Here is a 103,873-nt window from a genome sequence, read left to right as displayed (position 1 = left end):
CAACAAACTACCTAAAATAGACAGAAAGCGATGGCCGCCACGCCAGTGGCAGCCATCGTTTAACACCAGTCACCTAGATCGGGAAGCGGCCCTGACGCCACTGCCAGTGCCGGCCGGCCGAGAGGTGGTCGACGATCGCGCGTTGCAGAGCGGTACGGCGCGGTAGCTCGTCGAGCGGCGTGCTCAGGGTGCGGAACACGAACCGCAGCACCTCGACGTCCGCGTCCAGCCCTTCCGGCTCCTCGTAGGGCTCCAGCTCGAACCGTCGCTGGAACCGGATGATGTTCGAGTCCTCGGGCAGGTATTCCCGCAACTGGGGATCGAGCAGCCAGGAGCCGCAGGAGAACGCCGCGTAGCTCTCGTCGGAGAAGTGACGCGGGAAGAAGGCGCGACCCTCGTCGAGCGACGCCGAGACCGCCTCCGGCGTCAGCGGCCCCGCGTCGGGGATGTGCAGGCCGATCGCGCCGTCGCCGCGGTGGTGCTGCAACCGGCCCAACTCGTAGACGGCGCCGCGGACGTGCAGCGTCAACCAGCTCTGCATGACCGGCCAGCCCTCGCCGCGCATCCGCCGGTCGATGGCGAGGTTACGGCCCAGGTCGGCGAGCGTCGCCCAGGAGACGGCGTCGGGAACGCCATGGTCGCGGTGGTAGCCCCGGACGACCTCGACCAGCGCGAGGTACGCGTACACGTAGAGATGCCGCCAGGCCGGACCACGGTCGCGCGGCAGCTCCGGGCCGGGCGGCAGCCAGAGGTACCCGCCGAGATCCGCGCGGACCAGCGCGATCGAACGGTCGAGCAGCCAGCGCAGCTCCGGTGTCCACAGTGGTGCGGAGTCGTCCGGCCAGCCGGCCATGATCTCGGTGGCGTCATCGGACGGCACCGCGAGCCGGTCGAGGATCGCCGGCGCGTCGGCCTTGGCGGGCAGGGGGGCCGAGGGCCGGTCGCCGGCCAACCGGTGCACCCGCTCGACGGCCTCGACGGGCACCCCGAGCAGAGCTGCGGTCTCCTCCAGATCCACGCCGACGACCCTACCGCCGGTCGGCGTTCCCCTGCGCCCCGCTCCGGTCAGACGACGTGGCGCAGATAGCCGGCGATCGCCGCGTCCAGCACCTGCGCGCCCGGCCGCGCCCAGACCTCGGCGGAGAAGACCTCCACCTCGATCGGGCCGCGGTAGCCAGCCGCGTCCACCGCCTCGCGCAGCCGCCGCAGCTCGATGCACCCGTCGCCGGGCAGCGCCCGGCCGAGCAGCACCCCCTCCGGCAGCGGTGTCACCCAGTCGCAGACCTGAAACGCGGCGATCCGCGTGCCGGCCCGGGCAATCTGCGCGTAGACGGTGTCGTCCCACCACACGTGGTACGCGTCGACCACCACCCCGACCACCGCCGGATCGAACCGCTCGGCGATGTCGAGCGCCTGACCGAGGGTGGCGATCACGCAGCGGTCGGCGGCGAACATCGGATGCAGCGGTTCGATCGCCAGCCGGACGCCGGCCGCCGCCGCGTGCGGCGCCAGCTCGCCGATCGCGTCGGCGACCCGACGGCGGGCGCCGTCGACGTCACGACTGCCCGCCGGCAGTCCGCCGGAGACGAGCACCAGCTCGGATGCGCCAAGTGCGGCGGCCTCCTCGATGGCCCGCTGGTTCTCCGTACGCCAGTCTTCGGCGGTAAAGAAACCGCCCCGGCACAGCGACGTGACGGTGAGGCCCGCGTCCCGGACCAGCTTCGCCGAGTGGGCCAGACCGTACTCGGCCACCGGCTCCCGCCACAGTCCGATGCCCGGTACGTCGGACGCCACACAACCGGCGACCACCTCGGGCAGCGCCCAGCGCTGCGCGGTCGCCTGGTTGAACGAGAACCGCGCGAGACTCACTGGGCTGCTCTCCGTTCGCGACTGCGGGGCTCGCAAAACCGGCTCACTCCTCGCGCTCACTGCATCACCCCCGCGACGGTGAAGAACGCCCGGGCGCGGGCGGCGGCCAGCTCCGCGTCGGGCAGCAGCCCGGCGGCGTCGGCGAGGGTGAGCAGGGTCGCCAGGTGCGCCGGGGACCGGCCGGACTGCGCTCCGCCGACCATCGTGAAGTGGTCCTGGTGCCCGGCCAGCCACGCCAGGAACACGATGCCCGTCTTGTAGTGCCAGGTCGGCGCCGCGAACAGGTGCCGGGCCAGCGGCACGGTCGGGGCGAAGATCTCGTCGTACGACGTCAGGTCGCCCCGGTCGAGAGCATCCAGCGCGGCGGCGGCGGCCGGCGCGATGGCCGCGAACACGCCGAGCAGCGCGTCGGAGTGGCCCACCTCGTCGCCCCGGATCAGCTCCGGGTAGTGGAAGTCGTCGCCGGTGTAGAGGCGTACCCCGGCCGGTAGTCGACGCCGCAACGCCACCTCCCGGTCGGCGTCGAGCAGCGACACCTTGATGCCGTCCACCGTCGCCTGGTGGGCCTTGACCAGCTCGACCACCGTGTCGGCGGCCAGGTCCAGGTCGGCGGACCCCCAGTAGCCGGTCAGCGCCGGGTCGAACATCGGGCCCAGCCAGTGCAGCACCACCGGCTCGTCGGCGGCGGTCAGCAGCTCGTCGTACACCCGTAGGTAGTCCTCGGCGTCGCGGGCGGTGGCGGCCAGGTGCCGGCTGCACATCAGCACCGGCCGCGCGCCGGCGGCGCGGACGTCGTCGAGCTGCTGGCGGTACGCGCCGGTGACCTCGGCCAGGCTGGCCGGGCCGGCCGCGAGCTGGTCGGTGCCGACACCGGCGACGATCCGCCCGCCCACGGCACGGGCCTCGGCGGCGCTGCGCCGCACCAGCTCCCGGGTCGCCGGATAGTCCAGCCCCATCCCCCGCTGGGCGGTGTCCATCGCCTCGGCGACACCCAGCCCGTACGACCACAGGTGCCGCCGGAACGCGAGGGTGGCGTCCCAGTCCACCGTCGCCGGGGCGCCCGGTACGTTCTCCGCGCCCGGATCGGCGACCACGTGCGCGGCGGCGTACGCGATCCGGCTGGTCGCAGGTGCGGCCGGGCGGGTGAATCCGCCGGCCCCGGTGAGCCGGTGGCGCCGCCCGCCCGGCAGCGCCACGTCAACGGCATTCACGGGTGCAGCTCCGGCACCTCGACGCGGACGCCCTCGCGCGCCGCGCGGAGCCCCAGCTCGGCGAGCTGCACGCCGCGCGCCCCGGCCAGGAAGTCCCACGGGAACGGCTCGCCGGCCACGACGTGCCGCAGGAAGGCCTCCCACTGCATCTTGAAGCCGTTGTCGAACTCCTCGTTGTCGGGCACCTCGGTCCACTGGGCGCGGAAGTCCTCGGTGACCGGCAGGTCCGGGTTCCACACCGGTTTCGGGGTGACCGCCCGGTGCTGCACCCGGCAGCGCCGCAGCCCGGCGATGGCGCTGCCCTCGGTCCCGTCGACCTGGAACTCCACCAGCTCGTCGCGGTACACCCGCACACCCCACGACGAGTTGATCTGCGCGATCACACCGCCGCCGAGTTTGAAGATGGCGTACGCGGCGTCGTCGGCGGTGGCGGCGTAGGCGCGGCCGTCCTCGTCGACCCGCTCGGGCACGTGGGTGGCGGTCACGCAGGTGACCGCGGTGACCCGGCCGAACAGCTCCTGGAGCACGTAGTGCCAGTGCGGGAACATGTCGGAGGTGATGCCACCGCCGGCCTCGGCGCGGTAGTTCCACGAGGGACGCTGGGCCGGCTGCCAGTCACCCTCGAAGACCCAGTAGCCGAACTCGCCGCGCACCGAGAGGATCCGTCCGAAGAAACCGCCGTCGACGAGCCGCTTGAGTTTGCGCAGCCCGGGCAGGAACAGCTTGTCCTGTACGACGCCGGTGCGGACACCGGCCGCGTCGGCGGCGCGGGCCAGGTCGAGCGCGGCCGCGGTGTCCTCGGCGAGCGGCTTCTCCGTGTAGATGTGCTTGCCGGCCTCGATCGCCTGGCGGATCGCCTCCTCCCGCTGCTGGGTGACCAGGGCGTCGAAGTAGATCTCGACGTCGTCGCGGGCCAGCGCGGAGGTCAGGTCGGTGGTCCAGTCGGTGAGGCCGTGCCGCCCGGCGAGTTCGCGGAGCTTGGTCTCGTTGCGCCCCACCAGGACTGGTTCCGGCCAGATGGTCGTGCCGTCGGCCAACGTCACGCCGCCGGACTCGCGGATGGCCAGCAGGGACCGGACGAGGTGCTGGCGGTAGCCCATCCGGCCGGTCACGCCGTTGACGATGATGCCGATCGTCCTGCGGGTCATGGCGGTTCCCTTCGTCGTGCTGGTCGTTCAGTGGTTGGCGGCCGCGCTGCCGAGCAGTCCGCGCAGTTCGGTGGCGAGCCGGTCGAAGCGGGAATCCGACATCACCTGCGCGTAGTCGCGGTGCGCCGGCAGCTCGACGTCGAAGGCGCGGATGATCCGGCCGGGCCGGGCGCTCATCACCACGACCCGGGTGCCGAGGAAGACCGCCTCGGCGATGGAGTGGGTGACCAGCACCACCGTGGTGCCGGTCTCCCGCCAGATGCGGTGCAGCTCGGCGTTCATCTGCTCGCGGGTCAGCGCGTCCAGGGCGCCAGGCCAGGACAGTCACGCGAACCTCCTCGTGGCCCGGCGCGGCACCCGGGAGCCGGGCCGGTCGGCGGGTCAGGGCAAGCGCTTTCCTGGGAGCGTAGGCCGCCTCCAGACGGCAGGCAAGGCCTTTCCTCGATCTATTCGACGCCAGCGGGACCGCCCAGGCGACGGCGTCGCCCGTGATCAACTCGGCTTACCGCAAACCGGGCCTTCCCTGCTCCTCGGACACCGCGACTTCCCTGAACCCGGGGTGGATCATCACCCTGACGGTCCGAGCTGGACCAAGCCGGGCTCGTCGGGTCAGCCGGCAGCCGGATAGGTGTCGAGGAGGCCGCACATCCCCAACCGGCCGCGCTCGACCGGCCCGTCCACCGCGTACACGCCGGCCCCGCCCAGATGCCGCCACTCGCCCCGCTCCAGGGCGTCCAACTGGGTGCCGGTGGCGGCCGCAGCCGCGCCGTCCGGCCACCGCTGCCGCCAGGCCACCAGCAGTGGCCGGCGCAGCGCGGCCGCCGCCGCGTGGAAGGCGGCCAGCGCCGTCGGACCACCGGTCCGCAGCGCCGCAAAGCCGGCCACCGCGAGATCCCGTCGACGGTACGCGCTCCGCACGTCCGCCCCCGGCGCTCCCCCGTCCGGCAGCGCCGCGGCCTCGGCATACGCCTCGGGGTCGGCCAGCACCTCGGGCGGGAAGGTCAGGACCGCGTCGCCGGCCTCGGGCAGGCCGCTGTTCTGCATGAGCACCACGATGGACAGACCACCGGCGTTCACCAGGCGGTGCACGGTGCCCGGCCCGAACCAGACCACCGTGCCCGCCCACAACGGGCTCTCCCGGAAGCCCTCGCCGCCGAAGGTCTGCACCGCGCCCTCGCCGCCGGTCACCACGTACCCCTCGGTGCAGCACAGGTGCACGTGCGGGGTGCCGCCGACCACGCCGTCCGGCGCCGCCGTGTCGTAGACGCGCAGCCGGGACACTCCGATACCGCCGGGCAGTGCCGCGAAGCGTTCCGACATGGCCGGGCCTCCCTGCGGGAAAGGGCTTTCTCTGCGGTACGGTGACGCTAGCCGGCGCGGCGAAACGCCGTCAACAGACCGAGGGGGCGGGCCATGGCGACCCTGTCCGACGTGGCGCGGCGCGCAGGCGTCTCACCTGCCACGGCCTCGCGCGTCATCAACGGCAGCAGCAAACCGGTCACCGACGAACTGCGCGAGCGGGTGCTCGCGGCCGTCGCCGAGTTGCAGTACGTGCCGAACGCGCACGCCCAACTGCTGGCCCGCTCGCACCGCAGCGCGGTCGGCGTGATCGTGCACGACGTCTCCGACCCATACTTCGCCGAGATCACCCGCGGGCTGCAACGCGTCGCCACCGACCAGGGCCGGCTGCTGATGATCTGCAACAGCTACCGCGACCCGGACCGCGAGCTGGAGTACGTGGAGCTGCTGCGCGGCCACCAGGTGGCGGCGCTGATCCTGGCCGGGTCCGGCTACCACGACGAGGCCTTCACCCGGCAGCTCAACGAGAAGCTCGCCGCGTACGAGGCGACCGGGGGGCGGGTCGCGGTCATCGGCCGCCACGAGCACTCCGGCGACGCGGTCATGCCGGACAACCGGGCCGGCGGTCACCTCGCCGGCCGCGAACTCTGCGCGCTGGGCCACCGGGCGATCGGCGTGGTCGCCGGCCCGCGCATCCTCACCACCACCACCGACCGGCTGGCCGGGCTCCGACAGGCCCTGGCCGAGCACGGCCTCGACCTGCCCGAGCGGCGCATCCGGTACGCCGAGTTCGACCGGGACGGCGGCGCGGAGGCCACCGCCCGGCTGCTCGATTCCGATCCGGAGCTGACCGCCATCGTGGCGCTCAACGACTCGATGGCCATCGGCGCCCTGGCCACCCTGCGGGCCCGCTCACTCGCCGTACCGGGACGGATCTCCGTCGTCGGCTTTGACGACATGCCGATCGCCCGCGACGTCACACCCGCGTTGACCACGGTGCGGCTCCCCCTCGTCGACATGGGGGTCCGGGCCATGTCGCTGGTGCTCGGCGCGGCGGCGCCGGCCCCCCGGGTCGAGGTGCTGCCCGCCGAGCTGGTCCGCCGGGACACCGCCGGGCCGGCCACGTGCCACGACGACGCCCCGCGCCCGGCGCGCCGACGCCGCCTCCTGACGGGCCCGCAAAACCCGTTGTCCCCTCGAGGGCGTCCTGCGTAGCCCGCGCCCGTGTTGATCCGTACGTTCACCGACCAGGACTGGTCGCAGGTGTGGCCGATCATCGAGGACGTGATCCAGGCGCAGGAGACCTTCGCCTACGACCCGGGGATGACGGCGGAGGAGGCGTACGCCGTCTGGGTGGAGGCCCCTCCCGGGCGGACCGTCGTCGCGACCGACGGTGATCGCGTGCTGGGCAGCGCGAAGATGGGGGCCAACCGTCCCGGGCCGGGCGCGCACGTCAGCACCGCCAGCTTCCTGGTGGCCGCCGACGCCCGTGGCCGGGGCGTGGGCACCGCGCTGTGCCACGACGCTCTGACCTGGGCCCGCCTCGCGGGGTACGCCGGGATGCAGTTCAACGCCGTGGTGGAGACGAACCGGACGGCGGTCGAGCTGTACCGGCGGGAGGGCTTCGAGGTGGTCGGCACCGTGCCCGGCGCGTTCCATCACCGGACCCTCGGGCGGGTCGGGCTGCACGTCATGTACCGGGAGTTCCGACTCCCCCGCCGTGCGGTGCCTCAGCCGCCGATCGTGCCCACGGCCGGGGCCCGCCCGAGTCCCGGTGCGGTGGACGCCGGTTCGGCGCCCGCGCGCGGCGGATCGGGGTGAACACCCCGCCGACCGCGACCAGCAGGCAGCCGACGCCGGCCACGAGCGCCACCGCCGGTACGCCGTACCGGCCGGCGGCCCAGGTCAGGATGGCCGCGCCGGCCGGGCCGAGGGCGTAGTGCGTGCTCCAGAACGCCGAGGTGACCCGGCCGAGCAGGTGGTCGGGAGTGATCTCCTGGCGCAGTGACATCGAGCAGATCCCGCCGACGCTGAGACAGCACAGGTACACGGCGGTCAGGGCGGTGACCGTCGGCACGGTCGTCGCGACGCCGACGCCCGCCACCGCGAACCCGCAGAGCGTGTGCGCGCCGATCCAGGTGGCGCCGAATCCGCGTCGCCGACGCAGCGGCGCCACCAGCAGCGCCCCGGCGACCGTGCCCAGAGCCGCCAGGCCGAGGACGATGCCGACCGTCCCCTCGGTGCCGCCGAGGTCGTGTGTCACGTGGTAGATCAGCACGTCGGTGAAGCCGTAGGTCAGGAAGATGAACACCGACAGCAGGACGGTCAGCGCGCGGAGCACGGGCTGCCGCCACAGGAACCGCGCGCCGGCCAGGAACTCGACCAGCGGGCGTTCCCGGGCCATCGGCGCGGTGTCGGCGGGCTGGGCGGTGCGCAAGCGGATCAGCCGCAGGCCAACGGCCGAGAGTGCGAAGCTGGCGGCGTTGACGGCGATGGCGACCGCCGGGCCGAAACGGGCCGACACCACACCGGCGAGCAGCGGCCCGAGGACGGCGGTCGCCGCGAACGTCGCCTGGAGCCGGCCGTTGGCCTCGGTGATCCGGTCGGCGTCGACGAGGTTGCGGACGGCGGTCACCGCGGCGACCTGGAACAGCATGCCGGCCGCCGCGCAGATCGGCAGCACGACGAAGAGCAGCCAGACCTGTGGGCTGACGAGCCAGACGATCGGCACGAGACCAAAGAGGACCATCCGGACCAGGTCCGCGACGATCATCAGCCGACGCCGGTCGTACCTGTCGACCAGCACCCCGCCGAAGACACCGGCGATCACCGACGCCACGCCCGCGACGGCGGTGAGCAGACCCATCTGCGCCACCGACCCGGTCACCTCGAGGACCAGCAGCGGCACCGCCAGGTAGGCGAAAGCGTTGCCGGCCGCGGAGAGCGTCTGGGCGATCCAGTACGTGCCGAAGGCACGGTCCCGCCACAGTGGGGCCCGGCCCGCACGGGGCTCTGCGCTCATCCCGCCGAGGCTATCGTGCTCGACCCCGGCGGTGGGTACGCGCCGACGGCCGCGGGCGAGAGTCCCGCGGCCGTCTCGAGGCGTACCCGAGGAGGGTCAGCCCTGGCGCAGCGGCGCGAGCGCGGTGCTCCAGGCCACGACCTGGTCGAGGGTGGTGGTCAGCGCCGGCAGGTGCTGGTCGCCGGGCTTGAAGGTGCTGAAGTTCTCGAAGTCGGTGTAGAGCGAGAGCGCGACCTGCGCGCGCACGTCGGCCATCTGCAGCTCACCGGCGATCAGGCGCAGGTGCTCGACGGCGCGGGCGCCACCGAGGGAGCCGTAGCTGACGAACCCGACGGCCTTGTTGTTCCACTCGTTGTAGAGGAAGTCGATGGCGTTCTTCAGCGCGCCGGAGGTCGAGTGGTTGTACTCGGGCGTCACCATCACGAAGCCGTCGAACGACGCGATGGTCTCGGCCCAGCGCACCGTGTGGGGCTGGCTGTACTGGCCCATCGCCGGCGGCATCGCCTCGTCGAGGTGCGGCAGCTTGTAGTCGAGCAGGTCGATCAGCTCGAACTGCGCGTCGGTGCGCTGCTGGGCGATCTCGTGGACCCAGCGGGCGACGGCTTCGCCGTTGCGCCCCGGGCGGGTGCTTCCGAGGATGATCCCGATCCTGGTCATGGCTGCGCCTTTCAGTTGTCCGAACCTGACCGCCGGAACGCTAGCCGCTCCTTGCTTCGTCAAGCAAATGACCGTGGTATGAGCACCCTCACACCCAGGGTAAGCAATTGCTCAATCAAGCAACTATGCTGGAGAGATGGCCGATTCCCGCCCGGAGGCGCAGCGACCCCTCGATTCCGACGAGGAGGCGCTGGTCCGCGCCCTGGGCCAGGTGATGTACGTGGTGCCGCGCACGATCGACGCCGACATGGTCGGCGACCGGCAGTTGCCGTTGACCGAGTACACCGCGCTGATGAACCTCTCCGAGGCGCCCGAGCGGCGGATGCGGATGCACGAACTCGCCACGGCCTGCTATCTCTCGCTGAGCGGGATGACCCGGACGATCATCCGGCTGGAGAGCCAGGGGCTGGTCAAGCGGGAACGGTGCGAGGAGGACGCCCGGGGCTGGAACGCGGTGCTCACCGACGCCGGTTTCGCCCGGCTCGAGGAGTCCTGGCCCAGCCACCTGGCGGCCGTACGCCGGCGGTTCCTACGCCACTTCGAGGGTCTGGACCTGACCGAGCTGGCTCGCGCGTTCCGGCGCGCGGGAACGGCCAACTAGCTACTTCGACCTGAAAAATTAGATCGACGAGGTAGGGGTTGTCAGCTCGTGCGGTAGAACAGCGCCACGAGACACGACACGCCGCCCAGCAGGAGCATTCGGTCAGTCCACTGCCAGTTGGCGACTGCGCCGTCGGCGACGGCGACGAAGGCGAAGGTCAAGATGGACCAGCCGGTCGCCTGCAGGGCCACGTTGACGTCGCGGATCTGGGCGAGGAATCGCAGCGTGAGCACGTAGGCAGCCTGGCCCAGCAGGTAGACCAGCGACGTGATCACCAGTGGGCGCGGGCTGAGGCGACCGTCCAGCCAGATCCGGTCGGCCCAGACGAAGCCGCGGGCGTCGGCCCACGCGCCGGCGAGCGTCAGCAGGACAACCGCGAGATAGCTCAGCACGACAGGCTCCGTTCGGTCGTGAATGATCACCGCGAGGGGCGGCGGTTGTTCGACAGTCGGTAGAGTTGATCTCGGAGGTTGAAGCATGTCACGTACCGCACGGATCGCTGGTGCCGGCATCGCCGGGCTCGCGCTGGCCACTGCGCTGGGCAGCCGGGGCTGGAGAGTCATCGTCCACGAACGCTCCGCCGAGCTACGAGAGATCGGTGCCGGCATCACGCTCGGCCCCGATGGCATCGATGCGCTCAGTCGACTCGGGGCATTGGAAGAGACGGTAGCCGATGCGCGCGCTGTCGAGTACTGGTCGATGCACGACGAACGGGGCCGCACGGTGCAGTCGCAGCGCGTGCGGCGTCCGATGTTCTGCTGCCACCGGCGCTCGTTGCACCGGGCGCTGGTCAACTCGGCCAGGGCTGCGGGGGCAGAGATCCGCACCGGGTCCGCGGTAGTCGGGGCCACCGGCGAGGCGCTGCTGATTGATGCCGGGGGCAGCGAGGTGACGGCGGAAACAGCGGATCTGATCGTAGGCGCGGACGGTGTCGGTTCCCGCGTCCGTCGTGCGCTGGGCAACCTCGGGGTCGGCGTACAGCTAACCGATCTGAACGTCTCGGGCCTGCGATACGTCGTGGAGCGCCGAAACGACGAATGGCTGACGACGCAGCCTGAGTGGCTGCGCGACACGCGGCGGGTGGGCATTTTGCCTCTCGGCGGCTCAGACATCGCTGTGTTCCTGTCCTGCCGCCGCGATGATTCCCGGTCTCGCACGGATCCGCTGGACCACGAGTGGTGGGCGCGTACCTTCCCGGAGGTGGGTGATGTGCTGGAGCGGGCGCCACTGCAGGCTGACTGGCGCGATCTGGTCGAGGTGCACTGCGATCGGTGGAGTTTCGGTTCGACCGCGCTGGTCGGGGATGCGGGCTTCGCGATGGCGTCAAACCTGGGGCAGGGGGCGGTGTCGGCCATCAGAGCCGTCCTGGCGCTCGCCGACGATGTGGCAGAGGCGCCGGACGTGCCGCGCGCCCTGGTCGGGTGGGAACGCCGGGTTCGGCCCTACGTGGAGTACAACCAGGCGTGGTCGCGCCGGTACAGCAGAATCGCCACGCAATGGCCGCAGCCGCTGTACCCATTGCGTTCGGCGGCGTACTGGATGCTCGGCCGGTCGGCGGCGCTCAATCATCGGTTCGCCGGGGTGTGAGCGCCGCCGGCGGAGGCGCGCGGCAGCGCCCAGGAGTCCTGCGACCGCCAGCTGAGGTGTAATGCCGTCACGCCTGTCAGCTCGTCTGCCCGGCTACTGGGAAGCCGCACGGTGAGCTCTGTCCCGTCGGCGGTCGTGGCGACGACCACTGTGGAGGGCCCCTCGAATGTCACGTCGACCACGGTCGCGGGCGTGCTGATGGAACCAGCCGCCGGTGGGCCGATGGATACGTCCTCCGGTCGCAGGAGCAGGTCGACTTCGCAACCCTTGCGCAGATCCGCGCTTGCGGGTACCCGAAGGGTGCGGCGATCCGCCAGTTGTACCTCGACCCGGCCGTCGAGTGGGTCCGCCATCACCCGGGCGGGCAGGCGATTCACCTCGCCCACGAACGACGCGACGAAATGCGATGCGGGGTTCCGGTAGATCTCCCTCGGCGGACCCACCTGGGCGATGCGCCCCGCGGCCATGACCGCCACGCGGTCGGACATGGCGAACGCCTCCGTCTGATCGTGCGTGACGTGGATGAAGGTAATGCCGGTGCTCCGCTGTAGCTGTTTGAGTAGCGACTGCATCTGCCGGCGCAGTGCCAGGTCGAGGGCGCCCAGTGGCTCGTCCAACAGGAGCACCTGCGGCCGTAGGACGAGGCTGCGGGCCAGCGCTACCCGTTGCCGCTGACCGCCGCTGAGATCGCGGGGCCGGGCCTTGTCCCGCCCCGTCAGGCCAACCTGTTCGAGCGCCAAGGCCACCCGATCGAGCACCGCGCCGCCCCGTACGCCCTCTGCGCGGAGCCCGAACGCCACGTTCTCGGCGACGCTGAGATGCGGAAACAACGCGTAGTCCTGGAACACCGTGCTAACCGGGCGCTGATGTGCCGGGAGGTTGGTGACGTCGCGGCCACCCAGCAGAATCTGGCCGTCGCTCGGCGGAAGGAGACCGGCGATCATCCGCAGCAGGGTCGTCTTGCCGCAGCCGCTCGGGCCCAGGAGCGAGAAGAACTCCCCGGCCGCGACGACGAGGCGAACGTCGTCGACCACGGTGGTGGCGCCGTAACGGCGGGACAGACTCCGCAGTTGGATGGCAGTCACCGCTCACCCCCAGGCGTGCTGCGACGGCGGGCTGGTAGGGGTAGACGACCGGCGGCCAGAAGGACCATCACCGGCACAGCGGTGATTAGCAGTAGGCCAGTGCCGATGGCGTTGACCTCCGGTGACACGGTTAGGCGGATCTTGCCGAGCAACAGCACGGGGAGGGTCTCCGTTTCGGTGCCGCCGAGGAACTGCGCGATCACCACGTCGTCGAGGGAGAACGTGAACACCAGTAGGGCAGCTGCCAGGATCGCCGGCGCGAGGAGTGGCAGGGTGACTCGGCCGAACACCCGTGATGGTGACGCGCCGAGATCCGCCGCGGCGTCCTCCAGCGCCGTTCCCAGGACGGCGAGGCGGGCCTGGATGACGACGGCAGCGTAGGCGGAACAGAAGACGACCTGTCCAGCGACGATCGCGCTTGCGCCAAGTGGGAGGGCGGCCCGCTCGGCGAGCAGGAACAGGCCGACCGCGAGAACCACTTCCGGCAGCATGATCCGCGCGGAGGTCAGAACGTCCATGACCCGCCGGGCACGGGGTGACGCGTGGCGCCACCACAGGCCCGTCAGCACTGCCACCGCCACCGAGATCACGGTGGTGGACAGCCCGATGGTGAGGCTGGCCAGTAGATCGGTGCGGACACGGGCGTCGCCGAGCGCCTGCGTCCACCAGCGCAGCGTCGGTCCTCCCCAGGTCGCCAAGCGGTCGTCGGCGTTGAACGAGTTGATCGCCACCGACGCGATAGGGATGTACAGGGCGGCGAGAACCAGATGCGTGACGACCGAAGCGAGGCGGGGCCCGCGGTACGGCTTCACGTGACGTCCTCGACCCGGGCGGTGGCGCGGCGGCCCACGATCAACACGATCGACACCGCCACGATCAGCAGCATCGTCAGAGCAGAGCCCAGGGGATAGTCGCCCACCTCCTGGAACTGCCGGGCGACGATGTTGCCGTAGAGCATGACCTTGCCACCGCCCAAGATCGCCGGCACGACGTACTCCCCGATGGCCGGCACTCCGACCAGCAGACAGCCCGCCACGATGCCGGGCGCGGCCAGACGCACCTGGACGCGGAGCAGCTGCGACCATGGCCCGGCACCGAGATCGGCGGCCGCCAGCAGCAGCGTCGGTTCGATGCGCTCCAAGGCCACGAAGATGGGGAGCACCATCAGGGGTAGATAGCTGTACACCATGCCGATGACCACGGCCACTGGCGTGTAGAGCAGTTCCGGCGTGCTGTCGGGCAGACCAATTCGGTGCAGAAACCCGAACACCGGGCCGGAGTCGGACAGTACGGCCACCAAACCGTACGTCCGGACCGCGAAGCTGATCCACAGTGGCACCACGACAGCCCCGAGCAGAAGGCGCTGCCGACGCCCCTCCCACCGGCTCAGGGTCAGCGCGACCGGGAATCCGACAACCAGACAGGCGAGCGTGGCCGTTGCCGCGGTGGCGAAGGACCACAGCACTGGGCGCAGATACAGCGGGTCCAGAGCGCGCAGGTAGTTCGACGGCTGGAAGTCGAGTTGCGTCACGTACGTGGTCAGGTCGACGCGGCCGAACGACACGACCGCCAGCAGCGTCACCGGCAGCAGGAACAGGAACACGATCACTAGGCCGGAAGGTACGAGGAACAGGTGTCGCACGCGCGCCGCCCGCAAGCGCCAACCCGTCGTCCTGCCTGCATCATCACTGGCCGACGTGGGCGTGTGCAGTGCGTTTCGGCCGTTCAAGCGCCGAGAACCCGCTCGATGGCCTGTGCCCGTCGGCGGGCACCCTCTGGCCCGCGGTAGGTGGCGAACTCTACCGAGGCCACGCTCGATGGTTCGTAGCGCAGGCTTGTGTTGGTCCGGATCGACTCGTCGATGTGGGGCTCGGCGTCGGGAAGGACGTAGGCCGAGCCGGTGGTGTTGATGAAGTCGGCGTACACGCGCGGATCGAGGTGGTGGTTCATGAACGCGTACACGGTGTCCAGGTTGTCGCTGCCCTTCAGGGGTAGCCACCCGTCGAGGTACCCGGGCATGCCCTCGGTCGGGGCGACCCAGACGATGTCCTTGTTCTTCCTCTGCGCGGCGGCGATGTCGTAGTCGTAGCTGACGGCTGCCACCGCGGCGCCGGTGAGCAGATCCTTGGAGAAGTCGGTGTTCAGGAACGCCCGCAGGTTGGCCTTCAGTTCGGTCAGCGCGCCGACCGCCTGGTTGAGCGCGGCATCGTCGTCGGCGTTGGCGGAGTGTCCGGTGTGCAGCAGCCCGATCGACAGGACGTCTTCGGCGTAGCGCAGAACGGTGACCTTCCCCGGCCGGCTCGCGGCCAGGGCCCACAGGTCGGCCCAGGAACGTGGCCGCTCGGAGATGAGGTCCTGCCGATATCCGAAACCGACCTTTCCCAGGTCGATCGGCATGCCGTACGGGTAGGCTTTGCGGAAGAACTCCGGCACGGTCGAGAGTCGTGGTACCCGGGTCGGGTCGAACGGCGCGGTCAGCCCGGCCGCCTGCAACTGGCCGGCTGTGGCACCACCGGCCAGGGTGAAATCGTACGCGCCGCGGGCTTGGCGGATCTGCGTCACTGCCTGGGCGGCGCCCGAGGTCAGCCCGGAGACCTGCTTGACCTCCGTGCCCGGAAACGCCCGCTGGAAGTTGGCGACTTCGTCCTTTCCCATCCAGTCGGGGTAGTTCATCATCGTGATCGTGCCGGTCACGGGACCCGGGCTGCCGGAGCGCGCGATGTTCGGCGCCCGATCGTCACCGCAGGCGGTCAACAGGGTCGACGCGGCGACCGCTGAGGCCGCTTGCCCGCCGCGCCGCAACAAGTCGCGCCGGCTCAGGCGTACGTGTCTGTGCCAGGAAGGGCTTGCTGATGCCATGGAAATCTCCACATCATCCCCGATTAGGTGAGAAGGGCTCGTGTATGACGACACCGTATTTGACGATTCCTGGAAGGCGACCACACGATCAACTACCGTGCGCAATTCGTAACCAAAGATCAAACGGCGCCTGCGGGGCGTGGTCAGCCGCAGCAGGTCCGCGACCGCGTCCGGCCACTGCGGGGGGCACGAGTCCTCGAAGGCGGGCGGACCGCTCTGCTCCACCAGGTCGCCGCCAGGTCGAGCGTCGCCCCGTGTGCACCGTGTGCGTCAGGGCCGGTCTACCAGGAGCCGGTCCACCCGACCCCGGGCCACCGTCTGGTCGCCGTCGGAGACGCTGACCTCGAACGACAACCGGCGACCGTCGACCGTCGTCAGCAGCGCCTGCGCCCGTACCGTGCGGCCCACCACCGTCGGCGCGAGATGCTCCAGCTCGACCCGGGTGCCGACCGTCGTCGAGCCGGGCGGCATCGCCGACGCCGTGGCCGCGACGGTGGCCGCCTCCGCGAGCGCGAGCGCCCGAGGCGTGCCCAGCACCGGTACGTCCCCCGAACCGACCGCCTGGGCGGTGTCCGCGTCGGTGACGGTCAGCTCGACCTGGGCGGTCAGACCCGGCGCGAGGGCCGGCTCGGGCTGCTCCTGCATGGTCGTCATGCCCCGCTGGGCCAGGGCGAGACCTCCCCACGTGGCGGCAACGATCTAGTCGGCAGTCGGCGCGGTCTCCGCCTGCTCGACCTGCTGGATAAGTTGCTTGAGGTGGGCGATCTCGTCGCGCAGGGCGGCCTGACCCGCAGCGGTGAGAGTCACCCAGGTACGGGGGCGCTTACCCTCGTAGCCCTTCTCGATCTGGATCAGCTCGGCCTTCTCCAGGACAGTCAGGTGCTGCCCCAGGTTGCCGGCAGTCAGCTGCAGGGTGGTGCGCAGGAAGCTGAACTCGACCTGGCGGGCCTGGTGCGCGATGGCCAGGATGCCCAGTCGGACGCGCTGGTGGACCACGTCGTCCAGGCCGTTGGTGGGGTGGTCGGTCATCGCCGCGGAACCTCGGTGCGCGGCCGGAACAGGGCGAAGGCGGCACTGCCGAGCAGCAGCAGCGCCGCCGAGAGGAGCAGGTGCGGCAGGAAGAACCACCGCGAGGTCGAGTGGATGACCTGGCTGCCCTGCACCATCACGATCACCAGGTAGACGAGGCTGTACGCCAGCAGCGCCCAGTTGCGTTCGACCCACGCGAGCACCAGCAGCGCCAGTGCGATGACCGCGACGGGACTGGCCAGTCCGTTGACGAGCCACGCCGCCGGACCGACCTCGATCTCGACCGGGTCGGTGGAGAAGGGGTCGGCGGGGACGGGCAGGAGCGGGTGGAACGTCAGCCAGATCGACACGGCGGCCATCAGCACGGCCAACGCGACGCCGACGAGGACGTAGGGGCGGATCGGGGTGCCCACGCCACGGCGTCGGGACTGTCGCAGGTAGAAGCCGGCGATCGCCACGTACGCGAGCACCAGCGCGACGGTCCAGTACCCGAGCTCCGCCGGATTGGGCTGCATGCAGACCGTCTGCTGCTCGCGGGATCGGCAGGTGTTGAACAGGTCGAGGTAGGGGGCGTACCGGTAGACGGGTATCGCGGCCAGGGTGACCACCGCGAGGACCAGCAGCGCGAACCAGGTGCCGCGCTGGGCGACCTGGACCTGGCGGGTCAGGTCGCGCACGGCGGCCAACAGCTCCCGTGGGCCGTCCGCCTGCGGAGCGGATTCGTTTGTCATGAAGTTAGCTTTGCATGACAGACCTATCCGCGCAAGAGAGTTCGCGGACCGCGTCCAGACAACACCGGGGCGTGTGTCGACATCCTCGGTTCAGGATGTCGACACACGCCCCGGTCGGGCCGAGCCCGTGCGGTGGCTGCCTAGGCGTTGGCCACGAGCCGCCAGCGGTTGTCGGTGGTGCCGTTGTCCGAATCCTGCACCGCCTGTGCGCCCCTGGCGGTGGAGTTGTTCAGGATGCCGAGCAGCTTGCCGCTGTTGACGTTGCGGATCTTGTAGGTGCCGTCGCCGTTGTCGACCAGAGTCCACCGGTGGTCGGCGGTGCCGTTGTCCGACCACTGCAGGACACGGGCGTTGTCGGCGGTGGACATGTTCTCCACACCGAGGACCTTGCCGCTGTTGACGTTGCGGAACCGGACGGCGTTGCCATCGGTGATCATGACCCAGTTGTGGTCGGCGGTGCCGCTGTCGTCCCACTGCAGAGCCAGCCCACCGTCCGCGGTGGACATGTTTTGGATGCCGAGGACCATCCCGCTGGCCACGTTCACCAGCCGGTAACTGCCTCCGCCGCTGCTGGTGCTGGTGTTCCAGTAGACCGTGTAGTTGTAGCCGTGGGCGTCCTGGAACGGCGCGAGGTTGACGGTGGAGCCGTTCGCCGTGGCGGTGAACGCGAGCGAGCTGGTGCTGGTCCGCGCGATCGACGAGACCACGAGTGACGGCAGCGAGTTGAGCGTGGTGTTGCCGTAGTTGCCGCAGAGCACGCTCGGGCCGTACGTGACGGCGGCGACGCTGGGATTGTCGTTGGCCGCCCGCATGACGACCCGCATGGGCAGTCGTACGGTGATGGTGTCGCCGGCGGCCCAGGTGCGGGTGACGGTGGCGTAGCTGCCCGGCGTCGTGGTGACCGACTCGGCCACACCGTTGACGCTGATGGTCGCGCCGCTCGTCCACGCCGGGATGCGCACCCGGATGCTCCACGAGCCACTCATCGTGCCGGAGAGCGTGAGCGTGCTGGTGTCGCTCACCGGGTACGTGGTGTTCTGGGTGACCGTGATCCCCCGCTGCGACCAGTTCAGCTCGGACGGCACGAAGAGGTTCACCGTGAGCGTCGTGCCGTTGTAGAAGTAGACGGAGTCCATCAACTTCGTGTTGATCTCCAGGCCGGTGCCCTGGCAGCACCAGAACGAGTTGTAGTCGGTGCTCCAGGTGCCGCCACCCCACGCCGGGCCGACGCCCCGCCGCCCACCGGCCTTGAGCGGGGTGAAGTAGGTGATGTGGCCACGGCTGTCGGCCGGGTTCTGCGCGCCGATCAGGTGGTTGATCATCGCGCGCTCGTAGAAGTCGAAGTAGTCGGTCCGGTTCGGGTCGAGCAGCCACAGCTCGCGCGTCAGCTTGAGCATGTTGTAGGTGTTGCACTGCTCGCAGGTGTCGTTGCTCAGGTAACCGGCGATGGCGTTCGGCGCGCGGAAGTGCTCGGCCTGGCTGTTGCCGCCGATGACGTAGGAGTGCGCGCCCACGGTGATGTTCCACGCGTTGCTGGCGATGTCCCGGTAGCGGGTGGTCCCGGTGGCCTTGAACTCGCGGGCCGCGCCGATCCACTTGGGCACCTGCGTGTTGGCGTGCAGGCCGTTGAGCTGGTCCTGGTTGTTGGCCAGGGGGTTGAACACCGCGGCGTGGTCGAACCGCTGGGCCGTCGTGAGCCACCGGCTGTCACCGGTCATCTGGTAGATGTCGGTCAGCACGTCGTTCATGCCGCCGAACTCGGTGCCGAGCATCGACTGCATCTGGCTGGAGCTGAGCCGGGACGTGCGGGTGTCGACCCAGCCGGCGAGGGCCAGCAGCACCGTACGGGCCTGGGTGTTGCCGGTGTAGCGCCAGACGTCGAGCAGGCCGGCGAGCGTCTTGTGGATGCAGTAGTACGGCACGTTGCCGTTGGACAGGGTCCGCGCCTCGAGCGCGGAGAAGTCGGACTCCGGGAAGCCCGAGAGGTAGCCCGCGCCGAACCCGGCCGCGCCGTTGTTCGCCTGGCACTTGGCCATCTCGGCGACCATGTAGTTCGCCTTGTCCCGGCAGGTGGTATCGCCCAGCACCGCGTACGCGTGGGACCACGCGGTCAGGAAGTGCCCCTGCATGTGCGTACGGAACGGGAAGTTCGGCGCGTCCCACCCACCGTTGGTGGCGGCGCCGTTGGTGGACAGCCGGTGGTTGGCGCGGAAGTTGTAGAGCATCCGGTCGACGTCGACGAAGCGCAGGTAGTTCAGGGTGCGGTTCTGGTTGTCCAGCCAACGGCCGCTGGTCAGTCGCACCTGACCGGGGTCGAAGGCGTAGGCCGCGACGCCGATGTCCGCACGCGCTGGCGGGACCACCGCGGCGGCGGCGGGGCCGGCGCCCAGCGTCGCGGCGCCGGTCGCGGAGACCACGGCGGTGGCGCCGGCGGCCTGCAGAACGCGGCGTCGGCTGAGGGGCAGGGACGACATGGGACCTCCAAATGAGCGCAACCGGCGATGGGACGGCAACCGGGCGGGACGGGCTCGGCAGGATGCAGGGGTCCGAACGTTAGCGTTCACATCCGTGTTCGGCATGTTACGGCTGGACTACGCACAAATTCAAGGTTCTAACTATTACGGCTCGCTGTGCACCACACCTGAGCTGGCAGATCAGGCGTGGCTACACGGGTGCGGTAGGGGGCTTCACCTCGTGTTATCGATAACACCGGTGGATCTCTGCACGGTGCGGCCACCGTCGGCGCACATCGAAACGGGGTGCGCGCCGACCGGTGCCGCTGGTGGAATCTCGGGATGAAGCACGATCTTGTACGTCCCCCGAAGGCGCGCCCCGGCGAACGCATCGCGGTCCTGTCGCCGTCCTTCGCCGCCGCCGGCGCCTTCCCCGAGATCCACGAGCAGGCCATGCGCCGGCTCGCCGACGTGACCGGCCTCGTCCCGGTCGAGTACCCCACCACCCGCACGGTCGGCGCGAGCGCGCAGGCCCGCGCGGCGGACATCAACGCCGCCTTCGCCGATCCTCGGGTACGCGCGATCCTGGCCGTCGTCGGCGGCCACGACCAGATCACCGTCGTCCCCCACCTGGACGCCAACCTGGCCCGCGCGGACCCGAAGCCGTTCCTGGGCACCAGCGACAACACCAACCTGCACCAGTGGCTCTGGGGACTCGGCATCGCGAGCTTCTACGGCGGGTCGTCCCAGGTGCACCTCGGCCCCGGTCCCGCCGTGGACGACATCCACGCCCGCTCGCTGCGCGCCGCGCTGCTCACCGGCGAGCGGTTGGAGATCACCGACCCGGGCGAGTCCGAGGACGTCGGGGTCCCCTGGGACGATCCGCGGGCGTTGCAGTCGTTCGGGGAACGCGAGCCGACCGAGCCGTGGACCTGGCACGGGCCGCGCCGCACGGTCACCGGCCCCACCTGGGGTGGCTGCCTGGAGGTTCTCCAGTGGCTGCTCACGGCGGAGCGTTTCGGGTTCGGACCGGAGGTGCTGCGCGGCGGCGTGCTGATCATCGAGACGTCGGAGGAGCTGCTTTCCGCGCGTGAGGTCGCTCGGATCGTCCGCTCGCTGGGTGAGCGCGGCCTCCTGGCCGCCGCCGACGCGGTCCTGGTCGCCCGTCCCCCGGTCTCCGACCTGGACCGCCGGCCCGACGCGCAGGAGCGGGCGCGGCTACGCGAGCAGCAGCGCGACACTGTCGTCGACCTGGTGCGCCGCTACAACTCCGACGCGGTGGTCTGCGTCGGCGTGCCGTTCGGCCACACCAGACCACAGTGGGTTCTCCCGCACGGCGGCCCGGTAACCGTCGACGGCGTGGAACGGCGGATCTTCGCCGACTACCGGTAGACGAAGGGTCAACCGATCCGGAGACCGTCACGTACGGGTACGACGCGTGGTTGCCGTGCCCGGCGGGGAATGATCAGTTGATGCTGACCAGTTCCATGAGGGGCCGGACAACTGGTCAGCATCAAGTGATCGCGATGAAGACGGAGGGCTGCCGCCGACCCGGTGCGGGAGCGCAACGCGTCCCGGCGGGCGGCCGGGACGCGGGACGGCGTCAGGCGGCCGGGGCGTGGGCGGCCAGCGGATTCGTGAGGGTGCCGACGAACTGCAGGGCGGCCGACGGATCGGCCAGGTCGATCATCTGCTGGTTGTCGCGCAGCTGAAGACGGTTGAGGCAGGACAGCGCGAACTCGGGAGCGAACAGGTCGTAGTGGCGTACGCGCTCGGCCAGGTGCGGCACCCGCGCGAAGTAGTCGGCGGCGCAGGCCGCGACCGTGCCCCAGAAGGCGTCCTCGGTGAGCACCCCGGCCTCGACCAGCACCGCGTTGAGGTGGCGCAGGTAGCAGTCCACCACGTCGGTGAAGATGGTCAGCAGCTTGGTGTCGTCGGGCACCTCGACCCGGATGCGCTCCACCTCGGCCGGCAGCTCGACGTCGGCGCTCAACACCGCGATCTCCTCGGCGATGTCCTTGAAGATCGCCCGCTGGACGGTGTCGTGCTCGTCGAGGACCAGGATGACGTTCTCGCCGTGCGGCATGAAGGCCAGGTCGTGGGCGTAGAAACTGTGCAGCAGCGGGGTCAGGTAGGAGTCCAGGTAGCGGCGCAGCCACACCTCGGGCGCGAGGCCGGACCGGTCGATCAGCGCCGCCGCCAGCGAGCCGCCGTCGTCGTCGACGTGCAGCAGCGCGGCCATCGTGGACAGTCGCTCCCCCGGGGCCAGACCCGGCACCGGGCTCTCCCGCCAGAGGGCGGCGAGCATCTTGCGGTACGGGGAGGTCCGCTCGGTGGCCGTCTCGTACTGCCGGTGGCGGTAGCCGACCGCCGCCCGCTCCCGGATGACCGTCAGGCCCGTGCCGGCCAACACCTCGTCGTTGGCGATCAGGTCGGCCAGCCAGTCGTTGATGGCCGGCGTGGCGGCCATGTACGCGGCCGACAGCCCGCGCATGAAGCCCATGTTCAGCACCGACAGCGCCGTCTTGACGTAGTGCCGGCCCGGCTCGCTGACGTTGAAGAAGGTACGGATGGACTGCTGCGCGAGGTACGAGTCGGGGCCGGGGCCGAGGTGCACGAGCCGGCGTTCGGCCAACTCCCCCGCGAACGTCACCGCCAGCTTGTTCCACCACTGCCAGGGGTGCGCCGGGATGAGGTGGTAGTCGGCGAGGTCGAGCCCGAGGTCGGCCATCGTGGCGGCGAACCGCGCCCGGGTCGGAGCGTCCAACTCGCCGGCGATGAGCGCGTCGTAGTCGAGGTCGGCGGCGCTGCTGAACGTCGAGTGGTCCCGGTGCGCGGCGAGCCACTCCAGGCGTACCGGCGTGGCGGTTTCCGGGGCGTAGCGGTGGTACTCGTCGACGCCGAAGCCGAGGCGGCCGTTGTTGGCCACGAAGCAGGGGTGACCCTCGGTCATGGATGTCTCGATGGTCTGGAAGTCGGCCCCGGCCAGCTCGGCGGCGCTCGGCGCGGACTGGGCCAGCTTGTACGCCGTACCGGCCAGGGTGGAGGTGATCTCTTCCAGGTAGACGGGCAGCACCCGAGCGGAGAGCCCGAGAGTGCAGCGCAGCTCGACGATCAGGTCCACCGCGTCGGGTGGCAGCGACGTGCCGTCGCGGTGCCGGGTGATGCTGTCCGCGTCGATCTGCCAGTGGGCCAGCGCGAGCACCCGGGCGGCGAACCGGTAGGTGACGGATTCATCGTCGCTGCGGACCTCGTACCACTGCCGGTCGTCCGGGCCCGGCACGGGCGTCGGGGTGAGCAGCCGCTCGTGGGTGAACTCGGCGAACGCCTTGCGGACCAGCATCCGGTTGGCCCGCGCCCAGCGCTGCGGGGTGAGGTGCGCGACCGGGTCGGCCGGGCCGGCGACGGTCGGCGAGGTGGGGACGGCGGTGGTGGTCACGCCGGGGCTCCTTCTGCTGCGGTGGCGGCGGCCGGCTCGGTGGCGGCCTGGAACTGTGCGCGGGTGCAGACGCTGAGCAGCGCCTCCTTCTCCGGCTTGGTGATCGGACCGACGACCTCAAACCCGACGGCGGCGTTCAGCGCGTGCACGGCCGTGTTGCGCACGTCGGGCTCGACCACCACGCGCACGGTCGCCGGGTCGGCGAAGAGCCACGCCAGGACGGTACGGATCACCGCGCGGGTGAAGCCGTGCACCGGCGTGCCGGCGGGCGCGCACAGGAAGTGCATGCCCACGTCGCCGGGTTGGTGGTCGTAGAGGCCGACCAGCTCCACGTGGGCCGGGTCGTAGCGCTCGGCCAGGAACGCCGGACTTCCCCGCCACAGGCCGAGGTACGCGTCGTGGTGCGGGTGGGCGGCGATACGCCGGTACTCCTCGACGACCTGTGCCTCGTCGGCGTCCTGCATCAACCAGAACGCCGACTTCGGGTGGGTCACCCAGCGGTGCAGCACCCCGGCGTCGCCCTCCGGATCGAGGGCACGCAGGGCGAAGTCCCCGAGCCGGTCGTCGGCGCGGGTGAAGACGGCGCTCACGACACCACCCCGAACTCCTGGAAGGTGATGCTCTTCTCGATCGGGTAGTACTCGCGGCCGAGCAGCTCGCGGATGATCCAGGAGTTGCGGTACGCGCCCATGCCCAGGTCGGGTGAGGTGATGCTGTGCGTGTGGGTGCCCGCGTTCTGCAGGAAGATGCCCCGCCCGTCGTGGTCGATGCTGTAGTTGCGGGCCACGTCGAAGCGGCCGTGCGCGTCCCAGCGGATGCGCTCGCGCACCGGTTCGAGGAACGTCGGCACCCGGTAGTGGTAGCCGGTGGCCAGGACCAGACCCTCGGTCCGCAGGGTGAAGTCCCGCTCCTGCTCGACGTGCCGCAACCCGAGCGTGTACTCCCCGTCGTGGTGGGTGGCGTCGACCAGCTCGGTGTTGGTGATCAGCCGGGTGTTCACCGGACCGTCGACGCTCTGCGCGTAGAGCAGGTCGAAGATGTCGTTGATCAGGTCGGCGTTGATCCCCTTGAACAGCCCCTTCTGCGCCGATTCCAGCCGGTAGCGGGTCTCCTCGGGCAGCGCGTGGAAGTAGTCCACGTAGCCCGGTGAGGTCATCTCCAACGTCAGCTTGGTGTATTCCAGGGGGAAGAACCGGGGCGAACGGGTGACCCAGTTGAGCTGGTAGCCGTACCGGCCGATGTCGCCGAGCAGGTCGTGGTAGATCTCGGCGGCGCTCTGCCCGCTGCCCACCACGGTGATGCTGCGCTTGGTCCGCAGCGCGTCCCGGTGCTCCAGGTAGCGCGAGTTGTGCACGGCGTCCCCGGCGAGCCCGGCGACGGCGGCCGGCAGGTGCGGCGGCGTGCCGGTGCCGAGCACCAGGTGCCGCGCCCGGTACTCGACGCTCTCGGACCCGCCGGTAGTGGCCCGCACCACGTACCGCCCGTCGGCGCTGTCGTACTCCACGGTGGTCACCGTCTGACCGAAGCGCAGGTTCGGCAGCTTCGCCGCCGCCCAGCGGCAGTACGCGTCGTACTCGCTGCGCAGGGGGTAGAAGCTCTCCCGGATGTAGAACGGGTAGAGGCGTCCGATCTCCTTGAGGTAGTTGAGGAACGAGTATGGGGAGGTCGGATCGGCGAGGCTGACCAGGTCGGCGATGAACGGAGTCTGCAACCGGGCGGACTCCAGCAGCATGCCGGGGTGCCAGGCGAGGCTGGGTCGAGCCTCCAGGAACACCCCGTCCAGCTCGTCGATCGGCGCGGTGAGGCAGGCCAGACCCAGGTTGTACGGGCCGAGCCCGATGGCGACGAAGTCGTGGGTGGACATCTTCTTCTCCAGGCGGGGGTGCGGGGTCAGCCGACGGGGCAGGTCAGGTCGGTGGCGACGGTGTCGCGCACGTACCGCCCGGCGTGGCCGGCGATCAGTTCGAGCACGTGGCCGACGTCATCGACGGTCGTGGCCGGGTTCAGCAGCGTGAACTTGAGAAAGTGCCGGCCGTCCACCCGGGTGCCGGCGACCACGGCGAGGCCGGAGGCGGCCAGCGCCTCCCGGGCGTACAGGTTGGCGGCGTCGGCCAGCTCGCGGCCCGGATTGGTGGGCAGGTAACGGAAGACCACGGTGCTCAACTGCGAGCGGGTCACCACCTCGAAGCGGGGGTCCTCGCTGACGAGCTGCCAGCCGTCGGCCGCGGCGTCGACCACCTCGTCGAAGAGTTCGCCGAGCGCGTCCGGGCCCATCACCCGCAGGGTCAGCCACAGCTTCAGCGCGTCGAAGCGGCGGGTGGTCTGCAGGCTCTTGTCGACCTGGTTCGGAATCCGCTGCTCCACCATGCGCGCCGGGTTGAGGTAGTCGGCGTGGTAGGTGGCGTGCCCCAGCGCCCGCCGGTCCCGGACCAGCAGCGCGCTGGAGCTGACCGGCTGGAAGAACGACTTGTGGTAGTCGACGGTCACCGAGTCGGCGCGTTCGATGCCGTCGAGCAGGTGCCGGCGCCTCGGCGAGACGAGCAGACCGCAGCCGTACGCGGCGTCGACGTGCAGCCAGACGCCGGTCTCCGCGCAGACCTCGGCCAGGTCCGCGAGCGGGTCGATCGAGCCGAAGTCGGTGGTGCCGGCGGTCCCGACGACGGCCATCGGGACCAGTCCGGCCGCCCGGCACCGGGCGATCTCCTCGCGGACGGCGGCGGGCTGGATGCGCCGCCGCGCGTCGGTGGGCACCGCGATCACCGCGTCCGGGGCGAGGCCGAGGAGCTTGGCGGACTTCTGGACGCTGAAGTGCCCGGCGACGGAGGTGAGCACGCGCAGCCGGGGCAGCAGGTCCAGGCGTGCCGCCGGGGTGGTCGCGGCGAGGCACGCCTCCTCCCGGGCCAGCAGCAGCGCCTGGAGGTTGGACTGGCTGCCTCCGCTGGTGAACACGCCGTCGGCGTCCGGACCGAGACCGATCCGGGCGGCGGTCCAGTCGATCAACCGTCGCTCGATGAGCGTCGCGCCGGCACTCTGGTCCCAGGTGTCCAGGGAGGAGTTGACCGCGCTGAGCACCGCCTCGCCGAGCAGCGCCGGGATGACCACCGGACAGTTGAGGTGGGCCAGGTAGCGGGGATGGTGGAACCAGACGGCGTCCCGCAGGTAGACGCCCTCCAGCTCGTCCAACGCCGCGCCGGCGTCGCCCAGGGGCTGGTCCAGGTCGACGCCGTCGACGAGGGGCGCCAGCTCGGCCGGAGTGATTCCGGTGGTGGGCCGGTCCACCGTGGCGACCCGCCGGGCGACCCGGTCGACGCCGTCGGCGATCGCGCGCCGGTACTGCTCGACCGTTCCGTCGTGCAGCAGGTGGGCACGCGCCGCGGCCGACGCTCGGGTCGGTGGTGGGGCGGCCAGCGCGCTGCTTGGCACGGGCGGGTCGGTCTCGCCGGGGTGCGTCGGCACGGTCACGGGATGTCCTTCCACGTTCTGACGATGGGCAGCCGGAACCCTCCCCCGGCGCGTCCGCGCGCCGGGGGCCGTGTTGCGTTCAGGTGGGACCGCCGGTCAGGCGGTGGCGCCGGCCAGCGCCTCGGCGCGCAGGTCCTCCTCGGAGAGGCCGCGCCGCCAGTAGCCGGCGAAGGTCACCCGTCGACGGTCGAAGCCCCGCTCGCCGACCAGGTGCCGGCGCAGCGCCCGTACCACGCCGGACTCGCCGGCGATCCACGCGTACGGCGTGACGGCGGGTAGCCGGGCGGCGCGCAGCGCGCTGACCAGCAGGTCACTCCCGGGCGCGGTGCTGCCGCGCACGATCCAGCGGATCTCGGCGTCGGCGTCGGTGGGCAGCTCGGTGATGTCCGCCGCGTCCGGGACCTCGATCCAGGCGCGGACCCGGGTGCCGGCGGGCAGCCAGGCCAGGATCCCGGCGGTGGCCGGCAGCGCGGTCTCGTCGGCGGCCAGCACCACGAGGTCGGTGTCGTCCGGTGGACGGAAGCAGACGCTGCGGTTGTCGTACACCGCCGGACCGAGCAGCAGCACCCGGTCACCGGACACCGCCAGGCTGGCCCACCGCGAGGCGGGACCGGTGCCGCCGTGGCCGACGAAGTCGATGTCCACCTCGCCGACCGCCGGGCGGTGCTCCCGGATGGTGTACGAGCGCATGATCGCGCGGACGTCCGGCGGGAGGGCCCGCCAGGCGCCGAACCAGTCTTCGCCGCGCTCGACCGGGACGACCGGGGCGTCCTGGCCCGGGTGCGGCAGGAACAGCGAGACGCTCTGGTCCCGGCTGCCGCCGGTGAAGTCGGTCAGCTCCGCGCCACCGAAGGTGACCCGGATCAGCGAGGCGCCGACCCGCCGGGCCCGCACGACGTGCGCGGCGAAGAAGCGGTACTGCAGGGCGACGGGTTCGACGGTGCTCGTACTCATGGCGTCAGCCGACCTTCTTCGCGTTCCGGATGGCGGTGGCGAGGTTCTCCAGCAGCGGCGCGGCGCCGGCGTACGAGAAGCGGGGCACCGCGTCCCACGGGGTCACCTGGTTGGCCCGCACGGCGGGAAGCTGCGTCCAGGTCGGCTTGGCCGCGAGGTCCTTGGGCTGCAACGCGGTGCTGCGGTTGTCCAGCAGAATCAGGTCGGCGGGGAACTTGCCGGCGTTCTCCCAGCTCAGCGCCTCGAAGTAGTCGCCGGCTTCGAGCTTGGTCGGCACCACGATGTCGACGCCCAGCTCGGCGAAGTACATGAGGTCGGTGCTGACCTTGGGGTTGGAGACGTAGAACAGGTCGGGGCTGCCCGAGCAGGCCATCACCCGGATGCCCGGGTTGGCCTTGACGGCCTGGCGGACGGCGTCGGCGGCGGCGTCGAAGCGGGCCTTCGCGTCGGTGACCTTCTTGGCGGACAGGTCGGCGCCGAGCGACTGCGCCAGCGCGGCGTACCGCTCGATGGGCTTGGTCATCGGCACCCGCGCGGTGGTGATCGCCACGCTGGGCGCGAGCGGCAGGATCTTGTCCTTGCTCTCGTCCGGCACGTACCAGAGGGCATCGGGGTCGTACATGTGCGTGACCAGCAGCTCGGGGCGCAGGGCCGCGTACTTCTCCAGGCTGAACACGCCCCAGACGTTGCCGAGGATCTCCACGGCCTCGACGTTCAGGTCGCCGGCCTGCGGATCCTTCGTGCCGTCGGCGCGCTTGGTCTCGCCGAACACGCCGACGAGCTGCTTGTCGAGACCGAAATCGACCAGGGCCGCCGCTACGCCGGTGAAGGCCACCACGCGTGCCGGACGGGCCGCCGCCTCGACCTTCTTGGTGCGGTCGTCGGTGAACGACCAGGGACCGCCGGACTTGTCGCCGCCAGCGGGTTTGGCGGAATCATCAGTGCCGCAGCCGGCGAGCAGCGCGGCCAGTGTGGCGGCGCCGCCAGCGGCCAGCAGGCCGCGACGGGAGAGGCGACGGGCGGACAGTGCATCGGGCATGGTGTCGTCTTTCGATCAAAGGATGGCCGGGGTCGACCGGAGCAGCGGGGTTAGGTTAGCCTAACCTCGCTCGTTGTCAACAGCGGTTCGCCGTGTCGCCACACCCCCGGAGCCCACACTGGACGCCACACCCACCGTCACCAGCCCGACACCTTCAGTGCCGGACGTGCCGACGGCCCCCGCACCGAAGCGACGCCGGGCGACCCGCACCGCCGGCCTGCTCGCCGCCGTGGCACTGCTCGGCGTGATCCTGGTGCTCAGCATCGCGGTCGGCGCGAAGTCGCTGCCGCTCGCCGACGTCTGGTCCGGGCTGCTGCACCGCGACGCCACCGAGTACGCCGTGGTGCACCGGATGCGCCTGCCCCGCACCCTGCTCGGGCTGCTCGCCGGCACGGCGCTCGGCGTGGCCGGCGCCGTGATGCAGGCGCTCACCCGCAACCCCCTCGCCGACCCGGGGCTGCTCGGCATCAACGCCGGAGCGTCCGCCGCCGTGGCCACCGCCGCCGCCTTCCTGGGCGTCACGGCCATCGGCGGGTACGTCTGGTTCGCGCTGCTCGGCGCGGCCCTGGTCACCGCGCTGGTCTACGCCGTCGGCGGTGGACGCGGCGCCACCCCGGCCCGGCTCGCGCTGGCCGGCGCGGCGCTCAACGCCACCCTCTACTCGTTCGTGAGCGCGGTCATGCTGCTGGACACCGCCTCGCTGGACCGGCTGCGGTTCTGGACGGTCGGCTCGCTGGCCAGCGCCGATGCCGCGACGGTGGCCCGGGTGACGCCGTTCATCCTGGTCGGCCTGCTGGTCGCCCTCGGTGCCGCCCGTCCGCTGAACGCCCTCGCGCTCGGCGACGACGCGGCCCGGGCGCTGGGCGCCCGTCCGGCCGTGATCCGGGCCGCCGTGATCGTCGCGGTCACCCTGCTCTGCGGCGCGGCGACCGCCGCCTGCGGTCCCATCGTCTTCGTCGGCCTGCTCGTGCCCCACCTGGTACGCGCGCTCACCGGACCCGACCTGCGCTGGCTGCTGCCGTACTGTGCGGTGCTCGCGCCGGTCCTGCTGCTCGGCGCCGACGTGCTGGGCCGGCTGCTCGGACGCCCCGGTGAACTCCAGGTCGGCATGGTCACCGCCGTGCTGGGCGGCCCGCTCTTCCTCTGGCTGGTCAGCCGCTCACGGGTGGCCCACCCGTGAGCGCGAGGAGTGAGCCGGTTTTGCGAGCCCCGCAGTCGCGAATTCAGGGGGCCCCGTGAGCGCGGTCATCCGTACCCCCGGTGGGTTGTCGGTGCGGTTCCGCCCCCGCGCCCTGACCGTCGGTCTCGGCGCGACGCTGCTCGCCGCCGGGCTCTCGCTGGTCGCGATGGGCAGCGGCGACTACCCGATGGGCCCGACCGACGTGCTGCGCGCCCTGACCGGCGGCGGCAGCGTGGCGGAGCAGTTCATCGTGACCGAGCTGCGCCTGCCGCGGTTGGTCACGGCCCTGTTGGTCGGCGCCGCGCTGGCGCTGGGCGGCACGCTGTTCCAGTCGCTGGTCCGCAACCCGCTGGGCAGCCCGGACATCCTGGGCTTCACCCAGGGCGCGTCGACCGGCGCGCTCGTGGTGGTCGTCGCGGGCGGCGGGAGCCTGGCCCTGGCCGGCGCGGCGGTCGTCGGTGGGCTCGCCACCGGCCTGCTGATCTACGCGCTCGCGTGGCGGCGGGGCGTGCACGGTTACCGGCTCATCCTGGTGGGCATCGGCGTCGCGGCGATCCTCACCGGCGTCAACGGCTACCTGCTGACCCGGGCTCCGCTGATGGACGCCGCCCGCGCGGTGCTGTGGCTCACCGGCAGCCTGGACGGACGGGGTTGGGCCAACGCCGGGCCGCTGTTGGCCGTCACCGCCGTGCTCACGCCGCTGGTGCTCGTCGGTTGCGCGCCGGCGCTGCGGATGATGGAACTGGGCGACGACACGGCCAGCGCCCTCGGTGTGCCGGTACGCCGGGTGCGCCTGGTCCTGCTCGCCGCGGCGGTGCTGCTCGTATCGTTCGCGGCGGCGGCGGCCGGCCCGGTGTCGTTCGTGGCGCTGGTCGCGCCGCACGTCGCGAGGCGGCTGACCCGCGCGCCCGGGCCGAACCTGCTGCCCTCGATGGCGATCGGCGCGGCCCTGCTGGTCGGCGCCGACCTGGTGGCTCAGCGCGCGTTCGCCGGGCACCAGCTTCCGGTCGGCGTGGTGACCGGCGTGCTCGGCGGCGGCTACCTGGTCTGGCTGTTGGCCGTCGAACGCCGGGCGGGCCGGCTGTGACCACCCCTGAACAAGGAGCACCCATGACCTCCCGCCTTGGCGGCAGCGCGCTGACCCTCGCCTACGACCGGCGCACCATCTCCGAGAACCTCACGGTGGCGGTGCCCGACGGGTCGTTCACGGTGATCATCGGGCCGAACGCGTGCGGCAAGTCGACGCTGCTGCGCGCGCTATCGCGGATGCTGCGCCCGAGCGCGGGCGCGGTGCTGCTGGACGGTCGGGACATCCACGACCAGCCCGCCCGCAAAGTCGCTCGGACCCTCGGCCTGCTGCCACAGACGTCGATCGCGCCGGACGGGATCGGCGTCGCCGAACTGGTCGCCCGGGGTCGCTATCCGCACCAGGGACTGCTGCGGCAGTGGTCGCGCGAGGACGAGCGGATCGTCGACGAGTCGATGGCCGCGACCGGGGTCGCCGACCTCGCCGACCGGCCGGTGGACGAGCTGTCCGGAGGCCAGCGGCAGCGCGTGTGGATCGCGATGGCGCTGGCGCAGCAGACGCCGCTGCTACTGCTCGACGAGCCGACGACGTACCTCGACATCGCCCACCAGATCGACATCCTGGACCTGTGCGCCCGGCTGCACGAGGAGCAGGGCCGTACGCTGGTCGCGGTGCTGCACGACCTCAACCACGCCGCCCGGTACGCCACCCACCTCATCGCCATGCGCGACGGTCGGGTGGTGGCCGCCGGCGACCCGCGTGAGGTGGTGACCGCCGACCTGGTGGCCGAGGTGTTCGGGCTGCCCTGCCGGGTGATCGACGACCCGGAGACCGGCACCCCGCTGGTCGTACCGGCCGCCCGCCGACGCACGGCTGAGCCGGCATGACCACGCGGCGCTTCCGCGACCCGTGGGGCGTGCCGCACGTCCGCGCCGACGACCCGCTCGCCCTGGCCGCGGCGCAGGGTCGGGTGACCGCGTACGACCGGGCGTGGCAGATCGAGGTCGAGCGGCACCGGTCGCAGGGCACCAGCGCGGCCTTCCTCGGCGTCGACGCGCTCGGCTGGGACCGTTTCGCCCGGCAGGTCCGGCTGGACGACACCGCCCGCCGCGCTCACGCCAACCTGGACGCGGCGACCGCCGAGTGGGTGGGCGCGTACGTGGCCGGGGTGAACGCCGGCCTCGCCTCCGGGGCGGCCCGCGCGCCGGAGTTCGCCGCCGTCGGGCTCGCACCGGGCCGGTGGGAGCCGTGGACGCCGCTCGCGGTGTGGCTGGGGCATCACATCCTGTTCGCGGGGTTCCCCGGCAAGCTCTGGCGCGAGCACGTCGCGCGGTGTCTCGGCCCGGCGGCGGTCGAGGCGTTCGCCACCGACGGGCCGGCGATCGCGGGCAGCAACGGGTGGTTGCTCGCCGGTTCCCGCACCGCCAGCGGCGCGGCGCTGCTGGCCGGCGACCCGCACCGGATCCTGGAGGACCCGGGTGTCTACCAGCAGATCCGGCTGGCCTGCCCGGAGTACGACGTGGTCGGCCTGGCCGTGCCCGGCGTGCCGGGCATCGCACACTTCGGTCACGCCGGCCCGGTGGCCTGGGCGATCACCAATGCGATGGCCGACTACCAGGACGTCTACGTCGAGCGGCTGCGCCGGCACGACACGGGTGTACGGGCGCTCGGCCCGGACGGCTGGCGGGAGGCGTCCGTCCACGTCGAGACGATCGAGGTGGCCGGCGCGGACCCGGTCGAGGTGGAGGTGGTGGAGACCGACCGGGGCCCGGTGATCGCCGGCGGACCGGACGACGACACGGCGCTGAGCCTGCGCTATCCGCCCCGGGTCACCGGCGAGCTGGGCTTCGCGGCGATACCGGAGCTGCTGCGGGCCCGTAGCGTGTCCGACGTGGACAGCGCCCTGCGGCACTGGGTGGAACCCGTCAACGTGGCGCAGGCGGCCGACACCGCCGGTGGCCTGCTGCACCGGGTCGCGGGCGTGGTGCCCGTGCGGCACCCGGACAACGGCCGCCGGCCGGTCCCGGCGTGGGAGGCCGCCTACGCCTGGCAGGGCTGGTACGCCCCGATGCCCCGGGCCGAGGTGACCGACCGGGCGGTGATGGCCAACGAACGCGGGCTGTCCGCGCCGCTCGGCGTCGAGTTCGCGCCACCGCACCGCGCGCGTCGCATCGCCGACCTGCTGGACGCCGGGCGGAACCACACGGTCGGGGACATGGCCGCGATCCACACCGACACGTACCTCGGGTCGGCCGGAGCGCTGCTGGGGGTGCTCGACGCTCTGACCGGGCTCGGTCCGGCCGCCGCCGCGCTGCGCGACCGGCTGCTGCGCTGGGACCGGCGGATGCACGCCGACAGCGTCGACGCGGCCGACTTCGCTCTCCTGCGCGCCGCCGTCGTACGCCGGATCGCCGACCACCCGGCCCTGGCCGCGCTGGCCGAGCCGCCCGCGTACCCCGAGGTGTTCGCGCCCTGGTTGGCGCTGAGGGCGCGGGTCGGTTACGCGCTGGAGCACCTGCTCGGCGCGGCCCCGCTGCCCGGCGTGGACGTCGCGGCGGTGGTGCGCGCGGCGGCCGAGGAGGTCGCGGCCGCGACGGACGGCACCGTGCGCTGGGGTGACCTGCACCGGCTGACGGCCTGGCGGGCGCTGCCCGACCCGGACACCGCGCCCGGCCCCCGCCTCGACGGCGACCACGACTGCGTGCTGGCCACGTCGAGCGTGCCCGGGGTCACCCACGGATGCTTCCGGGGGCCGGCCGCGCGGTACGTCTGGGACCTGGCCCGACGCCACGACAGCCGGTGGGTGGTCCCGTCGGGCGCCAGCGGGGTGCCGGGCGACGAGCACCACCACGACCAGCGGTCCGCGTGGCTGGCCGGTGAGCTGCTGCCGGTGACGACCGACTGGGACCACCTCACCGAGGAGCCGGATGAGCACTGACCGACAGCACTACCGACACGACGTCCCCGGATTCGGTGTGGTCACCATCCGGCCGGTACGCCCCGACGACGACGCCGACCTGCTGCACGGCTGGGTCACGACCGACCGGGCCCGGTTCTGGGGGATGCGCGAGGCCAGCCGCGAGCGGGTGCGCGAGATCTACGCGTACCTGGATTCGCTGGACACCCACCACGCGTACCTGGTGCACCGCGACGGCGTGCCGGCGGCGCTGGCGCAGACCTACGAGCCCGGGGCCGATCCGGTCGGCGAGTGCTACGAGGTACGTCCCGGCGACGTCGGCGTCCACCTGCTGGTCGGTCCCGCGGTGACCGTCGAGCGGGGCTTCACGGGCGCGCTGTTCGGCGCGATCCTGGCGTTCGTCCTCGCCGACCCGGGCCGGCTGCGGGTCGTCATGGAGCCGGACGTGCGCAACGACCGGATGCACCGACGGCTGCTGCGCAGCGGCTTTCGGCCCGGCCCGGAGATCGAGCTGCCGGAGAAGAACGCGCAGCTGTACTTCCTCGACGGGCCGGAGAGCACCGACCTCGCCAGCGGCTGAGCCACGACGGCGACGGCCGCCGGTCGAGATGCGCGTGCACCCCGACCGGCGGCCGGTCCGGCACTACCGCAGGCCGAACGCCCGGGTGATGCTCTGGCTCACGGTGTTGCCGGCCGCGTCGCGCGCGGTCGTCCGCAGGCTCACGAAACGGGCCTTCGCCGGCGCGTCCAGCGCGGTACGCCAGCCGTCACCGTGCCGGGTCAGCCGCGGCTTCTGCCACGTCCCACCGTCGTCGTAGGACACCTCGACCGTGACCGCGCCCACCGTGACCGAGACACCGGGCAGCTGCGAGGCCACCACGGTGAGCGGCGCCCGCCGGGACGCCGTACCGTCGCGGTCGATGGCCACCTCGTAGTCGAGCTGGATCATCGGCAGCGCCTCGGCCGACTCCGCGCCGGTGGCCGCCGAGCTGAAGCCCCACTCGGTGCGGGTCTGCCGAGAGTACGGGTTGGTCCAGGCCGCCCGGTCGTTCTCCACCACCAGGCGGTACGGCAGCCGCTGCGCGGACAGGCCGCCCACCTGGAGGTACTCGGCGTTACCCCAGTTCAGCTCCTTGTCCCCCTGGTAGAGGGTGGTCCGGTTGACCATGTCGAAGTTGGCGTACGCCTCACCGACATGCCCGCCGCCGTCGCCCCACCCGGGCGCGGGCAGGTAGACGGTGTCCAGGTAGCGCACGGGAACGTAGCTCCCACCCATGCGGGGGCGTTGGATGGGCCCGAACCAGGTGACCGTGCTCGGCTTGTTCGCCGCATAGGTGGCCACCGCCATCGGGTGCTGCCCGGTCTCCCCAGGGATGAACGCGTCGCAGAGCCAGCGCTGGTCGACGCTCACCCAGTCGGTGCGTCGGCCCTGAGCCGGTGCGATCTCCTGGTTGCCGGACGCGAAGCCCTTCCAGATGTCGGTGCGGAACTCCAGCGCCCGGCCCTGCCGGTAGTTGCGGAACTCCACGTCCACCCGGGCCAGCTCTCGCTTGGTGAACCGGTAGGTCGGGTCGACCGGCACCGCGCCGGTCCAGTGGTGCGCCACGTCGTACAGGTAGGTCGTCTCCGGGTGCGACTCGACGCTCAGCCGCACCGGGCCGCGCCCCAACTCGGCGACGAGCTGGTCACCCTCGTCGGCGGTGAGGGTCGCCACGGTCAGCGGGGGGGCCGGGCTCTCCGGGCCCCACATCGCCTCGTCCCACGGCTGGAGCCGGCCGACGCCGTCGTTGACCACCAGCAACAGCTTTGCCCCGGCCGCCGCGGCAGCCTGCGCCTGGGTGGCGACGTCTACGGTGTCGCTGCGCCGGACCACCACCGCCCGGTCCCGGACCGGCCGCTTCGCCAGCCCCTTCGCGGTGGCGTCGGCGACGTAGACCGCGTCGAGCTGGCGACGACCCTCCGGCAACGCCGGGGTCGAGCGCGTCACCCGCAGATCGTCGTACGACCGGCCGCCGGCCGTCACGGTCAGCGCCGGCTGTTCCAGCCGCCACCGGGCGCCGAACTCGAACTCGCCGTCGGTGACCGCACGGCCCGTCGGCAACGCCCACATGCTGTCGTACGAGTCGTCGGGCAGCACCTGACTCTCGGTGAGACTGTTGCCGGTGGAGCGGTGGATGTCCATCCGCAGCGAGGTGGCGGTGGCCTCCTGCGGCACCTCCGCCCGCACCTGCCGGGCCTTGCGCGCGTCGAGGGTGACGGTGCGGTCGGCGCTCAGGTCGACGTCGACGAAGCTGAGCATCGCCATGCCCTTGGAGCGCGGCCCGTGCGCACCTCGCACGTCGGCGGTGATCCACCCGGACCAGCTCGCCACCGGCAGCCGCAGCGTCGCGGTGCCGCTCTCGGGCAGGTCGACGGCGGTGAACAGGCCGTCGGTGGTGAGCAGGACCTTGCCGGCGAGCGGCTTGCCGTCCCGGTCCTTCGCGACCAGCGTCAGGTTCTGCCGCTGGCCCTCCTTGCTCGCCCCGATCAGGGTGCGACCGCGGACCGTACCGGCGGCGTCGGTGGCAACGATCATGCCGCTGACCTGCTTCTCGACCGGAAGCTTGTCGTACGCGGCGGTGAGGGTGACGGTGGCCGTGCCGTTCGCGGGCACGGTCACCGTGTCGGCGGAGAGCGTGAACAGACCGGCCGGGGCGCTCGTCGCGTCGAGGGTCAGCTTCAGGCTGACCGGCGCGTTGCCGACGTTGGTGTAGGTGACCGTCCGGTCCACCGTCGCGTCGGGCTGCTGCGGCCAGCCCTGGAAGCCGGAGTAGGCGCTCGGGGTGGCGAAGACCGTGGCGTGCACGGCGGCGACCGCGTCCACCCGGCCGGCCCCGGCCTGGTACGGGGTGTAGTCCGGCGTGGCCTTGACGGTGCTGACCAGCGCCTCCTTGATGCGCTGACCGGTCCAGTCGGGGTGCGCGGCGGCGACCAGCGCGGCCGTGCCGGCCACGTGCGGAGTCGCCATCGAGGTGCCGCTCATCAGCGTGTAGTCCCCGGAGCCGCCGCGCACCAGGTGCGAGCGCGCGGCCAGGATGTCCACGCCGGGCGCGGTGATCTCGGGTTTGAGGCCACCGTCGCCGGCACGCGGGCCCTGGCTGGAGAAGTCGGCGAGGTGGTCGGTCGAGTCGACGGCGCCCACGGTGAGCGCGGAGTTCGCCGCGCCGGGGCTGCCGATGGTCGCCGGGCCGCTGTTGCCGGCGGCGATCACGAAGAGCGCGCCGGTCTCGGCGCTGAGCCGGTCGACGGCCTGGCTCATCGGGTCACTGCCGTCGGTGGACTCACCACCCAGGCTCATGCTGATGATCCGGGCCTTCTGCTCCCGGGCCGCCCACTCCATGCCGGCGATGATCCACGAGTCCTGCCCGCCACCCTCGCTGTTGAGGACCTTGCCGACGTGCAGCCGCGCGCCGGGGGCGACACCCCGCTCGACGCCCCCGGACGCGGCGCCGGTGCCGGCGATCGTCGAGGCGGTGTGCGTGCCGTGTCCCTGGTAGTCGAGGATGTCGGGCTCGTCCGGCACGAAGCTGCTGGACGCGGCGATCTGGCCGGCGAGGTCCGGGTGCTCGGCGTCCGCCCCCGTGTCGAGGACGGCGACGTCCACACCGGCGGCGGTGTTGCCCTCGGCCCACAGCTTCGGCGCGCCGATCTGCGCGGTCGACTCGGCGAGGTCTCCCCGGACCCGGCCGTCCAGCCAGACCTTGGCGATACCGCTCGCGAGCGTCGGGGTGTCGCCGGTCCGGCGGGCCGTGCCGGCGGTCAGCGCGCCCCAGAACTCCTCGGCGCTCTCGCGCGGGCGGGTCAGTGCCGCGCCCCGCACGCTGTCCAGGGGCCGCACCAGCTCGGACCCGTCCACAGTGGGGCGGGTACGGGCGCGGGCCGCGGCGTCGGTCAGGGTGACGATCAGGGGCAGCTTGCTCGTGTGCGCGTCGTCGTACCCGTCGGCGATCAGGTCGGTGACGTTGAACAGCCTCTTGTCCAACAGACCGCCGGTGACGTACGGCAGCGCGGCGTCCGGATAGACGTAGGTGTCGCCGTCGAGCACGGTGCGGTGGAAGGTCGGCGTGCTGCCGTCGGGCCGGCGAACGGCCGAGACGGTGCTGCCGTCGGCAGCCGAGGTGACCGTGACGAGGTCCCCGGTGATCAGGGTGACGGTGGACGCCCGACCCGGGGCCGCAGGCGGTTGGCCGGTCGGGCGGGTGGAGTTGCCGGGCGGGGCGGCGGACGCCCCCGTGCCGGGTGGGGTGAACCCGGCGGTCAGAGCGAGGGCGGTACCGAGGGCGATCAGCCCGGATCGGCGACGCCTGGGAGACAGAGCCACGATGACCTCTTTGTGTTGAGGAGCGGTACGCAGCACAGCATCAAGGCAACGCCCCACTGTCCCACCCCGCCGACCCCCGGCGCGTTCATGCCATGGCACAAACCCGCCACCCCGCGCAGCCAACCCCTTCCCCGCGCCGATCTTGCACTTACTGTCGCCGATGAGTCCCGATCCACGACTTTCGTCGGGACAGAAACTGCAAGATCGCCGCGTGGAGGGCGGGGGGTTAATCTTGGGTTGTTAGTTTGGCTAGCTTGTCTAGCTGGGTGGGGTCGGTCAGGGCTGAGCCGACGGCTACCACGCGGACGCCGGCGTCCAGGAACGCGGCGGCGTTTGTGGCGTCCAGGCCGCCTGTCGCGACGAAGCGGAGCTGCGGGAAGGGGCCGGCGATGGCCTTGAACCAGGCCGGCCCGAGCGCGATGGCGGGGAACGCCTTGAGCCAGGTGAGGCCGTGCCGCAGCGCCGCCTGCGCCTCGGTGGGGGTGGCAACGCCGGGTAGGTGCGGCAGGCCGCGTGCGGCGGCGGCGTCGGCCACCGCGAGGTCCAGGCCGGGCGCGACGGTGAACGCGGCGCCCGCGTCGGCTGCCGCCGCGACCGTTTCGTCGTCGAGCACCGTGCCGGCCCCGACGATCCGGCCCCGTGCCGCGCCCGCCTCAACGGCGGCACGCAGGGCGGGCACGGCGTCGGCGGTGGCCACCGGCACCTCCACCACCTCGATGCCGAGGTCCCAGGCGCGCTCGGCGAGCCGGACCGTCTCGGCGACCGGCAGGCCGCGCAGGATCGCCATCACTCGGGCACCGCCGAAGATGTGCGCGAAGTCCGCTGTGGTCATGGTCCACTCCATCCGAGCTCGCGGGAGATCTGCCGGGTGGTCGCCAGCAGTCGGGGTAGTACGGAGCGCAGGTCGGCGAGGGTGGCCACCACGGTCGGCGCGGTCACCGACACCGCAGCCGTGACCGTGCCGTCGGACTGCCGGACCGGCGCGGCCACACAGGTGATCAGCGGCTCGAACTCGCCGTCGTCGGCGGCCCAGCCCCGCGCGGCGATGGCCGCCAGCTCCGCGCGCAGCGCGGCCGGGTCGCAGATGGTGGCCGGGGTGTACGCCGGCAGCGTGCCCCCGTCGACCAGCTGGGACACCCGGGACGCCGGACCGTACGCGAGCACCACCTTGCCCACCCCGCTGGCGTGCAGCGGCGCGGTGCGGCCGATCCGGGAGTACATGCGTACCTGGCCCCGGGCCTCGATCTTGTCGACGTAGACGAGGTCGTCGTCGACCAGTTGCGCGAGGTGGATGGTGTGCCCGCAGTCGCGGCCCAGCGCCGCCAGGTGGGGGCGGGCCACCGCGCGGACGTCCAGGGAGTCCAGGGCCTGCTGGGCGAGGTCGATCAGCCGTAGACCCACCGTCCAGCCGCCGTCGGCGCGGCGCGCGAAGCCACCCGCCTCGAGCGTCTGCAGCAGGCGCAGCGCGGTGGACTTGTGCACGCCCAGGTGGGTGGCCACGCCGCCGAGCTGCGCCGGCTCGCGGGCCAGGAGTTCGAGCACGCGCATCGCCCGGTCGACGCCCTCGGACACCGCTCAGCCCTCTGCTCGCGCGGCGGTCAGGTCGGGTGGCGACCAGGGACCGTCGAGCAGCCGTTCGAACCACGACCACGGCGGCAGCGGCGCGTTGTCACCGGTGCTGCCCAGCGCCTGCGCGGCGACGAGGTGACCGAGGCGCAGCCGTCGCGCCGGGTCGAGGTCGCGCAGCAGTCCGGCCAGGTAGCCGGCGGCGAACGCGTCACCCGCGCCCACCGGTTCCACCACCGACACTCGGGGGGCCGGTACGACGACCGGTTCGGCGTCTCGGAACAGGACGGTGGCACCGACCGCGCCGTCCTTGACGACCACCACCTGGGGGCCGGGCAGCAGTCGGCGTACGGCGGCCGGATCGCTCGCGCCCCAGAGGGCGTACGCCTCGTCCTGCCCGACGAAGACCAGGTCGCTGCGGTCGGCGAGGTCGCGCAGCACGGGCGCGGCCCGTTCGGCGGGCCAGAGCCGGGCCCGGTGGTTGACGTCGAAGCTGACCAGCGCGCCCGGTAGTGGCCGGTCGGTCACCGCGCGCTCGACCAGCGCCCGGCAGGAGGCCGAGAGCGCCGGGGTGATTCCGGACAGGTGCAGCACCCGTGCGCCTGCCAGCCGTGGGTCGGCCAGGGTGTCGCCGTCCATTCGGGACGCGGCCGAGCCGGCCCGGTAGTAGTGCACGGCGGTGGCCGTGGGGCCGGGGTCCTTGGCGTAGAGACCGGTGGGCGCGGCCGGGTCCACCGCCACCAGATCGACGTCGACGCCGGTGCCGGCGACGTGTCGCACGACGAGCCGGCCGAAGGGGTCGTCGCCGACCCGGCTCACCCAGGTCGCCCGGTGGCCGAGCCGGGCCAGGTAGCCGGCCACGTTGGACTCCGCGCCGCCGACCGAGACCGTGACGCGTTCGGCGTGCTCCAACGGCTCACCCACGGGCGGGCACAGCATCACCATGGTCTCGCCCACCGTTACCACCTCGGCCGGCGGCGGGCCGGCCGAGGTGGCCGTGCGGTCGGGTCGGGGCTCGCTCGGCATCGCGGCGCACGTCCTCGGGGAGGGGTCCGGGGTCCCGCCGAGCCTAGGCGCGTTGTGCCACGTGAGCAACCCGTTGCGCTGAGCGCAATGGCGATCAGGGCAGGGTCAGTCCGTACGCCGCTAGCACCTCCGCGATGGGCTGGTAGTAGGTCGTTCCACCGGACGTGCAGTTGCCGCTGCCCCCGGACAGGATGCCGATGATGGTGCCGGTGGACGCCACGTACAACGGCCCGCCGCTGTCCCCCGCCTCGGCGCAGATGTTGGTGCGGATCAGGCCGTAGACCACGCCGGTGGCGTAGTTGACGGTCTGGTTGAGCGCGGTCACCGTGCCGCAGCGCACCCCGGTGGTGACGCCGCTGCGGCACACCGCCTGACCCACGTACGCGTTGCCGGGGCCGTTGATGGTGAGCAGCCCGGGATAGGTGTAGACGGCGCTCGGATGCGCGATCCGGCCGGTGTAGCGGATCAGCCCGTAGTCGTTGCCCGGATAGCTGGTGCCGGTCCGGGTCCCCAGGACGGTGGTCTGCGCGCTGTCGGCGTACCAGGTGGCGGCGACGGTGGCGCAGTGGCCGGCGGTGATCACGTAGTAGGTGCTGCCGATGCGCGCGTTCGCGCCGAGCGAGCAGCGCGTGCCGCCGCCGTAGATGCCCTGGCCACCGGCGATCAGGGGACGCAGCGTTCCCGGTTCGTGACGCAGCACCACACCGGCCCGGTCGGCCACCGCCCGGAGTGCGGTCAGCTCGCCGAGAGCCACGGTGTCGTCGACGGTGACTGTCATCCGGCCGGTTGCCGGGTCGAAGCCCCAGGCGGTTCCCGCGGTGCGGACGCCGGTCAACAGGGCGGCCGGGTCGGTGGCGGGCCGGGCGGCCGGGTCGGGGACGGCGGCCTGCGCCACGCCGGGAGCGACGAGCAGCAGGATGGTCAGGACGAGAGCGGCCAGCGGGGAGCGGCGCATCCGAACCTCCGAAGAGATCGAGATTGATGGATCGGGTCAGCGTCGCCCCGCATCCGACGCCGTGGCAACCTCCGGCCGCCCTCTTCCCCGACCCGCGGGAATCGCCGATCCGGGGACGGCCCACGCCCACGACGCCGATAATCCTCGGGAGACACGGCGGGAGGCCGGGCATGACCACCGGAGGCACCGGGGCGCTGGTACGCCGGCTGGACGGGTCGACCCGGGCCACGCTGCTGGAGCTGCTCTTCGACGTGGTCTTCGTGGCTGCGCTCGCGCAGACCTCCAAGCTCCTCGCCGACCAGGAATCCTGGGCCCACAGCGCGGCGGTGTTGCTGATGCTGACGGCGATCTGGTGGACCTGGTCGGTCACCACGACGACCACCGAGTTCTACGATCCGCAGCAACGCCCCATCCAGTACATCCTGATGGCCGCCATGGTCGGATCGGTGGGCATGGCGGCAGCACTACCGATGATCACCAGAGGGCAGGCCACCGCCTTCGCGCTCGCCTACGTCGGCACCCACGTGGTGCGTGGCATCGTCCTGGTCAGCACCCTGTACCGGCAGCAGCACCACTCGGCGATGGCGCGCGCCACCCGGTTCCTGTTCTGGTTCCTGGTGTCCGGCGTCCTCTGGATCGTCGGCGTGCTGGCCGGCAGCGCGCGCTGGTGGATCTGGACGATAGCGATCGCCATCGACCTGATCTCCGCGGCGGCGCGTTACCCCACACCCGTGCTCGGGCGGGTGCCGCTCGACCAGTACGACCGGACCACTGCGCACCTGGGCGAGCGGTACCAGCAGTTCGTCATCCTGGCCCTCGGCGACATCATCCTGGTGCCCACCCTGGAGGTGAGTCGCAGCGATTTCAGCGGCCTCCGAGTCACCTCCCTGCTCTGCGCGTTCGCCATCATGCTGCTACTCTGGCAGATCTACGTCTTTCGGGCCGGCGAGCTGCTCGAGACCTCGGCCGCGTCGGCGCCCGGCAGGTCCACCCGGATCGCTCCGTACACCCATCTGGTGCTGCTGGTCGGCGTGGCCGTCACCGCGGCCTCCTTCGACCTGGTCGTCGACCGGCCGACCGGAACGACCCCAGCGCGGTGGCTGATGCTGATCATCGGCGGACCGCTGGTGTTCGTGCTCGGCCGGGCACTGTTCACCTATCTGCTGTCCGCCCACCTGCCATGGCGGCGGGTGGCGTGGCAACTGCTACCCCTGCTGCTGCTGCCCTGGGCCGGCGGCTGGCCACCGGTGCTGGTCACCGCGATCGTGGCCCTCGCGCTGGTCGGGCACATCCTGGTCCCCCATCACGGCGGCCAGGAAACCACACGAGGGCTCCGGCCACGACCACCAGTCGAATGACCCGCGACGGTCAGGCAAGGTGCGAACCGGCCCAGTCGGCGAGGTCCCGGGCACAGGCGTCCACCGACTCTCGCCACGTCCGGGCAGCGCCGTCGCCCGCCTCGTCGCTGACCTGCTTGACGAGGCGGCACGGCACCCCGGCCTGCGCGGCGGCCCAGGCCACCGCGTACCCCTCCATGTCCACCAGGTCGGCGCGCTGCGCCAGCCGGTCCCGCGCGTCGTCGTCGGCCACGAAGGTGTCACCGGTGGCCAGCACCGCGCCCTCGGCGGCCAGCGCGAGCGGCGCGCCGTAGGTCTGACCGGTGAGGGTACGCAACAGAGCCGTGTCCAGGTCGTGCTGGAGCACGGTGGCGACCTCGTGGATACCCGTCCACCCCGGGCGCAGCGCGCCGGCCGTACCCAGGTTGAGCAGCAGGCTGGGACGCGGGCCGGCGGCCAGCACCGCCGCGACCGCGCTGGCGGCGTTGACCTTGCCCATGCCGGTGAGCAGCACCGGCAGCTCCGCCGGGAGGTAGCGGGCCTCCTCCCCGACGGCGAGCACCACCAGCGGACGATCGGCACGTACGACACCCCGGAGATTCACCGGAGCATCGTACGGGCCGCCGTCCACGGATCCGCTCCGCACTCGACCGGCATCCGTCCGGCCGGCGGTCAGTCGTCGGCGAACCGGTACAGCACGAAGTCCTTGTCCGCGCCGCACGCGATCACCCGTGTGTTCCACGAGCAGGACGCGCTGCGCACGTCGACGAGTTGGCCCAACTCGTCGACGTCGCCCGACTCGGCCCACACGCCGGCCACGCTCCGGCTGTCCGCCACCGTGCTGGTCGGCTCGGCGAAGACGAGCAGGTTGCCGGCGTCCAGTCGGGCCGCCACGCCGGGGCGGTCGGTCAGTACCGCCTTGCCGGCCGTGTCGAAGAGGCTGACCGTCGCCTTCGGGTACTCCCGTTGGGTGAGCACCTGCTCGCCGACCGGCACCAGGTCGGTCGCGCCCGGCGCCGACCAGGAGATCGCCGCCTTCCCCTCGGTCGCCGCCACCACCTCGGTGTGCTCGGCGTCGCTGTTGCGTACCTGCACCAGACAGGCCCGCCGCTCGCCGCAGGCCACCAGCGCCTTCGGCCGGTACTCCGCGTTCTCGGCCCGGTAGACAACCACCGGCGCCGCGTCGGAATCCAGGTCGTACGCCAGCACCTGGTACCCGCCGTCGGTCGGGGCCACGAAGAGGCGGTCCTCGTGCGCCACCACCAGGTCGTCGAGGTCGGCCACATTTCCCCACTCGCGCAGCACCGAGCCGGAGGACATGTCGAGCAGTCGCGCCGAGCGGTCCGCCCCGATCTGCACGAGTCGTCGCCCCTTGCCCGTCCACGGGTCGCGGGCAGCGCCGCCGAGGAAGGCCGGCCCGCCCGCCGCCGCGTCGGTGCCCAACGGCCGGACGACGGTACGCACCCCGCCGTACTGGTCACGCGGGTTGGGCCTGCTCCACTTGTCGGTGCCGTCGCCCAGCTTCAGGCCGACCAACCGCCCGGCGGCCCGGTCCACCAGCACGGCGGTGTCGTCGGAGAAGTAGACGTCGTCGTCGCCGCGGACCGCCCGGTGCCAGCGCTGGGCGCCAGAACGGGCGTCCAGGACGGCCAGTTCACGCGGAGTGCTGTCGCCCGGCGCGTCCGCGAGAACGACAACCGCCCCCGGTACGGCGACGAGGCCGGTCCAGTCGTCGGCGGTGACGCCGGTCTGCCTGCGCCACAGCTCGTCGCCGGTGCCGGTGTCCACGGCGACCAGCTCCAGCCGGTCGTCCGGCAGCGGGTACCCGAGATAGGCCCGGTCGCCGAGCACCGCGGTCCACATGCCGCTGGGCCGCGCGGCGCCGGCCGACGGCCTCGACAGCTCGCGCAACGGTCCGAACTCCAGGTCCGGATAGCGGTCCCGCAACAGGTAGAGCGTCGCCGCGGTGGCCACCCCGGCCAGGGCGAGTACCGCCCCGAGCACCACCCACCGGGCCCGCCGCCAGGTCGTACCGCCGCTCGGGATGGGCGGGGTGGGCGTCGGGGTGGCGCCCGCCCCGCTCGGGGGGATGGCCGACGCCGGCCCGGGTTGCGACGGCACGGTCGGCGCGTTCTCCGCCGCAACCGGCGCGGCCGGCGGACTGACCGGGGCCGGCACGGGCGACGGACCGGCCGGGGCCGGCACGGGCGACGCCTCAGCCGGCGCGGACGGGCCAGCCGGCGAGGCCTGCGGGGCGGCCTGCGGGCCCGCGTACGCCGGCAGCGCTCGGCGCAGCGGGAGGTCCGTCAGCGCGCCCTCGGCCACCGGTAGCTCGGGCTGGTCCAGCACCGTCGGCGCCACTCCCAGCTCGGCGTGCAGCATTCGTGCCACCAGCGGAATCCGCGAGGAGCCGCCCACCAGGAACAGCCCGGCGAGCTGGTCGGGGCGCAGGCCGGCCGCGGCGATCACCTCCCGGGCCCGCTCCACGGCACGACGCAACAGCGGCGCCGCCACCCGCTCGACGTCGTCGCGCGTCAACCGCACCGCCTCGGCCACCCCGGGCACCGCGACCGGCGCCACCGTGGATCGGGACAGCGTCTCCTTCGCGCCGCGTACCTCGTCCCACAGCCGGACCTGGTCGCGGCGCTGCGCCGGGTCTGACGGGCGGGCCAGGCGCGCCCACCGCCGGGCGTGCCGCTCGCCCAGCAGCTCGCCGACCCGCCGCACCAGCGCCGCGTCCAGGTCGAGGCCGCCCAGGTCGGGCAGACCGCCGTCGGCGACCACCCGGAAACCGGAGTCACCCCACGGGTCGGCGCCCTCGTTGCGCAACACCGCGACGTCGAGCGTCCCGCCACCGAAGTCGAACACCGCGATCGCGCCACCGACCGGCACCGGCCGGTGCAGGACCTGGGTGTAGTAGCGGGCAGCGGCCACCGGCTCGCGCAGCAGACGCGTGCCCGGTGGCGTCGGCCCCGCGAGCGTGTGCTCGGCCGCCTGCGGCCACCCGGCCCGTAACAGCGCGTCGGCGAGCACCTGCCGCCGTGACTCGTCCCAGGCCGCCGGGCAGGTGAGCACGGCCGGAGGGAGGAAGCCGACCGCACCCACCGCGGCCCGGGCGACCGCCGCCAGCACGGCGGCGAGCAACTCCGCCGGCGGGTACGACCGGTCACCGAGCAGTACGGTCGGCTCGTCCACCCGACGCTTCGGGTTCGCCTCGAAGCGGGCCGGATCGGCCTGCGCCAGCCGCCGGGCGTCCCAGCCGACGTGCAGCGTGCCGTCCGGGTCGGCGTACACGGCCGACGGGCTGACCGGCTGACCGTCCATCAGCACCGGACGGGTCCGACCGTCCGGCCAGCGCAGCACGGCTACCGTGTTGGACGTGCCGAGGTCGACGCCGAGGGCGAAACCCTCGTGCTGGCCTGCCATCTGCCCGATACCTCCGCCGCGACGAGGGAACTCAGCCCCGCATCGTACGCAGCCCGCGCCGAGGCGCTGATCACTCGGCCCGGCAGGAGGCCGACGAGCAGCTCACTGTCTGTTGGACTCCCGCACCGGCGCCGAGCAGCCCAGAGCGGAGCACACCTGGAAGATGAGTTCAGAACCCTTGTATCCGTACGCGTTGACGGAGCTGTTCTCGTAGTAGTCCTTGTTGCACACACCCCATCTACCGGTGCCGAGATCGTTGAAACAGGTCCCCTCGCGATAGAGGACCCAACTCGCGCCGTTCCAGAGCTTGTTCTGCCAGACGATGTACATGTGCTCACCGCGGACGTTCACCGACCACCACTGATCGCCGTACAACCTCAGGCAGCCCTTCGCGTTCACGTTGTCCTGCTTATGGGTCGCGCAGATCAGGTCCGAGGGTGGGCTGCCCGGCGTCGCGTAGTTCCACTCGTCCTCTGGATCGGGGGGCAGCGCGGACCGCGCCGCCTGCGCCGGTGCCACGGCGATCGCGGAGACGAGGCCGAGCGTGAGGGTGGCACCAGCCAGAATCTGTCGTAGTCGCATGTCGTCCTCCTTCGACCAGGCCAAACGTAGTCAGCAGGGCTGGGGCGGCAAGCTATTCGGCCCTCGTTGAAAGCTCTTGACCTCGCAAAGGCGGCGGGAGAACATCGACCTCTGACGCTGCGCGGGCTGGTGGATGCTGGTGATCCGGATACGGTTTGGGGTCGAGGACCTTTCCCGACTGACCTTCGCCCTCCCGGGCCCGTACTGCGAACTGGCCGTCAGCGCGCAGGCACTGCAACAGCCGTCCAGCGGGTTCCGTCAGCTCTGGCAGGCCGAGCGCACCGGGCCCGTCCCACCCTCGGCACGCCAACTGCTGGACCTCGTACCGGCGCACGGCGGCATCCCGGACTTCCTCACCCCCGACGGCGCCGGTTCCCTCGACGAAGCGCTCGACACCGTCCAGTCAACGCCGCCCGCTCGCCTGCGCGCCGAACTGGCCGCGCTGCCGTGTGCCACCCAGGGGCCATCGTCCTGGGTCCAGGACCTCGGCCGCGGCCGGGTCGCCGCGGTGGAGCACCTTGGCCAGGTTCTCCGCACCTACCACGAGCACGTCCTGGAGCCGCTCTGGCCGGGAATCCGCGCCGCCGCCGTACGCGAGCTGGAACGCCGGGCCCGGCAGCTCACCGCCGAGGGAGCGGCGGCGACGCTGAACTCGCTGCACCCGATGATCCGATGGCGCACGCCGGTCCTGGAGGTCGACGGGCCGTTCGACGCGGACGTCGATCTCGGCGGGCAGGGACTGCGGCTGATGCCGTCGGTCTGGACCCGCCCCGGTCTGGCCCTGCCCTGGAGACACACCACGCTTGTCTATCCCATGCCCACCGGGGGCCGGAGACACGCCGATCAGCCGGCCGGGTGCCAGGAGGCACTCGACCGCCTCCTCGGGGCGACCCGGGCCAACGTCCTGCGTGCGTTGACCACCGAGCGCACCACAAGCGGCCTCGCGGCGACACTCGGGATCAGCGTGGCCTCGGCCTCCGGGCACGCCACCGCCCTGCGCACCACGGGCCTCGCCGTCACCAGGCGGACCGGCCAGTCGGTGCGTCACCGTGTCACTCCGCTCGGTCGGGCCATGTTGCGGGGCCGCGAGTGGTGAGAGGCCGCAGGTCCAGGCGCTCGGGGTACGGAACGTAAGGAGACCACAAGATCTGCGGAATCGCCGGCCGCATCGGCCCTGGCTAGGCTGGCCGCGGGGAGGTGACCGGTGGCGCAGCGGGTGCTCGTGGTCGACGACGACCGGACGGTCAGCGACGTGGTCTGCCGCTACCTGGAACACGCCGGGTACGAGGTGAGTCATGTCGCGGACGGGCTGGCCGCCCTGGAGGCCGTCCAGGACCGGCCGCCGCACCTGGTCGTGCTGGACCTGATGCTTCCCGGACTGGACGGGTTGCAGGTGTGCCGGCGACTGCGGGAGCGGCCGGACGGCGTACCCATCATCATGCTGACGGCCCGCGGCGACGAGGCGGACCGGGTGCTCGGGCTGCAACTCGGCGCCGACGACTACCTGAGTAAGCCCTTCTCGCCGCGGGAGCTGGTGCTGCGGGTCGGTTCGGTGCTGCGCCGTGCCGGTGAGCCGGCCGCGCCGGCGGCCGAACTGCTGGTCGACGCGGGGCTGGAAGTGGCCACCGGGCCACGAATCGCCCGCCTGCACGGCCGCGAGCTGGCCCTGACGCTGCGCGAGTTCGACCTGCTGGCGCACCTGATGCGACACCCGACCCGGGCGTTCAAACGCACCGAGCTGCTGGAACGCGTGTGGGGGTGGAACTTCGGCGACCAGTCCACGGTGACGGTGCACGTCCGCCGGTTACGGGAGAAGATCGAGGACGACCCGGCCGAGCCGCGACGCATCGTCACGGTCTGGGGCGTCGGCTACCGGTACGAGCCGGCCGATGCGTGACCTGGCGCTGATCTTCGGGGCGGCGCTCGCGGCCGCGCTCGGCGTGGGCCTGCTGGGCGCGCTGACCCTGCGGCTGCTGCGGCACCGGTCGATCACCGTGCACGTGTGCGTCCTGCTCACCGTCACCGTGGTGGCCGTGGTGGCCGGGGTGGTGGTGGTCGCCCAGGCGATGTTCCTGTCCCCGCACGACCTCCAGGTCGTCCTGCTCACGGTCGCCGCGGCGGCGGTGGTGAGCCTCGGCGTGGGCTGGTACTTCGGGCGTCGACTGGCCGTGGCGGCGGTCTGGGCGGCCCAGGCCCGGGAGCGGGAGCGCCGGGTTGAGAAGGGCCGCCGGGACCTGGTCGCCTGGGTGTCGCACGACCTGCGGACGCCGCTGGCCGGCCTGCGGGCGATGGCCGAGGCGCTGGAGGACCGGGTGGTCGACGACCCGGCGACGGTCGCCGAGTACCACCGGCGGATCCGTGTGCAGACCGATCGGATGACCCGTCTCGTCGACGACCTGTTCGAGCTGTCCCGGATCAACGCCGGCGCGCTGCGCCTGACCCTGTCGGCGGTGCCACTGGGTGAGGTCGTCTCCGACGCCCTCGCCGGCACCGCGCCCCTGGCGAAGGCCCGGCGCATCCGGCTGGAGGCCGCCGAGTCGGGTTGGCCCACCGTGCTGGCCAGCGAACCCGAGCTGGCCCGGGTGGTGGGCAACCTGCTGCTCAACGCGGTGCACTACACGCCGAGCGACGGCACGGTGCGGGTGGACGCCGGATCTGAACGCGACTCCGCCTGGCTGGCGATCGCCGACACCTGCGGCGGCATCCCCGAGGACGACCTGCCCCGACTGTTCGACGTCGCGTTCCGGGGCGAGCCGGCTCGCACGCCCCGCCCCGGCGGCGAGGGTTCCGGCGGGCTGGGGCTGGCGATCGTACGCGGACTGGTCGAGGCGCACGGCGGCCGGGTGGACGTGCAGAACATCGGCGGTGGGTGCCGGTTCGTGGTGCGCCTGCCGGCGGCCTGACGCCCGCCCTCTCAGCGGTTCGCCCGCAGCTCACCGAACCAGCGCCGCCCCTGCCGGAACACGTCCCGAACCGACAGGCCGGCGGCGTCGGCGACCGCGTGCACGGCGTGCACGTCGACCCGGGCCCAGCGGAACACCGGGCCGAGCAGCACCCGGCCGGCCCGCTGCTCGGCGGCCACCCGGGCCTGGCCCTGCCACGACCCCGCGCCGGGCGGCTCCAGCTCGACCAGGACCGTGCCACCCGGTGCGAGCAGGTCCCGGCAACGGCGCAGCAGCGCCACCGGCTCGCCGCCGATGCCGATGTTCCCGTCGATCAGCACCGCGTGCGCCCACCGACCCTCGGCGGGCAGCGGCCCGAACAGGTCGCCGTGCACCGCGACCGCGCCACGGGCGCGGGTGAGCCGCACCGCCGTCGGCGAGACGTCCACGCCGACCGCGGTCAGGCCGGCCCGGGTCAGCGCCACGGTGAGCCGGCCCGGCCCGCACCCGAGGTCGAGCGTCGGGCCGCCACAGCGGGCGACGAGGCCGGTGACCGCCGACTCGGCCGTGCCGTGCCAGCGGTCCACCGGGAGCCGGCTACGGACACCGTCGCCGTGCACCAGCCACCGCCGCAGGGCCACGCGGTCGGCGGCGAGCGCGGCGGCGAAAGGGTCGCCGGATCCGTCGTACCCCCGAAGCGGCGTCGGCCCGGACGGCGACCGTACCGGCGGCGCGGCCTTGACCGGGGCGGTGTCGACGGGGTTCACCGTCGGCCCTCCGGCAGCAGGGTGAGGCGGACCGCCGCGACCTGGCGGGCGAAGCGTCCACCGGGAACCTCGACGGCCACCGCGAGGGCGTCGGACCACTTGTCGACGTCCCGCAGGACCGGCAGCGGCACGGTCCGCAGGCCACGCCCGGTCAGGGCCGCCCACGTGTCGCGGCCGGTGTCGGGCGTCGACATGGCAACGTCCCGCAACACCCGGGCGTGCCGGGGGTCGCGAAGCCCCAACGACCACCAGCCGCCGTCGTGCGCCCGACCGAGCACCGCGTCGGAGGCACGCAGCCCCGCCACCGCCGCGGCCAGCCGGCCCGGCGTCACCTGCGGGGTGTCCATCCCGATCTGCACCACCGGCCGTCCGGGGTACGCGGCAGCGACCTCGGCGTACGCGTTGGCGAGCCGCTCGCCGAGCCCGGTGCCGCGCTGCTCCAGCACCGACCAGCCGTCCAGCGCGGCGGTCAACGCGTCGGCGTCCTCCGCCTCGGCCAGCCGACCCGACCAGGCCAGCACGGGAGTGACACCGGGGGTGGCGCGGACGGCGTCGAGGGTGTCGCGCAGCGCGGCGGCGGCGATCCGGGCCGCCTGGGCCGGCGTGACCGGTGGGCAGAGCCTCGTCTTCACCGCCCCGGCGACCGGTGCCTTGGCGACCACCAGCAGGACGGTCACCGAGAGCCGTCCACGGTCCGCAGCACACCGGCGAAGTCGCGGGTGGCACGCAGGGTGCCCCGCACCGAACCGGAGACCTTGGACCGCGTGCCGGCGGCCCGGGGCGCGTAGGTGACGTCCGTCTCGTGGATGCGCCAGCCGGCGGCGGCGGCCCGGATCAGCAGTTCGAGGGGGTAGCCGAAGGCCCGGTCGGTGACACCGAGGTCGAGCAGCGCCTGACGGCGGGCCACCCGGATCGGGCTGAGGTCCCGCAATGGTACGCCCCGACGGCGCAGCAACGCTGCGACCAGCGCCGTGCCGGCACGGGCGTGCCACGGCCACACTCCCGCCCCGACCGGCCGACGCCGACCCACGCTGAGGTCGGCCGTACCGGCGGACACGGGTGCGACCAGGGCCGGCAGCTCGGCGGGGTCGAACGACCCGTCGGCGTCGAGGACGCACACCAGCTCGGCGTCGGCGGCCTCCAGGCCGGCGTGCACCGCCGCGCCGTAGCCGCGTCGGGGTTCGTGCACCACCCGGGCGCCGTGCCGGACGGCCACCTCGGGCGAGCCGTCCCGGGAACCGTTGTCCACCACGATGGCCCGGTAGCCGGGCGGCAGCGCGGTGAGCACACCCGGCAGGGCGGCTGCCTCGTCCAGGCAGGGCAGCACCACGTCGATCTCAGTCGCCATACCGCCGACGCTAGGGCGACGCCCGCCCGGCGGAGGCCGGAATGTGCTTACCGAACCCTTACCGCCCGGGCATTTCTTACCGTCCGGTGACGGGCCGCCGATTGGCGAGCGCGAGCGTGGGCTGTCGCCGTACCGTCCGGTGGTCATGGCCTCGACCACCGCTTACGCCACCGCCCCCGGGCGGACCCCGACTCGCCGCCACGCCGGGGACCTCCTCGTGCTGGGGCTGGAGGCGGCGCTGCTCGGCGTCGCCGTGCTGGTGGGGGCCCTGCTCAACGCGCGCGGCGTCGGCCTGCACGCGGACGCCGCTCCGCTGTACGCGACGTGGCGGCCACACGTCGGCTGGGGCAGCCCGGCCGCGCTGGTGGTGGCGGTCGCGGTGGTGGGCTGGGGCGCCCGGTGGGCCCGCACCGCTCGTTGGGGCCGCCTGCTGGCTGCCGCGTGGCTGACGGCGGTGGCCTGGACGATGTCGTTGGCCCTGGTCGACGGCTGGTCGGCGGGGCTGACCCGACGGCTCACCCCGCAGGCCGAGTACCTGCACGAGGTTCCCGGCGTGACCGACATCCCGACGATGCTGGCCGGATTCACCAGCCGGATCGTGGACTTCCAACCCGACTCCTGGTCCACCCACACCGCGGGCCACCCGCCGGGCGCGCTGCTCCTCTTCGTCTGGCTGGACCGCGTCGGCCTCGGCGGAGGCACGGCCGCCGCGCTGGCCTGCGTCCTGCTCGGCGCCACGATCGCGGTGTCGGTGCCGGTGACGCTGCGCGCGCTCGGCGCGCCCGACGCGGCCCGCGCGGTCCTGCCCTTCCTGGTGCTGCTGCCGGGGGCCGTCTGGGTGGGCGCCTCGGCCGACGGCATCTTCGCCGCCGTGGTCGCGGCAGGTCTGGCGCTGCTGGCGGTCCGGGGCCGCGTGGCCGCCCTGGCCGGTGGGGCGGTGCTCGGCTTCGCGCTGCACCTGTCGTACGGGTTCCTCCTCGTGGGTGTGCTCGCGCTGACCGTGGTCGCGCTGCGCCGTACCCACCGCCTGGGCGCGCTGCTCGCCGCCGCCGTCGGCGTCGCCGCCGTGACGGCGGTGTTCGTCGCGGCGGGTTTCCGCTGGTGGGACGGGTACCACCTCGTCGTCGAGCGGTACTACCAGGGCTGGGCCGCCGACCGCCCGTACGCCTACTGGGTGTGGGCCAACCTGGCCGCGCTGCTGCTCAGCGCCGGTCCGGTCCTGGGGCCGGCCCTGCGCCGCGCGCTGGCGGCCGCGCCCGGCTGGCGGGCCGCCGGGCGGTTGGCCCTGCCTACGGCAGCAGGAGTACGCGCAGCCGGCCCCACGGTGCTGCTACCGCTGGCGGCCCTGGTGGCGGTCCTCGGCGCGGACCTGTCCGGGCTGAGCAAGGCCGAGGTGGAGCGGATCTGGCTGCCGTTCGTCGGCTGGCTGCTGGTCGCCACCGCCCATCTCCCGGTGACCTCACGGCGCTGGTGGCTGGCCGCGCAGGCGCTCACCGCGCTGGCCGTCAACCACCTGCTCTGGACGGTCTCCTGACCACCTGCCGCGCGATCACACGCAACACGGACGGCGAGCGGCGCAGCAACGGGCGGCACGGGGGGAGCGCGAGCGGCACGGCGCGAGCGGTGAGGAGGAGTGCGATTGGACAACGGACCCGCGCGGGCGCATGGCCACGCAGGGCATTGGCGGGCATTGGCGGGCATTGGCGGGCGACCATCCGGCACGCCGGGCCACGGCCAACGCAGGGACCGGTCACCCCGTTGAGCGTGATGACTGTGCGGCATCTTGATGCCTCACAGTCATCACCCTCACTGGGGGTACCGCCCCGGCGGCTACCGCGAGCGCCGCGACCTGACGCTGGCCGACTCGATCCGATCCCGGCACGCCGTTCGGCCGGGCACGGCAGCGACTTTCGGGGCGGCTGCTAGCGGACGTCGGAGGTCCGGCGGCGGACGGCGAGCGGCGCAGCGGGGCAGCGGGGCGGCGGGGCGGCGGGGCGGCGGGGCAGCAGGACAGCGGGGCGGCGGGGCGGCGGCGCAGCGGGGCAGCGGGGCGGCAGGGCAGCGGAGCGGCGCGGGGCGGTCAGCCGGCCACGGCGGCTGGTTCGCGGAGCGGGTCGGTGGCGAAGCCGGCCACGCCGTCGGCGAAGCCGACCCGGGCGGTGTAGCCGAGCAGTTCCGCGGCACGGCGTGGATCGGCGACCACGTGCCGCACGTCGGCCGCGCGGGCACCGCCCACGACCTGCGGGGCCGGTCCGCCCATCGCCTCGGCCAGGGCGACCGCCAGCTCCCCGACGGTGTGCGGCTCGCCCGAGCACACGTTCACCGGTACGAGGGTGGCCGGTGGCAGGTCGCTGCTGAGCGCCAGCAGGTTGGCCCGCGCCACGTCGGTGACGTGCACGAAGTCCCGCCGTTGCCGGCCGTCCTCCAGCACGCGCGGGGCCATCCCGGCCGCCAGCGCCGACCGGAAGATGGACGCTATTCCGGCGTACGGGGTGTCGCGGGGCATGCGAGGGCCGTAGACGTTGTGGTAGCGCAGCGCCCACACCGTCCCACCGGTCTGTCGGGCCCAGGCGGCGGCCAGGTGTTCCTGCGCGAGCTTGCTGGCGGCGTACGTGCTGCGCGGCTCCAGCGGCGCGTCCTCGGGCACGAGCACCGGGTCGAGTCCCCGACCACAGTGGGGGCACGTCGGGTCGTACCGGCCGGCCGCCACGTCCTCGGGTCGCCGTGGCGCGGGGCGCACCGTGGCGTGCTCGGGGCAGGCGTAGCGCCCCTCGCCGTACACCACCATCGAGCTGGCCAGGACCAGGCGGCCGATTCCCGCCCGGTGCAGGGCGGCCAGCAGCACGGCCGTGCCGTAGTCGTTGTGGGTGACGTAGTCGGGGCCGTCCGACGGGTCCAGGCCGTGGCCGACCATCGCCGCCTGGTGACAGACCGCGTCCACACCGGGCAGCAGGCGATCCAGCAGGGCACCGTCACGGACGTCGCCGCGCACCACCTGGTGCTCACGTGACCAGGCAGGCAGCTCCCCGCCGTGCGCCTGGGGCAGGAGCGCGTCCAGCGCCACCACCTCGTGGCCCTGCTCGACGAGCAGGTCGACGACCTGCGACCCGATGAACCCGGCCGCGCCGGTGACCAGTACGCGCATGTCGCACACGGTAGGGCCGGTCGGGCGTCCGACGGGCCGGTTCGGCGCAGCCGTAAGGACTTCGCAACAGCTCGGCGGGCCGCGGTGGCCCGGTAAGCGTTCGGTAATGCGGTAAACCCCGTTGTGTCGTACCCCTGCGGTCTAACCTGCCGGCAGTGCCCGCCACCGGCGCTCGCGCCCAGCGGATCGGCGGGCCGACGACGGTGGAGCGTGACGACGAGGAGGGAACAGCGAGTGCCAGGAGCAAGGCCCGGCCCGGGCGGCAGCGGGGCCCCCGCGTCGGATGCGGACGGCTACGGCGCGCCGCGCGGGCTCTGGCGAGGGCTGGCCCGGCATCGTCCGCCGGGTGTGGACGCGGCCGAACGGGCCTGGCGCAGTCCGTTGCGCGGTCCCTGGCTCACCGCCGTCTACGGTTCGGCGCTGCTGGTGGCGCTACCACTGGTGATCCTCACGGGGCTGCTCGACTACGCCGCCTACGGCCCCCGCTTCGACCAGGCGTTCCCGCAGGACGTCGGCTGGCTGCGGCTGCCCGTCTTCGACTGGCCCACGCGGCCGTCCTGGCTCTTCCGGGTCACCCAGGGCCTGCACGTGACGCTCGGAATCGTGCTCGTCCCGGTGGTGCTGGGCAAGCTGTGGTCGGTGCTGCCGAAGCTGTTCGCCTGGCCGCCGGCCCGCTCGGTGGCGCAGGTGCTGGAACGGCTCACCCTGCTGCTGCTGGTCGGCGGGATCCTGTTCCAGATCGCCACCGGCCTGCTCAACATCCAGTACTCGTACGTGTTCGGCTTCGACTTCTACACCGCCCACTACTTCGGCGCGTGGATCTTCACGGCGGCCTTCGTGGCGCACGTGATCATCAAGTTCCCCCGGTTGGTGACCGCTCTGCGGTCCCGCCCGCCGGGCACCGAGCTGCGGACCACGCGCGCCGACACGCGACCCGAACCGCCCGACCCGGACGGCCTGGTCGCGACCGAATCGGGCCCGGCCACGGTCAGCCGGCGTGGGGCGGTGGCCCTGGTGGGCGGCGGCGCGCTGCTGCTGGCCGTACTGACCATCGGGGAGAGCCTGGACGGTCCACTGCGGCGTACCGCGCTGCTGCTTCCCCGGGGGCGACAGCCCGGCACCGGGCCGAACGGCTTCCCGGTCAACCGCACGGTCGCCGCCGCCGGCGTACGTCCCGAGCAGACCGACGCGAGCTGGCGACTGACGCTGCGCGGCGGTGGGCGGACAGTGACCCTGGACCGGCCCGGCCTGCTGGCCCTGACCCAGCACACGGCCGCGCTGCCCATCGCCTGCGTGGAGGGCTGGTCGACCCGGCAGAGGTGGACCGGTGTACGTCTTCGTGACCTGGCCGCGCTCGCCGGCGTCCCCGACCCGGTCTCGGCGCGGGTGTCGTCGCTGGAGCAGGCCGGACTGTTCCGCACGGCGGTGCTCGCGGCCAACCAGGTCCTCGATCCCGACTCGCTGCTGGCGTTGCGGGTCAACGACGTCGACCTCTCCCCCGACCACGGCTATCCGGCCCGGGTCATCGTGCCCGCCCTGCCCGGCGTGCACTGCACCAAGTGGGTCGCCGAGATCGACTTCCGGGAGCGGACCGATGACTGAGCGGACCGATGACTGAGCGCGCCGCCCGGCTGCGGGCGGCCTACGGCGCGGTGCCCTGGCATCTCGCCCTGGTGACGGCGGTGATCGTGCTCGCCGGCTGGGTGGCGCTACGCCTCGCCGACGAGGCGACGTTCGGCCGGATGCTGCTCTGGTTCGTCGGCGCGGTCGTCGCGCACGACCTGGTGCTGTTCCCGGTGTACGCGAGCGTCGACCGCGTGCTGCTCGCGGCGGCACGCGGTCGTGTCGTGCTGCTCAACCACCTGCGGGTGCCGGCGCTCGGCACGGCGCTGCTGTTCCTGGTCTACGCGCCGGGCATCCTGCGCTGGGGCGAGACGACCCACGAGGCGGCCACCGGCCAGACGCAGCGGCCGTACCTGCTGCGCTGGCTGGCGCTCAGCGGGGCGCTCTTCCTGCTCAGCGCGCTCGCGTACGCGCTGCGGCGTCGCCGTCAGTCGTCGGGGCAGCGGTCGGAGAGCGCGTAGCGCAGCAGCACCACGTCGCCGATCTGACGCGTCTCGGCCAGTCGGGCCCGGCGGCCCGGATGCCAGGGGAAGCGGCCCTCGTCGACGAAGCGCGGCGCCCGACGGTCGCCGACGAAGAACGGGGCGACGACCAGGTGCAGCTCGTCGGCGAGGCCGGCGGTGAGGAACTGGGCGTGGACCGTCCCGCCACCCTCGACCATCAGGCGGCGCACCCCCCGCGCCGCCAGGTCGGCCAGGATCCATTCGAGGTCGACCGGCTCTCCCCCGTCGATGACGGTGGCCAGCTCGCCGACCCGCTCCCGGGTCTTGTCCAGGGCGCTGCTGGCGCAGTAGACCAGCCGGGTGGAGTCGCCCGCGGTGAAGAACCGGGCCGTCGGGTCGAGGTCCCCGCGGGCGGTCAGCGTCACCTTGACCGGCGAGGCGGGCTGGCCGCACGCCACCCGTTCGGTCCGCCGCGCCGCCGATCGCACCAGCAGGCGGGGGTCGTCACGGCGGACGGTGGCGGCACCGACCAGGATCGCGTCACAGCCGGCCCGGACCGCGTCGACGCGGTCGAGGTCGTCCTCGTTGGACAGCAGCAGACGCTGGTCGGAGGCGTCGTCGATGTACCCGTCGATGGAGGTGGCGCAGCTCAGCAGCACGTAGGGCCGTGGCGACGCCGGCCGGCAGCTCACCGGGAGACGGGCCGGTCAGGGGTGCGGCCCGCCCGCTCCTCGGCCGCCTCGGCCACTGCCGCCTCTGCCTCTGCCTCGGCCGCCTCTGCTTCGGCCGCCTTGGCGGCCTTCGCCGCCAGGTAGTCGGCGTTGGCCGGGGAGAGGAAGACGCTGGTGGGGACGCGTTCCACGACGTCGACACCCAGCCGGGTCAACTGTTCGGCCTTGTCGGGGTTGCTGCTGAGCAGGCGTACGCGCGGCACGTCGAGCGTGGCCAGCATCTGCGCGGCGGCGGTGTAGTCGCGCTCGTCCTCGCCTCGGCCCAGCGCCACGTTGGCCTGGTAGGTGTCCAGGCCGGCATCCTGAAGGGCGTACGCGTCGAGCTTAGCGTACAGGCCGATGCCCCGGCCCTCCTGACGCAGGTAGAGCAGGAACCCGCCGGTCTCGGCGATCCGCTGCACCGCCTCGCGCAGTTGCGGCCCGCAGTCGCAGCGCTGACTGCCGAACACGTCCCCGGTCAGGCACTCGCTGTGCGGTCGGACCAGCGGCGGCTCCCCACCGGCGGCGAGCCGGTCCAGGGCGCCGGCCCAGTCGCCCAGGCCGAAGGCGAGGTGTTCGCGACCGTCCACCAGACCTTTGAACGTGAACACCCGGACGGTGGTGGTGTAGCCGTCGGGGAACGCCAACGGCACCGTGACCTGCGTACGGACCGTGGCGACGGGCAGTGCTTCGGGCATGGGACTCCTTCGTCCGGCGCCGCGGGACGGCGGCGACGCGTACCGTTTCACCACTGAATCAACAGCCGCCGGGCGAGGCGGCTTCCCGAGCGGTGGTGGGTTCACGGGCCCGCCGGGCGAGCAGCACGGCCGCGCCGGGCAGGCTGGCCACCAGCACGAGCGCGCCGTAGACGGTGGCGGTGGCGACACCCTCGGAGGCGCTGAGACCGGCCGCGCCGAACACCCAGGCCGCCACCCCCTCGCGGGGGCCGAAGCCCGCGACGTTCAGGGGCAGGCCCATGGCCAGCAGGGCGAGCAGGGTCAGGGGCAGCAACCTCGTCAGCGGCGCGTCGGATCCGGCGGTCCGGGCCGCCACCAGGAAGGTGGCCAGGTGACCGGCGACCATCACGGCGGAGGCGACCAGCACGCCGAGCCAGGTCCGCCGGCCCAGCAGGCCGGTCCGCACGTCGGCGACGGCGGTGCGCACGCCACGCGCCCACCGGGACCGGCCGGTACCGGGCAACAACCGAGCCAGGAGTACGGCGGCCAGTCCGGCCGCCACGAGCAGCGCGGCGGCGGCCGGCAGGTACGGACGCACCGGGGACGGGAACGCCGCGAGCACGACCAGGGCGACGCCCACCAGAACCACCTGGCCGGCGGCACGTTCCCAGACCACCGCGCGGATGCCCCGGCTGACGTCACCGGCGTCGCGGCCGTGGCGCACCGCCCGGTGCACGTCGCCGAGCATCCCGCCGGGCAGGGTGGCGTTGAGGAACACGGCCCGGTAGCAGTGCGCCACCGCGGTCGCCAGCGGCAGCCGCACGCCCAGCCCACCGGCGACGAGACTCCACCGCCACGCGGCGCAGACCGTGGTGAGCGCGCCGATGAGCAGGGCCGCGGCCAGCGCCGGGGCGTCGATCAGCCGTACGCCGGCGAGGAACGCGCCGCCGCCCACCTGCCACAGCAGGACGGCGAGCAGGCCCACCCCGCCGACCACTCGTGCCCAGGCCCACACCATCGACGCCGGTCCTCCCTGAAGATCGTCCACTCTCTTTAGTGCACGTACCCAGGGTGTGGATGGTTCATCCACCGGCCAGAAGGTCCTGGTGCTCGACCACCACGCCGAGCCGGCCGGCCGCCGCCTGGGCCAGCCGACGCCGGGCGTACGCGTCGGCCGGGCCGGCCAGGTCGGGCCGCTGCTGGCAGGCTGCGCCCAGCCAGCCCCGGAACCACTCGGCGGCCAGGTCAGCCTGCTGGGGGCCGAGCCGCCACGGGCTGGGCCGCTCCCGCACCGGCACGCCCCGCCGGGCGAACGCGGCGGCGGTGACGGCGGCGGCGTCCGGGCCGAGCAACCGGCGGCCGTCGACGGTACGCCGCTGGTGCGCGTTGAACGCCTCCTCGACTGCGGCGTCGAGCGGGTCCTCGGGGGTGAGCCGGACCCGTCCGGTCACCGAGACCGCGAACAGGGCGGGACGACCGGCGTCCACACAGGCCGTGACCACGCGCTCGACCTCCTCGGCGGTCAACATGTCCAACAGCGCGGACGCGGTGACCAGCGCGCCGTCGGACAGGTCGGCGGCGCTGAGCCGGGTCAGGTCGCCGCAGCGGGTGTGAACGGTGACCGGCGCTCCGTCGGCGGCGGTGACCCCGACCATGCTGTCGGCGGCCCGGGCCAGCAGGTCGGCGTCCCGGTCGTGCAGCACCCACCGCTGCGGTCCACTCAGCCGGGCGGCGAGCCAGCGGCTCATCGAGCCGGTGCCGCTGCCCAGGTCGTGGATCACGATCGGGTCGTGGCCGGCCAGCCTGGGCCGGACGGCGTCCACCAGGTCGTCGGCGCGGGCCGCCGCGTCGGCCGGCTCCCGCAGACGCAGCCAGTCGGCGAACGGCAGGGTCTCCTCGACGGTCACCCCGTCACCTCCTCCAGCACGGTGGCCAGGCGCGCGGTCGTCACCGGCCAGTCGGTCAGGGTGTCGCGGCGGGCGAGCGCGGCGCGCCGCAGCCGGGACCGCAGTTCGTCGTCGCCCAGCCACCAGCTCAGCGCGCCGGCCAGGGCGGCCGGATCGTCCGGCGGGACCAGCAGGCCGGGCACGACGCCGTCGGGGGCGCGACCCAGCGCCTCGGGAAGGCCCCCCACGTTGGTGCCCAGCACCGGCACGCCACGCGCGAGGGCCTCGGTGACGACCATCCCGTACGTCTCGCCCCGCGAGGGCAGGACCAGCAGGTCGGCGGCGGCGTACGCGGCGTCGAGCGCCGGGCCGGTCAGCGGGCCGGCCAGTCGGACCCGTTCCGCCAGGCCGGCGCCGGCGAGCCGGTCGCGCAGTTGGCACACCAGCTCGGGTTCCCGGGTCAGCGTGCCGGCACAGACCAGCGTCCACGGCGTCTCGGCCAGCACGCACAGGGCGTCGACCAGCAGGTCGTGACCCTTGTGACGGGTGACCGCGGCGACGCAGAGCAGCCGGTCACCGGTTGCGCTGCCCTGGGACGCGACCGGCGCGGGCGTCACCCCGGGCGGCGCGACGTGGACGCGCTCGGCGGGCAACGCATGGCGGGTCAGCAGGCGGCGTCGGGTCCACTCGCTGGTGGTGACGACAGCCCGGGCGGTGGCCAGCGCACGACCCTCGGCCTCGTCGTCGAGCGGCATGTGCACCAGCGGGACGAGGCGCAGCCGTGTCGCGTGCGGGGCGAGCAGGTCCGGCACCATCGAGGCGATCAGGCCGTCGACGAGCACCACGGCGCTGTCCGGGGTGGTGGCGAGCAGCCGGGCCAGCGCTGCCCGGTCGGCCGGGTCGGGGTGCGGCCACGCGCCGGGTACCGGATGCTCGTGCACCGTCCACCCGCGCTCGGCGAGCCCGGCGCAGACCCGCCGGTCGTACGTGTTGCCACCGCTGGGCGCGCCCGGGTCGTCGATGTCCCCCGGCAGGACGACGTGCACCGTACGTCGGCGCGGGGCGTCGGGGGCGTGGGCCGGCGGCGGCCGGCCCGCGTCGGTCACAGTGACCGCTCGTAGCTGGCCCAGGCGACGTGTGACTCGTGCAGGGTGACGGTGATACCGGCCAGCTCCCGGGCACCGGCCCCCAGGTCGCCGGCGTGCACCCGCTCGGCCAGTCGGTCGGCGACGGTACGGGCGAGCACCTCCGTGGTGGTGTTCATGCCGGCGAACGCGGGCTCGTCGTCGAGGTTGCGGTAGGACAGCTCCCCCACCACGGCCCGGAGCTGCTCGGTGGCGAGGCCGATGTCCACGACGATGCCGTCGGCGTCCAGGTCGGGCCGGCGGAACGTCGCGTCCACCACGAACGTCGCCCCGTGCAGGCGCTGGGCCGGGCCGAACACCTCGCCCCGGAAACTGTGGGCGATCATCATGTGATCCCGAACGGTCACGCTGAACATGGTCACTCCCCGTCGTCGTAGGTGATGAGGTGGCAGAGCGCGGGCAGGTCACCCGAACTCAGTTGGGCGAGTACGTCGGGTAGCTCCGTGAACCGGGACGCGCCGGTGATCAGCGCGTCGAATGCCGGGTCGTCGAGCAGGTCCAGGGCCAGCGCCAACCGGTCGGTGTAACTGCGGCGACCGCGCCGCGCGGGCGCGACCATGCCGACCTGGCTGCTGCGCACGGTGAGCCGCCCGGAGTGGAACGCCCCACCGAGGGACACCTGCACCTGGCGGTCGCCGTACCAGCTCAGCTCGATTACCGTGCCCTCGGGCGCGAGCAGGTCCAGCGCCTGTTGCAGACCGGCGGACGTGGCGCTGGCGTGCACGACCAGGTCCCGGTCGCCGGTCGCGTCGGCGGGTCGGGCGAACCGGACGCCGAGCGCCCCGGCCACCCCGGCCCGGCGGGCGTCGGTGTCGACCAACTCGACGTCCACACCGGGGAACCGCGCCACCAGCGCCGCGACGCAGCAGCCCACCATGCCCGCGCCGATCACGCTGACCCGGTCGCCCAGCAGGGGCGCGGCGTCCCACAGGGCGTTCACGGCGGTCTCCACCGTGCCGGCGAGCACGGCGCGGGCGGGCGGGACGTCGTCGGGCACTGGCACCACGGCGGTCGCCGGCACGACGTACGCGCTCTGGTGCGGGTGCAGGCAGAACACCGTACGCCCGAGCAGTTCCGGCGGGCCCTGTTCGACCACGCCGACGCTGAGGTAGCCGTACTTGACCGGGCCGGGGAAGTCGCCCTCCTGGAACGGGGCGCGCATCGCCGCGTACTGGTCGGCGGGCACCCGGCCGGCGAACACCAGCGTCTCGGTGCCCCGGCTGACCCCGGAGTAGCGCGCGCGGACCAGCACGTCGTCGGGGCCCGGGGCGGGCAGCGACACCGGCCGGATCTCCGCCGCGCCGGGCTCGCGCACCCAGCAGGCGTACGCCTCGCGGTTCACCCTCGTACACCTCACCTTTTGTCCCGGTCGAACCGAACGGCCCTGATTTCCGTGTTCCCTGTCGGGGTCGTCGATCATAAACACGGAGGTACGGTGCCCACAGTTCGAAGCGGTCCGGTGATCGGGCTCACCGCACAACTGGTCGTGCTGGCGACGCTGGCCGCCACCGTGGGTCTGGACACGGCGGGTTGGCTGGCCGGCGTCGGCTACGCGGCGGTCACCTGCCTCGCGTTGAGCCGGGGCCTGCACCTGTCCGGCGCGTCCCGCCTCGGCCCCGCCGACCGGGTGACGCTGGCCCGGGGCGTCCTGGTCGGCGCGGTCACCGCGCTGGTCGTGGACTCGTTCGACCGCCCGACGCCGGTGGGGCTGCTGGTCGCGTTGAGCGCGGTGGCCCTGCTGCTGGACGCCGTGGACGGCCAGGTCGCCCGGCGCACCGGCACCGCCAGCGCCCTCGGAGCCCGCTTCGACATGGAGGTCGACGCGTTCCTCATCCTGGTCCTCAGCGTCTACGTCGCCCCGACGGCCGGAAGTTGGGTGCTGGCCATCGGCGCGATGCGGTACGCCTTCGTCGCGGCGAGCGCGGTCCTGCCCTGGCTGCGGGGCACGTTGCCGCCGCGCTTCTGGCGCAAGGTGGTGGCCGCCGCCCAGGGAGTGCTGTTGACGGTCGCCGCCGCGCGGTCGCTGCCGGAGCCGTGGACCACGCTGGTCCTGGTGGCGGCGTTGGCGCTGCTGATCGAGTCGTTCGGCCGGGACGTGGCCTGGCTGTGGCGTCGCCGCCCGGCGCCCCGGCCGGCGCGCCCACTGCTGCCGGTGCCTGCGCCTACGCTGCCGGTGCCCCGGCCCGCGCTGGCGGCGCGCTCCGGCGGTACGGTCCACTCCGACTGGAGGCCCCGATGACCCTCGCACCTCGGCGACGCCGGCTCGCCGACCGGCTGCGCGGGCGCTCGGCGTCGACCGATGATGACGGTGGTCGTACTCCCGTGGTGTCGCAGGCGTCGCGCGGCCCGGCGCGGCGGGCGCTGCGGTGGGTGGGCACGGTGCTGGCGGTCCTGCTGGTGTACGCGGTCCTGGTCGGACCGGACCGGCTGGGTGAGCTGACGCCCGGCGCGTTCGTGCGGATCCCGCTGGAGGGTCTGCTGGTGGCCGCGCTGCTGCTGGCGCTGCCGTCGCGACCACGACGGATGGTGGTGGCCGTGCTCGGGCCGCTGCTCGGCCTGCTGGCCATCGTGAAACTCGCCGACCTGGGGTTCCGCACAGCCCTCGATCGCCCGTTCGACCTGGTCCTGGACTGGCTGTTGCTGGACGACGCGTTCGGCTTCGTCCGGGACTCGGCGGGGCGGGCCGGCGCGCTGGGCGCGGTGGCCGGCGTCGTGCTGCTGATCGGAGCGCTGCTGGTCGTGGTGACCGTGGCCCTGCGGCGGCTGGCGTCGCTGCTGGTGGACCACGAGCGGACGGCGACGCGGGCGGTGGCCGCGCTGACGGTCATCTGGGTGGTCTGCGCCGTCGCCGGGGCGCGGATCGTCCCGGGTGTGCCGGTGGCCGACGCCGGGACCACCGCGCTGGTGGGCGCGCACGCCGAGCAGGTGGACGCGCGGCTGCACGACGGGAGCCGGTTCACCGCACAGATCGACGCCGACCCGTTCCAGGACGCCCCGGGTGAGCAGTTGCTGACCGGGCTGCGCGGCAAGGACGTCGTCCTCGCCTTCGTGGAGAGCTACGGGCGCGACGCCGTCGAGGACCCGGAGTTGGCGCCGCAGGTCAACGGGGTGCTGGACGCGGGGACCGCGAGCCTGCGCGCTGCCGGGTACGGCTCCCGCAGCGGCTTTCTCACCTCCCCCACGTCCGGCGGCGGTAGTTGGTTGGCGCACGACACCCTGTTGTCGGGTCTGTGGACGGACAACGAGCAGCGGCACCGCAGTCTGCTGGCCAGCGACCGGCTCACCCTCAACGGCGCGTTCCGCCGGGCCGGCTGGCAGACCGTCGGGGTGCTGCCGGCGGCGACCCAACCCTGGCCGGAGAAGGACTTCTTCTCGTACGACCGCTACTACGACACCGAGGCGCTCGGCTACCGGGGCCCGAAGTTCGCCTACGCGCCGATGCCCGATCAGTACACGCTGTCGTTCTTCCAGCGGCAGGTGCGCGCCGACGCGGACCGTCCGATCATGGCGGAGATCCCGCTGATCTCCAGCCACTCGCCGTGGACGGCGGTGCCCCGCATGATCGGCTGGGACGCGGTGGGCGACGGCTCGGTCTACCGCGGCGACGCCGGGGCGAAGGACGACGGTAAGGATGACCGCAACGCCGGCCGGGTACGGGCCGGCTACCGGCAGGCGATCGCCTACTCGCTCCAGTCGCTGATCTCCTACGTGCAGACCTACGGCGACGACGATCTGGTGCTGGTCTTCCTGGGCGACCACCAGCCCGCACCGGTCGTGACCGGCGAGGGCGCGAGCCGGGACGTGCCGATCACGATCGTCGCCCGGGACCCGAAGGTCCTCGAACAGATCACCGGGTGGGGCTGGCAGGACGGCCTTCGGCCGGGTCCACAGGCGCCGGTGTGGCCGATGGACTCCTTCCGCGACCGGTTCCTGACCGCCTTCGGGCCGTCGACGCAGCCGTTGGCCGCACCTCGTTGAGCTAATCGGACAAAAACCCCTAATAGCCACAATTGCCTCGTTACGCTTCGCTCGCACATCGAGCAACGGGGGCGTAATGAGAATGTTCGCGTGGGGCAGCCGCGGGTCGCGGACGACGGCACTGCTCGCCGTCGGCGGAATGCTGGCGTTCACCGGTCTGTTGCCGGCGTCCGCCGCGCCCACCCGGGTCAACCGGGTGCTCGCCGCGGTCGACGAGGCGATCGGTCCGGTGGACCCGGTCGCCGAGGCGATGAGCTTCGGAGCGATGACCGAGGGCGACGCCAGTGTGATCAACGACGAGAACGAGGGCACCCTCGCCGTCGGCGGTGACCTCACCTTCGGCAACTACCAGCTCGCCGGGCAGACCGCCGGTTCGTTCGTCGTACCGGGCGACGCCCGCCCGAGCGCCCTCGTCGTCGGCGGACGCGTCAACTTCGCCGGCAGCGTCGGTGGCACCCGCCTCCAGGTGCTCTCCAACGGGTACGCGAAGGTCGGCAACCTGACCGGCACCGTCGTACGCGACACCGACAACAACGGCGCCCAGGTCAACACGCGGATCCTGCCCACGAACAACTACGACGCGTTCCCCCGGGTCGAGCTGGTCACCCGGCAGCCCGTCGCCAGCGTCGGGCCCACCTCGCCGATCAACTTCGGCGCGGCGTTCGCCGCCTTCCGCGACACCACCGCCGGTCTGGCCACCTGCGACAACACGGTGGTGCTCCGGACGCCGAACGGCGACGTGCTGCCCCGACCGATCCCGCCGGGCAGCAACGCCGTGGTCACCCTCACCCCGGGTGTGACGAACGTGCTCAACCTGACCGCCGCCGACCTCGCGAACATCCAGATCCTGACCTTCGCCAACCAGCCCACCGCGACCACCCCGCTGCTAGTCAACGTGGACACCACCGGCGTCGGCAACACGTTCAACTGGACCGCCCCGAACTTCGCCGGCATCGGCGGCGAGCAGGCACGCTACATCCTGTTCAACTTCCCGACCGCGACCGCGTTGACCCTCACCCCGCAGGCCGCCACGGTGGAGGGGACCATCTACGCCCCCAACGCCAGCCTCACCGACCTGTCGCCCAGCAACACCGAGGGCAGCGTCATCACCCGGACGCTCGATCACCGCGGCGGCGAGATCCACTACTTCCCGTTCAGCACGACGCTCTCCTGCGAGGGCGCCACCCCGGCCGACATCTCCCTGATCAAGTCGTCGACGACGATGTTGATCACGACCGTCGGGCAGCAGGTGCCGTACTCGTTCCACGTGGTCAACACCGGTGGCGTGCCGCTGACCGGCATCTCGGTGGCCGACACCCAGACGCCGCCGTCGTCGAACGACAACCTCGGCCCGATCACCTGCGCCGCCACCACGCTCGCCCCCGGTGCGAGCACCGCCTGCACCGCCACCTACACCGTCACCCAGGCCGACCTCGACAACGGCGGAGTGACCAACACGGCAACCGCCAGCGGCACCCCACCCGGCGGCCAGCCCGTCGTCTCCGAGCCGGACACCCTGACCATCCCGGCGCAGGTGCTCACCGCCGCCGTCGCCGTCATCAAATCGTCCACCACCGCTTCGATCACCACGGTCGGGCAGCAGGTGCCGTACCGGTACCTGGTCACCAACACCGGCGGCCTGACCCTCACCGCCATCACCATCACCGACGTGCAGACCCCGCCGTCGTCGAACGCCAACCTCGGCCCGATCACCTGCCCGCAGACCACCCTCGCGCCCGGACAGTCCACCACCTGCACCGCCACCTACACGGTCACCCAGGCCGACCTGGACAACGACGGGGTGCGCGACACCGCCACCGCGAGGGGTACGCCACCGACCGGCCCGCCGGTGACCTCGCCGCCGTCCACGCTGACCATCCCGGCGGCCGGGCTCACCCCGTCGATCGCGGTCACGAAGACCTCCACCGCCGCCTCGATCACGACCGTGGGCCAGCAGGTGCCGTACGCGTTCCACGTCGTCAACACCGGCGGACTCACGCTGACCAACGTGAACGTCACCGACGTCCAGGCGCCGCCGTCGTCCAACGACAACCTCGGCCCGATCACCTGCGCCGCCACCACCCTCGCCCCCGGCGCGATGACGACCTGCACCGCCACCTACACGGTGACCCAGGCCGACCTCGACAACGACGGCGTCACCGACACCGCCACCGCGCACGGCACCCCACCCGGGGGCACGCCGGTCAACTCGCCGCCCTCGACCCTGACCATTCCGGAGACCGGCCTGGTCGCCTCGATCGCGGTCGTGAAGACGTCCACCACCGTCACGATCCAGACGGTCGGCCAGCAGGTGCCGTACGTGTTCCACGTGGTCAACACCGGCGGACTCACCCTGACCAACGTCAGCGTCACCGACGTACAGACACCGCCGTCGTCCAACGACAACCTCGGCCCGATCACCTGCCCACAGACCACCCTGGCCCCTGGCGCGCAGACCGACTGCACCGCCACCTACACCGTCACCCAGGCCGACCTGGACTTCGGCTCCGTCCGCGACACCGCGACCGCGCGGGGCACCCCGCCCGGCGGCAGGCCGCCGGTACAGTCCCCGCCGTCGACGTTGACGATCCCCGGCGACACGCCCGCCCCGGCCATCTCGCTGGTGAAGTCGTCCACCAGCGCGACCATCAGCGCCGTCGGTCAGCAGGTGCCCTACCACTTCCTGGTGGCCAACACGGGCGGCGTCACGCTCAACAACGTCAACGTCACCGACGTACAGACACCGCCGTCGTCGAACGCCGACCTCGGCCCGATCACCTGCCCGCAGACCACCCTCGCACCCGGGCAGACCACCACCTGCACCGCCACCTACACGGTCACCCAGGCCGACCTGGACAACGACGAGGTCACTGACGTCGCGACCGCGCACGGCACCCCGACGGGCACCGAGCAGCCGGTCGACTCGGACCAGTCCGTGCTGACCATTCCGGCGGCGGACGTCACGCCGTCGATCGCGGTCATCAAGTCGTCGACCACGGTGGCGATCACCACGGTCGGGCAGCAGGTGCCCTACCAGTTCCTGGTGACCAACACCGGTGGCGTCACGCTGACCAACGTCAACGTCACGGACGTGCAGACACCGCCGTCGTCGAACGACAACCTCGGCCCGATCACCTGCCCGCAGACCGCCCTCGCGCCCGGCGAGGCGACCGCCTGCACCGCCACCTACACCGTCACCCAGGCCGACCTCGACAACAACGCGGTCGCCGACACCGCCACCGCGCACGGCACGCCGCCCAACAGCGAGACGCCGGTGGACTCGCCGCCGTCCACGTTGACGATCCCCGAATCCGGGCTGGTGGCGACGATCTCGGTGGTCAAGACCTCCGAGGTCACCACGATCAGCATGGTCGGCCAGCAGGTGCCGTACCGCTTCCACGTGGTCAACACCGGCGGACTCACGCTGACCAACGTGAACGTCACCGACGTCCAGGCCCCGCCCTCGTCGAACGCGAACCTCGGCCCGATCACCTGCGCCGCCACCACCCTCGCCCCCGGCGCGATGACGACCTGCACCGCCACCTACACCGTCACCCAGGCCGACCTCGACAACGACGGCGTCACCGACACCGCCACCGCACACGGCACCCCACCCGGGGGCACGCCGGTCAACTCGCCGCCCTCGACGCTGACCATCCCGCAGGCCGGGGTCGTCCCCGCCATCGACGTGATCAAGGCGTCGACCACTGTGGTGATCACCGCGCCGGGCCAGCAGGTGCCGTACACCTTCCTGGTGGTCAACACCGGCGGACTCACCCTCACCGGGGTGACCGTCAACGACACCGTGCTGCCGCCGTCCCCGCGTTCCGAGCTGGGCGAGATCACCTGCGGCCCGCAGAACATTCCGAACGGACAGGTGACCCTGGAACCGGGCGCGTCGATCCAGTGCCGGACGACCTACACCGTGACCGAGGAGGACTTCGCCGGCTCGTCGCTGCGCAACGTCGCCACCGCCACGGGCACACCGCCGTTCGGGCCGCCGCCGGTCTCGCCGCCGTCCCCGTTGGACATCCCGATCCCGCACCCGGCGATCACCATCGCCAAGTCGGCCACGCCCACCGTGGTGTCGGCGGCCGGTGACGTGGTCACCTACCGGTTCGTGGTGAGCAACACCGGCAACACTCCGCTCACCTCGGTGACCGTCGACGAGACGGAGTTCTCCGGAACCGGCACGCCCGGGACGATCACCTGCGGCACCCCGCCCGTCCCGAACGGCAGCGTCACCCTGCTTGCCGGAGCGAGCACCACCTGCACCTCGACCTACACCGTCACGGCGGCGGACATCGAGGCCGGCCGGATCACCAACACGGCCGTGGCGGCCGGCACGCCGCCGACGATCCCGGGCCAGGAGCCGCCCACCCCGGTACGCTCCGGACCCGTCACCGCCGAGGTCACCGCCACCCGGGGCGCGGCGATCACCGTGGTGAAGTCCAGCAGCACCGAGAAGATCAGCAGGCCCGGTCAGCAGGTGCCGTTCCAGTTCCTCGTCACCAACACCGGGCAGGTGACGCTGACCGGCGTCACGATCACCGACACCCTCACGGCGCCGGCGTCACCGGCCAATCTCGGCCCGATCACGTGCGGGCCGGGTCGGACACCCAACGGCGCGGTCACCCTGGCCGCGGGCGCGGCGGTGACCTGCACGGCGACCTACACGGTCAGCAAGGCCGACATCCACCACGGTTCGGTGCGCAACACCGCGACGGCGACGGGCACGCCGCCGGACGGCCCCGCGCCGGTCGCGCCGGAGTCCACCATCACCATTCCGGTGAAGGGCAAGCTGCCGGTGACCGGTACGTCGTTCCCGATCGGCGGCTGGATGACCGCCGGGGTGCTCGCGGTACTGCTCGGTGCCGCGTTGCTGCTGGCCGTCCGCCAGCGCAGGCTCCGCGCCTAGCGCGGACGTCGCGGGGGTCGGACCGGAGGGGAACCGGTCCGGCCCCCGCGGCACGTCACCCGTTCAGTCGGCCTGGTCGGACCCGACGGGGCGGGCGCGGACGTGCAGCCGCTCCCCCTGCGGGCCGAAGAGGCTGAGCGCCTCGGCGGTGCCGGGCCCCGGATTCATGATGAGGTGCGGGATGCGGGTGTCGAACTCGGCCACCTCCCCGTGCGTCAGGATCAGGTCGCGGTCACCGAGCACCAGGCGCAGCCGACCCGAGAGCACGTACAGCCACTCGTACCCCTCGTGGACCTGCGGGGTTCGTCCACCGGCGGTCGGGTCCGGCGGGAAGATCTGCTTGAACGCCTGGAGGCCGCCGGGTCGGCGGGTCAGCGGCAGGTGGGTCACGCCGTGGATGACGATCGGCTTGGGGCGTACGCGGGGGTCGCCGGTGGCCGGCGCGTCCACCAACTCGTCGAGGGCCACCTGGTAGGCGCGGGCCAGCGGAAGCAGCAGCTCCAGGGTGGGCCGGCGGCTGCCGGACTCGAGCCGGGACAGGGTGCTCACCGAGATGCCGGTCAGGTCGGCGAGCTGGGTCAGCGTGGTGCCGCGCTGGTGGCGCAGGGCACGCAACCGGGGACCGACGGCGGCCAGCGCGGCGGTGTCGTCGTTTGCCATAACGGCAACGATACTTGCCATCTCGACGGCGGCGACGGATGGTGGGCTCAGCCGACGAAGAGGGAGACATTCCGGTGGACGAGACGTACGACGTGGTGGTGGTCGGCGGTGGCGCGGCCGGGCTCAGCGGCGCTCTGGCGCTGAGCCGCGCGCGGCGGTCGGTGCTGGTGATCGACTCAGGTGAGCCGCGTAACGCGCCCGCCGACCGTGTGCACAACTACCTGGGCCGGGAGGGGACGCCGCCGGCCGAGCTGATCGCCGCCGGACGCGCCGAGGTGGCCGGGTACGGCGGGCAGTTCCGCGACGGCCGGGTCCGTACCGTGACGAGGGAGGACGACGGCTTCCGACTCGCCCTCGACGACGGCGACGCGGTGCGGGCCCGCCGGCTCCTGGTGGCCACCGGGCTCACCGACGAGCTGCCCGACGTGCCCGGGGTGGCCGAGCGGTGGGGTCGCGACGTGCTGCACTGCCCGTACTGCCACGGCTGGGAGGTCCGGGACCGGCGGATCGGCATCCTGGCGACCGGGCCGATGGCCGCGCACCAGGCCGAGATGTGGCGGCAGTGGTCCTCCGACGTGCTGCTCCTGCTGCACGACGCGCCGACCCCGGACGAGGAGACGGCCGAACGGCTCGCCGCCCGGAGCATTCCGGTGGTACCCGGCCCGATCGCCGCGCTTGAGGTGACCGGGGACGCGCTCAGTGGTGTCCGGCTCGCCGACGGCCGCGTCGTGGCGCTCGACGCCGTCGTGGTCGCCACCCGCACGTCGCCCCGCGCCGACCTGCTCGTGGGGTTGGGCCTGGCTCCGGAGGAGGTGACGATGGGCGGGCACGTGATCGGCACCCAGATCCCCGCCGACGCCACCGGAGCGACGACCGTGCCGGGCGTCTGGGTGGCCGGCAACGTGGCCGATCTGCGTGGTCAGGTCATCACGTCCGCGGCCGCGGGTCTCCTGGCCGGTGCGGCGATCAACGCCGATCTCATCGCCGAGGAGACCCGGGACGCGGTGACCGCGTACCGGCAGCTGGTCGCGACGACCTTCGAGGAGCCGGCCTGGGAGGAGCGGTACCTGTCGAAGTCGGCGGTGTGGAGCGGCCGCCCAAACCCGCAGCTGGTCGCCGAGACCGTCGATCTCAGCCCGGGGCGGGCGCTGGACGTGGGCAGCGGTGAGGGCGCCGACGCGGTGTGGCTGGCCCAGCGGGGCTGGCAGGTGACGGCGGTGGACATCTCGACCACCGCCCTGGGTCGGGCCGCCGAGCACGCCGAGGCCGCCGGAGTCGGTCACCGGATCGAGTTCCTCCACGCCGACCTGCGCGACAAGCCGCCCGCCGAGGAGTCGTACGACCAGGTGACGGCGCACTACATGCACCTGCCCCCGACGCAGCGGCGGGAGTTGTTCGCCCACCTGGCCGCCGCGGTGGCCCCGGGGGGCGTGCTGCTGATCGTGGGCCACCACCCGATGGACCTGTGGACGTCGAGCCACCGGATGCACATGCCGGACATGATGTACACCGCCGAGGACATCGCCGCCGAGCTGAACCCAACCCACTGGGACGTCCAAACCACCGCAACCCGCCCCCGCCCCGGCTCTCACGACGCGGTCCACCACGACGCGGTCCTGCTGGCCCGCCGCCGCTGACCCCGACCCGCACCGTCGATCGTGGAGTCGTGGTGGATGACAAGAGCCGCCAATCAGGGCCTTCCGGGCACCACGACTCCATGATCGGCGAATGGGGGGTGCGTGCCTTCGCACGGGGGTGGGCACGGCGGTAGCGTTGCGCCACACTCACGGCCCGCAGGGCGGTTGACCTTGCGCCCGACCGTACGGAGGATGGTGCATGTCCATCGGCGCTGAGCCGCTCGCGACACGCGATGATGCGGCCTCGCGGCCGAGCTTCGAGCTCGCCCTGCGCGGCTACGACAAACGCCAGGTGGAGCGGCACCTGGAGCAGCTCGACGGGCAGATCGCCATGCTCAGCGGCGAGCACGGGCGGTCGGCGGTACGGGTTCGTGAGCTGACCGCCGAGGTGCAGCGGCTGCGGGCCGAGCTGGCCGAGATGCACGAGCAGCCGGTTCAGGTGGACCGCGCCTCCTTCCAGGACCTGGGCCCGATGGTGGGCGAGATACTGACCCTCGCCGAGAAGCAGGCCGCCCTCATCACCGAGTCGGCTGCCGACCGCGCCAACGAGCTGCGCACCGAGGCGGAGCGGATCCTCGCCGACACCCGCGAGCGGGCCGCGCAGGCACGACAGGACCTGTCCGAGGAAGTGGCCGCGCGGCGCAGCGAGCAGGAGCAGGCGTACGAGGAACGCCGCGCCGTGGCCGAGGCCGAGTTGACGGCGATCCGGGAACGCGCCGAGCAGTTGCGCGCCGACGGTGAGGCCGCGCACGAACGCGCCCAGCACGAGGCGAAGCGCATCACCGAGCAGAGCGCGCAGCAGCTCAACCAGACGCGGGTGGCAGCCGACGCGCTGATGAAGTCGGCGCGTACGCAGATCCAGCAGGAGGTCCAGGCGGCCCGCGCCAAGAATCAGCAGGAGATGGCGCAGTGGCAGGCCGGCGTGGAACGCGAGGTCGCCGAGTGGCGCAGCGCCGCCGAGCAGGAGATCGCCGAGTTGCAGGCGGCCTCGCAGGAGGAGCTGGCCGAGCAGCGCAGCTCCACCGAGCAGCAGATCGCCGCGCTGCTCGCCGAGGCTCAGCAGCACGTGACCGAGCTGCGGAACCGGGCCGACGAGCAGGCCGCCAGCCACCAGGAGCAGTTGACCGCGCTCCAGCAGGAGATCGAGGAGCGCCGGGAGGAGTCGGCCCAACTGCACGCCGAGTTGGAGACCGCCCAGCAGCAGCTCGCCGAGGTCCGCCAGGAGGGTGAGACCCTGGAGAACGAGCTGTCCCGGATGCAGCAACGGCTGAGCGAGGTGCGCCGCGACCTGACCGCCGAGGCGACCCGACTCGAGGAGGCCCGGCGGGCCGGCGACTCCGCCGAGCGGCACGCCAAGGAGGTCCGCGCCCGGGTGCAGCGGGAGGCGAAGCGGGTGGCCGACCTGGCCGCCGCCGCCGTGATGGCCGCCGCCGCCGGTGGTACGGAGACGGCCGAGTACCCGATGGTCGGTCCACGGTCGGCCGCCTCCCGCGCCAGTGTGGAGCTCCTCTCCGTCGACCAGCCGTCGAGTGACCGCACCGATGTTGCCGAGCGTGCCGGCGGCGACGGGGACGCCGCCGAGCAGTCCCGCGACGACCGGGTCGACGCGGACCGGCTCGGTGACGACGAGGTCGGATCCCACGAGGCGGCCACTCACGATCGGACCCGAGCCGACGAGACCTCCGCCGATGCGGAGCACACCGATGGTGACCGGAGCGATGACGAGCGCCCGGAGGGGACGCCCGCGCGTTATCCGATTGCGCTTCCCGACCGGACGGCCACCTCGGGGGCGCCCGTTCCGCAACCCGAGCCGATCTTCGCTCGCCCCGACCCGACGCCCGTACCCTTCCTGGCCTTCGGGCAGCCGGTCAGCGACAACGGCAGCGCCCGGCACTGACCGGTGGACCGGGCCCGGGGCGCGTACGCTCTCCGGGCCCGGTACGACCAGGGGTCGGCGATCTTCACCGAACCCACGCACCGGCTGCGCCGCACACCCACGAGTCGATGGTGGGATGGGCGGATGAGCCAGCTCACGAGTGCGGACCGGATCGCGTACCTGGACACGGCCGCGGCCACCCCGATCGGGCGCTACTACAAGAGGCGCGCCGTCGACGCTCTCGACCTACGGCCGGGGCACACCGTGGTGGACGTCGGCTGCGGGCCGGGCACCGACCTGGGGCGGTTGGCCGATGTGGTCCGGGCCGACGGCCTGGTGGTCGGCGTCGACCGTGACCCGAGGATGCTCGCCGAGGCGGGTCGGCGGCTGGCCGACCGGCCGCGGATCGACCTGCGCGTGGGCGACGCCCATGCGCTTCCGTTGGACGACATCAGCATGGACCGGGCCCGGATCGATCGGGTCCTGATGCACGTGGAGGATCCCGCGGCGGCGTTGGCGGAGGTTCGCCGGGTGCTGCGCCCGGCGGGTGTGCTCGTGGTGACCGAGCCGGACTGGGACACCCTGGCCGTCGCCGACGAGGACGTGGAGACGAGCCGCCGCTTCGCCCGGTTCGTGGCGGGGCGGGTGCGGAACCCGACCATCGGTCGGGAGCTGGTCCGGTTGTCGGCGCGGGTTGGCCTGCGGGTGCGATCGGTCGAGGCGATCGCCGTCGTCTTCGAGGACTTCGGCACGGCCGATCGGATCCTGGGGCTGCGGCGCAACTCCGCCCGTGCGGTGGCGGCCGGCGAGTTGGTCGACCGGGAGGTCCGGCCGTGGCTTCGCCGTCTCACCGCCGGTCCGCTGCTGGCGAGCTTCACTCTCTACCTGGTCACCGCCGAGGCCTGACGGCCAACGGCCAACCCTCGCCGCCCTGGTACGCCACCTGGTTTCGTCGGGAACCGCCCCGGACGGTCCCTCGGAGCTGGCAGGCTGGGCGGGCCGACACGCACCGACGACCGCCGGCCGGGGTGGCGACGACGAGCGCCTCGTGGCTGCGAAGGAGTGCCCGTGACCGACCAACCGGAGGACTTCGACCTGCTCGTCGTGGGCGGCGGCAAGGCCGGGAAGACGCTGAGCATGGACGTGGCCCGCTCCGGCCGCCGGGTGGCGATGGTGGAGCGCGGCATGATCGGCGGGAGCTGCATCAACGTCGCGTGCATCCCCACCAAGGCGCTGGTGACGAGCGCACGGGCGGCCCACCAGCTACGGCACGCCGCCGCGCTCGGCCTCGCCGTCGAGGGTGGCCGGGTCGACGTCGACCTGCTGCGAACGCACAAGCAGGACGTCGTCGACGGGATGGTCGCCGCCAACCGGCAGCAGTTCCTCGACTCGGGTCTGCACCTGGTGATCGGTGCGGCCCGGTTCGTCGCCCCTCGGACCGTTCGGGTGCGGCTGGCGGACGGGGGTGAGCGACTGCTGCGGGGCGCCGACGTGGTCATCAACACGGGCACCCGCCCGCATCTGCCGCCCGTGCCCGGGATGGCCGAGGCCGGAGTGCTGACCAGCAACGACCTTCTCCGGCTGGATCGGCTGCCGGCACGGCTGGTGGTGCTCGGCGGCGGGACCGTCGGGGTCGAGTTCGCGCAGATGTTCGCCTCGTTCGGCAGCGCGGTGACGGTGATCGAGGGCGGCCCGCAACTACTCAGCCGCGAGGACCCCGATGTCGCCGACGCGCTCATGCGGGTCTTCCTCGCGGACGACATCGACGTCCGCGTCGGCGTGGCCGTCGCCCGGGTCGATCGTGATCCCGTCGGGACGCTCCGGGTCGCTCTCGACGATGGCAGCGTGGTGACCGGTGACGAGGTCCTGGTGGCGGCCGGCCGGGCGCCGGTCACCGACGGGCTCGGGCTGGACGCGGCCGGTGTGCGGCTCGACGAACGTGGCTTCGTGCTGGTCGACGAGTATCTGCGCACCAGCGCCGAGCGGACGTGGGCGGCCGGGGACGTCGCGGGCAGCCCGCAGTTCACGCACGTGTCGCTCGACGACTACCGGATCATCCGGGCGAACCTGGCCGGCGAGCGGCGCAGTACGGCCGGGCGGCTCGTTCCGTACACCGTCTTCACCACCCCGGAGCTGGCGCGGGTCGGTCTCAGCGAGAGCGACGCGCGCCGCGCCGGATACGACGTCGAAGTGGCCCACCTGCCGGTCGCCGCGATCCCCCGCGCCCGCACTCTGCGTGAGACCCGGGGCATGTGGAAGGCGGTGATCGACACCCGCACCGACCTGATCCTGGGCGCGGCGCTGCTCGGCCCGGAGTCGGGCGAGGTGATCACCTCGGTGCAGTTGGCCATGCTCGCGCGGATGCCGTGGACCGCGCTGCGGGACGCGATCATCACGCATCCGACCATGGCCGAGGGCCTCAACCTGCTCTTCGCGTCGCTGCAGAGCCGACCGGTGCGCTGAGCACAGGTCAGCCGGCGATCTCGGCGCGTACCCGTTGTTGGAAGGCGCGGGCCTCGGCGCCGGTGGGCGGTGGACCGCCGTGCCGGGCGGCGATCGCCCGACGGATCACCTCGGCGGGCTCGCCGGTGTCGACGAGCCGCCGGCCGGCGTCCACCTTGGACAGCCACACGCGGTCGCGGTGCCGCACCAGCGAGCGGCAGGCGCCGAGCACGGCGTCCTCGGTGCCGGGCGCGGGCCGGTCGTCCGGCGGCGTCGGCAGGGCCAGCCACCAGCTCAGCGCCTCGACCAACAGGCGACGCAGGTCGGCCGGGTCGAGGTCGGCGAAGACCTCGGCCGCCGGCGGACCGAGCAACGCCAGTCCGCTCTGGCGCAGGATGCTGCGGTCCAGCCCGTACCAGAACCAGCCGTCGGCGCTCGGGCGGTCGGCCGGGTCGAGGGTACGGCGGAACGGCATGGCGCGTCCGGTGTTCAGCTCGACCTCGAAGCCGGGTGCGGGGCTGCCGGCCGCCGCCACGGCCCACCGGTAGACGACCAGTTCCAGCCCGCGCGCCAGACAGGGCAGCGCCTCGTGTCGCAGTCGCGCCACCAGCGTCCGCTTGACGGTGCCGGTGAGCGGGCCGGCACAGACCAGCGCCACGTCCACGTCGCTGCGGCCCGCCTGGTACGCGCCGAGCCCCACCGAACCGGCCGCGTACGCGCCCACGAGGTCGTCGCCGAGCACCTCCCGGGAGGTGCGCACGAGGTCGTCGAGGTAGCGCGCGAGAGCCGAGTCCACGCCCCCATCCTCACCCGGAGCTAACCCGCGTAGAGCAGCAGCAGGCCGGCGACGGTGTAGGCGACCATCAGCGCGAGCAGCGGAAGCTGACCGGCGACCGCCCGCGCCCGGGGGAACAGGTACAGGGCGCGGTCGTGGGCGAGCAGCGTGCCAAGCAGGTGCCCGATGACGATGACGGTGATCTGGAGGTTGGCCACCCCGGACGGGGTCACCAACGCGGTGTGCGGTTCCCAGCCGGCGGTGCCGAAGACGTCCGCGCCGGTGTGGCGGGGGTCGGACAGCAGGGCGAGGGTGCGTTGACCCTCCAGGATCAGCAGCGAGTAGTAGTGCGCCACCACGTAACCCACCGCGATGGGCACGATCGAGTGCGCGATCTCGCCCGGCACCCGCCGCGCCCCGACAGCGCCGGCGTCGGTCTGCTCGGTGCGGCCGACGCGGGCCGCGACCCCGGTGGCGGCGAGGTACGCCACGGCCACCGCCCCGATCACCAGGACCAGTCCCGCGCTGCCGGTGACCACCGGAGGCAGCCCGTTCTCCTGGCCGAAGCGCAGCCAGACCGGCGCGTTGGAGAGACTGTCGAACATCGTCGAGCCGAGCAGCACGATCACCACGGCGACCAGCCCGGGGCGGGGCCGCAGCCCGGCGATCCCGTCGAGCGGGTTGCGCCACACCAGCACCCCGTCGGCGGCCCTACCGATCGGAGCGAGCTGGCCGACGAGCGCGCTGTAGACCTCGAACGGGTCGGCCCGGTCGAACCACGCCGAGCCGAACACCACGGCGCCGGCCAGCATCACCACGGCGTACCCGGCCAGCCACGCGGTGATGACCGGCAGGGTGGCCCGGTCCGGCGCGACCAGTTCGAGCCAGACGAACCCGAAGAGGGTGAGCGCGGCGGGCCAGAGGCCCAGACCGGCCGGCAGTTCACGGACGCCGCGCGCCGGGTCGCGCCGGGCCGCCAGCGCGCCGAGCAGATGCACGGTACGCAGCGGGTTGACCGCCCGCCACACCGGACCGAACAGCAGCGAGACGGGCACCAGGCCGACCCAGAGGAGCACGTAGAGCACTCCGGCCGTCGGGTTCTCCGGGGTGTCCGGCCCGGCGAGCAGGCCCACACAGAACCAGCCGGCGCCGAGCAGGCCCAGTGCGCGCAGCACCCACCGGAACGCGGGGGCGTCGACGAGGCGGGCCAGCCGGTCCGGCACCGGCCGACCACCTGCGGCGTCCCGGTCCAGGCGTGGCTCCCGCCAGAGCACCCCCAGCGCGACGAACGTGACGACCAGGGTCAGGGCGGCGGCAACGACGAGCTCGGGCAGTGTGATCGGGAGGTCCTGCCGGCCGCCGACGCCGTGCGCCAGCAGCGTGGGTGCGGCGGACATCTCGATCAGCGGACGACGAGCTGGAACAGCACCAGCTCGGTCTCGTGCGTCTCGACCTCGAACAACCCGGTCTTGTCGGCCCGGAACTCCACCGAGCCCGCGGTGCCGGCGGGGAGGCGTGCGCCCAGGTCGTAGCCGTGCACGTGCAGCTCGTCGGCGACGTCCGAGGTGACCGTGATCCGAACCGACTGGCCCTTGGTCACGGTCACCCGGCCGGTCGGCGGGGTGATCCGCTTCTTGGCGATGGTCACGGTGATCTCCCGGTCGACGGCGGCGGGGGTACTGGCCGCGGGGGTGGGAGTGGGGCTGCCCGCCGTGGTCGGCGCGGCGGAGGGGGTCGGCACGGCGGCGGATGTCGGGGCCGTCGAGGGGGCGGCCACGGACGGGTCGTCGCCCTGGCCACAGCCCGTGGCGAGCACGGCGGTGAGCAGACCGGTGACCAGCAGGGCGGCGGAGCGGGCGGTGGGGCGCGAACCGGGGACGGACACGGGTGAACTCCGAACGACGCGAGGGGACGGGGTGTAGGGGTGATCGTCGGAGGGTGAACTCTACGTCTTGTTCGGCGGCGGGGAAATGACCATGATGAACGAATGCGATCGAGGCTGGTCACTGTCGGTAATGTCGTACGTCGCGCCCTGTCGGTGCTGGCCGTACTCGTGGTCGCGTCGCTGGCGCTGCCCGCCACCCCGGCGTCCGCGCACGGCCAGTTGGCGACCTCCACTCCGCTGACCGGCACCGTGGTGCGCCAGCCCCTCGAGAGGGTCGGGCTGTACTTCACGGAGAAGCCGGCCGCCAACGCGCACTTCACCCTCACCGGCCCGGACGGGGCACGGGTGGACAGCGGCTGGTCGCACGGCGAGCCGAAGCGGTTGGACAAGCCGGTCCAGGAGTACTTCATGGTCAACGGCACCTTCGAGCCGCGGCTGTACCACACCGGCTTTCCCGCGATGGTGACCGTCGCGCACTGGCCGGCGAAGGGCCGCTACACCGCCAGTTACCTCACGGTCGCGTCCGACGGTGAGGCGGTACGCGGCACCGTCACCTTCGACTACCAGGGACCGAGCACGGCGGCCCCGGCCGGTTGGACGGCGCCGACGAACGGCCCCGATCCCGCCCTGCTGGCCCAGGCCGAGGGCACCGCGTCGGCGTCCGCCGTGCCGGCCGCGACCCTCGACCCGGCCGTCACGCCCGCCGCCGCGCCGCCGTCGTCCTCGAAGGAGGGCGGGCTCCCGTCCTGGGTGATCCCCGTCGTCATCGTCGCCGTGGTGGGCACGCTCATCGTCGTGGCGGCCTGCCGTCGCCCGGCGGCACGGCCGACCGGCGGCGGGGCCCGCCCGCGCGGCGGCACCGCACGTCCAACTGGCGGCGGCACCCCGCGTCAGCGCGGCGGAACCAACCGCCGGCCGGCTCGTCGCGGCCGCCGCTGAGGCCCGGGTAGCCGGTCACATCCCCGGACATTCAGGGATCAGTGCCGCGAGCTTTCGCAGAGACATCGGGAACTTTTGATGTATCGATGCAAAGGCATGGACACCTCAATCGAAACCCCTTAATGTTCCGACCCATCAACCCGGTGTTTCCGGACCGTCACTCGTCGGCGTCGAGGACGTTACGGACCGGGGCCGGCGGCCACCGCCTCACCATCGCTGCACGCCGGCCGTCGGTCACTCCTCATCCTCGTTGGAGGAACGATGGGTACACGGCTGCCTCGCCGATTCCGCAGTCCCGTCCTGGGCGCGCTCGCGCTCGTCCTCACCGTCGGCTTCTGGGCCGACCCGGCCGACGCCGCCGCCGAGCAGGAACCGGGCGTCACCCTGCACGTCTACGACGTCCAGGTGCCGCTCTCGGAGATCTGTACGCTCAAGCCGGCGCAGACTCCCAACGTGGACAAGCTCATGTCCACGATCAACTGGACGTCGGCGGCCGACTTCGGCTTCGACGACAACTTCGTCTCGCAGGTGCTCGGCAACATCACCGTCACCCAGGCCGGTAGCTACACCTTCCGGCTCAGCAGCGACGACGGGTCCAAGCTCACCATCGACAACACGGTGGTCGTCAACCACGACGGCCTGCACGGCGCCACCCCGCCCAAGGAGGGCACGGTCACCCTCGCCGCCGGCCTGCACCCACTGCGCATCGACCACTTCGAGCGCGGTGGTGACCAGCAGATCACGCTGGAGTGGCGGACACCCGGTTCGTCGTCCTTCGTGGTCGTACCGAACTCGGCGTTGAGCACCGACGCCGGGGTCGTCCGGGTCACCGCGCCGGGACGCAAGGAGTGCGAGGGTGTCAGCGACACGCCCGGTGACGGCCTGCCGCTGACCGGCGTGCACCCGGGTTACACGCTCACGAACCTGCGACCCAGCGGCTTCCAGCCGAAGGTCACCGGGATGGACTGGCTGCCCGACGGGCGGCTCGTCATCAGCACCTGGGGTGGCAGCGACCAGTCCGGCACCTCCCAGGACGGCGAGGTGTACATCATGGGCGGCACCGGCGGCGCGACGAGTCCCGGGGCGGTGACCACCAAGAAGATCGCCGGCGGGCTCAAGGAGCCGATGGGCCTCAAGGTCGTCGACGGCGTGGTCTACGTGTCGGAGAAGCAGCGGTTGACCCGGCTCGTGGACACCACCGGCGACGAGGTGGCCGACCGCCTCGACACCGTCGCGACCTGGCCGTACGGCGGCAAGTTCCACGAGTTCGCCTTCGGTCTGCTCTACCAGGACGGGTTCTTCTACGTGAACCTGTCGGTGTCGATCGACTACGGCGGCGCGACCACCGTGCCGCAGCCGGCCGCCAACCGGGGCACCACCATCAAGGTCAGCAAGGACACCGGCGCGGTCAGCTACGTGGCCGGCGGCCTGCGCACCCCGCACGGCATCGGGTGGGGCCCGGAGGGCGGCATCTTCGTCACCGACAACCAGGGCGGCTGGCTGCCGTCGTCGAAGCTGGTGCACATCAAGCAGGGCCGTTTCTTCAACCATTACACGACCCCGGTCGGCCCGTTCGACGCCAAGCTGGTCACCCCGCCGGTGCTGTGGATGCCGCAGAACGAGATCGCCAACTCGCCCAGCACGCCGCTCTACCTCACCAGCGGGCGGTACGCCGGCCAGTTCGTCATCGGCGACGTCACCTACGGCGGTCTCCAGCGCGCCAACGTGGAGAAGGTGAACGGCGAGTACCAGGGTGCGCTGTTCCGGCTCACTCAGGGCCTGGAGGCGGGCGTCTCCGAGGTCAACCTCGGCCCGGACGGCGCGATCTACGTCGGCGGGCTCGGCGCGGGCGGCAACTGGGGGCAGACCGGCAAGCTGACGTACGGGTTGCAGAAGCTCACCCCGAACACCGCCACCACGTTCGAGATGCTCGCGATGCGCGCCACCACGACCGGCTTCGAGGTGGAGTACACCCAGCCCGTCTCGGCGGCGACCGCCGCCGACCTCGCGTCCCACTACAAGATCAAGCAATGGCGGTACGTGGCGACGTCGGCCTACGGCGGGCCGAAGATCGACGAGGAGACCCTCACCGTCACCTCGGCCACTCTCTCGTCGGACGGAAAGAAGGTGAGCCTGGCGGTGGCCGGCCGCAAGGCCGGTCGGGTGGTGCACCTGCGCTCGCCGCGACCGTTCACCTCCACCAGCGGCCAGTCACTGTGGAGCACCGAGGCGTGGTACACGCTCAACTCCATCCCGGGCAGCCCACCGCCGCCGATCGGCGGCACCATCACCGGCGTCGGCGGCAAGTGCCTGGACGTCGACAACTCCGGTTTCGCCGACGGTACGAAGATCCAGCTCTGGACCTGCAACGGCACCGCCGCGCAGTCGTGGACCCGGGTCGGCGACACGTACCGGGTGCTCGGCAAGTGCCTGGACGTGGACAACGCGGGCACCGCGAACGGTACGAAGATCCAGCTCTGGACCTGCAACGGCACCGGCGCGCAGGTCTGGCAGCCACAGAGCGACGGGTCCATCCGCAACCCGCAGTCCGGAAAGATCATGGAGGCCGCCGGCGGTAACACCGGCGACGGCACCCAGATCCAGCTCGGCACGTACGCGGGCGGCGCACACCAGAAGTGGGTGGTCAGCAGCGGGGTAACCGGCTGACCTCGGACGAGGGGGCGTGGTCAGACCGGCGGGTCAGGCCACGCCCCGTCTCGTGAGCCGGGTAGGAACCGACGCTCAGCGAAACAGCACCGGTCGGTTCCCCCGCGCGCCGACGAGGTGGCCGCGGATGTTGATGTCCTCGATCGAGTCGGTCTCCCACAAGCCCCGGGTGGTCAGGTCGGTCATCACACCGTTGCGCCAGAGGAACGAGTGCCACGCGACGGTGGTGGTGGCGCTCTTGCCCACCACCACCCCACGGTCGCTTATCGCGGTGGCGTAGCTCCGGTCACCGCCGAGCGTGCCGAGGTCGGTAAGTGTCCCGTTCTGCCAGCGGAACGCCCGGCCGTTCGCCGCGCCCACCACCTGGCCCCGGTTGTTGATCCCGAGCGCCTCGCTGCCGATCTGGGTCAGGACGCCGTCGCGCAGCCGGCCACCGACACAGGTGCACGGGTAGTCCTGCGGCGGCACGTTGAACCCGCCCACCACGTCGCCCGCGTTGTTGAAGTCGGCGGTGAACTCGTAGAAGTACTCCTGACCCAGGTCGGTGAAGACCCCGTCGCGCCACAGGAAGCGGTGCGACATGTCGTCGGCCGGAGGGCTGCTGCCGAGCACCTGCCGCCGGTCGTTGACGCCGATCGCCACACTGTTCTCCCCGCCCAGGGTGCCCAGGTCACGGAGGTGGCCGTCGCGCCAGAGCACCGCGCGGGTCAGGTAGTCCGAGCCGAACGAGGTGATCGCCACGTCACCGAACTCGTTGACGTCCACGGCGCTGGAATCGGTGTCACCGGGCAGCACGCCCAGGTCGGTGATGACGCCGTGTCGCCAGAGCACGGCGTGCCGGGCGCCGCCGGCGACGGTGCTCCAGCCGACGATGTCGCCGCGATCGTTCATCGCCGTCGCAGCGCCGTCACCTCCGCTCAGGGTGCCGAGGTCGATGACTCGATAGCTGTGCGGGGACGCGACGGCGGGAGCGGGAGCGAGGGTGATCATCGCGACGAGGGTCGTCGCTGCGGTCAGCAGGGGACGCGGGGACACCATGGACGCCAAGGCGACGCTCCTTGGATCGGAGCGGCGACGACCCGGCGGACGGGCGCGGGACAACCGCCACTGCGCGTTCGATCGGTTACGCACAGTAGATCCGGTGTCGTGGCGGCACGCCAGGGACCGAACGGTCACCGACGCATCGGGCGCGCGTCGGTCAGGGGCCGTGCGGCAGCGGCTGCGCCAGCGCCCGCAGATCCGCCGGGAGTTGGGCCAGGGCATCGGAGAACTCGCGGTGTCCGACCACCCGGTGCATCGTCTCGAGGACCGCCCGTACGCCCCGCTCGGCCCCGGCCCGGTCCGTGCCGGCGCGATCGGCGACGCGGCGCAGGAACTCGTCGTACCCGAATGGCTCGGGCGGTTCGGCGGCCTTGACCAGCAGCGGACTCAGCTCGTCGGCCACGTGCGGAGCGAGGGCGGTGGCCTCTCCCCCGCTGAGACGCTCGGTGAGCGTCCGCAGCACGGCCTCGGTCAGCGGGCGTGCCTCGGCCGGCGAAATACCCGCCCGTGCCGCCACCTTGTCGACGAACGCCAGTTCGGCCATGGACCCGCCCCTTCCGTCGCCGGAACGCGTGGCTACCCGGGCCGGACGGCGACAAACCCCGCAGGGGCCGGCCCGGCGGTTCTGCCGGTTGCGCCGCGCCCCACCCGCCGCGTCTCGTACCGTGAGGTCGGACCGGGACCACGGTGGCCGCCCCGACGGGCGGCCCGGGCCGCAGGAGGAGCAGATGGCGGTCGACCTGCCCGACGTGATCGACCGGTACTTCCGGGCCGTCGGCGACGGGGACGTGGACGCCTTCGTCGCCTGCTTCGCGGACACGGCGAGCGTCGCCGACGAGGACCGGCTGTACGACGGCCGTCCGTCCATCCGCTCCTGGCGGGAGCGCACGATGGCGGAGTACTCGTACACCGCCGAACCGGTGCGGGTCACGCCCCAGGCCGGCGACTCCTACCTGGTCCTCACGCGGCTGTCGGGCGACTTCCCGGGCAGCCCGGTCGAGCTGCGGTACCGGTTCACCCTGCGCGACGACCTGATCGGCGCTCTGGACATCCGCCCGTAGTGGGACGCGCGGCGACGCGAGCTGAGCGGGTCCGTCGCGGACGACGCGGGGTCCCGACCCGTCCGCCGTCGCACACTGGCCGCACCTTCTTGATCAACCGCCGAACGGAGGACACGGCCGACCGGCCATCGGATGACATGATGTCCCGACAACGGCCGACGCGACGAGAAAGGGTGCTGCTGTCCGATGGCGCACTTCGAGGCCCGCACGTCCACAGCACCCGGGCGGATCGTGGTCACGCTGACCGGTGAGTGCGACCTGGCGGCGCAGCCCGAGCTGACGACCGTGCTGTCTGCGGCGGTACGCGCCGCCGCGGTGGTGGTGGTCGACGTCGGCGGGCTGCGGTTCCTCGACTCCACGGGCCTGCACGGCCTGGTGACCGCCCACCAGGCGGCGCGCGCCGACGGCCGGCACCTGTACGCGGTCAACGCCTCCGGTCCGGTCGCGACGGTCCTCGACATCACCGGCGTGGGCAACCTGCTGCGTCCGCCCGCCGACGACCCGCGGTTGGCGAGCTGATGGCGGCCGACCGACCGAACGCGCACGCCGTGGCCGAGGAGCCGCGCATCGACGCGATGGCGTACGAGGTGGCGGCCGACCTGCGGGAGCTGCGCACGTTCGTCTGCCAGGGCGCCACGGCGCGGGGCCTGTCGGCCGAGCGGGTGGAGTTGCTGGCGCTCGCGGTCAGCGAACTGGCGACCAACACGTTGCAGCACACCACCGGCGGCGGCCGGGTCCGGCTCTGGGCAGAGGGTGACCAGGTGTTCTGCGACGTCGTCGACCAGGGCCCGGCGCGGACGCTCGGCCGGGAGATGCCCGCCGCCAACGCGGTACGCGGTCGCGGGTTGGCCATCGTCGAGCAGATCTGCGACGAGGTACGGGTGTTCACCGCCGGTGCGGGGACGGTGGTCCGGATCCGGCTGTCGCGGTGAGCCGGGCGTGGATCAGGTCAGCACGCGGACGGCCAGGGTGCACGTGTCGTCGTCCGGGCTGGGGTGGTGCAGCAGATTCCGCAGCCGGGCGAGGGTCTGCTCCCCCGGCGTCGCGCTGAGCGCGGACAGGGTGGCGCTCACCTGCCGCAACCGGTCCTGCCCGGGCTCCCGGCGCTCGACCAGGCCGTCGGTGTAGAACAGCACGAGGTCGTCGGGGCACAGTCGCGCGGTGAGCACCGGGTACGTCGAGTCGGCCACGGCGCCCAGCAGCAGACCCGGCGGGCATTCGAGCGGATCGGTCCGACCGGCTCGGGACAGCAGCGGCGCCATGTGCCCGGCCCGACCCCAGCAGAGCGCCCGGGTGGCCGGGTCGTACACGGCGACCACCGCGGTGCCGGTGATCGAGAGCTGACCGCAGAGCCGGTTGAGGTGCCCGAGCAGCACCGACGGGTCGCCGATGCCGATCGACAGCCAGGACACCAGGGCGAAGCGCAGGTGTGCCATTCCGCTCGCCGCGTCCAGGCCGTGACCGGCGACGTCGCCGACGGCGAGCACGACCGTGCCGTCCGGCAGGGCCTGCGCGTGGTACCAGTCACCGCCGACCTGCGCCGTGCTCTCGGCCGGCAGGTAGTTGACCACCGCCTCGATGCCGGGCAGGGCGAACGTCTCGCGGGGCACGGGCTGGATGAGGTTCTGCAACTGCCCGGCGAGCCGGTGCTCGGCCAGCGCGGTCAGCTCCCGCGTCCGCAACTGGTCGTTGAGCCGTTCGATGGCGGTCCGCGAGTCCACCCGGGCGGTCACGTCCTGCACCACGGCGTGGATCTTCAGCGGTACGCCGTCCGCGTCCCGGGACACGTCGGAGAGGATCCGCAGATGCCGCACCCCGCCGGTCGTCTGGAACCGGACCGTCACGTCGGAGGACTCCCCGTCGTCAAGCGTCTGCCACGCCGCCTCGCGCAGCATGTAGTCGTCGGGTAGCAGGGCGGCGGCCTGCTCGGCGCGCGACAGCGGCCCGAGCGCGGGATCCCGCTCGAAGACGCGGTACATGCCGGGTGACCACTGACTGATCCCGCTGGCCAGGTCGTACTCGGCCCAGCCGAGGCTGCCCAGCAGCTCGGTGCGGTCCAGGCGACGACGGTCCTCGTCGAGCCGCTGCCAGGACACCAGCAGGCCGCCGAGGACCCGGTGCACCTCGACGTCGAACAGCGAGTCGGCGACGACCCCGGTACGCCTCTCCACGTACCGGAAGTCGGCCAGGCGGCCGGACGACCCGGTGCTGAACACCCGTTCGTAGAGCTGCCAGAGCGGCCCGCCGACCATGCTGGGGTACAGCTCGCTGAGGCAGGCGCCGACGCGGTCGACGCCCCGACCGTAGATGTCCGGGCTCTGCCCACTGGTGGCCTCGATCCGCCAGTCGGCGACGGGCCGGTGGTCGTCGGGCACCGGCACCAGCCAGGTGCACCCGGCCGGGACCACCGCGAGGATCTCCCGGACGACCGTCTCGACCGGTCGCGTCGCTCCGGTGGCGTCCGCGCCCGGACCGTCCTGGTCCGCCATGGCTCGAAGCCTAGTACGGACCGCTCTCCGAGCTAGCCCATGGTGGCGCGGGCAGCGGTGTCGATGAAGTCGGCGACCGGGCCCGGTTGCGAGACCGCCACGGCGTGCGACCCGGCAACCTCGACCACGGTGGAACCGGCCCGCTGGGCCAGGAAGCGTTGCAGGTCCGGCGGGATGCCCTGGTCCTGCGTGCTGATCAGGGTCCACGACGGGATCGTCTTCCAGGCCGCCTTGGTCACGGACCCGGTCTGGGCCTTCTCCGAGGCCGGCCGCTGGGTGGCCGCCATCAGCTCGGCGACCTCGGGATCGACGTCGGCGGCGAAGACGGCCGGGAACTTCTCCTGGTCGATGTACTGGTCCATGCCGGTCCCACCGTCGGGCTGGGGGAACGGAACCATCTTCACGGACGTGACGAGCTGACTGCCGGGGTACTTCGTGACCAGGTCGACCACGCTCTCGCCGACGTCCGGGCTGACGCTGGCGACGTACACCATGGCCTTCACGTTGGCCGCGCCGTCCGCGGCCTCGGTCATCACCACTCCGCCGTACGAGTGCGCGACCATCACGACCGGACCGTCGACGCTGTCCACGACGGAGCGGGCGTACGCCGCGTCCCCCTGCACGCCGCGCAGCGGGTTGGCGACGGCGATGGCCGGATAGCCCCGGCGCTTGAGGTTCGCGATCACCCCGTTCCAGCTCGACGAGTCGGCGAAGGCCCCGTGCACGAGCACGATGGTGGGCAGCCCCGCCTGCTGGCCGGACGTGTTAGAAGCACTCATTCGGCATCACCTTCCGTGGCATGAAGCCAGTATTCGGGATGAATCAGACCCCTGCCGGCGGTTTCCCGAGACGCGCGGGCGCGCCGCCGCGCCGATGCGTCCCCGTCCGGGGGGTGTGGCCTGCCACAATGCGGTCAGTCCGGACGGTGACGCCGGGAGCGGGAGACCGGGAGGACGGCGCCATGCCGGACAGCGCACGCGAGGCGGAGCTGCTCGACGCCGAACGCACCCTGCAGGCCGCGCAGCGGGCCGGTGACGCCGCCGCCCTCGACCAGTTGCTGGTCGACCAACTGATCGCGATCGGCCCCGACGGCCGAAAGCACACCAAGGCGGAGGATCTCGCCGCGCACCGGGACCGGACCTCGGTCGTCGAGGAGCTGACCGAGGAGGAGTTGGACCTGCTCGTCGTCGGGTCGACCGGTGTGACGTTCTGCCTGGCCCGGGTCGCCGGGATGTTCGACGGCGCGCCGTTTCGCGCGCGCCTGCGCTACACCCGCACCTGGGTGCACGACGACCCGCACGGGTGGCGGGTCCTCGCCGCGCACATCAGCCAGGTCTGAGCGCCGGTCAGCTCACGGTGGCGGTGACCGGACCGATACGCAGCACGCCGTCGTGCAGGGGCGTGCAGCGGACCCCGCCCGTGGTGCGCAGCGCCTTCCACGCGCCCGGGCCGACCGTGACGTCCATCCAGGCGCAGGGGCGCGCGGCGCGGTTCACCCGCAGGCCCACCGGGCCGTCGCCGGAGTCGAGGACGAGCACCCGGCCGATCAGCTCGTCCACGGCGAGGCCGGTGGTGAGGATGTTGCGGCGGACCTGCGCCAGCCCGATGCCGGCCGGCAGCGACTCCTGGGCGATCACCGTGACGCTGGCGTCGCGGTGTGCCGCCTGGCCGAAGTAGCGGTCGCCGACGATGCCGAGGCCGGCCCGGATCTGGACGGCATCAACCAGCTCGCCGGGGGGCGCGGGCGCCAGACCGTCGCTGGGCCGGCCCAGGAAGCGGTGCACGGGCGAGGCCAGCAACTCGACGATCTGCGCCATGGCAGGGATTCTACGAACCGGAGGATGCCGCCGGGGCACGCTCCGACCCGACCCGGCTCAGACCGCCAGGGCCGCGCGTACCTCCCGCTCCGCCGTGACTCCCCCGTCGCCGTGCGAGGTGACCCGGCCGGATTCGAGGACGTGATAGCGGTTCGCCACCCGCAGCGCGAAGCCCAGGTGCTGTTCGACGAGCAGCACGCTGAAGCCGGACTGCCGGGTCAGCTCGACGATCCGCTCCTGGATCTCGGCGACCACCGACGGCTGGATGCCCTCGGTCGGCTCGTCGAGCATGAGCAGCCGCGGCCGGGTGATCAACGCACGGGCGATGGCGAGCTGCTGACGCTGACCTCCGGACAGCAGCCCCGCCCGCCGCCGCAGCAGCGGGCGCAGCGCCGGAAACAGGTCCAGCACCTCCGCCGTGGCCACCGCGCCGTCGCGCCGGCCGTCGGCGACCAGGCGCAGGTTCTCCGCCGCCGTGAGGTGCGGGAAGCACTGCTGGCCCTGCGGCACGTACGCCATCCCGCGCGCCACCCGCTCGTGCGGCGCGAGCCGGGTGACGTTCTCGCCGTCCAGCTCGACCGTGCCGGCGGTCGGGCGCAGCAGGCCCGCCGCGACCCGCAGCAGGGTGCTCTTGCCGGCGCCGTTGTGCCCGAGCACCGCGGCCACCCCGTCCGGCGGGACGGCGAGGTCCACCCCGTGCAGCACCCGGGAACGTCCGTAACCGGCGTGCACCCCACGCAGGGTCAGCATCATGCCTCCAGAGGACTGGGGACCGACCCGGCGTCGACCGAGTGGCCAAGGTAGACCTCCTGCACGCGCGGGTCCGCCTGGACCTGCGCCACCGTGCCCTCACTGAGCACCTTGCCCGCGTGCAGCACGGTCACGCTGCGCGCGAAGCGCCGCAGGAAGTCCATGTCGTGCTCGATCACCACCACCGTGCGGTCGCCGCTCACCGTCTCCAACAGGGCGCCGGTGGCGTCGCGTTCCTCGTGGCTCATCCCGGCGACCGGCTCGTCGAGCAGCAGCAGCCGGGCGTCCTGCACCAGCAGCATGCCGATCTCCAACCACTGCTTCTGGCCGTGCGCGAGCGTGCCGGCGAGCTGGTCGGCCCGGCCGCTCAGCCCGATGGTGTCCAGCGCGGCGGCCACCTCGTCGGGGATGCCCCGCCGTCGCCGGGCGAGGGTCGCCCAGCTTCGGCGCGCGCCGGCCGCGATGTCGAGGTTCTGCACGACCGACAGCTCCTCGAAGATCGTCGACGTCTGGAACGTCCGTCCGATGCCGAGGCGGCTGATCCGGTGCACCGGGCGACCCAACAGCTCCTGGTCGCCGAAGCACACCGAGCCGGTGGCCCGCACCAGGCCGGTGATCGCGTCCACGAGGGTGGTCTTGCCCGCGCCGTTCGGCCCGATCAGGAACCGGATGTCCCCGGCGGGCACCTCCAGCGAGACGCCGTCGACCGCGGTGAAACCGTCGAAGCTGACCCGCACGTCACGGACGGACAACCCGTCCAGCCGGTCGTCGCTCATGCTGGGCTGGCTGGGCATGCGCTCATGGCCCTCGCTGCGCTCGGTGCGTTCGCTCATGCTGGGCCGGCTGGGCATGCGCTCATGGCCCTCGCTGCGCTCGGTGCGTTCGCTCATGCCACCTCCACCTCCGCCCGGTCGGCGCGGCGCCGACCCAGCGCCGACCACCCGCGCCGGCTCGACGCGGGGTCCGCGTCACGGCGGCGGGCCAGCGCCCACAACGACGCCAGGCCGCCGGGAAGGAACGCCACCACCACCACGAAGAGCAGACCCTGGAGGTACGTCCAGGTGCCCGGGAACCGTTCGGAGAGGGCGGTACGCGCCCAGGCCACCGCGACCGCGCCGAGCACCGGCCCGAGCAGCGTGGCCCGACCGCCCACCGCGACCCCGATGACGAACTCGATCGACGGGACGATGCCGATCAGGGCGGGCGAGATGATGCCCACCGCCGGCACGAACAGCGCGCCGGCGAGGCCCGCCATACCCGCCGCCACCACGTAGGCGACGAGCTTGACCGACGCCGGGTCGTAGCCGAGGAAGCGGACCCGCTCCTCGCCGTCGCGCACCGCCACCAGCAGCTCGCCGTAGCGGCTTTGCATGAGCTGGCGGGCCAGGGCGAGCAGCGCCAACAGGATGCCGGCGATGATGAAGTAGACCATCCGCTGGTTGACCGGGTCGTCCAGGTCGTAACCGAAGAAGCCCTGGATGTCGGTGAGCCCGTTGGTGCCGCCCGTGGTCCCCTGCTGACCGATCAGCAGGATCACCATGGCGGCGGCGAGGGCCTGGCTGAGGATGGCGAAGTACGCCCCCCGCACGCGGCGGCGGAACACCAGCGAGCCGAGCCCGAACGCGACGGCCATCGGCAGCAGCACCGTGGCGGGCAGCGCGAACCACGGGCTGGCGAACGGCCGCCACCACACGGGCAGTTCGTCGAGCTGCCCGTACAGCTGCATGAAGTCGGGCATCCCACCGGGACCCGCGTCGGCGAGCTTGAGGTGCATGGCCATCGCGTAGCCGCCGAGGCCGAAGAAGACGCCCTGGCCGAGGGTGAGCATGCCGCCCCGACCCCAGGTGATGCCGATGCCGACGGCCACCATGGCGACGCAGAGGTACTTGGCGAGCAGGGCCAGCCGGAAGTCCGACAGCGCCAGCGGCGCGACGGCGAACAGCAGCGCCGCGCCGAACGCGAACCCGGCCAGGGTGCGCAGCCGCGACCGGCCACCGGGCCGTTTCGGTGGCACGGCGTCCGCCGGGGCCGGTGTGCTGACGGTGCTCGGCGGCGCGGGTGTCACGGCGGTCATGCGAGGCTCCTGGTCCGCAGGGTGAACAGGCCCTGTGGCCGCCACTGGAGGAACGCGACGATCGCCACGAAGACGATCACCTTGGCGACGCTGAGGGTGGTGAGGTACTCCCCGGTGGCCTGGAGCACGCCGAGGGCGAAGGCGACGATCACGCTGCCCTTGAGCTGGCCGATCCCGCCGACCACGACGACCAGGAAGGCGTCGATGATCAGGTTGGTGCCCATGGTCGGGCCGATCGGGCCGAGGAGGGTGAGCGCCACTCCGGCGAGCCCGGCCAGGCCGGAGCCGATGAAGAACGTCGTCCGGTCGACCCGGGCGGTGGGGATACCGGACACCGCGGCGAGGTCGCGGTTCTGCACCACCGCGCGGACCCGACGCCCCAACGGGGTGAGCCGCAGCGCCAGGGTGAGCGCGGCGACGGCGGCCAGCGCCAGGGCCAGGATGAACAGCCGGTTGTTGGCGACGGTCAGCCCGCCGGGCAACGCCACGTTGCCGGTGAGCAGGTCCGGCGCGCGGGTCTGCACGTTCGGGCTGCCGAAGACGTCCCGCGCGAGCTGTTGCAGCATCAGGGACACGCCCCAGGTGACCAGCAGGGTGTCCAGCGGGCGGGCGTAGAGCCGACGGATCAGCAGGATCTCCAGCAGCACACCCATCGTGCCGGCGACCACGAACGCCACCGGCAACGCCACCAGCAGGGACACACCGGCCCCGCTGATGCTCTGTTGCAACACGTACGTGGTGTAGGCGCCGGCCATGATGAACTCGCCGTGGGCCATGTTGATGACGTTCATCTGGCCGAAGGTCAGCGCCAGCCCGAGCGCGATGAGCAGCAGCACCGCGCCGATGCTGATGCCGGTGAAGAGTTGACCGAAGAGGACTGTCACGGTGGGTACTCCGTACTGCTGGTCGGGGGGCCCGGGCGGGGGCGCGTCGTCGCGCTTCCCGCCCGGGCCGGCGTCGTCAGCTCAGGCCGCTCGCCCACGGGTAGGTCTTGAGGTACGGGTCCGGCGCGACCGGCTTGCCGGAGTTCCACACCTCGGTGATCAGACCGTCCGCGCCGATCTTGCCGATGCGGGCGGTCTTGGCGATGTGCTGGGTCTTGCCGTCGACGGTGACCAGGCCCTCCGGCGCGTCGAAGGTGATCCCGTCGGACGCGCCGCGGACCTTCTCGACGTCGAACGCGCCGGCCTTCTCGACCATCGCCTTCCACAGGTAGACGCTGACGTAGGCGGCTTCCATCGGGTCGCTCGTCGGCTTGTCCGCGCCGTACTTCGCCTTGTACGCGGCCACGAACTTGCTGTTCGCCGCGCCGGGCGTGGTCTGGTAGTAGTTCCAGGCGGTGAGCTGGCCCTCCAGGTACTGGGTGCCGATGCCCTTGACCTCCTCCTCGGCGATGGACACCGACACCACCGGCATGGCGGCGGCGGTCAGCCCGGCCGACTTGTACTCCTTGAAGAAGGCCACGTTGCTGTCACCGTTGAGGGTGTTGAAGACCGCCTTCGCGCCGGAGGACTTGACCTTGTTGACGATCGTGCCGAATTCGGTGGACCCGAGCGGCGCGTAATCCTCGCCGACCACGGTCATCCCGTTCGCCGCCGCGTACGCCTTGATGATTTTGTTGGCCGTCCGGGGGAACACGTAGTCGCTGCCGACCAGGTAGACCGACTTCGTTCCCTGGGACTTGAGGTAGTCGAGCCCGGGGACGATCTGCTGGTTGGTCGTCGCGCCCGTGTAGAAGATGTAGGGCGACTGTTCCAGGCCCTCGTACTGCACCGGATAGAACAGCAGCGCCTTGTTCTTCTCGAACACCGGCTTGACCGCCTTGCGGCTGGCCGACGTCCAGCAGCCGAAGACGGCGGCGACCCGGTCCTCGGAGATCAGCTTCTCGGCCTTCTCGGCGAAGGTGGGCCAGTCCGACGCGCCGTCCTCGCCGACCGGCTGGATCTTCTTGTTGAGCACGCCGCCGGCCGCGTTGATCTCCTCGACGGCGAGCATGATCGAGTCGCGGACGGTGACCTCGCTGATCGCCATGGTGCCGGAGAGCGAGTTGAGCAGTCCCACCTTGACGGTGTCGCCGGAGACGTCGGCGGTGACGCCGGCCGCGCCGCCCTCGTCATTGGTCTTGCTGCCGCACGCGGTCATGGCGGCCGCGGCGACGAGGGTCATGGCACCCGCCAGGATGCGGCGGCCCCAAAGAAGTGACATCTAATCTCCCTGCGGTGCACTCAAGTAGCGAAAGGACGGTCGGTGCGGTCCGGTGGAGTTGGCGATGCCGAGGTCGACGGGTGGACGTCGCCGGTGGTCATCGCATCGGGTACGGGCACGCAAAGCGTCGACCGGCATGATTGCGTGAGTGTTTCCCAGTCCTTAATTGACTGTTTCCCGGGCACGTGGAGACAGCGCACGCCACAATGGCCGACATCGTCCTCGCAGAACGATGCCGGCGGCGATTAATTCGATGGGGAAAGGGCCACCACAATGGTCGGCAGACAGATTTCCGCCGACGGTGGACACAATCGCGGTATCCGGCCCCGAGTCAGATCCTTCACGCAGGAAGTATCTTAGGGCCGGGCTGGGTGGACCTGTCAAGGGTCCGGACGGGCGGTCAGAGCTGGGCGAGCACGGTGAAGTCGAGACCGTCGGCCTCGGCGAGGTAGATCCGCTGGCGCACGTGCCGCCGACGCAGCCGCAGCCGACCGCGCGGCCCGTGGTACGCCACCGAGTCGGCAGCCGTCTCGATCGCCCGTACGTCGAGGGTGCGGGCCTGCGCGATCAGCGCGGCGAGCAGCATCACACCCTCGTAGCAGGACTCCCCCAGACTGCCCAGCGGCGGCGCCTCCACCCCGAACCGGCGGGCGAACTCGCCGTGGAAGTCCAGGTTCTCCTGCGTCACGAGACCGGCGAAGAAGCCCGCCGTGCTGTAGAGCCGCCGCGTCGCGCCCACACCACTGGCCAGCAGCATGTTCTCGTCCATCAGGGTGCTCAGCCGCAGGCAACGCTGGTCCATCCCGGCACGCCCGAACGCCCGGTTGAACCGCACCGCGTCCGCGCCGACGAGCAGCATCACCACCGCGTCGGCCTCGCTGCGCTCGATCTGGCGCAGTACCTCGTCGAAGTCGTGCGTCTCCAACGGCAGGAACGCCTGCCCCACCACCCGACCGCCGCCGCGCAGCGCGTACCGCTGGGCCGCCCGCGCGGTGCGCCGGGGCCACACGTAGTCGTTGCCGACCACGAACCAACGGCGCACGCCCTGCTCGCCCGCGAGCAGCCGCATGGCGGGCCACAACTGGGCGTCCGGCGTCTCGCTGGTCAGATAGACCCCCTCGGTACGCTCACCGCCCTCGTACAGAGCGGTGTAGACGTACGGCACGCGGTGGGCGACCCGGGGCGCGAGCGCCTGCCGCACCGAGGAGATGTGCCAACCCGTCACGCCCTGCACGGCCCCCACCGACACCAGCGCCTCGACCTCGGCGGCCACCTCGGCGGGCGGGGCGCCACCGTCGACCGGCACCAGCCGCACCTCCCGGCCCAGCACCCCGCCGCAGGCGTTGATCTCCTCGACCGCGAGCTGGGCGCAGAGTTCGCAGGTCGGGCCGAACATTCCCGCCGGCCCGCGCATCGGGTACACCAGCGCGATGCTGACCACGGCCCGATCGACGGTGAGCCACGGCGGTGCCGGCGCGGACATGAGCACATGATTGCCCGGCCCAGGTCGGAAGACCAGAGTTCACCACGGACCGGGACGACTCGCTAACATGACAGGGCCACCGGCCCAGGGAGTTCCATGTCAGACGTGCCCGGGGCGCCAGCCGACCTGCTGCGCTCGCTCACCCGCGCCGAACGGCTGCTCTCCCGCCGGATGGCCGCCGTCCTGGCCGACGACGAGCTGACCACCGAGGCGTGGCGGGTGCTCTGCCTGCTCGCCGACGGTCAGGGCCACCCGATGAGCGAGGTGTCCGCCGAGGCCTCGCTGCCGCCGGGCACCCTCACCAAGCTTGTCGACCAGCTCGTCGACCGCAACCTCGTGTTCCGGCGGATCGACCCGCTGGACCGCCGACGGATCCGGGCCTACCTGACGACGCGGGGCCGCCGCGAGCACGCCCGCCTCGACGAGCGGGTCCGGGCCAGCCTCGCCGAGGTGGGCGTACCGGCCGAGAGCGCCCTGCTCGACGACCTCACCGAGCTGATCGCCCGCCTCGACCCGGCCGGTCGCCGCGACCACGCCGAGGCGGCCGGGCCGCGCCGCTGACGTCGGGCTCACTCCACCTTGGTGAGCAGCGGCTTGCCCTTCTCGACGACGTACGTGGCCAGCTCGACGGCCACCCCGTCGCCGACGTTGCGGGCCTGGTGGTGGACCCCGTACGGCACGGTCAGGGCGTCACCGACGTTGCACACGACCGGCGGCTGACCGTCGAGGGTGTACTCCAGCGACCCCTGCAGCACACAGATGATCTCCTCTCCGGGGTGGAAGTGCTTGAACGGCGGCGAGTCCGGCGTGAACTCGACGCGACTCTGCACGACCTCGCGGCCCTCGATGCTGAGATCGTGCCGCTGAAGATCGACGCGCCACAGCCCGGGAGCGCCCTCCACGGCTGTCGGACTGATGCCCTCGGGTCGAGCCTTGCCACTCATCACGGCCTCCTCGCGAGCCCTCCGGCGACCGACGATCGCATGCTTTTTCGAGGATAGGAGCGAAGCGAGCGCCGGGGGCCGAGATGCCGCACAACGGCGTACCGGATCAGGCGGTGACCTCGGCCAGGGCCGCGTCGCCGAGGTGGGCGCGCAGCGTGTGCGCGTCGGGCGCGGTGGCGCTCCACAGCGTGGCCGGACCACCGGCCAGGGGCAGCCGCGCGAGCGTGCCCTCGACCATCGCGGGCTCGGCGGGGCGCGACGGGTCCACCACCAGCAGCGACCCGGTTGCCGACACGCCGCCGAGCACCGCCGGGCCGGCCCAGCCGGGCGCGCCCGGCCCCACCGCCAGCGACTGGCGCAGCAGCGGCCGGCCGTCGTAGTCGACCCGGGTGTGCACGACGGCGGCGCCCGGCGTCTCGCCGTACCGGCCGCAGATCACCTCGTCCCGCCAGGTCAGCCGCGCGCCCGCGGCCAGCTCGATGCGGGACTCGGCGAGGTGCGCGCAGCCGGCCGCCGCGACCAGTTGCTCGGGCAGCCAGTGCAGTGCGCCGCCGTCGTGCACCACGGCGCGTACCGCCATCCGCGACACGGCGCCGGGACGGCCGGGCAGGGCGACCGAGGCGGCGACGCTGTGCATCCGCACCGCCGCCCCCGGCCCCACGTCGATCTCCAGCCGCAGGTCGTCGCCGGCGAGCGGGCCGGCCGCCCCGCCCACCACGTACACGGTCACGACGCGACCGTCCCCGGGCGTCTGCCGCAGCAGCAGCGGCGTCTCGCCGCGCAGCTCGGTCAGGGTCGTGCCGCCCCGGCCGTCGGCGCGGGCCACCACCCGGGCGAACGCACGCATCAGACCGGGCCGGCCTGCGCGGCGATCGGGTGCAGGGCCGCGTGGTGGGCCAGCTCGTGGCGGATCCAGTCGGCGACCCGACCGGCCGTCGGGTCCCCGACGATCGAGAGGAACACGGTCGGCAGGTCGCCGCGCCGGGCCCGCGCGTCCCGGTCCATGACGGCCAGGTCCGCGCCGACCATGGGCGCCAGGTCGGTCTTGTTGATCACGAGCAGGTCGGCGGACGTGACCCCGGGGCCGCCCTTGCGGGGCACCTTGTCCCCGCCGGCCACGTCGACCACGAAGATCTGCCGGTCCACCAGGCCCCGGCTGAACGTGGCGGTCAGGTTGTCCCCGCCGCTCTCGACCAGCACCAGGTCCAACGGGCCGACCGCCTCGGCCAGCTCGTCCACGGCGTCGAGGTTGGCCCCGATGTCGTCGCGGATGGCGGTGTGCGGGCAGCACCCGGTCTCCACCGCGCGGATCCTGCTCGGGTCCAGCACACCGGCCCGCTTGAGGAAGTCGGCGTCCTCGGTCGTGTAGATGTCGTTGGTGACCACGCCGAGTCGCAGTTCCCCGGCGAACGCCCGGCACAGCGCCGCCACCAGGGCGGTCTTGCCGGACCCGACCGGCCCGCCGATGCCGACGCGCAGCGCCCGGCCGGCCCGCGCGAGTGGCGGGTGCGGGTCCACCCCCGGCTCGGGGTGGGTGTGCGGAACGGTCTCGTCGTGCGGGTCGGCAGTGGGCGCAGCGGTCGGCGTAACGGTGTCAGGACGCAAAGAGACGCACCTCCCAGGTGGCATGAGCTTCGGCGTAGATGTCGGCAAGGGGCGCGGCGGCCGCGGGCAGCCGCTCGGGTGGATCGTCGGCGGCCCGCGCCGCGTCGGCGGCGGTGCCGTCGCAGAGGTCGGTGAGACCGACCAGCAGGGCCTGTACCTGGTACGGGTCGAGGCCGAGCAGGCGTACGCCGGCACTGGCCGCGCCGGTCACCGTCCCGTAGGCGGCGACCGTGGCGGTCTCGGCGCGACTCAGGCCGGCGGCGGCGCAGAGCAGCCCGAGCACCAACGGCTGGTGCGTTCCCTGCGATGTGGCGGGCAGATCGTCGAACGGGCCATCCGGCCAGATGGCCCGGCCGGCGCGCAGCAGGGCCCGGCCCTGGCGGCGGGACACCGCCCGCAGCGCCGGCGACGCGGTCCGGGCGTCCAACTCCGCGTCGAGCCGCGCCAGCGCGTTCCGGCGCGGGCCGTCGGCGGCCGGCGCTTCCCCGCGTACGACGGAATCAACCGCCACCGCCCCGCGTACGGCGGGATCGGTCGGCGTGGTCGCCCGCCGCGCGGGATGGCCGAGGCCGACCGAACGCGCGGTGGGGCCGACGCTGGCCGGCGTCACCGCCGCCCGGTGGGCCGCCGCCGCGAACGCCGCGCCGACCAGACCGGCGGTGGCCAGCCGGCCGACGAGGAACGCCTCCAACGAGGCCAGGTCGGTGACCCGGCCGGCGGCGACGGCGGCCTCCAGACCGCCGGAGTGCGCGTGCGCGCCGGCCGGGAAGCGACCGTCGGCCAGCAGCAGGAGCAGGCTCGACGTCGGCATCAGAACAGGAAGTACCGCTGGGTCATCGGCAGGCGGGGCACCGGGTCCGGTTCCACCACCTCCCCGTCGATCCGCACGGTGAAGGTGTCCGGGTCCACCTCGATCCGGGGCATCGCGTTGTTCTCCGGCAGGTCGGCCTTGCCCCGCGAGCGCACGTCGGCGACCGGCACCACCCGTCGCCGCACGTCCAGGCGCAGCCCGGCGTCGAGGGCGGCCGGCGCGACGAACGCCAGGCTGGTGGCCGCCGCCGCGACGCCGTACGCCCCGAACATCGGTCGCGGCAGCATCGGCTGCGGCGTGGGGATGGAGGCGTTGGCGTCACCCATCTGGGCGTACGCGATCATGCCGCCCTTGATCACCAGGTGTGGTCGTACGCCGAAGAACGCCGGGTCCCACAACACCAGGTCGGCGAGTTTGCCCGGCTCGACCGAGCCGATCTCCCGTTCCAACCCGTTCGCCATCGCCGCGCAGATGGTGTACTTCGCCACGTACCGCCGGGCCCGGTGGTTGTCGGCGGCCCCGTCGCCGGGCAGCGCGCCCACCCGCTCCTTCATGACGTGCGCGCTCTGCCAGGTCCGCAGGATCACCTCGCCCACCCGGCCCATGGCCTGCGCGTCGGAGCCGATGATGGAGATCGCGCCGAGGTCGTGCAGCAGGTCCTCGGCGGCCATCGTGGACGGCCGGATGCGGCTCTCGGCGAAGGCCAGGTCCTCCGGCACGGACGGGTTGAGATGGTGGCAGACCATCAGCATGTCCAGGTGCTCGGCGAGGGTGTTGGCGGTGTACGGCCGGGTCGGGTTTGTCGACGACGGCAGCACGTTGGGCTCGCTGGCCACCGTGATGATGTCCGGCGCGTGCCCGCCGCCGGCGCCCTCGGTGTGATACGAGTGGATGGCCCGACCGCCGATCGCCCGCAGCGTGTCGGCCACGAACCCGGCCTCGTTGAGGGTGTCGGTGTGGATCGACACCTGCACGCCGGAGGCGTCCGCCACCCGCAGACAGGCGTCGATCGCCGCCGGGGTGGTGCCCCAGTCCTCGTGCAGCTTGAAACCGCCCGCGCCGGCGCGTAGCTGCTCCCACAGCGCCTCTTGCGAGACGGTGTTGCCCTTGCCGAGCAGCAGGACGTTGACCGGCAGCGTGTCCAGCGCCTCGTGCATGCGGGCCAGGTGCCAGGCGTTCGGCGTGACCGTGGTGGCCCGGGTGCCCTCGGCGGGCCCGGTGCCGCCGCCGACGAGCGTGGTGACGCCGCTGGCGAGCGCCTCGGTGACGATCTCCGGGCAGATGAAGTGCACGTGGGTGTCGACGGCGCCGGCCGTGAGGATCCGGCCGTTGCCGGCGATCACCTCGGTGGCCGGGCCGATGACCAGGTCGGGGTGGACGCCGGGCATGGTGTCCGGGTTGCCGGCCCGGCCGAGGGCGACGATCCGCCCGTCCCGCAGGCCCACATCGGCCTTGATGATCCCCCAGTGGTCGAGCACCACCGCGCCGGTGATGACGGTGTCGAGGGCGCCCTCGGCGCGGGTGGCCCGCGACTGGCCCATCGACTCGCGGATCACCTTGCCGCCGCCGAACACCGCCTCGTCGCCGCCCACGCAGTGGTCCGTCTCGACCTCGATCAGCAGGCTCGTGTCGGCCAGCCGGATGCGGTCACCGGTGGTGGGCCCGTACAAGTCGATGTAGCGGTCCCGCCGCACGGCGCTCACCGCGCCGGCCCGTCGGTCGTCGGCGCGTCGGTCGTCTTCGCGTCGGTCGTCGGCGCGTCGGTCGCCGGCGCGTCGGTCGCCGGCCCGTCGGTCGTCGGCGCGTCGGTCGCCGGCGCGTCGGTCGTCGGCCCGTCGGTCGTCGGCGCGTCGGTCGCCGGCGCGTCGGTCGTCTTCGCGGCTGGTGACGCGGTGTCCAGTGGGCCGGCGCACTCGCCGCGTAGGCCCGGCACGACGCGCGCGCCGCCGAGCGGCACCAGGTCGACGCTGCGGCTCACGCCCGGCTCAAACCGGACCGAGGTACCCGCCGGGACGGCGAGACGCTGCCCCCAGGCGACGTCGCGGTCAAAGGCCAGGGCCGGGTTGGCCTCGGCGAAGTGGTAGTGCGAGCCGACCTGCACCGGACGGTCGGCGGTGTTGACCACGACCAGGGTGGTCACCGGTCGACCCACGTTGATCTCCACCGGGCTGGCCGCCGGCAGGATCTCCCCGGGGATCACGGGATCGGGTGGTGCACCGTCACGAGCTTGGTGCCGTCCGGGAACGTGGCCTCCACCTGCACCTCCCTCAGCAGCTCGGGGATGCCGTCCTGGACGTCGTCGCGGCCGAGGACGGTCCGGCCGGCCGACATGAGGTCGACCACCGACCGCCCGTCCCGGGCCCCTTCGAGCAGGAAGGCGGTGATGATCGCGACGGCTTCGGGATAGTTGAGTCGCAGGCCGCGCTCGCGGCGGCGCCGGGCGACATCGGCCGCGACGTGGACGAGCAGGCGGTCCTGCTCGTGCGGGCTGAGGAACACGGGATTCTCCGGTGGGGATCGGCGTGGTCAGCTCGCCGTCGGCTCCGCGCTGAGCCACGCCCGGGCAGCACCACCCGGGGTACGAGCTGAGATCACACGACCGCCGTGACGACCGTCGACGGGGTGGTCCGGGACTCCACCATCCCGGCCCGCACGACGGGCACCCGGCGGTGTCGGTCGGATGCGGACCGCACCGCCCACCGCTTCAGCAGACCGTAGAGGATCGTCACCGGCGGCGGCAACAGTGTGCCCGCGATGAGGGATCACGCTGGGGCGTCGGACAGTTGACTCGACCCGCGCCGCAAGGCGGTCCGCCTACGAGCGGGTCGATGGGATCATGACGGGGGCGGTACAGTCCGTTCCGGCACGGCAATCCACTGTGGAGGCAACCGTTGGGTGAGTCCCCGCCCCCCGCACCGACCGGCGGCAACAGCGACGAACGCCGGATCAGGACCCTCGCCGTGATCGGCGTGGCGGCGAACGTCCTCGGCGTGGTGACCGCGGTGGAGAGCTGGCTCAAACGGGACGTGCTGTTGTTCGCGCTCACCCTGACGGCGGTCCTGGTGCTCGGCGCGTTCTGGCTGTGGCGTCGGCGGACCCGCGTCGCCATCGCCCTGCTGGCACTCGGCTGCCTGCTGCTCGGCGGTGTCCTGGCGACCCAGCTACGCGACCCGTCGACGCCGTCGCCCACCGCTGGCTCGTCGACGGCACCGCCCACCGCCGGAGGGCCGACGGGGGCCGCGACGCCGAGCGCCAGCCCGGCCGCGCCGCCCACCGGCCAGATCACCCCAACCCCAGGGGGTACGACGGACCCCGACGCGCCCCGCATCCTCGTCGAGCGGACCGTGGTGCTGCCCCGGGAGGCCGCCGTCGACGTGGACAAACCGAATCAGCGGGTCGTGCCGCACCACTCCGACGGCGCGACGGACGGGCTCGACCTCTACCACGACTGGGGCGATCTCCGTTCGGACAACATCCAGGTCGCCAACACGCCGAGCGTGTACCAGTACTCCGGCGGCAACCCCGACCAGGCGTACGCGGGCTGCGTCGCGTCCGCCACCGGCTCGGCGCGGGCCTTGTTCACGCCCGGCGCCGACTGGTGCTTCCGTACCTCGGAGGGCCGGCTCGGGTTCGCCACCATCACCAACGACAGCCGCGCGGACAAGGCGTTCGTCGTGCACGTCGTGGTGTGGGACGCCACGGGCGCATGACGTGATGATCGTTGGTCGCTGAGCGGCGAACCGCACGGCGTGTCGTGTCGCTCAACGACCAACGATCACGGGCTCCGTCGTCGGGCGAGGTGTCGACGTGCCGGCGAACGGCATGTCATTCACGCGAGAGGCCGATGCGGGAGATGATCAATCGATGACGGCGACGAGGCGTACGGGCGCACTGATCGGCGGGCTGTGCCTGGCGGTGGCCACCGTCGGGGTGTGGCTCGTCTGGCTGGGCTGGGACACCGGTTACGCGGTCGACGCGCGGACCGGCGCGACGAGCGGTCCTTACGAGGCGTGGCAGGTGATCGGCTGCGTGCTGACGCTCGTGCTGCTGGCCGCGCTGGCCGGGTGGCGACTCAGCCCGTGGCTGGTGGCGCCCGTGATGACTGTCGCCTTCACCGCTGCCTGGTCCCGCCAGGCAGCTTCGCGCGACGACTGCGGGCTGTGGGTTGTCGGCGCGGTCCTGGTGCTGATCGGAATGTCGGTGGGCAGTACGACGGTAAGCCTCGCCGTCCGCCGAGTTGCCGGTGGCCGGGTCGCCCGGTCCGGCTAGTGTTCCGTCTCGTAAATAGCTAGCCGTAGTAGTAGACTCTGGATGTGACACGTGCTGCCGCACCACTGGTGCTCGAAACCGGTCAGCGGGAACTGCTGGA

The 103,873-nt window shown here is 72.6% G+C and carries 97 protein-coding genes and 4 pseudogenes; 35 read left to right on the top strand and 66 right to left on the bottom strand.

Features of this window, described 5'->3' with window-relative positions; translation table 11 throughout:
* Positions 1–73: 73 nt before the first annotated feature.
* From ACLQ25_RS14230 to ACLQ25_RS14205, 6 genes are all read right to left on the bottom strand, one after another.
* Entirely contained in the window at positions 74–1,018 is a 945-nt protein-coding gene (locus ACLQ25_RS14230; protein ID WP_425731340.1) for an acyltransferase domain-containing protein, read from the bottom strand.
* Positions 1,019–1,065: 47 nt separating this feature from the next.
* Positions 1,066–1,869 carry a sugar phosphate isomerase/epimerase family protein gene (locus tag ACLQ25_RS14225; RefSeq protein ID WP_425731339.1) on the bottom strand — a complete coding sequence of 268 codons (804 nt, stop codon included), beginning with the start codon at positions 1,867–1,869 and terminating at the stop codon, positions 1,066–1,068.
* Positions 1,870–1,925: 56 nt separating this feature from the next.
* Positions 1,926–3,080 carry a dihydrodipicolinate synthase family protein gene (locus tag ACLQ25_RS14220; protein WP_425731338.1) on the bottom strand — a complete coding sequence of 385 codons (1,155 nt, stop codon included), beginning with the start codon at positions 3,078–3,080 and terminating at the stop codon, positions 1,926–1,928.
* A complete protein-coding gene (locus ACLQ25_RS14215; RefSeq protein ID WP_425731337.1) occupies positions 3,077–4,228 on the bottom strand; it encodes a Gfo/Idh/MocA family protein in 1,152 nt (383 codons plus the stop codon). Before ACLQ25_RS14215 ends, ACLQ25_RS14220 begins: the two co-directional genes overlap by 4 nt.
* Before the next feature lie 27 nt (positions 4,229–4,255).
* The gene (locus ACLQ25_RS14210; protein ID WP_425731336.1) at positions 4,256–4,510 is read right to left on the bottom strand and encodes a hypothetical protein; all 255 of its coding nucleotides are present in this window, start codon (positions 4,508–4,510) and stop codon (positions 4,256–4,258) included.
* A gap of 327 nt (positions 4,511–4,837) precedes the next feature.
* On the bottom strand, positions 4,838–5,548 hold the full coding sequence (locus ACLQ25_RS14205) for a cupin domain-containing protein (protein WP_425731335.1): 711 nt from the start codon (positions 5,546–5,548) through the stop codon (positions 4,838–4,840).
* 93 nt (positions 5,549–5,641) lie between these two features.
* Between ACLQ25_RS14205 and ACLQ25_RS14200 the strand changes: the two genes are divergently transcribed.
* Both ACLQ25_RS14200 and ACLQ25_RS14195 read left to right on the top strand, forming a co-directional pair.
* Positions 5,642–6,742 (top strand): LacI family DNA-binding transcriptional regulator, encoded by a 1,101-nt coding sequence (locus ACLQ25_RS14200; RefSeq protein WP_425731334.1) that lies wholly within the window; start codon positions 5,642–5,644, stop codon positions 6,740–6,742.
* 9 nt (positions 6,743–6,751) lie between these two features.
* A pseudogene (locus ACLQ25_RS14195) lies at positions 6,752–7,234 on the top strand (GNAT family N-acetyltransferase); the annotation flags it as partial.
* Here ACLQ25_RS14195 and ACLQ25_RS14190 read toward each other — a convergent pair.
* Together ACLQ25_RS14190 and ACLQ25_RS14185 are read right to left on the bottom strand one after the other, a co-directional pair.
* Positions 7,218–8,549, bottom strand: coding sequence for an MFS transporter (locus ACLQ25_RS14190; protein ID WP_425731333.1), 1,332 nt, complete (start codon positions 8,547–8,549; stop codon positions 7,218–7,220). The pseudogene ACLQ25_RS14195 and the gene ACLQ25_RS14190 overlap by 17 nt on opposite strands.
* A gap of 96 nt (positions 8,550–8,645) precedes the next feature.
* Positions 8,646–9,206 (bottom strand): NADPH-dependent FMN reductase, encoded by a 561-nt coding sequence (locus ACLQ25_RS14185; RefSeq protein ID WP_425731332.1) that lies wholly within the window; start codon positions 9,204–9,206, stop codon positions 8,646–8,648.
* Between the two features lie 136 nt (positions 9,207–9,342).
* On the opposite strand from ACLQ25_RS14185, the gene ACLQ25_RS14180 reads away from it, so the two are divergent.
* A complete protein-coding gene (locus tag ACLQ25_RS14180; RefSeq protein WP_425731331.1) occupies positions 9,343–9,807 on the top strand; it encodes a MarR family winged helix-turn-helix transcriptional regulator in 465 nt (154 codons plus the stop codon).
* Positions 9,808–9,848: 41 nt separating this feature from the next.
* Here the strand turns inward: ACLQ25_RS14180 and ACLQ25_RS14175 are convergent, their stop codons facing one another.
* Entirely contained in the window at positions 9,849–10,199 is a 351-nt protein-coding gene (locus ACLQ25_RS14175; protein WP_425731330.1) for a hypothetical protein, read from the bottom strand.
* A gap of 85 nt (positions 10,200–10,284) precedes the next feature.
* Between ACLQ25_RS14175 and ACLQ25_RS14170 the strand changes: the two genes are divergently transcribed.
* On the top strand, positions 10,285–11,394 hold the full coding sequence (locus ACLQ25_RS14170) for an FAD-dependent oxidoreductase (protein ID WP_425731329.1): 1,110 nt from the start codon (positions 10,285–10,287) through the stop codon (positions 11,392–11,394).
* Here the strand turns inward: ACLQ25_RS14170 and ACLQ25_RS14165 are convergent.
* The 9 genes and pseudogenes from ACLQ25_RS14165 to ACLQ25_RS14125 all read right to left on the bottom strand — a co-directional run bounded on the left by ACLQ25_RS14165 (position 11,373) and on the right by ACLQ25_RS14125 (position 19,572).
* Positions 11,373–12,428 (bottom strand): ABC transporter ATP-binding protein, encoded by a 1,056-nt coding sequence (locus ACLQ25_RS14165; protein WP_425731328.1) that lies wholly within the window; start codon positions 12,426–12,428, stop codon positions 11,373–11,375. The two genes, ACLQ25_RS14170 and ACLQ25_RS14165, sit on opposite strands and share 22 nt — an antisense overlap.
* A 47-nt stretch (positions 12,429–12,475) precedes the next feature.
* On the bottom strand, positions 12,476–13,291 hold the full coding sequence (locus ACLQ25_RS14160; RefSeq protein WP_425731327.1) for an ABC transporter permease: 816 nt from the start codon (positions 13,289–13,291) through the stop codon (positions 12,476–12,478).
* Positions 13,288–14,088, bottom strand: coding sequence for an ABC transporter permease (locus ACLQ25_RS14155; RefSeq protein ID WP_425731326.1), 801 nt, complete (start codon positions 14,086–14,088; stop codon positions 13,288–13,290). The genes ACLQ25_RS14160 and ACLQ25_RS14155 overlap by 4 nt, the downstream gene beginning before the upstream one ends.
* Positions 14,089–14,204: 116 nt before the next feature.
* On the bottom strand, positions 14,205–15,134 hold the full coding sequence (locus tag ACLQ25_RS14150) for an ABC transporter substrate-binding protein (protein ID WP_425731348.1): 930 nt from the start codon (positions 15,132–15,134) through the stop codon (positions 14,205–14,207).
* A 339-nt stretch (positions 15,135–15,473) separates the two neighbouring features.
* Positions 15,474–15,572 (bottom strand): annotated as a pseudogene (locus tag ACLQ25_RS14145) (MBL fold metallo-hydrolase); the annotation flags it as partial.
* A gap of 36 nt (positions 15,573–15,608) precedes the next feature.
* A complete protein-coding gene (locus ACLQ25_RS14140; RefSeq protein ID WP_425731347.1) occupies positions 15,609–15,983 on the bottom strand; it encodes a thioesterase family protein in 375 nt (124 codons plus the stop codon).
* Between the two features lie 54 nt (positions 15,984–16,037).
* Positions 16,038–16,367, bottom strand: coding sequence for a winged helix-turn-helix domain-containing protein (locus ACLQ25_RS14135; protein ID WP_425731325.1), 330 nt, complete (start codon positions 16,365–16,367; stop codon positions 16,038–16,040).
* Complete coding sequence (locus ACLQ25_RS14130; RefSeq protein WP_425731324.1) at positions 16,364–17,098, bottom strand: hypothetical protein; 735 nt, start codon at positions 17,096–17,098, stop codon at positions 16,364–16,366. Before ACLQ25_RS14130 ends, ACLQ25_RS14135 begins: the two co-directional genes overlap by 4 nt.
* A gap of 140 nt (positions 17,099–17,238) precedes the next feature.
* Positions 17,239–19,572 (bottom strand): beta-L-arabinofuranosidase domain-containing protein, encoded by a 2,334-nt coding sequence (locus ACLQ25_RS14125; RefSeq protein WP_425731323.1) that lies wholly within the window; start codon positions 19,570–19,572, stop codon positions 17,239–17,241.
* A gap of 321 nt (positions 19,573–19,893) precedes the next feature.
* Between ACLQ25_RS14125 and ACLQ25_RS14120 the strand changes: the two genes are divergently transcribed.
* A complete protein-coding gene (locus ACLQ25_RS14120; protein ID WP_425731322.1) occupies positions 19,894–20,943 on the top strand; it encodes an LD-carboxypeptidase in 1,050 nt (349 codons plus the stop codon).
* 211 nt (positions 20,944–21,154) lie between these two features.
* Here the strand turns inward: ACLQ25_RS14120 and ACLQ25_RS14115 are convergent, their stop codons facing one another.
* From ACLQ25_RS14115 to ACLQ25_RS14090, 6 genes are all read right to left on the bottom strand, one after another.
* On the bottom strand, positions 21,155–22,894 hold the full coding sequence (locus tag ACLQ25_RS14115) for an IucA/IucC family protein (RefSeq protein WP_425731346.1): 1,740 nt from the start codon (positions 22,892–22,894) through the stop codon (positions 21,155–21,157).
* A 92-nt stretch (positions 22,895–22,986) separates the two neighbouring features.
* Positions 22,987–23,580 (bottom strand): GNAT family N-acetyltransferase, encoded by a 594-nt coding sequence (locus ACLQ25_RS14110; RefSeq protein WP_425731321.1) that lies wholly within the window; start codon positions 23,578–23,580, stop codon positions 22,987–22,989.
* Entirely contained in the window at positions 23,577–24,854 is a 1,278-nt protein-coding gene (locus ACLQ25_RS14105; RefSeq protein ID WP_425731320.1) for a lysine N(6)-hydroxylase/L-ornithine N(5)-oxygenase family protein, read from the bottom strand. The genes ACLQ25_RS14110 and ACLQ25_RS14105 overlap by 4 nt, the downstream gene beginning before the upstream one ends.
* 26 nt (positions 24,855–24,880) lie before the next feature.
* Positions 24,881–26,452 (bottom strand): pyridoxal phosphate-dependent decarboxylase family protein, encoded by a 1,572-nt coding sequence (locus ACLQ25_RS14100; RefSeq protein ID WP_425731319.1) that lies wholly within the window; start codon positions 26,450–26,452, stop codon positions 24,881–24,883.
* Between the two features lie 96 nt (positions 26,453–26,548).
* Entirely contained in the window at positions 26,549–27,406 is an 858-nt protein-coding gene (locus ACLQ25_RS14095) for a siderophore-interacting protein (RefSeq protein WP_425731318.1), read from the bottom strand.
* A 4-nt stretch (positions 27,407–27,410) separates the two neighbouring features.
* Positions 27,411–28,445: an ABC transporter substrate-binding protein gene (locus tag ACLQ25_RS14090; protein WP_425731317.1), complete on the bottom strand. Its 1,035-nt coding sequence runs from the start codon at positions 28,443–28,445 to the stop codon at positions 27,411–27,413.
* A gap of 157 nt (positions 28,446–28,602) precedes the next feature.
* On the opposite strand from ACLQ25_RS14090, the gene ACLQ25_RS14085 reads away from it, so the two are divergent.
* The 5 genes from ACLQ25_RS14085 to ACLQ25_RS14065 are packed head-to-tail and all read left to right on the top strand — an operon-like array spanning position 28,603 to position 34,149.
* Complete coding sequence (locus ACLQ25_RS14085; protein WP_425731345.1) at positions 28,603–29,625, top strand: FecCD family ABC transporter permease; 1,023 nt, start codon at positions 28,603–28,605, stop codon at positions 29,623–29,625.
* A gap of 55 nt (positions 29,626–29,680) precedes the next feature.
* A complete protein-coding gene (locus tag ACLQ25_RS14080; protein ID WP_425731316.1) occupies positions 29,681–30,712 on the top strand; it encodes a FecCD family ABC transporter permease in 1,032 nt (343 codons plus the stop codon).
* Between the two features lie 23 nt (positions 30,713–30,735).
* Positions 30,736–31,539: an ABC transporter ATP-binding protein gene (locus ACLQ25_RS14075; protein ID WP_425731315.1), complete on the top strand. Its 804-nt coding sequence runs from the start codon at positions 30,736–30,738 to the stop codon at positions 31,537–31,539.
* The gene (locus ACLQ25_RS14070) at positions 31,536–33,590 is read left to right on the top strand and encodes a penicillin acylase family protein (protein ID WP_425731314.1); all 2,055 of its coding nucleotides are present in this window, start codon (positions 31,536–31,538) and stop codon (positions 33,588–33,590) included. The genes ACLQ25_RS14075 and ACLQ25_RS14070 overlap by 4 nt, the downstream gene beginning before the upstream one ends.
* A complete protein-coding gene (locus ACLQ25_RS14065; protein ID WP_425731313.1) occupies positions 33,580–34,149 on the top strand; it encodes a GNAT family N-acetyltransferase in 570 nt (189 codons plus the stop codon). Before ACLQ25_RS14070 ends, ACLQ25_RS14065 begins: the two co-directional genes overlap by 11 nt.
* Positions 34,150–34,212: 63 nt before the next feature.
* Here the strand turns inward: ACLQ25_RS14065 and ACLQ25_RS14060 are convergent, their stop codons facing one another.
* The 5 genes from ACLQ25_RS14060 to ACLQ25_RS14040 all read right to left on the bottom strand — a co-directional run bounded on the left by ACLQ25_RS14060 (position 34,213) and on the right by ACLQ25_RS14040 (position 41,476).
* The gene (locus ACLQ25_RS14060) at positions 34,213–37,929 is read right to left on the bottom strand and encodes a S8 family serine peptidase (RefSeq protein WP_425731312.1); all 3,717 of its coding nucleotides are present in this window, start codon (positions 37,927–37,929) and stop codon (positions 34,213–34,215) included.
* Positions 37,930–38,155: 226 nt separating this feature from the next.
* Positions 38,156–38,761 (bottom strand): bifunctional 4-hydroxy-2-oxoglutarate aldolase/2-dehydro-3-deoxy-phosphogluconate aldolase, encoded by a 606-nt coding sequence (locus ACLQ25_RS14055; protein ID WP_425731311.1) that lies wholly within the window; start codon positions 38,759–38,761, stop codon positions 38,156–38,158.
* Positions 38,758–39,501 (bottom strand): IclR family transcriptional regulator, encoded by a 744-nt coding sequence (locus ACLQ25_RS14050; RefSeq protein ID WP_425731310.1) that lies wholly within the window; start codon positions 39,499–39,501, stop codon positions 38,758–38,760. The genes ACLQ25_RS14055 and ACLQ25_RS14050 overlap by 4 nt, the downstream gene beginning before the upstream one ends.
* A gap of 3 nt (positions 39,502–39,504) precedes the next feature.
* Entirely contained in the window at positions 39,505–40,521 is a 1,017-nt protein-coding gene (locus tag ACLQ25_RS14045) for a sugar kinase (RefSeq protein ID WP_425731309.1), read from the bottom strand.
* 94 nt (positions 40,522–40,615) lie between these two features.
* On the bottom strand, positions 40,616–41,476 hold the full coding sequence (locus ACLQ25_RS14040) for a S1 family peptidase (protein ID WP_425731308.1): 861 nt from the start codon (positions 41,474–41,476) through the stop codon (positions 40,616–40,618).
* Positions 41,477–41,646: 170 nt separating this feature from the next.
* Here ACLQ25_RS14040 and ACLQ25_RS14035 point away from each other — a divergent pair, with 170 nt between their 5' ends.
* Complete coding sequence (locus ACLQ25_RS14035) at positions 41,647–42,834, top strand: low temperature requirement protein A (protein WP_425731307.1); 1,188 nt, start codon at positions 41,647–41,649, stop codon at positions 42,832–42,834.
* Between the two features lie 10 nt (positions 42,835–42,844).
* Here ACLQ25_RS14035 and ACLQ25_RS14030 read toward each other — a convergent pair whose 3' ends face one another.
* The 3 genes from ACLQ25_RS14030 to ACLQ25_RS14020 form a co-directional block, all read right to left on the bottom strand.
* Entirely contained in the window at positions 42,845–43,417 is a 573-nt protein-coding gene (locus ACLQ25_RS14030) for a nucleosidase (RefSeq protein WP_425731306.1), read from the bottom strand.
* 68 nt (positions 43,418–43,485) lie between these two features.
* The gene (locus tag ACLQ25_RS14025) at positions 43,486–46,239 is read right to left on the bottom strand and encodes an Hsp70 family protein (protein WP_425731305.1); all 2,754 of its coding nucleotides are present in this window, start codon (positions 46,237–46,239) and stop codon (positions 43,486–43,488) included.
* 102 nt (positions 46,240–46,341) lie between these two features.
* Complete coding sequence (locus ACLQ25_RS14020; protein ID WP_425731304.1) at positions 46,342–46,821, bottom strand: hypothetical protein; 480 nt, start codon at positions 46,819–46,821, stop codon at positions 46,342–46,344.
* 139 nt (positions 46,822–46,960) lie between these two features.
* Between ACLQ25_RS14020 and ACLQ25_RS14015 the strand changes: the two genes are divergently transcribed.
* The 3 genes from ACLQ25_RS14015 to ACLQ25_RS14005 all read left to right on the top strand — a co-directional run bounded on the left by ACLQ25_RS14015 (position 46,961) and on the right by ACLQ25_RS14005 (position 49,724).
* Positions 46,961–47,917: an ArsR/SmtB family transcription factor gene (locus tag ACLQ25_RS14015; protein WP_425731303.1), complete on the top strand. Its 957-nt coding sequence runs from the start codon at positions 46,961–46,963 to the stop codon at positions 47,915–47,917.
* A 108-nt stretch (positions 47,918–48,025) separates the two neighbouring features.
* Positions 48,026–48,718, top strand: a complete 693-nt coding sequence (locus ACLQ25_RS14010; protein WP_425731302.1) for a response regulator transcription factor — start codon at positions 48,026–48,028, stop codon at positions 48,716–48,718.
* A complete protein-coding gene (locus ACLQ25_RS14005; protein ID WP_425731301.1) occupies positions 48,711–49,724 on the top strand; it encodes a sensor histidine kinase in 1,014 nt (337 codons plus the stop codon). The genes ACLQ25_RS14010 and ACLQ25_RS14005 overlap by 8 nt, the downstream gene beginning before the upstream one ends.
* Positions 49,725–49,735: 11 nt before the next feature.
* Here ACLQ25_RS14005 and ACLQ25_RS14000 read toward each other — a convergent pair whose 3' ends face one another.
* The 3 genes from ACLQ25_RS14000 to ACLQ25_RS13990 are packed head-to-tail and all read right to left on the bottom strand — an operon-like array spanning position 49,736 to position 51,818.
* The gene (locus ACLQ25_RS14000) at positions 49,736–50,470 is read right to left on the bottom strand and encodes a class I SAM-dependent methyltransferase (RefSeq protein WP_425731300.1); all 735 of its coding nucleotides are present in this window, start codon (positions 50,468–50,470) and stop codon (positions 49,736–49,738) included.
* Positions 50,467–51,147 carry a TIGR04282 family arsenosugar biosynthesis glycosyltransferase gene (locus ACLQ25_RS13995; protein ID WP_425731299.1) on the bottom strand — a complete coding sequence of 227 codons (681 nt, stop codon included), beginning with the start codon at positions 51,145–51,147 and terminating at the stop codon, positions 50,467–50,469. Before ACLQ25_RS13995 ends, ACLQ25_RS14000 begins: the two co-directional genes overlap by 4 nt.
* Positions 51,144–51,818 carry a glycosyltransferase family 2 protein gene (locus ACLQ25_RS13990; protein WP_425731298.1) on the bottom strand — a complete coding sequence of 225 codons (675 nt, stop codon included), beginning with the start codon at positions 51,816–51,818 and terminating at the stop codon, positions 51,144–51,146. Before ACLQ25_RS13990 ends, ACLQ25_RS13995 begins: the two co-directional genes overlap by 4 nt.
* 145 nt (positions 51,819–51,963) lie before the next feature.
* On the opposite strand from ACLQ25_RS13990, the gene ACLQ25_RS13985 reads away from it, so the two are divergent.
* Entirely contained in the window at positions 51,964–53,352 is a 1,389-nt protein-coding gene (locus tag ACLQ25_RS13985; protein ID WP_425731297.1) for a hypothetical protein, read from the top strand.
* Between the two features lie 546 nt (positions 53,353–53,898).
* Here ACLQ25_RS13985 and ACLQ25_RS13980 read toward each other — a convergent pair.
* Positions 53,899–54,963, bottom strand: coding sequence for an NAD-dependent epimerase/dehydratase family protein (locus ACLQ25_RS13980; protein ID WP_425731296.1), 1,065 nt, complete (start codon positions 54,961–54,963; stop codon positions 53,899–53,901).
* A 234-nt stretch (positions 54,964–55,197) separates the two neighbouring features.
* Between ACLQ25_RS13980 and ACLQ25_RS13975 the strand changes: the two genes are divergently transcribed.
* Together ACLQ25_RS13975 and ACLQ25_RS13970 are read left to right on the top strand one after the other, a co-directional pair.
* Positions 55,198–56,565, top strand: a complete 1,368-nt coding sequence (locus ACLQ25_RS13975; RefSeq protein ID WP_425731295.1) for a molybdopterin-dependent oxidoreductase — start codon at positions 55,198–55,200, stop codon at positions 56,563–56,565.
* A gap of 8 nt (positions 56,566–56,573) precedes the next feature.
* Positions 56,574–57,047, top strand: coding sequence for a hypothetical protein (locus ACLQ25_RS13970; protein WP_425731294.1), 474 nt, complete (start codon positions 56,574–56,576; stop codon positions 57,045–57,047).
* Here the strand turns inward: ACLQ25_RS13970 and ACLQ25_RS13965 are convergent.
* The 7 genes from ACLQ25_RS13965 to ACLQ25_RS13935 form a co-directional block, all read right to left on the bottom strand.
* Positions 57,014–57,721 carry a RibD family protein gene (locus ACLQ25_RS13965; RefSeq protein ID WP_425731293.1) on the bottom strand — a complete coding sequence of 236 codons (708 nt, stop codon included), beginning with the start codon at positions 57,719–57,721 and terminating at the stop codon, positions 57,014–57,016. The two genes, ACLQ25_RS13970 and ACLQ25_RS13965, sit on opposite strands and share 34 nt — an antisense overlap.
* Entirely contained in the window at positions 57,718–58,437 is a 720-nt protein-coding gene (locus ACLQ25_RS13960) for a GTP cyclohydrolase II (protein WP_425731292.1), read from the bottom strand. Before ACLQ25_RS13960 ends, ACLQ25_RS13965 begins: the two co-directional genes overlap by 4 nt.
* 58 nt (positions 58,438–58,495) lie before the next feature.
* Entirely contained in the window at positions 58,496–59,434 is a 939-nt protein-coding gene (locus tag ACLQ25_RS13955; RefSeq protein WP_425731344.1) for a lysylphosphatidylglycerol synthase transmembrane domain-containing protein, read from the bottom strand.
* Positions 59,435–59,498: 64 nt separating this feature from the next.
* Positions 59,499–60,323, bottom strand: coding sequence for a class I SAM-dependent methyltransferase (locus ACLQ25_RS13950; RefSeq protein WP_425731291.1), 825 nt, complete (start codon positions 60,321–60,323; stop codon positions 59,499–59,501).
* Complete coding sequence (locus ACLQ25_RS13945; RefSeq protein WP_425731290.1) at positions 60,320–61,408, bottom strand: glycosyltransferase family 4 protein; 1,089 nt, start codon at positions 61,406–61,408, stop codon at positions 60,320–60,322. Before ACLQ25_RS13945 ends, ACLQ25_RS13950 begins: the two co-directional genes overlap by 4 nt.
* Positions 61,405–61,803, bottom strand: coding sequence for a 6-pyruvoyl trahydropterin synthase family protein (locus ACLQ25_RS13940; RefSeq protein WP_357169592.1), 399 nt, complete (start codon positions 61,801–61,803; stop codon positions 61,405–61,407). The genes ACLQ25_RS13945 and ACLQ25_RS13940 overlap by 4 nt, the downstream gene beginning before the upstream one ends.
* Before the next feature lie 2 nt (positions 61,804–61,805).
* On the bottom strand, positions 61,806–62,789 hold the full coding sequence (locus tag ACLQ25_RS13935) for a zinc-dependent alcohol dehydrogenase (RefSeq protein WP_425731289.1): 984 nt from the start codon (positions 62,787–62,789) through the stop codon (positions 61,806–61,808).
* 93 nt (positions 62,790–62,882) lie between these two features.
* Here ACLQ25_RS13935 and ACLQ25_RS13930 point away from each other — a divergent pair, with 93 nt between their 5' ends.
* The 4 genes and pseudogenes from ACLQ25_RS13930 (at position 62,883) to ACLQ25_RS13915 (ending at position 70,343) form a co-directional block, all read left to right on the top strand.
* The gene (locus ACLQ25_RS13930; RefSeq protein WP_425731288.1) at positions 62,883–63,686 is read left to right on the top strand and encodes a CDP-alcohol phosphatidyltransferase family protein; all 804 of its coding nucleotides are present in this window, start codon (positions 62,883–62,885) and stop codon (positions 63,684–63,686) included.
* Entirely contained in the window at positions 63,683–65,425 is a 1,743-nt protein-coding gene (locus ACLQ25_RS13925) for a sulfatase-like hydrolase/transferase (RefSeq protein WP_425731287.1), read from the top strand. The genes ACLQ25_RS13930 and ACLQ25_RS13925 overlap by 4 nt, the downstream gene beginning before the upstream one ends.
* Before the next feature lie 139 nt (positions 65,426–65,564).
* Positions 65,565–66,875, top strand: a pseudogene (locus tag ACLQ25_RS13920) (choice-of-anchor A family protein); the annotation flags it as partial.
* Positions 66,873–70,343 carry a DUF7507 domain-containing protein gene (locus ACLQ25_RS13915; protein ID WP_425731343.1) on the top strand — a complete coding sequence of 1,157 codons (3,471 nt, stop codon included), beginning with the start codon at positions 66,873–66,875 and terminating at the stop codon, positions 70,341–70,343. The pseudogene ACLQ25_RS13920 and the gene ACLQ25_RS13915, both read left to right, overlap by 3 nt.
* Positions 70,344–70,406: 63 nt before the next feature.
* Here ACLQ25_RS13915 and ACLQ25_RS13910 read toward each other — a convergent pair whose 3' ends face one another.
* Positions 70,407–71,003, bottom strand: coding sequence for a helix-turn-helix domain-containing protein (locus ACLQ25_RS13910; protein ID WP_425731286.1), 597 nt, complete (start codon positions 71,001–71,003; stop codon positions 70,407–70,409).
* 38 nt (positions 71,004–71,041) lie between these two features.
* On the opposite strand from ACLQ25_RS13910, the pseudogene ACLQ25_RS13905 reads away from it, so the two are divergent.
* The 5 genes and pseudogenes from ACLQ25_RS13905 to ACLQ25_RS13885 form a co-directional block, all read left to right on the top strand.
* Positions 71,042–72,022, top strand: a pseudogene (locus ACLQ25_RS13905) (NAD(P)/FAD-dependent oxidoreductase); the annotation flags it as partial.
* Positions 72,008–72,640: an SAM-dependent methyltransferase gene (locus ACLQ25_RS13900; RefSeq protein ID WP_425731342.1), complete on the top strand. Its 633-nt coding sequence runs from the start codon at positions 72,008–72,010 to the stop codon at positions 72,638–72,640. The pseudogene ACLQ25_RS13905 and the gene ACLQ25_RS13900, both read left to right, overlap by 15 nt.
* A gap of 199 nt (positions 72,641–72,839) precedes the next feature.
* Positions 72,840–74,537, top strand: a complete 1,698-nt coding sequence (locus ACLQ25_RS13895) for a hypothetical protein (protein ID WP_425731285.1) — start codon at positions 72,840–72,842, stop codon at positions 74,535–74,537.
* Positions 74,538–74,660: 123 nt separating this feature from the next.
* Complete coding sequence (locus ACLQ25_RS13890) at positions 74,661–75,422, top strand: methyltransferase domain-containing protein (RefSeq protein ID WP_425731284.1); 762 nt, start codon at positions 74,661–74,663, stop codon at positions 75,420–75,422.
* 162 nt (positions 75,423–75,584) lie between these two features.
* A complete protein-coding gene (locus ACLQ25_RS13885) occupies positions 75,585–76,979 on the top strand; it encodes a dihydrolipoyl dehydrogenase family protein (protein ID WP_425731283.1) in 1,395 nt (464 codons plus the stop codon).
* A gap of 7 nt (positions 76,980–76,986) precedes the next feature.
* Here the strand turns inward: ACLQ25_RS13885 and ACLQ25_RS13880 are convergent, their stop codons facing one another.
* Genes ACLQ25_RS13880 through ACLQ25_RS13870 form a run of 3 tightly spaced genes read right to left on the bottom strand, consistent with a single transcriptional unit; the run spans position 76,987 to position 79,618 of the window.
* A complete protein-coding gene (locus ACLQ25_RS13880; protein WP_425731282.1) occupies positions 76,987–77,754 on the bottom strand; it encodes a nucleotidyltransferase domain-containing protein in 768 nt (255 codons plus the stop codon).
* 20 nt (positions 77,755–77,774) lie between these two features.
* A complete protein-coding gene (locus ACLQ25_RS13875) occupies positions 77,775–79,130 on the bottom strand; it encodes a hypothetical protein (protein ID WP_425731281.1) in 1,356 nt (451 codons plus the stop codon).
* A 5-nt stretch (positions 79,131–79,135) separates the two neighbouring features.
* Positions 79,136–79,618 carry a hypothetical protein gene (locus ACLQ25_RS13870; RefSeq protein WP_425731280.1) on the bottom strand — a complete coding sequence of 161 codons (483 nt, stop codon included), beginning with the start codon at positions 79,616–79,618 and terminating at the stop codon, positions 79,136–79,138.
* Positions 79,619–79,720: 102 nt separating this feature from the next.
* Here ACLQ25_RS13870 and ACLQ25_RS13865 point away from each other — a divergent pair, with 102 nt between their 5' ends.
* Together ACLQ25_RS13865 and ACLQ25_RS13860 are read left to right on the top strand one after the other, a co-directional pair.
* Complete coding sequence (locus tag ACLQ25_RS13865; protein ID WP_425731279.1) at positions 79,721–80,557, top strand: copper resistance CopC family protein; 837 nt, start codon at positions 79,721–79,723, stop codon at positions 80,555–80,557.
* Positions 80,558–80,818: 261 nt separating this feature from the next.
* Complete coding sequence (locus ACLQ25_RS13860) at positions 80,819–83,224, top strand: RICIN domain-containing protein (protein ID WP_425731278.1); 2,406 nt, start codon at positions 80,819–80,821, stop codon at positions 83,222–83,224.
* Positions 83,225–83,299: 75 nt separating this feature from the next.
* On the opposite strand, the gene ACLQ25_RS13855 is transcribed toward ACLQ25_RS13860, so the two are convergent.
* Both ACLQ25_RS13855 and ACLQ25_RS13850 read right to left on the bottom strand, forming a co-directional pair.
* On the bottom strand, positions 83,300–84,262 hold the full coding sequence (locus ACLQ25_RS13855) for a hypothetical protein (protein ID WP_425731341.1): 963 nt from the start codon (positions 84,260–84,262) through the stop codon (positions 83,300–83,302).
* 160 nt (positions 84,263–84,422) lie between these two features.
* Positions 84,423–84,809, bottom strand: coding sequence for a DUF2267 domain-containing protein (locus ACLQ25_RS13850; RefSeq protein ID WP_425731277.1), 387 nt, complete (start codon positions 84,807–84,809; stop codon positions 84,423–84,425).
* A gap of 184 nt (positions 84,810–84,993) precedes the next feature.
* On the opposite strand from ACLQ25_RS13850, the gene ACLQ25_RS13845 reads away from it, so the two are divergent.
* The 3 genes from ACLQ25_RS13845 (at position 84,994) to ACLQ25_RS13835 (ending at position 86,258) form a co-directional block, all read left to right on the top strand.
* Positions 84,994–85,326, top strand: coding sequence for a nuclear transport factor 2 family protein (locus ACLQ25_RS13845; protein ID WP_425731276.1), 333 nt, complete (start codon positions 84,994–84,996; stop codon positions 85,324–85,326).
* Between the two features lie 186 nt (positions 85,327–85,512).
* Positions 85,513–85,845: an STAS domain-containing protein gene (locus tag ACLQ25_RS13840; RefSeq protein WP_425731275.1), complete on the top strand. Its 333-nt coding sequence runs from the start codon at positions 85,513–85,515 to the stop codon at positions 85,843–85,845.
* Positions 85,845–86,258, top strand: coding sequence for an ATP-binding protein (locus tag ACLQ25_RS13835; protein ID WP_425731274.1), 414 nt, complete (start codon positions 85,845–85,847; stop codon positions 86,256–86,258). Before ACLQ25_RS13840 ends, ACLQ25_RS13835 begins: the two co-directional genes overlap by 1 nt.
* Positions 86,259–86,270: 12 nt before the next feature.
* Here the strand turns inward: ACLQ25_RS13835 and ACLQ25_RS13830 are convergent, their stop codons facing one another.
* Entirely contained in the window at positions 86,271–87,815 is a 1,545-nt protein-coding gene (locus ACLQ25_RS13830; RefSeq protein WP_425731273.1) for a PP2C family protein-serine/threonine phosphatase, read from the bottom strand.
* A 32-nt stretch (positions 87,816–87,847) separates the two neighbouring features.
* On the bottom strand, positions 87,848–88,594 hold the full coding sequence (locus ACLQ25_RS13825) for an alpha/beta hydrolase (RefSeq protein WP_425731272.1): 747 nt from the start codon (positions 88,592–88,594) through the stop codon (positions 87,848–87,850).
* Between the two features lie 182 nt (positions 88,595–88,776).
* Here ACLQ25_RS13825 and ACLQ25_RS13820 point away from each other — a divergent pair, with 182 nt between their 5' ends.
* Positions 88,777–89,154 carry a nuclear transport factor 2 family protein gene (locus tag ACLQ25_RS13820; protein WP_425731271.1) on the top strand — a complete coding sequence of 126 codons (378 nt, stop codon included), beginning with the start codon at positions 88,777–88,779 and terminating at the stop codon, positions 89,152–89,154.
* Between the two features lie 7 nt (positions 89,155–89,161).
* Here ACLQ25_RS13820 and ACLQ25_RS13815 read toward each other — a convergent pair whose 3' ends face one another.
* The 7 genes from ACLQ25_RS13815 to ACLQ25_RS13785 form a co-directional block, all read right to left on the bottom strand.
* On the bottom strand, positions 89,162–89,632 hold the full coding sequence (locus tag ACLQ25_RS13815) for a molybdenum cofactor biosysynthesis protein (RefSeq protein ID WP_425731270.1): 471 nt from the start codon (positions 89,630–89,632) through the stop codon (positions 89,162–89,164).
* Positions 89,633–89,689: 57 nt separating this feature from the next.
* Positions 89,690–90,385 carry an urea ABC transporter ATP-binding subunit UrtE gene (gene urtE / locus ACLQ25_RS13810; protein ID WP_425731269.1) on the bottom strand — a complete coding sequence of 232 codons (696 nt, stop codon included), beginning with the start codon at positions 90,383–90,385 and terminating at the stop codon, positions 89,690–89,692.
* Complete coding sequence (gene urtD, locus ACLQ25_RS13805) at positions 90,382–91,272, bottom strand: urea ABC transporter ATP-binding protein UrtD (RefSeq protein ID WP_425731268.1); 891 nt, start codon at positions 91,270–91,272, stop codon at positions 90,382–90,384. Before urtD ends, urtE begins: the two co-directional genes overlap by 4 nt.
* Positions 91,269–92,456, bottom strand: a complete 1,188-nt coding sequence (gene urtC, locus ACLQ25_RS13800; RefSeq protein WP_425731267.1) for an urea ABC transporter permease subunit UrtC — start codon at positions 92,454–92,456, stop codon at positions 91,269–91,271. Before urtC ends, urtD begins: the two co-directional genes overlap by 4 nt.
* Positions 92,453–93,340, bottom strand: a complete 888-nt coding sequence (urtB, locus tag ACLQ25_RS13795) for an urea ABC transporter permease subunit UrtB (protein ID WP_355049785.1) — start codon at positions 93,338–93,340, stop codon at positions 92,453–92,455. Before urtB ends, urtC begins: the two co-directional genes overlap by 4 nt.
* A gap of 76 nt (positions 93,341–93,416) precedes the next feature.
* Positions 93,417–94,661, bottom strand: a complete 1,245-nt coding sequence (gene urtA / locus ACLQ25_RS13790; protein WP_425731266.1) for an urea ABC transporter substrate-binding protein — start codon at positions 94,659–94,661, stop codon at positions 93,417–93,419.
* A 400-nt stretch (positions 94,662–95,061) separates the two neighbouring features.
* Positions 95,062–96,144, bottom strand: a complete 1,083-nt coding sequence (locus ACLQ25_RS13785; RefSeq protein WP_355049787.1) for a substrate-binding domain-containing protein — start codon at positions 96,142–96,144, stop codon at positions 95,062–95,064.
* A gap of 96 nt (positions 96,145–96,240) precedes the next feature.
* Here ACLQ25_RS13785 and ACLQ25_RS13780 point away from each other — a divergent pair, with 96 nt between their 5' ends.
* A complete protein-coding gene (locus ACLQ25_RS13780) occupies positions 96,241–96,705 on the top strand; it encodes a MarR family winged helix-turn-helix transcriptional regulator (protein ID WP_425731265.1) in 465 nt (154 codons plus the stop codon).
* Between the two features lie 8 nt (positions 96,706–96,713).
* Here ACLQ25_RS13780 and ACLQ25_RS13775 read toward each other — a convergent pair whose 3' ends face one another.
* The 8 genes from ACLQ25_RS13775 to ACLQ25_RS13740 form a co-directional block, all read right to left on the bottom strand.
* Positions 96,714–97,088 (bottom strand): cupin domain-containing protein, encoded by a 375-nt coding sequence (locus tag ACLQ25_RS13775; RefSeq protein ID WP_425731264.1) that lies wholly within the window; start codon positions 97,086–97,088, stop codon positions 96,714–96,716.
* Between the two features lie 106 nt (positions 97,089–97,194).
* A complete protein-coding gene (locus ACLQ25_RS13770; protein ID WP_425731263.1) occupies positions 97,195–97,935 on the bottom strand; it encodes an urease accessory protein UreD in 741 nt (246 codons plus the stop codon).
* Positions 97,935–98,693 carry an urease accessory protein UreG gene (gene ureG / locus ACLQ25_RS13765; RefSeq protein WP_425731262.1) on the bottom strand — a complete coding sequence of 253 codons (759 nt, stop codon included), beginning with the start codon at positions 98,691–98,693 and terminating at the stop codon, positions 97,935–97,937. The genes ACLQ25_RS13770 and ureG overlap by 1 nt, the downstream gene beginning before the upstream one ends.
* A complete protein-coding gene (locus tag ACLQ25_RS13760) occupies positions 98,683–99,504 on the bottom strand; it encodes an urease accessory protein UreF (RefSeq protein ID WP_425731261.1) in 822 nt (273 codons plus the stop codon). Before ACLQ25_RS13760 ends, ureG begins: the two co-directional genes overlap by 11 nt.
* Positions 99,504–101,207 carry an urease subunit alpha gene (locus ACLQ25_RS13755; RefSeq protein ID WP_425731260.1) on the bottom strand — a complete coding sequence of 568 codons (1,704 nt, stop codon included), beginning with the start codon at positions 101,205–101,207 and terminating at the stop codon, positions 99,504–99,506. The genes ACLQ25_RS13760 and ACLQ25_RS13755 overlap by 1 nt, the downstream gene beginning before the upstream one ends.
* The gene (locus ACLQ25_RS13750) at positions 101,204–101,704 is read right to left on the bottom strand and encodes an urease subunit beta (protein WP_425731259.1); all 501 of its coding nucleotides are present in this window, start codon (positions 101,702–101,704) and stop codon (positions 101,204–101,206) included. Before ACLQ25_RS13750 ends, ACLQ25_RS13755 begins: the two co-directional genes overlap by 4 nt.
* Positions 101,701–102,003, bottom strand: coding sequence for an urease subunit gamma (locus tag ACLQ25_RS13745; RefSeq protein ID WP_222957358.1), 303 nt, complete (start codon positions 102,001–102,003; stop codon positions 101,701–101,703). Before ACLQ25_RS13745 ends, ACLQ25_RS13750 begins: the two co-directional genes overlap by 4 nt.
* Positions 102,004–102,095: 92 nt before the next feature.
* The gene (locus ACLQ25_RS13740; RefSeq protein WP_425731258.1) at positions 102,096–102,233 is read right to left on the bottom strand and encodes a hypothetical protein; all 138 of its coding nucleotides are present in this window, start codon (positions 102,231–102,233) and stop codon (positions 102,096–102,098) included.
* Between the two features lie 162 nt (positions 102,234–102,395).
* On the opposite strand from ACLQ25_RS13740, the gene ACLQ25_RS13735 reads away from it, so the two are divergent.
* On the top strand, positions 102,396–103,214 hold the full coding sequence (locus tag ACLQ25_RS13735) for a hypothetical protein (protein ID WP_425731257.1): 819 nt from the start codon (positions 102,396–102,398) through the stop codon (positions 103,212–103,214).
* Between the two features lie 154 nt (positions 103,215–103,368).
* A complete protein-coding gene (locus ACLQ25_RS13730) occupies positions 103,369–103,773 on the top strand; it encodes a hypothetical protein (protein ID WP_425731256.1) in 405 nt (134 codons plus the stop codon).
* Positions 103,774–103,873 lie beyond the last annotated feature (100 nt).

It is taken from the genome of Micromonospora sp. DT44, assembly GCF_049841635.1.
Classification (GTDB): domain Bacteria; phylum Actinomycetota; class Actinomycetes; order Mycobacteriales; family Micromonosporaceae; genus Micromonospora.
This window is presented reverse-complemented; position numbering and strand designations above follow the sequence as displayed.

What these genes read in the sequence shown, in the direction of transcription:
- ACLQ25_RS14130 (WP_425731324.1), bottom strand. Translation starts at nt 17,098, where the DNA reads ATGACAAACGAATCCGCTCCGCAGGCGGACGGCCCACGGGAGCTGTTG.
- ACLQ25_RS14185 (WP_425731332.1), bottom strand. Translation starts at nt 9,206, where the DNA reads ATGACCAGGATCGGGATCATCCTCGGAAGCACCCGCCCGGGGCGCAAC.
- ACLQ25_RS13955 (WP_425731344.1), bottom strand. Translation starts at nt 59,434, where the DNA reads ATGGTGTGGGCCTGGGCACGAGTGGTCGGCGGGGTGGGCCTGCTCGCC.
- ACLQ25_RS13925 (WP_425731287.1), top strand. Translation starts at nt 63,683, where the DNA reads ATGACCCTCGCACCTCGGCGACGCCGGCTCGCCGACCGGCTGCGCGGG.
- ACLQ25_RS13855 (WP_425731341.1), bottom strand. Translation starts at nt 84,262, where the DNA reads ATGGTGTCCCCGCGTCCCCTGCTGACCGCAGCGACGACCCTCGTCGCG.
- ACLQ25_RS14135 (WP_425731325.1), bottom strand. Translation starts at nt 16,367, where the DNA reads ATGACCGACCACCCCACCAACGGCCTGGACGACGTGGTCCACCAGCGC.
- urtA (WP_425731266.1), bottom strand. Translation starts at nt 94,661, where the DNA reads ATGTCACTTCTTTGGGGCCGCCGCATCCTGGCGGGTGCCATGACCCTC.
- ACLQ25_RS14040 (WP_425731308.1), bottom strand. Translation starts at nt 41,476, where the DNA reads ATGCGCCGCTCCCCGCTGGCCGCTCTCGTCCTGACCATCCTGCTGCTC.
- ACLQ25_RS13835 (WP_425731274.1), top strand. Translation starts at nt 85,845, where the DNA reads ATGGCGGCCGACCGACCGAACGCGCACGCCGTGGCCGAGGAGCCGCGC.
- ACLQ25_RS13910 (WP_425731286.1), bottom strand. Translation starts at nt 71,003, where the DNA reads ATGGCAAACGACGACACCGCCGCGCTGGCCGCCGTCGGTCCCCGGTTG.
- ACLQ25_RS14075 (WP_425731315.1), top strand. Translation starts at nt 30,736, where the DNA reads ATGACCTCCCGCCTTGGCGGCAGCGCGCTGACCCTCGCCTACGACCGG.
- ACLQ25_RS14215 (WP_425731337.1), bottom strand. Translation starts at nt 4,228, where the DNA reads ATGACCCGCAGGACGATCGGCATCATCGTCAACGGCGTGACCGGCCGG.
- urtE (WP_425731269.1), bottom strand. Translation starts at nt 90,385, where the DNA reads ATGATGCTGACCCTGCGTGGGGTGCACGCCGGTTACGGACGTTCCCGG.
- ACLQ25_RS13780 (WP_425731265.1), top strand. Translation starts at nt 96,241, where the DNA reads ATGTCAGACGTGCCCGGGGCGCCAGCCGACCTGCTGCGCTCGCTCACC.
- ACLQ25_RS14035 (WP_425731307.1), top strand. Translation starts at nt 41,647, where the DNA reads ATGACCACCGGAGGCACCGGGGCGCTGGTACGCCGGCTGGACGGGTCG.
- ACLQ25_RS13980 (WP_425731296.1), bottom strand. Translation starts at nt 54,963, where the DNA reads ATGCGCGTACTGGTCACCGGCGCGGCCGGGTTCATCGGGTCGCAGGTC.
- ACLQ25_RS14205 (WP_425731335.1), bottom strand. Translation starts at nt 5,548, where the DNA reads ATGTCGGAACGCTTCGCGGCACTGCCCGGCGGTATCGGAGTGTCCCGG.
- ACLQ25_RS14125 (WP_425731323.1), bottom strand. Translation starts at nt 19,572, where the DNA reads ATGTCGTCCCTGCCCCTCAGCCGACGCCGCGTTCTGCAGGCCGCCGGC.
- ACLQ25_RS14180 (WP_425731331.1), top strand. Translation starts at nt 9,343, where the DNA reads ATGGCCGATTCCCGCCCGGAGGCGCAGCGACCCCTCGATTCCGACGAG.
- ACLQ25_RS13785 (WP_355049787.1), bottom strand. Translation starts at nt 96,144, where the DNA reads ATGTCCGCGCCGGCACCGCCGTGGCTCACCGTCGATCGGGCCGTGGTC.
- ACLQ25_RS14005 (WP_425731301.1), top strand. Translation starts at nt 48,711, where the DNA reads ATGCGTGACCTGGCGCTGATCTTCGGGGCGGCGCTCGCGGCCGCGCTC.
- ACLQ25_RS14200 (WP_425731334.1), top strand. Translation starts at nt 5,642, where the DNA reads ATGGCGACCCTGTCCGACGTGGCGCGGCGCGCAGGCGTCTCACCTGCC.
- ACLQ25_RS13860 (WP_425731278.1), top strand. Translation starts at nt 80,819, where the DNA reads ATGGGTACACGGCTGCCTCGCCGATTCCGCAGTCCCGTCCTGGGCGCG.
- ACLQ25_RS13770 (WP_425731263.1), bottom strand. Translation starts at nt 97,935, where the DNA reads ATGCGTGCGTTCGCCCGGGTGGTGGCCCGCGCCGACGGCCGGGGCGGC.
- ACLQ25_RS13840 (WP_425731275.1), top strand. Translation starts at nt 85,513, where the DNA reads ATGGCGCACTTCGAGGCCCGCACGTCCACAGCACCCGGGCGGATCGTG.
- ACLQ25_RS13850 (WP_425731277.1), bottom strand. Translation starts at nt 84,809, where the DNA reads ATGGCCGAACTGGCGTTCGTCGACAAGGTGGCGGCACGGGCGGGTATT.
- urtC (WP_425731267.1), bottom strand. Translation starts at nt 92,456, where the DNA reads ATGACCGCCGTGACACCCGCGCCGCCGAGCACCGTCAGCACACCGGCC.
- ACLQ25_RS13775 (WP_425731264.1), bottom strand. Translation starts at nt 97,088, where the DNA reads ATGAGTGGCAAGGCTCGACCCGAGGGCATCAGTCCGACAGCCGTGGAG.
- ACLQ25_RS14115 (WP_425731346.1), bottom strand. Translation starts at nt 22,894, where the DNA reads ATGCTGGTCCGCAAGGCGTTCGCCGAGTTCACCCACGAGCGGCTGCTC.
- ACLQ25_RS14150 (WP_425731348.1), bottom strand. Translation starts at nt 15,134, where the DNA reads ATGGGAAAGGACGAAGTCGCCAACTTCCAGCGGGCGTTTCCGGGCACG.
- ACLQ25_RS13825 (WP_425731272.1), bottom strand. Translation starts at nt 88,594, where the DNA reads ATGAGTGCTTCTAACACGTCCGGCCAGCAGGCGGGGCTGCCCACCATC.
- ACLQ25_RS13815 (WP_425731270.1), bottom strand. Translation starts at nt 89,632, where the DNA reads ATGGCGCAGATCGTCGAGTTGCTGGCCTCGCCCGTGCACCGCTTCCTG.
- ACLQ25_RS13895 (WP_425731285.1), top strand. Translation starts at nt 72,840, where the DNA reads ATGTCCATCGGCGCTGAGCCGCTCGCGACACGCGATGATGCGGCCTCG.
- ACLQ25_RS13890 (WP_425731284.1), top strand. Translation starts at nt 74,661, where the DNA reads ATGAGCCAGCTCACGAGTGCGGACCGGATCGCGTACCTGGACACGGCC.
- ACLQ25_RS13990 (WP_425731298.1), bottom strand. Translation starts at nt 51,818, where the DNA reads ATGGCGACTGAGATCGACGTGGTGCTGCCCTGCCTGGACGAGGCAGCC.
- ACLQ25_RS14020 (WP_425731304.1), bottom strand. Translation starts at nt 46,821, where the DNA reads ATGCGACTACGACAGATTCTGGCTGGTGCCACCCTCACGCTCGGCCTC.
- ACLQ25_RS13830 (WP_425731273.1), bottom strand. Translation starts at nt 87,815, where the DNA reads ATGGCGGACCAGGACGGTCCGGGCGCGGACGCCACCGGAGCGACGCGA.
- ACLQ25_RS14170 (WP_425731329.1), top strand. Translation starts at nt 10,285, where the DNA reads ATGTCACGTACCGCACGGATCGCTGGTGCCGGCATCGCCGGGCTCGCG.
- ACLQ25_RS13820 (WP_425731271.1), top strand. Translation starts at nt 88,777, where the DNA reads ATGCCGGACAGCGCACGCGAGGCGGAGCTGCTCGACGCCGAACGCACC.
- ACLQ25_RS14140 (WP_425731347.1), bottom strand. Translation starts at nt 15,983, where the DNA reads ATGCAGGAGCAGCCCGAGCCGGCCCTCGCGCCGGGTCTGACCGCCCAG.
- ACLQ25_RS13730 (WP_425731256.1), top strand. Translation starts at nt 103,369, where the DNA reads ATGACGGCGACGAGGCGTACGGGCGCACTGATCGGCGGGCTGTGCCTG.
- ACLQ25_RS14190 (WP_425731333.1), bottom strand. Translation starts at nt 8,549, where the DNA reads ATGAGCGCAGAGCCCCGTGCGGGCCGGGCCCCACTGTGGCGGGACCGT.
- ACLQ25_RS13960 (WP_425731292.1), bottom strand. Translation starts at nt 58,437, where the DNA reads ATGCCCGAAGCACTGCCCGTCGCCACGGTCCGTACGCAGGTCACGGTG.
- ACLQ25_RS14025 (WP_425731305.1), bottom strand. Translation starts at nt 46,239, where the DNA reads ATGGCAGGCCAGCACGAGGGTTTCGCCCTCGGCGTCGACCTCGGCACG.
- ACLQ25_RS14120 (WP_425731322.1), top strand. Translation starts at nt 19,894, where the DNA reads ATGAAGCACGATCTTGTACGTCCCCCGAAGGCGCGCCCCGGCGAACGC.
- ACLQ25_RS13865 (WP_425731279.1), top strand. Translation starts at nt 79,721, where the DNA reads ATGCGATCGAGGCTGGTCACTGTCGGTAATGTCGTACGTCGCGCCCTG.
- ACLQ25_RS14055 (WP_425731311.1), bottom strand. Translation starts at nt 38,761, where the DNA reads ATGACCACAGCGGACTTCGCGCACATCTTCGGCGGTGCCCGAGTGATG.
- ACLQ25_RS14210 (WP_425731336.1), bottom strand. Translation starts at nt 4,510, where the DNA reads ATGAACGCCGAGCTGCACCGCATCTGGCGGGAGACCGGCACCACGGTG.
- ACLQ25_RS13875 (WP_425731281.1), bottom strand. Translation starts at nt 79,130, where the DNA reads ATGTCCGCCGCACCCACGCTGCTGGCGCACGGCGTCGGCGGCCGGCAG.
- ACLQ25_RS13940 (WP_357169592.1), bottom strand. Translation starts at nt 61,803, where the DNA reads ATGTTCAGCGTGACCGTTCGGGATCACATGATGATCGCCCACAGTTTC.
- ACLQ25_RS13985 (WP_425731297.1), top strand. Translation starts at nt 51,964, where the DNA reads ATGGCCTCGACCACCGCTTACGCCACCGCCCCCGGGCGGACCCCGACT.
- ACLQ25_RS13970 (WP_425731294.1), top strand. Translation starts at nt 56,574, where the DNA reads ATGACTGAGCGCGCCGCCCGGCTGCGGGCGGCCTACGGCGCGGTGCCC.
- ACLQ25_RS14045 (WP_425731309.1), bottom strand. Translation starts at nt 40,521, where the DNA reads ATGCCGAGCGAGCCCCGACCCGACCGCACGGCCACCTCGGCCGGCCCG.
- ACLQ25_RS14065 (WP_425731313.1), top strand. Translation starts at nt 33,580, where the DNA reads ATGAGCACTGACCGACAGCACTACCGACACGACGTCCCCGGATTCGGT.
- ACLQ25_RS14095 (WP_425731318.1), bottom strand. Translation starts at nt 27,406, where the DNA reads ATGAGTACGAGCACCGTCGAACCCGTCGCCCTGCAGTACCGCTTCTTC.
- urtD (WP_425731268.1), bottom strand. Translation starts at nt 91,272, where the DNA reads ATGAGCGAACGCACCGAGCGCAGCGAGGGCCATGAGCGCATGCCCAGC.
- ACLQ25_RS14090 (WP_425731317.1), bottom strand. Translation starts at nt 28,445, where the DNA reads ATGCCCGATGCACTGTCCGCCCGTCGCCTCTCCCGTCGCGGCCTGCTG.
- ACLQ25_RS14070 (WP_425731314.1), top strand. Translation starts at nt 31,536, where the DNA reads ATGACCACGCGGCGCTTCCGCGACCCGTGGGGCGTGCCGCACGTCCGC.
- ACLQ25_RS14105 (WP_425731320.1), bottom strand. Translation starts at nt 24,854, where the DNA reads ATGTCCACCCACGACTTCGTCGCCATCGGGCTCGGCCCGTACAACCTG.
- ACLQ25_RS13760 (WP_425731261.1), bottom strand. Translation starts at nt 99,504, where the DNA reads ATGCCGACGTCGAGCCTGCTCCTGCTGCTGGCCGACGGTCGCTTCCCG.
- ACLQ25_RS13845 (WP_425731276.1), top strand. Translation starts at nt 84,994, where the DNA reads ATGGCGGTCGACCTGCCCGACGTGATCGACCGGTACTTCCGGGCCGTC.